We start from the raw sequence: 102,160 nt of genomic DNA on the forward strand, positions 1-102,160 counted from the left end.
GGTGGCAGCGGTTCTGATGGCAATGGTTCCGGTGGCAATGGTTCTGGTGGCAGCGGTTCGGGTGGCAGCGGTTCGGGTGGCAAAGGTTCTGGCGGGAGCGGTTCTGGTGGCAACGGTTCTGATGGTAGCGGCTCTGGTGGCAATGGTTCTAGTGGCAACGGTTCTGGCGGTAATAGCTCTGGTGGTAGTGGTTCTAGCGGTAACGGTTCTGGTAGCAACGGTTCTAGCGGGAGCGGCTCTCAAGGGGGCAGTCGAGTTAAAGGCGATAGCAGTTCGCAAGGTGATAACGACTCTCAAGGGGGCAATCGAGTTAAAGGCGATAGCAGTTCGCAAGGTGATAACGGCTCTCAAGGGGACAATCGAGTTAAAGGCGATAGCAGTTCACAAAGTGATAACGTAAAAGATAACGCGACAAAACAAGGTGATAAGTTACCTAATACTGCAACGCATTATCCTGCCTCTATTTTAATGGGACTTTCAACATTCCTAATTGGTATGTTATTGTTTATTCGTCGCAAAAACATAAAATAAGAACAACATCCTTCCATCTAAAAAATACATGAAACAAATCATAAAACTGAAAAGGGCTTTGGATTGCATTTTATTATGCAAACCAAAGCCCTTTTTATCATCTATCAGAAAGCATATTAATACGCTTTTCCCCAATACACCATATGCTTAGCTTTTTTACTACAGCAAATACACTCATCAGCTACATGTTCTTGTTCGAAAGGCATACAGCGTGAAGATACTCCAACTTCTTCTTTTAGTTTCTCTTCACAAGCTAATTCTCCGCACCACATTGCCTTAATAAACCCTTGCTTTTCGTCAGCTGCTTTTTTCATCTCTTCAAAATTCGTCACACTATACGTATTCTCATCGCGAAATACTTTTGCTTTATTAAATAAAGAAATATGAATTTCCTCAAGTAATGATGGAATACGTTCTTCTAATTGATCCATTGATATAAACTCTTTTTCTTTCGTATCTCTTCTTACAAGCACGACTTGATTCTTTTCAATATCTTTTGGACCAACTTCTACTCTAATTGGAACACCCTTCATTTCATACTCATTAAATTTCCAGCCCGGTGTTTTATTGCTAGCATCTATTTTTACACGCGCAACCTTCTGAATACGTCCTTGTAACTCTGTTGCTTTTTCTAACACACCCTCTTTATGCTGCGCAATCGGTACGATAACAACCTGTACTGGTGCTACTTTTGGTGGCATTACAAGCCCATTGTTATCACTATGAACCATAATAAGTCCACCTATCATTCTTGTTGATACACCCCAAGATGTTTGGTGTACATATTGCCATTTACCGTTACGATCTAAAAACTTAATATCAAATGCTTCGGAAAAATTCGTCCCAAAGTTATGAGAGGTTCCTGTTTGAAGCGCTTTTCCATCATGCATCAAGCTTTCAATCGTATAAGTTGCCTTTGCTCCCGCAAACTTTTCTTTTTCTGTTTTTTGCCCTTTAATTACTGGTACCGCTAAATACTCTTCACAGAAAGAAGCATATAGATTTAAAATATTTAACGTTTCAGCTTGCGATTCTTCTGCCGTTTCATGGATCGTATGACCTTCTTGCCATAAAAATTCAGTTGTACGAAGGAATGGTCTCGTCGTCTTCTCCCAACGAACTACTGAACACCACTGATTATATAGCTTTGGCAAATCATTATATGATTGCACAATCTTTGAAAAATGCTCACAGAATAACGTTTCAGATGTAGGACGTACACAAAGTCTTTCTGCTAACTTTTCATCCCCACCATGCGTAACCCATGCTACTTCAGGAGCAAACCCTTCAACATGATCCTTCTCTTTTTGCAATAAACTCTCCGGGATAAACATTGGCATATACACATTTTCATGACCAGATGCTTTTAACTTTTCATCCATCACTTTCTGCATATTTTCCCACAATGCATAACCATATGGACGTAAAATCATACACCCTTTCACACTGGAATAATCAACAAGTTCTGCTTTTTTTACAATATCGGTATACCACTGTGCAAAGTCCTCTTCCATCTTCGTAATAGCTTGTACCTGTTCTTTTGCCATAGTCACTCTTCCTCCTGTTAGAAAATACAAAAAAGCCCGCGCCCCTAAATAGGGACCGAGCTTTGTCGGCGTTACCACCCTGATTCATACACAAAAATTGTGCATGCTCTCTTTTTGATAACGGGAAATTCCCGCTGCATATGCAGAACGCAAAGGTAGGTTCCATATCGCCCTTTTAAGAATCTTTCAGCCAAATGGATTCTTTCTCTGCAAAAAGGGGTAGACATATACTAGTCCTTTTTCATCGTTATAACGAAATAAATTTGTTGATTATCATAATATAAATTTCGCTTCAAAACAAGAGTGAATTTTCTTATTTTTATATATTCTTTTCATTTTTTGTAGTTTTATACGTAGCTCTTTCGAACAATCTTTACAAGTTGATGTGCAACCATACCGATAAGTGTACCAATTAGAACGAAGAAACAAATAAATCCATATCCCATTCCTTCCCATCCACCAATAGCGGTCATTGTTACAGGAAAGAAAGCTAAACAAAGAAGTACTAAACTAAGTGCAAATATAATATCAAACTGTTTGTCTGGAAAACGTTTCTTTAGTAAATATGAAATAGCAAATACAAGGAGAATCGTGATTCCGCCAATGATGTAAAAGATACCAAATCCATCTAGCCAATCCATATTATTCCCTCCTTCCATTCATTCCCTTATACTTATTATATGTTTAATTTTTCTGAAAATAAACAATAAAATTTTAACCAGAAACATATTTTATTACTAGGTATTAATAGTAATATATAAGAATAGGTTTTATATAATCAGGAGGGAAACTTTATGGATAAAGCATTAACTAATCGTGTCATTATTTTATCTTTCGACTGTTTATCAGCTTTAGATTTTCCTATACTACAAAAATCACCTCATTTCCAATCCCTAATAAAAAAGGGCGCGATTGTGGAAAAGGTAGAGCCCATTTATCCTTCTGTAACATATCCAAGTCACTCAACAATCGTAACCGGTAATTATCCTAATAAGCATGGTGTTGTTAGCAATACGTTACTTCAACCAGGACGTGAATCACCAGACTGGCATTGGTATCGAAAGTCCATTAAAGGAACAACTTTATACGATGAAGCGCGCAAAGCAAATTTAACAACAGCTGCCCTTCTATGGCCTGTTACTGGAAGAGCAAAAATCGATTACAATTTGCCAGAAATTTTCCCAAATAGACCGTGGCAAAATCAAGTGTTAGTTTCCTTATTTAGCGGTAGTCCACTATACCAATTAGATTTAAATCATCGTTTCGGCCATATACGAAATGGATTGTCACAACCTGAACTTGATGATTTCGTGCTCGCTTCGGCTGTACATACAATCCATACGAAAAAGCCAAATGTCATGTTTGTACATTTCACCGATTTAGACACCCAAAGACACTATCACGGCTTTGAATCCAAAGAAACAATAGCTGCAATTCATAGACATGATGAACGGCTAGGAAAAATTATTCAAGCTTTAAAAGAAAGTGGACTATACGAAGAAAGCACAATTATTGCTCTTGGCGATCATAGCGCTTTAAGTGAAAACAAAGCAATTCAATTAAATGTGCTATTTCATCAAAAAGGGCTTATCTCTATAAATTCAAAAGGGAAAATAGTAGATTGGAGGGCCTATTGTCAAAGTTGCGACGGGTCTGCCTATGTATATGCGAAAGACAAAAACGATACAGATACAATCCGAGAAGTACAACTACTTCTTGAAGAATTGCTTCAAAATAAACAAAACGGAATTGAATTTATCCTTCATGATGAAGATGCGAAGGAATGCGGTGCAGATGGTAATTGTTTATTCATGTTAGAAGCACGAGAAGGGTATTATTTTACGGAAAACTATACAGGAGATTTTATAAAAGAAATTACAAAAAAAGATGTTACGCCTAGTAAAAAATATACATTTGGAACTCATGGATATTCTCCAACAAAACCTAACTATGAAACAATTTTTATAGCTGCTGGGAAAGGTATAAAAAGCGGCGTTACAATCCCGTATATGAGACTTATTGATGAAGGTCCTACTATAGCTAGATTACTCGGTTTGCACTTAGGTGAAACAGACGGAGCGATTGTAGAGGATTTGCTTCAATTGTAAAGAACTGTGTATATATGTAAAAGTTATGTAAAAATCACCACTGTTTCTCTTTTTACAATTTTTAATTTTGTACACTGTTAGTAGAACAAATTTAAGGGGGAACATTATATGAAAAAAATGTCCAGACAAGAAAAAAGCTGGATATTATACGATTGGGCGAACTCCGTATATTCGCTTGTCATTACAACTGCATTATTTCCAATTTACTTTAAAGCCGCTGCAAAAGAAGCCGGACTATCTGGAGCAACTTCAACGGCCTATTGGGGATATGCGAACTCATTCGCTACACTTTTAATTTCTATACTTGCCCCTATTCTCGGCACGGTTGCTGATTATAAAGGATTTAAAAAACGCTTTTTCACATTCTTCTTTGGGCTCGGTATCGTATTTACAAGTATGCTAGCAGTTGTTCCAACCTCTCAGTGGTACTTATTATTAGGATGCTATATGCTCGCATTAGTCGGTTTTGCTGGAGCAAACATTTTTTATGATGCATTCTTAGTAGATGTTACTTCTAAAGATAGAATGGACCGAATTTCTACGAGAGGATTCGCCTTGGGGTATATTGGAAGTACAATTCCTTTTATCGGTTGTATTGCTCTTATCATTCTTGCTCAAAAAGGAACTATCCCTCTATCAGTCGGCATTGCTAGCCAAATTTCATTCGCAATAACAGCTCTTTGGTGGGGGTTATTTACAATTCCAATGCTAAAAAACGTTGAGCAAACACACTATATTGAACGCCATCCAAGACCAATTGCAATGAGCTTCAAGCGTCTTGCTGATACTTTTAAAAATATTAAAGAATATAAAACTGTATTTATGTTCCTAATCGCTTACTTTTTCTACATTGACGGGGTCGATACAATTATTACTATGTCTACAGCATATGGAACTGATCTCGGCATTAGTGCAACTAATCTATTAATCATATTATTTGTAACACAAATTGTCGCATGCCCATTCGCTTTATTATATGGAAAACTATCGGAAACATTTACCGGTAAAAAAATGCTATATGTCGGTATTATTATTTATATCATTATTTGCACATATGCTTATTTCTTAAAAACGACACTTGATTTTTGGATTTTAGCAATGCTCGTTGCCACATCTCAGGGCGGAATTCAAGCACTAAGCCGCTCCTATTTTGCCAAACTAGTACCAAAAGAATCTGCTAATGAATTCTTCGGATTCTATAATATCTTTGGTAAATTCGCAGCCATTATGGGGCCAGTATTAGTTGGTGTTACGACTCAATTAACTGGAAAAACAAACGCTGGTGTACTTAGTATTATTGTACTATTTATTATCGGTGGATTTCTTTTAACTAGAGTCCCTGAAAATGATACATCTATTACACCACCTAATCCAAAAACTAAAACACTATAAGAAAAAATCCCCTTCAAACATGAAGGGGATTTTTTCTTTATTTTTATCGATAACGTCTTACAATTAAAGACTCTACAGCTTGTACAAAAATAATTTATCAACAGTTGTTCCTAATACTTCCGCTAAACGAAAGGCTAACGCTAAGCTCGGATCATATTTATTATTCTCAATTGCATTTATCGTCTGTCTGGAAACTTTACACTTATCGGCTAATGCACCTTGTGAAATATTATTTTCAGTGCGTAATTCATAAATTTGATTTTTCACATCTTTTCTCCTAACATGTAAAATCGTTTTTACAACATCAGTATATAGTCGGTACATTTCATTGTCAAAAGATCGCCATGAAAAAAGGAGCAATTCAGCCCCCTTACAATAGCTATTTCGAAACCAATGAATTCGTCATTTTCTCTCGATTAACAACATCTTCTTTCTTTATTTGCATACGTAAAACCGGGCCTATTGCTAATAAAATAAGTGACATTGCTATACAAAATACGGTAACTAGTGAGGTCATCTCCTTTAATCCTCCAGCTAAAGCAGTACCAATTAGCATAGCTCCCATAAACAGCGGTAAAATTGTTCCATTTACTCTTCCAACCATATTTTCTGGTACAAGTTGAATCATAAGCGTACCGACAACGATATTTAATCAAACGTTTGTTTAACTGTTTTTATGCATATGTAAGCCAACTAATCAAACGTTTGTTTAAAAAAGAAATACGCCTATATAAGGCGTATTTTCATCAATCACCGCCACCACCGCAGCTCCCTCCACTATCTCCGCCAGAAGATCCTCCGCAATCATGTGAACCACCATCATGTGAGCTATCATCAGATCCAGCAAAGAAAAATAGTGGTGATGAGCTGTTAGACGAATTATGCATATTACTCTGTTTCATCAAATTAACTTTCCTTTTGTTTGATCGAACAGCTGTTACAATTATTCCAATTACAACAAATAATAGTATGATAATAATAAATTCCATATAAAAACCTCCCTTAATTCCCTAATAGTTGAATATTTCTCTCTAAATTTTCAAGTGAAATGAAGCGTGATTCACGAAGAACCTCTTTTCCATTATAAAACAATAAAATTGTTGGCCCTGTAAATACTGCATATCGCCCTGCAATCTCTTGCATGTCTTGTAGTAATATTTCTATTTTCTCTACGTAATCATAATTCTCTAATACGTAATTTACTTTCCTTAGCATGACATCACAAACACCGCAATTTTCCGTTTTAATAAATAGAAGTACTACTTGTTTTTCATCAATATATGTCGCTAATTCTTCTATCGTTTCAAATTTATTCATCTTATCCCTCTTAACGTAATTTACGAAATACTTTATCTTGATACATACGAAATGCTGAACTATCTTTAATTTTTCTTTTTTCCATTAACTGCTGAAAACGTAGTGTTTTGGCTGTTAACTCTTCTTGTAACTTTTTTCTCTCTTCTTCATCATAACAGCAAGAGATTAAATCCTCTATTTTTAATATATCTTTTTGTAGTTCCATTTCTGCTGGAATCATACCCGCATTTTTTAAAATTTTATAGCTCATTCTAAGTTCTGGAGGTACCATTGAAAGGTCTTCTAATTGTAGTGGTTTTCCTTTTCCCGGAATGTTATCGAGATCGCCATTCCGTATCGCTTGTCGAATTTTCTCTTCAGCAATGCTCAAAAACACATCCACACCTTTACATATTTTTACTATTATTTTACATGAAACTTCACCATCGTGCTACGCTATTACAAATTGACTTCATACAATCTTTTCTCAAATTTATTTATAATGAGCTATTTCCTTCCTCATCGACCTTTCATTTTCATATGCAGTTTGTATTTAAGCCTTTTTATATTGAGAAAATCTCTCCTTATTTCAAACTTTTAATTTTATGAAAAATCACAAACCAATATTATAATAACCTATTATAATTATATTCGATTTCTAATATGAAGTTTATGTGAAGCTCATCTGAATTTTACATGAATTTCCTTTAAGTTTTATTGTCTTCCCCTACTAATCACATTATCCTTTACATATAGGAATCATTTTTTATTCCGTTTCAAACTATCTATATATATAAAGAAAGATAGTGGCCTATTAGGGAAAGGCATCTAGTATTATTATAAATATAAACATAACAAAAGAAAAAGCATGCTTATAAGCGCACCATAAGAGTGCTTCTTCATACAATTCTCATGCAAAAGTTCTCGGAAATCATGTTAATCACAAAGAAAAAGGCATTAGCTCTTATGAGCTAATGCCTTTTTCTTTATTCATATTGTTCAACGTTCCATTCTTCTATACTCCACACTTTTGTTATCCATGATTCGTAGAAAGAAGGCTCATGAGAGGCGATTAAGACCGTTCCTTTATATTGTTGTAACGCTTCCTGCAAAGCCTTCTTAGTTTCTATATCCAAATGATTCGTAGGTTCGTCTAAAATTAAAACATTACTTTTCGTTACGATAAGTTCACAAAGTCTTACCTTTGTTTGTTCCCCTCCACTTAATAAACAAAGCGGCTTTAATACATGTTCTTCTTTCAATCCACATTTTGCTAATGCTTGACGTACTTCTTTCCTTGTCATATCTGGTCTTTCTGCCCAAACTTTCTCTAATGGCGTTATTTCTGAAGCAAATTCTTCCTGTGCAAAATAAGCGGGATTTACCCGCTCTCCAACAGAAACTAAACCGCTTAATGGCTTTATTTGCCCTAATAACGTTTTTAACATTGTCGTTTTTCCGATGCCATTATGACCAACAATAGCTATTTTCTCCCCTTTTTTCACTTGAAAATTCAATTCTGTAAATAACGGTTCACTATAACCTATTCTTAGTTTCTCGGCCTGTAATATACGACTCACTGGCTCAGCATAAACATTAAAATCAAAACGGGCACGAGGTACATTGTTAACCTTTTCAACCCTTTGCATTTTCTCCAATACTTTCTCACGACTTTTTGCTTGCTTCGCTTTTCGAATTTTATTTTTTTGAATAAATGTTTCTAAATGGGCAATTTCTTTTTGCTGTTTCACATACGCTGCTTGTAATTGTTTCTTTTGCAGTTCATAATTACGCACAAAACCATTATAATCACCCACATAGCGTTTAATTGCCCGCTCCTCTAGATGATAAATAACATTTGTAATCTTGTTCAAAAATACTTCGTCATGTGAAATGATAATATAAGCTTTTTCATACAGTTTCAAATACGTTTGCAACCATTCTATATGTGCTGTATCTAAATAATTCGTTGGCTCATCTAGCAATAAAACATCAGCTTTTTCTAAAAGGAGTTTCCCAAGTAACAGCTTTGTCCGCTGACCACCACTTAACTTTGAAACATCCTTCTTCATCCCTACTTCAAACAACCCTAAACCCGTTGCTACTTCTTCAATTTCTGTATGAATTTGATAAAAGTTGGAGCTTTCCAATATAGTTTGTAATTCTCCATACCTTACCAACAGTTTTTCTACGTCTTCTGCTTCAGCCATTTCTTCTGTAATTTTTAACATTTCGCATTCAATCGCATACAAATTAGAAAATGCACTTTGCAAGTATTCTTCAACTGTTATCCCTTCTTGTAAATCTATATGTTGCTGTAAAAATCCTACCTTCACATGCGGAAACCATTCAATTTTCCCTTTATCATGTATAAGTTCTCCTGTTAACAGACGTAACAGCGTTGATTTTCCAATTCCATTTTTCCCTACTAACCCAACATGTTCTCCCTTTAATAATCGAAAACATGCATTATATAAGATGGTTTTCTCACCATACGAATGACTTACATTTTCTACTGTTAATATACTCATTTTTTCTCTCCTTTACTTATGATTCATAAGCTAAATAGAGAGAACAACAGTATAAAACCTTATTTAATTGTGCATATAAAAATGGGTAAGGTGAATACACCTTACCCATTACATATTATCGTAAGAAAGGATTAAGGTTCTTTACCTGCTGTCTTCAATTTAGCTTAATCTTTAAAAATGGGCAGACTTCTCCCTTATCAAGCTAAAACCATTTGAAGAACAGTTGATAAAGTCATTTTATCCTTTCACTCCTTTAACATTTGTTATATTAAGAGTATAAACTACTCTGTTATATTCTATTCTCTATTTTTTCTTTTGTTCCTTCTGCAAAATCATCCGGCGTTAATGAATCCACCATTTTCTCTATAGATTGCATCTTTCTCCTCCTATATAAAAAAGCCTCTTAACAGCAATCATACCAAAAACTGTTAAAAGACTTTTTTCTATTTTTTCATATAAGGAGCTAATACGCTTAAAATCTCTTCCTTATCCTTCTTTAACTCAAGTGATGTTAACATGTCCATCGTTCGCGGGCGAGGTAATTTCACTTGTACCTCACCAACTACTGATGCTGGTCTTTGAGATAAAATAAATACTCGATCAGAAAGTAAAATTGCTTCGTCTAAGTCATGTGTAACCATAACGATTGTTTGCTTTTCTTGATGCCAAGAATTTAAAAGCCAACTGTGTACTTCCATTTTCGTAAACGCATCTAATTTTCCAAAAGGCTCATCCAGTAGCATAATTGGCTTCTCACATAAATATGTACGAAGAAAGCTAATTCTTTGGCGCATACCACCAGACAGTGCATCCGGGTAATGGTCTGCATATTCATCTAGCTCAAACTGTCTTAATGCTTCCATTCCTTCTGTTAACCTTTGTTTTTTAGGTTTCCCCTCAATCTCCAACGGAAGAACTATATTTTGCAAAGCAGAGCGCCACGGTAGCAATAAATCTTGTTGGGGCATATAACTTACAACATCTTGTTTTTTTACATGTTCCTCGTTATAAAATACCTCTCCACTCGTTGGCTCTTCAACGCTCGCGATCATATTTAACAATGTGCTTTTACCGCAGCCACTTGGACCTACAAAAGAGACGAATTCTCCCTCCTGTATAAAGGCACTAATATTCGCTAATACATTCTTTCCATCGAAAGATTTCACAATATCTTTTATTTGTAATCCGCTCATTTTTCACTTGGAAGGAATTCATTTGTAAAGGCATCTTTTACATCGATTTTCTTTTTAATAACTTTGTTGTCATATAAGAAATTCGTGTAATTTGTCCAAACCTCTTCCTTCTGTACTCCCCATGCTTTTGCATCATCTTGATACTTCGTACTTAACCACTTTTGACTTTCTTGTACTAAATCTTTATTTATATCCGGAACAGCTTTAATTAAAATATCAGCAGCTTCTTTCGGTTCCTTAATTGCAAAATTATAACCTTCAGTCGTTGCAGTCATAAACTTTTTCACAAAGTCTTTATCTTGCTTCGTATGTTTTTCACTTGTAATAATAACAGGACTATAGAAATCGAGCGCTGGATCTAAGTCTTTTACCATAATCGTATTTAACTCTTTTCCTTGACGCTTCGCTTCAATTCCATCCCATCCGTAATAAATCCATTCGAAATCTGCATCACGGCCAATTGATTTAAAGAAATCTGTTTGTCCTAAGATGATTTTTTCAACTTTATTAAAATCAGCTTGATTTTTATCCATAATTGTCTTTAATGTCGCTTCCTCTGCTGGTCCTCCCCAGCCTCCGTAACGTTTACCTTCAAAATCTTTCGGTGACGTCATATTATCTTTCTTAAGCGATGCAAAAGCTGAAGTGTTATGCTGAATAATCGCTCCTACAGACACAACAGGAATACCTTCTACACGGGCTAACGTTACATTTTCTTGTGCGCTTATTGCGAAGTCCGCTTTTCCTGAGGCTATCATTTGCTCCGCTGTTACATTATCACCTGGTTGGATAATTTCTACATCTAATCCTTGCTTTTTATAATAATCTTTCGTTTGCGCTACATATAAGCCAGTATGATTCGTATTTGGAAACCAATCTAATACTACTTTTACTTTTTGATCTTTACTTGTACTTTCTTCTTTCTTCGCCGGATTACATCCAGCCACCCCTACTGCTAATAAGGCAGCTAACATAACTTTTAAACCTTTTTTCATTTTCTGCCGTCCTTTCTATATATCCATGGTGCTGTTATTCTTGCCATAAACTCCACGATAAAATACAGACATAATGTCACCATGACGATAATCGCTGCAACACCAAATACTCGGGCAGTTAAAAAGGATTTTGTTGCTCTCGTAAGCATAACCCCTAACCCTTCACTTGCACCGAGCCATTCTCCGATAATTGCCCCCATTACGCTATATGTAACTGCAATTTTTAAACCTGAGAAAAAGTATGGAAGCACTGCTGGAAATTTTACTTTCTGATAAATTTGCCACTTCGTTGCCTTCATCGTTTGTAACAACTTCAACATGTTTTTATCTACTGTTTGAAAACCTTCTAAAATGCTAAGCGCAATAGGGAAGAAACAAACGAGTATGACTACCATTACTTTCGGCAACATCCCATATCCAAACCAGATAATAAATAACGGTGCAAGTACAACGATTGGAATTGTTTGCGAAATAACGAGCAACGGGTTTATTAAAATACGAAATAAAGGGATAACGTCCATAAGAATTGCAATACTCGTTCCAAGTAAAATCGCAAAAAACAAGCCAATTATTACTTCCTGTAACGTTTGTGCCAGATTCGGTAGTAATAGGTCTTTCATTCCAATTAATTCTTGAACAATCGCGGAAGGCTTTGGTAAAATCCACGGTTCAATTTTAAATAATGAAACAGATCCTTCCCATATCACAATGAGAAGGATAAGCCAAATTGTTGTAATTATTTTAGATTGCTTCTGGTTTTGCATATTCATCACGGTACTTCCAAACCTTTTCGTCAATCGTTACACCCGTACTTGGACGATAGTGAATTTTAATAGAAGTGATAACTTCTTCTGCTCCAGCATCGACGCAAGCTTGTTGTGCACGTTTAATGACGTCAAGAAGTACATCTAATTCTCCTTCCAACGTTGTTTCCATTGCCCCTACTTCATAACGAACTCCCGATTGTTGCACAACTTCAATTGCTTTATCAACAACGGAATACACATCTTTGTTCTTCGCTTGTGGTACTACTGAAAATGAAATTGTAACTTGTTGTGACATAATAAAATCCCCTTTACAAAATATGGTTTCAAAAAAGAAAAGGCTTTCCTACCATGTAGGAAAGCCTTGTATACAAGTTATTCTATAATAACTTATGCTACATCACTTTAAAGTAACTCCCTACGCTGGCATTATCCAGATCAGGTTGAGGGTCGATGTATACTTACATCCTCTCAGCCAATTGGCTCCCCGGTTCTTAATTCGTTTTCATTGTAGCATGATTTATTTTATTGAACAAACAAAAGCATGCATAATCATTTCATTTAACTTTTAAATTCCCCAATTAATTCTTGTAACTCCTGTGAAAGCCAGCTTAAAGAAGTAGCTAATTCGGCAATATCTTGTACAGACATTTCCTGTTCTTTCATACTCTCTTCAATATTACTACTATTCGCATACGTATTTGCGATATGTGATAGTTCATTTACAACACGAACAATATTTTGGCTATTTTGCAGTATATCACTTGAATTGCTAGAAACAGTTCTAACTTGATTTGTAACAGATTGCGCTGACTTTGAAATTTTTTCAAAGAAAGCACCACTACTTTGAACAAGTTTAATTCCAGATTCTACTTCTTTTGAACCTTTTTGCATTGAAACAACAGCTTCTTCCGTTTCAGCTTGTGTTTCTCCTATTAATTTTGCTATATCTTTTGCTGATGCTTCCGTCTGCTCTGCTAACTTACGCACCTCATCAGCAACAACAGCAAATCCCCTTCCGGTTCCCCCAGCACCTGAAGCTTCAATAGAAGCATTTAAAGCTAGCGAATTAGTTTGATTTGAAATACCTGTAATTACAGTTACAATATCACTAATTTCTTTTGATCTTGTTTCCAAAGAATAAATGATTGAAGATAAATCTTGTACTGCATTTTGTATTATGCTCATTTGATTAATCACCTGTTCAATAACACCATTTCCTTCTACTGAATGATGCTCCATACCTTCAGATGCTGTCGCCATTTGTTTTGCAGCATTCGTTATCTCTTCCATCTTATCTTCCATTTCATATACAATACCTAAATACTGTTGTACTGAAGTTTCTTGAGACTGAGCGCCAGCTCTTAACCCAACCATAGAACTTACGATTTCTTGAACTGCCATACTATTCTCTTTCGTACTCGCTGACAATTCTTGTGAAGATGAGGAAACCTGTTCTGCTGTCTGCTTCACTTTATCTACAATTCCTTTAAACTTCTCGATGGTATTATTAAAATACGCATTAATAATACCAATATCACCTGGTCTTTCCTCTAATTTAATACTTAAATCACCTTCACCGACTTTGCGCAATCCTTCACGTAAATCTCGCAATGGAGCAAGTGCATTACGTACAATTAAGAATTGAATAACAGTTGCAATTAAAACAGAAATACAAATAAACATTAAACCTTGTATAATGAATTTTTCCTTTGTACTAGGAACAATAGAGGCATCTACATCCGCTGCAACAATTGCCACAATATTATCGTCTCCATCTTTAATTGGCTCTAATATCGTTACCCATGATCCTAATGCGTCTTCATATACTACTGTCATGTTTGCTTTTTTCGTGCTCATTACCTTATCATATGCTTTCATCCAAAGATCTGGTTGTTTATAATAGTCTCCCGGCTTTACTTCAACAACATTTGCTAAACCTGTAGACAAGCCGACGATTTGTAACTCACCTTTTTCATTTTCTTTTGCTCCCACAATATACGTTTGTCCAACACTGTTCAATTCTTCCGTTGATTCATCTAATTTCTCTGTTAACTTCTCTCTCTTTTCTCTTTCTGCCGCTGGGTCTTTTGCAACATCTCTCACTATCTCTTCGTCTAATTTATGTAATACCGTATCTCCTGTTTCAAAAGAATGCCTTTCAAATATAGACATCATACTATTTTGAAACATGTTAAAACTTAACGCTCCCATAGTACCGACAAGCGTCAAAATAACTAATACCGTTAACAATACATTTTTTTGAAGAAAAGATAGCTTATGCCAATATTTTTTCATTAACATCACCTTTCTTAATTAACTTAATATCAAGTAAAACTATCAAAATATAAACACTTAATAACTGATAATGTTTCTCAATTGTTTACAAATAAAAAAAAGACCAATGAAAAAAGCATTGGTCAAGACCAACCCTATCCGTCCGGTAACTGGCTAGCATAGCCTTTCGACCTTAGCCCCTGTAGTTTTGCGTCCTCATGTTTCCATCAGTTTGCCTTTCTCGCTGAACGAGTTGAACGATATGGGAGTTCTATGAGAATTAAATTATTCTCTTTCAAAGATTACAACATACGGATTAAAATGTCTACTTATTTAGAGATATAAATATAAAATTCCAATGTGTTATTTTTTCGAAATACTTTCAAAAAATACATGAATGTTACTTTTTTTGTGTTATATAATAAAAAATGTAGAAAAATCAAGGATTCTTTCGGATACCCATTTAATTTTCACTCAAATTAAACTATTCGGATATATCTTAACTTATGAATTTCGGAGGTAGTTTATCATGTTTTGGCTACAATTTCTTACCTTATTACTCTGCATTTTTATTGGTGCACGCCTAGGCGGAGTTGGTTTAGGAGTAATGGGTGGAGTTGGTATGGCAATACTCGTTTTTGTCTTCCACTTACAACCAACCGCTCCTCCTATCGATGTAATGCTTATGATTTTAGCGGTAATCACTGCTGCTGGTGCTTTGCAAGCTGCTGGAGGAATGGACTATCTTGTTCATCTAGCTGAGAAAGCATTACGAAAAAATCCAAAGCGTATTACATTTTTCGCTCCAATTGTTACTTATTTATTCACACTATGTGCAGGAACTGGTCACGTTGCTTATTCTGTACTTCCTGTTATCGCAGAAGTCTCTCGCGAATCTGGGATTAGACCGGAACGACCAATGTCAATTGCCGTAATCGCTTCCCAACAGGCAATTACAGCTAGCCCCATATCAGCTGCAACAGTTGCTCTTTTAGCAATGTTAGCTGACTATCAAATCACTTTATTAGATATTTTAAAAGTAAGTATCCCTTCTACTTTCATTGCTTGTATGTTCGCTGCATTCGTTGCTAGCAAAATGGGGAAAGAATTAAATGAAGACCCTGAATACTTGAAACGATTAAAAGAAGGAATGATTCCTAAGCTTGAAGAGAAAAAAGAATTTGTGGGTGTAAAAGGCGCTAAATTATCAGTTATCCTTTTCCTAGTAGGAACTTTCCTTGTCGTACTTCTTGGTTCATTTGAAGCACTTCGTCCGGGATGGATGGTTGACGGGAAGTTAGTTCGTCTTTCCATGCCAAACACAATTGAAATGGTTATGTTAACTATCGCAGCTCTTATTATTATTTTCTGTAAACCAAATGTAGAAAGTATTGTGTCTGGTAACGTCTTTAAAGCAGGAGCAACTGCTGTCGTCGCAATCTTTGGTATCGCCTGGATGGGAGATACTTTCTTTAACGGAAACTTAAATATGATTCAAGGATCAATTCAGCACTTAGTAACAAGTGCCCCATGGCTATTTGCCATCGCATTATTCATTCTATCTATTTTACTTTACAGCCAAGCAGCAACCGTTCGTGCTTTAATGCCTCTTGGACTATCTCTTGGTATTCCACCAGCATTACTAATTGCAATGTTCCCTGCAGTAAATGGATACTTCTTCATTCCAAACTATGGAACAATTGTTGCTGCCATTAACTTTGATCGCACTGGTACAACAGGCATCGGTAAATATGTTCTAAATCATAGCTTTATGATTCCAGGCCTGATCGCAACCTTTACTTCTATCGGAATTGGAATGCTCTTAATTTCAATTATGTTTTAAATAAAAGCACAAACCTATATTTTAAAAAGGTTTGTGCTTTCTTAATCAAACGTTTGTTTAAATACTTTTGGCAGTCCATTCTTTCATGCAGCATTTGAAATACTACATGGCCCTTTTCTACAAACTTTTATTTACTTCTCCAGCTAATTTCCTTGTACTTTCAAACGCAGATTCCGCTAAACTAATTGCCGAAATAACTGAAACACCATCCGCACCTGCTTCTATAACGGAAGCAGTATTTTCAACCGTAATCCCACCAATACCAACAATCGGCACTGTAATTCCTTGTTCTCTAAAATGAGCTAATCCTTTTGTCCCTTGCACAGTTTTCGTATCTTTTTTTGTACTCGTTGGGAAAATAGGGCCAACTCCTAAATAATCAGCTCCGTTTTCAATTGCCCAGCGTGCTTCTTCAATTGTATGTGTAGATACACCGATAATTTTATCACCCATTTTTTCGCGAACAGAAGTAATCCCCTCATCATCTTGTCCAACATGTACACCATCTGCATCTAATTCGATGGCTAGTTCAACATCATCATTTACAATAAACGGTACACCATACTCCTTACAAAGTGCTTGCACCCCTTTTGCAAACTGTAGACGTTTCTCTCCCGTTAAAGCTCCTTCTCCCTTTTCACGAAATTGAAAAAGTGTTACTCCGCCGTCTAACGCTTCTTTCAATACGGCTAAAGGATCCTTCATGCAGTTATTACTTCCCATAATAAAATACACTTGCAATAGCTTTGACATTTTATCTATTTCAATGCGTGCCATTTCATTCACTCCCTCTTACTCTAACTCCTCAATCTTTCCATACTTCTCAATATCATCTGAAGTTGTATTCGCTAATTGATTTAAAAATTCAATTTGGAAACTACCAGGTCCTTTTTCTACTGTTTTAGCCGCTGCTAGTTCCGCTGCTACTCCATAAAATGTTAATGCTGCTACGGCTGCCTTTACATAATCTTTTTCTACCGCTGTAAAAGCTCCTATTACAGAAGTTAGTAAACAACCTGTTCCAGTAACTTTCGTTAAAATAGGATGGCCGTTTCGAATAAGAACAGTTTTCTCTCCATCTGTAACAACATCTTCTTTTCCAGTAATCACCGCAACTGTATTCAATTCGTCTGCTGCCTGTTTTGCAATACTTACAACATTGCCATTTCCAGTACCAGCATCTACGCCTTTAATTTCCCATCTCTCATTAATCACGTTAGCTATTTCAGCTGCATTTCCGCGAATAATAGCTAAATCTATTTCAGCTGGAATATGTCTTGCAACTTCTGTTCGATAAGAGGTCGCTCCTGCGCCAACTGGATCAAATAGTACCGGTACATCATTCGTATTAGCCGACTTACCAGCAAGTAACATCGCCTCTACCTCTTCAGGACGAAGCGTTCCCATATTTAAAACAAGAGCTCCAGCAATGCTAGCCATTTCTGCTACTTCTTCTTTTGCATACGCCATTACAGGTGATGCTCCTAATGCTAACAGACCATTCGCTGTAAAATTTGTGACAACAACATTTGTAATATTATGAACGAGCGGATTAGATTCTCTCACCAAATCCACTACTTTACTAATTTCTTTCATATTCATCCTTTTCATCTCCTAACTATACTGATGGGAGATACACAAAAAGGCACTTTGCGTACGCAAAGTGCCTGAACATGTGCTGTTACACTCTCCCTACGCTGGCATTATCCAACAGGTTCAAATGGTCAATGACGGGTTAGCCATACTCTCAGTTTGCATCCACAAACTCCCATGTGTTTATTATTCATCTACTTCAGAGTCTACTCTTATTCTAATAAAATAACAAGTTCTTTCCTTTTCCATATAAAAAGAGTGATAAGAAATTCATCCTATCACTCTTTTACATTATTATTTTAAACCTTGTGATACTTCTTTAACCATTTCTGATACAGACTCAAGTCCGCCACCAGATAGGTACCAGTAGTTTGCATCAAGATAAATGACATTACCATTTTTCGCCTTTATATACCGAAAATGAATTTCATTATGAACGTGTCCATCTCAAAATATGACATGTATATCAATCTTTTATTTGTATTTGTAAATCCCACTACTTCATTTCATCAAAAATCATTCAAACTTTGAGCGCGACTGAATCTCAAGAAGATGTGTGCTATATTTAACGTATGGAATTTTGAAAGGATGTTTTTAATATGGTAAAAAGCGTTGTAATCGCTGAAAAACCTTCCGTTGCACGAGATATTGCTCGCGTACTGAAGTGTGATAAAAAAGGAAATGGCTATCTTGAAGGTAGTAAATACATTGTAACTTGGGCTTTAGGTCATCTCGTTACATTAGCAGACCCAGAAAGCTATGATGTGAAATATAAAAAGTGGAATTTAGAAGATTTACCAATGCTACCTGAATGTTTGAAACTAACAGTTATTAAACAAACTGGTAAACAGTTTAATGCTGTGAAAAGTCAGCTACTTAGAAAAGATGTCAATGAAATTATTGTGGCGACAGATGCTGGGCGTGAAGGAGAATTGGTCGCTCGTTGGATTATTGATAAAGTTCGAACTAATAAACCGATCAAACGTCTATGGATTTCATCTGTTACTGATAAAGCAATTAAAGATGGTTTTGCAAATTTAAAACCAGGTAAAGCATATGACAATTTATATGCTTCGGCAGTTGCGCGTTCAGAAGCTGACTGGTATATCGGTCTTAATGCGACTCGAGCTTTAACAACTCGCTTTAACGCCCAATTAAATTGTGGTCGTGTACAAATGTATCCCGTCAATAGTTAGGGCGAAATTAATATTTCTAGTATTTATATGACTTGTATGATTTCCTCCCAAATTTACATGGTTATAATGATAATTTTAAGTAGTAAAAACCTCGATTTGATTGTAAAACACCTTCCCCTTTTTTATTAACAGAGCATTCCCACCACTTTGAAATTGATTTAAAGAAGTTTGTAATTAAGTGTATAGATATTACTTTGTCTTATTTCCCAGATATTAGTTTGGAATAAAGTTTAATCAGAAATGTTTTACAAACCCTTATTTGATAAGAAATAAAAGGAATCCATTTTGAAAAAAGATTGATCAAAACGGAATCCCACTTTATGAAGCATTATACAATTTTTATAAAAAAGTTTGATCGAAATTTTAAGAAATAAATTCCGAATTATTATTAATCCGATCGATAATACCAATAATCCCCTTAGCATCCCCCATATTGTGTTTGAACAAAGAAGTGATACTTCCTAGTGCTCTAAATGGATCTTGCTGTAACACTTGTTTATCTAAAGTTCCATTTTTCGCAACATAATCCACAATTAATTCAACGAATTTTGCTTGTTGAATATTCAGGCGTTCTTCAGATAGAAACTCCGAGAATTCTTTCAATGCAACACTTCGATCTACCCCAACAATATTACGAACAAGTCTTGTAATTGGCGTATCACCAAAATCCTTTTCATATTGTTCTTTTGAACCTAACTCATGCCATAGAATTGCTTCTAATGTTTCTACATCTTGTTTTGTTAACTCTTTATTATGGCGCAATTTATAAATAGCGGTTTGATCCTGATGCTCTTTTAGATAATGCTCTACTTTCTGCCGATAACTTTGTAAATCGTTCACATCTAATATGGATCCATTTTCAGTCTGTTCAATTATTTCATCTTTGAAATCCGTATAATAAATTTTTTGTTTCTCACGCTCAATGAATTTGATCAAATCACGTAATGCTTCACGTACACTTTCCAAATCTTGTAAAGAGGCTTCTTGCCAAAACGTTTCATCTTTCACTTTTTGTATAACAGCTTTTTTCTCTACTACTTGTGGAATGGAGCCTAACTTCGATAAAGCTTCTGCTGTATGCATAACTCTGGTAATTGGTTTTGTCGCATTATTCGAACTCAGTTTTGCCAGTTCAATTGTGTACATCAATAAGTCAAATCGTTTAGCCAACTCATCATCATCGTAAGGAATAACTAGAGGAGACACATGTTCTTTAATTTCATTTGTTTGAATGACTGATAAAGAATTCCAATTTTCTTTTTCTCTATATTTATGAACATATTGAATATGTTGACGCACTCGGAAATTTTCATCACTTAATGTATTCACATCTATTACCAGTTTATTAATAGTATCTCGACGAAATTCAGTGTATGGTGTCACTTGATACTCGATATCTTGTAGCTCTCGCACCATATCTACTTTAGAATTAAATAACTTCTCTGTAAGTGTTTTTGTTAATTTAGTTTCTGTCCCATGTTGATTCGCACGGAAATACTCAAAATTCCCACACCAATCAAATATTAAAAAATCTTCTTTATCTTGCCCCAAGCCAAATAAATCTGGGCAAAGTCTTGTTCCTCGACCAATCATTTGCCAGAATTTTGTTTTAGAACGCACTTTTTTAAAGAATACTAAATTCACTACCTCTGGCACATCAATTCCTGTATCTAACATATCTACAGAAATTGCAATCTGTGGCATTTTTGAAGTTGTTGAAAAATCATCAATTAACGACTGATAGTAATTCACACTATAATCAATGACCTCTGCAAAGTTGCCACCACATTCAGGAAACTTCAAATCAAATCTTTCTTTAATTGCTAACGCATGACGGTGGTTTTTTGCAAAGATAATTGTCTTTCCAATTTTATCGCCACCTTCGATATGGATCCCATTTGTCATTAAACTTTCTAATACCATATCGATTGTGTCCACATTGAATAGCCAATTGTTTAAAGCTCCGCTGTCGATATCTCGTACATAGAGCTCGTCTTCAAAAACATCTTCAAATTCAGATTTTTCTTCTTCTGATAGGTCATCATAAATGATGCCATCTTCTAAGAACTTCGTTTTAGTTTCCAGTGTCTTATAATCTACAAGATACTTATCTTCAACCGCTTGTGATAATTCATAAGCATAAGTAGGAATACCATTTTCCAAATCAAAAATTGAATATGTATTTTTATCAACTTCATCTTTTGGTGTTGCTGTTAGGCCAACTAGCATGCTATCAAAATAATCAAAAATACTACGATATTTTTGATAAATACTACGGTGTGATTCGTCAATAATAATTAAATCAAAATGACCTACTGTAAATAAACGATTACCATCCTTTGTTTTTGTTTCATCAATCGCATTCATCATAGTAGCGTATGTTGAAAAAGTCATTCGACTTTCTTCAGGATTCGCTTTATTTTCAAGTAAGTTACATAATGATAGGTTAGGCATCAAGGCATTAAAGTTTCGCATCGCTTGTTTAATTAAGGATGTACGATCTGATAAAAATAAAATATTTTTCACCCAATTATGCTTCGTTAAAATGTCCACTAGCGAAATCGCCGTACGTGTTTTCCCACTTCCTGTTGCCATTACAAGAAGTGCTTTTCTTTGATTACGTTCAAAGGCATCACAAATTGAAAGAATTGCTTCTTTTTGATAATAACGATTTGTAATATTATCATCGATTTTCACATCTTTTAGCGGCTTACGAAGGGTACGCCGATCGATGATTAGCTGTATTTCCTCCTTGTTGTAAAAGCCAGATGTTCTACGTGCTTTATAGTTATCATGCCAAATATATGTTTCATATCCATTTGTATAGAATATAACCGGTCTTAATCTCTGCTCTCTTTCAATGCAGTCTGCATAAAGCTTCGCTTGATGACGACCGTCTTTTGGATCTTTCGAAGTTCGCTTCGCCTCTACAAGCGCAATGATTTTACCGTTTTCACCACGTAATACATAATCAACAAAACCTTCACCTGTATTATTCGGCATTCCCTTCACTGAGTATTCTTCTTCGATATCTTGATTAAACTGCCAACCTGCTAACTTCAAATCTAAATCAATATACATTTTACGTGTATCAAACTCACTGATTTCATCTACAACAAAATCAACTTTTTTCGTATGCGTAATACGTTTAGCCGTGAACTGACTACGTAAAGTTTCGTTCTCCTTACGCAATTCTTCTAAACTTTTATCTTTTGCACTTAAACGCGCATATAAATTCTGTAATTCACCTGGGCGCTCACGTTTTTCATCATTCGCATGCAAAATCACTTCATTGAAAGTCGGTGCTGTATATTTATCGGCATAGCAATAATCAATCCATGATACGAATTGATGAAGGTGATGAAGGGACAATACGGCTTCATCACGTTTGATGTTGACATTCGTATGAACTGCTGTATTGCCTAACTTCACCACGTATTTCATCATCGGTAATAACTCTTCATCAATGATACCTAAGAAGTTACGGTCATGAATTAAACTCGATAAATTATCACGGTATGGTACCGTAACATCATTATCAACTTGATACACCCATTTCACGGCAAGTTCAAGAGCACGACGTGTCAAAATGGCACACGTCGAAGGGCTTACAATCATTGCGTTCTCAGCTTCTGTACAAGCTGTCGCAAAACTCTTAAACTGATCTTTTTCTTTTAAAAATCCAAAATTCGTCATCAACCTAACCACCTTCGCGACTTAGTTATTATGCTTTATTTTGAAAAAGCTCGCCTTTGAGAGCTTTTTGTAATAAGGATTTTTTCAAATTTTCATTTTCACTTAAACCTTGCAATAATCTACTTTTCTGAAGTTCTATCTTTCTTAAAGATTCTAGAAACTCAACTTGTTTTTCTAATGGAGGAACTGGAAATTCAATACTATTTAATACTGATGTATTCATATGGGTGAAAGCCCCGTCATTTCCAGTTTTCATACGACATACTCTATCTCCAAATATTTTTATTAACCATACTAAATACTCAGGAACTAACTCATCATTAAGACGTAACCGAATTAAGTTAGTACTAATTAAGGATTCTTCATTTACTGAATGGACAACAGCCATTTTCCCAACAGTTCCTGCTCTCGATATAATAATATCTCCATTCTCCACCTTATAATTTTTTAATTGATTAGCTTTTTCTCTATCTACAAATAAGTGAGGTTCATCAATAAATTCGTTTTGTTTCGTAATATTATCCATGTTCCATACAGGAATACCTGAAGAAGTATATTCTTCTTTTTTTAACGCACTCCCAAAAGGCCCACATTTCACAGACTCTTTTTCTGAAATATAAAAATCCATCAATGACCGAATGACATAGTTGTCTTTATTTACTGTCGGATCACCAAACATCTCTAAAAACACACTTTGCTTTAATTCATCTAATGCTGCGAGTTGAGATTGACGTTGATTTATTAACTCTAGAGAATTATAAATTACTTTCACGATTTTTTTCTGGATTTCTATATCTATTACAGGTAAAAGAATATCTTCTAAAGCCTTTCTAGAAATATGAGGAATCGTTGCACCTGTGGCTGTTTGCTGAAAGTAATCAAACTTCGATTGCAAAAGTATCGCAACAAATTCAGCTAATAACTTATCTGTATTTAGTGATAACTTAGCGAGTGTACTGCCTAATGCACCAACTAATCCTATCCCAACCGTCCCAGCATTAGCTCCATCCCAAGCGATTAGGACATCTTCTTTTCCTACCATCACATGTTTCTCATTTGGTAAACAATATTTCAACGTATCATCATTTCTTAAATCTCCTATTTGAATACAACGAATACTGTTTTCTTGATATTCAGCAATTACTTCTACTTTTTTTCCTTTTTTTATCGTAAAAGCATCTTTCAATTTGATGTATTCCATCTTAATACTCCTTTTTTAAAATTTTTTTTAACTCTTCTAGTTCAATTAAAATTTTGGATTCCAGCTGCTCAATCTCGTCAATAATTTCTATAGGTGCTCTATACTCAACTTCCTCATAGTCAATCTTTTTATACTTGTTAATAGAAAGATCCCATTTATTCCCTTTAATTTCTTCAAACGGTACAAAAAATGATTGTTCCGTACGTTTACGTTCATTTTCTCCTTTTAAATCATTGTAGCGTGCAATAATATCTGGAATATCATTTGCTTCTATTTCATTTCGTTTATCGTCTAATGAGAAGCCATCAGCTTTCATATCGTAGAACCATACGTTATCTGTACCACCTGCATTCGTTTTTGTGAAAATCATAATCGCTGTTGATACTCCTGCATATGGTTTAAACACACCACTCGGCATAGAAATAATCGCTTCTAGTTTATTATTTTCAATGATTTCTTGTCGAATCGCTCTATGCGCTTTTGAAGAGCCGAATAACACACCATCTGGTACAATTACCGCTGCACGACCACCTGGTTTCAAAATACGTAAGAATAATGTTAAAAACAGCAACTCAGTTTTCTTCGTTTTCGCTACGGCTAGTAAGTCATTCGAAACAGCTTCATAATCTAACGAACCTTTAAACGGAGGATTCGCTAATACTAATGTATATTTATCTTTTTCCTTATTGTCTTCTGAAAGTGAATCACGATATGAGATATTCGGTGCATCTACACCATGTAACATCATATTCATTGCACCGATACGCAACATCGTTGTATCCATATCATTTCCATGGAACATATTGTGATGGAAGTGCTCTTTTAAGCCTTGTACAAGGAATAAATCACTGTGATTTCTACGTACATGTTCACTTGATGATACTAAGAAACCAGCCGAACCCATCGCCGGGTCAGTAATGATGTCTTCTGGTGTTGGCTTCATTAAATCCACCATCATATTGATGATATGGCGAGGTGTACGGAATTGCCCGTTTGTACCCGATGTTGCCAACTTTGATAATAGATACTCATATACATCACCTTGTGTATCTCGATCTTCCATTTGGATACCATCAATCGCTGAGATAACACGTTGCAACGTAGATGGCTTATTAATTTGGAATATAGCATCTTTCATGTAGGTAGAAAACGCAGATTCTTCTTTTCCACCAAGTCCTTTTATAAATGGGAAGATTTCTTGTACCATTTTGTTGTACATATCCTCTGCATCGCCTAAGTTTTTAAACACATTCCAACGAAGGTACGGCTTATCTTTCGGAAAAATCCCTTCATGTTCCAACCCTAAAAGTTCAGCATCTTGCTCTTTTGCTAATTCTGTCTCATCTAAGCCTTTCATAAATAGTAAGTATGTTAATTGCTCAATATTTGTTAATGGATTGGTGCTCCCCTCAGTCCAGAGAGTTGTCCAAATTCCATCAATTTTATTTTTCAATTCACCTGTAATCATGTATAATTACCACCTTTTATTATTTATTAATATATTGATTAAAAACTACATGCTTAAAATATCTAAACACACTATAATTTTATTGGATTTTAAATGTGTCTTTTAATCCCATTTTTTCAAATGCTTCTATTTTTAATTGTTTTTGGCGTAAATGTAACTCTTCAAGTTGTTTAATAATATCTAATGCCTCCACTTTATAAGTTGCAACAATTGCTAGTTGCTTTTCAATAGGCATAACAGGTACTGGTAATTCTTTTATCTCCTTTATCGGCAAATTGGGAATAGTTGAGCCTGCCATGTGTTTTGTAAAATAAAATTCAACAATTGGTGATTCCAAATATAGTTGTAAAAACTCTGCATCTAATTTTTCACCACACCGTACCCCTACAAAATTTTGAGATATTAAAACATCCTGTGCATCTGATTTAAAGATTGCTGTCTTACGTTTTGCACCTCGAATTGAAAGTAAAAGATCATTTTTTTGAATACGATTATTATCAATCTTCGCATTATTTTTTATTGTATATTTGGTAAGTTCCTCATATTCAATTTCGCCATCTACAACATCCGAAATCTTCAGAACTGCATAATCACCATTAGGATCTTCATCCTTAGTTGAGGCATTATAACCTCTATACAAAGTCACTAAATCTTTTAAAGCTACTGTTTCCCTTTGTTCTAAGGCCGATGGATTAAGTATAATTTTACCATATTCTTCTACATCAATTTCCGCTTTGTATACGTACGTTTCAGGTGAAAGCTGTCCAGATTGAATTTTTTCATTTGAAACAAATTTACTAATAGCCTCTTCTTCTAAACCATGTGATAAAATCATACTAATTTGTTCAATTTCTTCATCTGCTAAATATGTTTCTCTTCTAGCATCTGTTCCTAATTCACTCGCATTTACCATTAAAATTTTGCCTTGTCTATCTAATGCTTTATTTTTATTACAAAGCAATAATACAGATGCAATTCCTGTGTATGGAGCAAATAGATTAGTTGGTAATAACACAATAGCCTCAATTAAATCAAAATCTATTAAGCGCTGACGAATTTTTTGTTCAGGACCACTTCTAAATAATGTACCAGCAGCTAAGCAAAAAGCTGCTTTCCCTGTGCTTTTTAATGCACTTAATCCACTGCTTACAAAAGCAAAGTCACCTTTTGAACGTGAAGGAATTCCGTAAACATACCTATTAAATTCATCATTTTCCATAGTCCTAACTTGCTCATCTGTTAATTGGCTTGCAAATGGAGGTGTCATTGCAACAAAATCAAATTTTTTCATCTCTTTTCTTTCAATAAATCCAGGTTCTTTTAGAAAATCTTTATTAACGATATTTACTTCTGCTTCTAATAAGAAAAAACGAATTGTTGATATCGTTGCAGCATCTAAATCAATATCTTGCAGATTTAACTCTAGTATTGGATTTTGTTTTAGAAAATCTGTAGCGGAAAATCCATACCCAGCTGCTCCATCTAATAAGGTACTATTCTTACAGTTTTTTAAGTCAAAATAATTTCCGATAATCTCATTTATAGCTAAAGGGGTTGCAATTCTTTCAGATCTCATTCCCATTTGATTTTTTACTGATGTTAAAAGTTCATCAAATATTTCACTGAACGAAAAATCAATCACAGCCTTACTTAGTGTCAGCACTACTTCACTTCTTACTTGTGAAGAGAGTTCCCTAAAAAACATATCCAGTTGAGGAAGCATATACTCAAGAATTTTGGAATCAAGTTCTAATTGTTTAACAACTTTTTGCACTTTAGTATCCATATTTTGAGTTTGTGCTAACTCTTTTAAAAAATGAGGTCGTTGCTTTTCTAAAATTAATATTGTACCCACCGGGATTGTTACTTTATCCGGAGAAATATACCCTCTTACTAAATCAAATATCTTATAAACGTAATCTTTTTTCACCACACTCTACCCCCTAATTAGTAATCGTTAATAACTTATAAAATAAATATAATACACAAAGTTAGTACAGTCAATACTATTTTATAGTATTTGCGTTTATTTATAAAAAAATACCATTTTCCTTTAATTGATCGCTCGATAAAGAGAACCTTGTGATATTCCAGTTCCTTCTATAATTTCCTTAATGGAATTAATGCAAATGGCTTTGATAAAAGAACAAAAAGAAAGAACAAGTTTTGAAAAAAGATTGATCAAAACTTGCCCTTGAAATATTCTAACAAATTATTTTTTTATAAATGGTTAATCTTTTTTCAAAACTGTTGTACTTTATTATAAACGATTAAACCTTATTTCAAATCCACATTTTTGTTTGATTAAAAGAATGTTTTAGACTCAATTTTACCGCCATACTTTATATTCATTACTTTTAATGCCTATACTTCCTACGGATAAGCATTAGACTAACTTCCGTCAAAATAGTAGAGTAGAGCATCTTATTTCAATAAAAGCATGTTACTTCTTTAATTCAGTAGCAATTGTTACCATTGCAGTCCCAATAGCACCTAGAACAATTGCCCAAACCTTAACTTTATCCATTATCCCTCTTCCTTTCGTTGTATAATTTAATATCAATTTGTTATAATAAATCATAACGCATATCGTTGTAATTTTCAATAACGAACGTTATATATTTTTGTAACTAGGAGGGCATAATGAGTTTAAACTACCATTCATTACTAAAAAAATATATACTTAATTCTAATTTAAGCCTCAGCCAACTGGAAAAAAAAATGCGAGAAAAAGGGTTTAATAAAAATAAATCATATTTGAGTAATCTTCAAAATGGGAAAGTAGAACCTCCCTCCTCCGAAGTTAGTTATGCACTAGCTGAAATAACTGGTGGGGATCCAATTCGATTAATAACAGTTGACTTAATAAGTCAACTCCATTTAGAGGAAATAAACAATAAATCTTTTGTTCCCTCCTTCTCTAATCAAATATACAGTATGTTAGCTACAATCATTGAAATGAACAGGGCCCCTTTAGCAAAATTTATACTTGGGCATTTACCCTCTAATATGGATTGTAATAGGTTATATGATTCCCTAACCTATGATAACTTGAAAGCTATGTTCGATGACATTCCCCCTGAAGATTTCATTCAAAATCTTACTGCTCCTTTAATTGAACTAGAAAAACAATCTTTAGAAATGGATAAAAGATTTTCAGAAATGGGTACCAATGGGCATGATGTTCTCAATGAAATAAAAAAAGAAGGCTTACTACAATCAATAAACAAGGATGAATTAAACTATTTAACTGAATGTTTAAATATGTATCGGAAAATGAATTTACACCCTAAAGAAGAATAAACTTTTATTCTCTTAATTAATCTTAAATATCATCAAAATTTATTGCTTATAAGAATGCAGCTATATCAAAGAATTAATAACTTTATTAGTTTGTTCTTAAACCCATTCAATTAAATTTTTAGCCCATAAGGTGACACTATACATGATGTTAAAGCTAAACAGTACATACAATATCTATGTAAAAATAAATTATATGGGGATCCTATCATAATCCACTGGTATTTATAAATGAATATATAAGCGTTAATTCTAACAACATACTTAATGTGTACAAAGTTAAATAATCACTACTACCTATTTACTCAATTAAGTATTGGTTTGGAATAAAGGTTGATTAAAACACAACTGTAAATGCTAATTTTAATAACAGATCATAAAACTTCTAAGACCAATATAAAAGAGTGAGCATTAATGCTCACTCTTTTATGCCAGATGTAAATCTTTTTTCTAATCTATATTAAATTTTTCACTATCACTAAAAGTAAGACAACTATTTTTGCATACTAAATACTCATTTATGGGCCAACTAAACCGAGTCTAATACTTTTTGTAGCTTTATAATAAAGTTTGATTACAAATCACGAATTATGCTTAATTTCATCGCATTTAAAAAGCTATCGTTTTGAATAAAGATTGATCAAAACGATAGCTTTCTTTTATTTTTAAGAACTGTTTTTATAAATAAGTTTGATTATTTTAGATCTCCTTATTCCATTAACGCCCCCTTTAGTTGAAGAAGATTGGTAACCATAATTATCATCCTTTTAGTTTTTCCTGCTGAACAGTATCGTTGTACTATGCAGCTAATAACTTATATAATTTAAATATAACTAGTCTATTCCAATTGATTGGTCCCTATAACAGCAGTACTAAGATATTCAATTATTAAGAGATCTATTACAAACTACAATGAAATGAGGTAGGTGTATTATGGGCATCGCAGTTTTGTTTAGAAACCTAGTAACCCCCAATTATTTTAGAAATTGTGTTGAAGATTTAATAAGCTTTACAGCAGATTTTGAAATGACACTTCATATAGGATCAGGTTATTTCTCTGCTTACACTCTTAAAAAAGAAGATTTTTATAAATTAATTAAAAAAAACCACAAAATAAAAAAGGTAGTAATTTATGGTGGCAATCTAGATAGTAGATTCGAAAAAGATGTAGATAGAAATCTATTATTATACTCAAATGAAAATAAGAAAGATTATAAAGACGGTTGGAATGTAAATTTAATTTGGATGAAAAATCTATTAGAGGAATCTGATATACATACAGAAATTCGTATACCAAAAGACGATATAAATTGGCATGCAAAAGTAGCAGTTCTACAGTGTAATAATAATGGAAATTCCGTTGCCGAAACTATTGGTGGAATTGTAGGAAGTTCTAATCTTACTAATCATGCATATATGTTAGCTCCACCTACTTTTAACATGGAGGCTGATACATTCATATATAATCCAATCTATGAAGATTATTTTATAAATGCATTAGAAAAAATACATAGGACTAGTTCTTCTGAAAACGAAAAGAATACAGAACAAAATGAAAATACGGAAAGGATTGAAATAATACACTCACAAGTGGACACCTTTAATAAACAGGATGAAGATAAATTTCTAAAAGAGGTTATAAATAGTATGCAACAGAGTACTGTATCCATATATCGATATAAAAACCGAAATTACACAGTATAAGTCTACTATGTATTAAGAATGATGACTTAATTCTTGAACTAAACTGCCAGTTAGTTCAAGAAAAAGTCCTAACTTAAAAGCTAATAAGATTTCTTATCGAACTTTTTTATTAATAATCAAACTTTGTTTTAAAGCAACACTTTTTTCTATAGTCTAAAACATTTTTTCAATCAAATAATTTTGATCAAACCACACAATATAATTATCAAACGGGCGCAATTATAGAAAAAAGCAAAAGGATGATACATTTTGGTCATGTATCATCCTTTATTTTTTATGGACTTTTACAAATTAGATCTTGATAAATTGCAAATTCATGTTGAATTTCTTGCATGCTCAGACTTTTTGTTAGTCAAACTTCAATCCTTTTAATGCTTCTGCCAGTGCATTATTAAGCGGTTCTTCTTCTTTGTTCTGTTGTTTCATATATTTTTGAACGTCGCGTTTATCAGCTTTGTTTCCAGATTCTTTTTTACGTCTCTCCTGGAATGTCGATAATTTCTCGCGATAGCCACATTTACATGCGAAAATTTGGCCCGCACCTTCCCCACGTAATTCAAGTTTTTTCTTACATTGCGGGCAACGGGCATTCGTTGTACGGGATACATTTTTACGATGACCACATTCACGATCTTGGCAAACAAGCATTTTTCCTTTTTTACCATTTACCTCAAGCATCGGTTTACCGCAGTCAGGACATGACTTTGTAGAAATATTTTCATGTTTGTATTTTTTATCACTTGCTTTAACTTCTGCAACGATTTCTTTAGTGTGCTGTTTCATTTCATTAATAAAGACATCTTTTTTCAGCTTGCCTTTTGCAATTAGTTCAAGTTTTTGTTCCCACTCTGCTGTCGTAGCTGGTGAACGTAATTCTTCTGGAACTAATTCTAACAGTTGACGACCTTTTGTTGTGATGTAGATATCCTTGCCACCACGTTTTTCGATTAGGAATGAATTAAATAGTTTATCAATGATATCTGCACGTGTCGCTACAGTACCTAATCCACCAGTTGACTTTAACGTATCAGCAAGTTGTTTATTGTGCGTATCCATATATTTTGTAGGATTCTCCATCGCTGAAAGTAAGGTTGCTTCATTAAAGCGTGCAGGTGGCTTTGTTTGGCCTGATGTTTGCATAATTAACTTTACAGTTAATGTATCGCCTTTTTCAATGCGAGGTAAAAGTTGCTCTTTTACGTCATCAGTTGCATCATCGTCTTCAAAGCGATTTTCGTATACTTCCTTCCAACCAGCATGTAAAATTGTTTTTCCGCGTGCAATGAACGTTTCGTTACCAACTTTTGTACGTAATGTTAGTTGCTCATATTCAAATGCCGGGAATAAAACAGCTAAGAAACGTTTTATAACTAAGTCATAAATTTTACGTTCTTTATCTGTAAAAGCTGAGAAGTTTACATAGCTCTCTGTTGGAATAATTGCGTGATGATCGCTTACTTTACTATCATCAACAAATGATTTATTAGATTTTATCGGTTTATTTAAAATTTTATGTGCTAAAGGACGGTATTCTCCAACTCCACACGCTTTCAGACGTTCCGGAAGTGTCCCGACGATATCGGATGAAATGTAGCGTGAATCTGTACGAGGATACGTTAGCACTTTATGCTGTTCATACAACTTCTGCATAATGTTTAATGTTTCTTTAGCAGAGTAACCGAACTTTTTATTTGCATCACGTTGTAGCTCAGTTAAATCATAAAGACCAGGAGAGAATGACTTCTTCTGCTTTTTATCAATCTCTACAACAGTAGCATTTTGCTTATCTAAGCTCTTTACGATACTATCAATTTTTTCTTTGTTAAAGCTTCGATTATTCCCGTTAGTATCTTGCCAAGTTAGTTTGACTGAATCAGTTTGTGCTTCAATGCCATAGTACACTTGTGGTTTGAAGTTTTTAATTTCATCTTCACGTGCAGCTATCATGGCTACAGTAGGTGTCTGAACACGCCCACAATTTAACTGTGCATTATATTTTGTCGTTAAAGCTCTAGTGGCGTTTAGTCCGATGTACCAATCTGCTTCAGAACGAGCTACGGCAGCAAAATATAAATTTTCGTATGCTTTACCAGGTTTTAGATTATTGAATCCATCTTTGATTGCCTTATCTGTTACGGATGAAATCCATAAACGTTTGATTGGTTTATTTACTTTAGATTTGGCAATAATCCAACGGGCCACTAACTCACCTTCACGCCCCGCATCTGTTGCGATAATGATTTCATTTACGTCATTACGATTCAACTGTGATTTAACGGAATTAAACTGTTTACCGGACTGTTTGATTACTGATAGCTTTAAACGATCAGGTAGCATTGGTAAATCTTCTAAATCCCACTTTTGATATTTCTTATCATACACTTCTGGATCAGCTAAGGTTACTAAATGTCCAAGTGCCCATGTTACGATATATTTATCGCCCTCTAAAAAGCCGTTTCCTTTTTTATTACATTTCAGTACATTCGCAATATCACGAGCTACTGATGGTTTTTCTGCTAATACTAAGCTTTTTGCCATATCTTCATGCTCCTTCAATATCTTGTACTTATACTATAACACAGTTCTAATACATGAAATATGGTGTGGATTTGAAATAAAGTCACGATGTTTGTAGGAAAGACCTGATGTTTTGAAGGAATTTATGACATTTATAAAAAAGATGCGATGCTTCTTCTCTTCGATCGAAGAATTCTCAATGAGTTTTGATTAAACTTTTTTATAAAATTGAAAGTTCATTTAAAGAGAAAAGGATTGATTTTAATTAAACGCAGAAGGCAGAATAATAAAAAAGCATGGCCCTGATTCCTTTGCTAAAAGGGTATGGACCATGCTTTTTTATGCAGATTCTACTTTATAAAACGGAATTTAAAATGGCTTTGATCTTACGAATAGCATCTTTTTTAATTTTAACCCCATTTTCAGTTCCTAAATCTTGAATTTTCACTAAGGCATCAAAAGCTTCAACGGCTTTGAGATCACTCATTAATTCTTCTGGCACACCATCTATTTTTTCCCTATAGTAAACCTTATTAAACCAATTACAGCTGTAAATGAAATCTGTTCCCGCAACACATAGTTCAAATTCGTTATTATCGTAAGCTTGTGAAATATCATTTACAATATCCACAAACTCATCGATGCGTTCTATCGGGATATGAAAAATTGTTTTCTCTTCTGAAGTTGGTGAAAAATTAGCTTGAATAAGTTTAGCTTCTAAAAGTTTGAAGAAGCTCGAATATTTACTGCCTTGGCTTCTTTTTTGATATTCCGATACAAAAACTTTATCTTTATCCTCGTCAAAATAAACATAACAAAACCTAGAATATCCATCAATAAATTCTGCACTATTATGATAAATGTGAAAATTTTTTCTGGCTGTAACTAAAGTCCGAAGATTCCTGAGTTTCGTCTTCAATGACTCGGGAAAAGAAGTCGCTTTTCCCTCTACCAACATCGACCTTGCAGGCCCAGCATTAGAGTTCGAGCTAAACCTAGAATTGGAACGGTAAATAATGACTTTATCAGGAAGTAATTCAGAATCTGAATTAAGCCCCTTTTGTGTGAAATATTTTGGTGTATCTCCTACTTTAAACATTTTTTCCATTTTTATCATCTCCGATTCGTTTTGTTAATAAACAAAGTGCATCTTGTGTATTATATTAAACTACAAAATGCATTCTGTAAATATACAGAGTGATTTTTTATTAATTGAATATAAATAAACAAAAAATAGTAATTTATCGATATTTTCACAAAAATGATACCGTATTTTAATCAAACTTTATTTCAAATCCACATATGGATAAGTATTAGTTCTATTTTGAGGTCATTATTGTCATTGCTTGTTTAAGTATTTCTACTTCCTGTTTTAAACGTTTATTTTCTTTTTGAATAGCACTGAATTCTTTAAAAGAAATAGCCGATTCATCAGCATATATTTTTATCCAAGAATAGATTGCGGTGGGTGATACTTTATATTCCTTACCCAGTTCAGTTGTTGCCCTTCCTTCAAGATGTAATTGAACAATTTTCTTTTTAAAACTTTCGTCATATTTCTTACTAGACATAAAAAATCTCCTTCAAAAAATGTTTATTAATATTGTAGCATCACCTTTTTATGATGACTATAGTCTGTCGATTAAATTAGTGAATTTCTTAGTTAATTAACTAAGAGGTGAGCTTATGGAGATATCAAAAGCTTTTGGTACCGTGTTGAGAAAACACAGAAAACTAGCTGGTCTTTCCCAAGAACAATTGGCGTTACAATGCGACCTAGATAGAACTTTTATTGGATTACTAGAACGTGGGCAAAGACAGCCTAGCATTAATACGATATTTATTATTTGTGGGGTACTAAAAATAATGCCTCATGAATTGATTAAAGAAGTTGAAGACTTATACGTTACTTAAAGGATTTATTTCACAAAACACAGGAGAAATTTAAAAGCAGTATACTATACAAAGACATACTTAGATTAAGAGAACCTATGCTATTTGAGTAAGGTTCTCTTAATTATAAGCTAAATATATTTTTTATTTTTCCACTTGATCTGAAAACTATAAGTCTAAGTCTTCGATAAGTGTATTTTTTGTCTTCGTTATTGTTACTACATTATCAATTTTATTGTCAGTATTAAGCTCTAGTATAGCCTTATTAGGTTGTTCTTTAAATATATCCTTAAATAGTTGTTCCACTGTAGCAGATCTAGTTTTTCCAGTTGTAATTAAGTTTATTAAATCAAGATCTTTAACGCTTGATAAATTTGCCCATTGAAAAAGAACATTTTGATAGATTTCATTATTGTTCTTGAGATTTACAATCTCAGCCTTAAGTTCCACTATCTCTTGTGTCATCTTAGCTTCCTTTTCTTTGAGTTGCTTGTAGCGAGTAGATATTTTTCGATAGCCATACTCATTTACCTTCAGTTGATTAATAATTTTCTTTTTAGTAGCTGGAGTGTCTTGTGATAATCTGTTTATAACATCATTTGTTGAAATAATTTCAATGTATTGTTTATTATTTTCTATTAAAGCGCTCCTCTTTTTATTGATCTCATCAACTAACAATTTTCCTTGGCGACCAGGTTTTCTCCAAAAATCTTCACTCAGTTTAAAATCTAATATTCCTTTGTTATATTTTTCTAGTGCATAAAGGAATATTTCTTTATACCGTATAATTTGAACATTTTCCTGAGTTTTTAAGAAATCATCAATAACCTTTAGAAGAATATCTTTAGGATATATTTTAGGCTTACGCCCTCGACTTTTCATACATTTCAAACCTTTCCTTTAGTTTTGCTAATTGATATAATGCATCTTTTACTTTCTTAGAACTTTCAATTAATTGATAATTGAATTGCGAATTTTTTTCATCATATACATCATTTTTATGATGTATGAGACCGGTTTTATGAAGTGCTAATAATTTATCGATGCATAATTTAAGAACAGACTCTTGATTAACAAGGATGTTTTGTAGTTTATCATAATGTTTTTGGTAATCATCTAAGGTTATTCTCCAATGCTTACAGAGATAGTGTTCATCTACAGGACAATCTTGTAAGGGATCTGTACAATAACCGATTTCTAATGGAATTTTAACAACTTCAGAAACCTCCGTAGTGGTATTCATCGCATTTTTGAAAATAATTTCTTTGAAAAATTCGTTTGAAAGGTCACCTAAATGTCTTTTTTGATTTGTTAATAATTTTATTAGGTCTGAATCAATCCAATATTCCAAGTGGCTATGATAAGTCATTTGAGAATAAACAGAATTGTGTCCCCCTAATCTAGCAATCTCACTCGGATGATAACCTTGCAACATTAAATTCAAAAATGCAAAATGGCGAGTGTCGTTTGGTCTTATTTTCCTATGGATATTGTAAGGTGATTCGGTATAGGGCTCTGAACTGTTCTCTAATAATTTGAGTCCATACTTCCCACAAACAATTTCTCTATAAAATTTGTCTAACAAATTACTGAAATTTCTGTAATTAAATATTTCTGGCTTTATATTTCGAACTGTACTAGACGTTTGTAGTAATGTCTTAGATGGTTTAACAGAATATATTTTTTGTTGATATAATTCGATTGAATTGGCAATTTTATCCGAAACCAAAATTTTGTCGTAAGCCATTTTACGATTCCTTAGATTTTTGCTTCGAGGTAAAGATAAAAAATATCCTTCTTTATTAAAATTTAAACAATCAAATTTCAAATTACAAAATTCGTTAATACGTATTGGGATAATATTTGTTAAATTCCACCATAAATAAATTGGATAGTAGTCCAAATATTCTTTATCAATTTCCTCATTAGAAAAGTATACTTCAACTATTAAAGAAAATTTAAGAACATCTTGGCTTGATGGTAATTTTCTTATTGCTGCTGATTTCTGTGTCTGATAGTATCTTAAAATTAGTTCCAGATACTCTTCTGGCACTATCAGATCTTGGCAAAAATCTAGAAATTCTAATAATACAGATGCTTTAGTTTGTAGAGAACTAGGTTTAAGATTTTTAGAAAAATAGTTCAATTCAAATTCATCTATTGCTTCTAAATCAAATCCTTTACTTAGGATCAATGCAGCCTTTGCTCTTCTTGTTTTCTTTGTTAAATGGTGGAAACTGTTACCACCTTCTAAAAGTAAAATAAACCAAGATTTTAATAGCAAGATAAATTGGTCAATATCAAACTTCTTTGATGAAAAAGAATCGAAGCTAAAGTCTACAAAATGTGTTTGTGAAAAATATTCATCATAAATATTCCATCTGTTATTGGATGCTTCGGCTGTAAGATCCACACCCATGTCTTTAAGACTGTTTATCCTATCTTGTAAAGTACCACGGAGACTCTCATTATAATGAGTTGAGGTAGACGAAAAATCTAAGCTATGATCATTCTCCATATTAATTGCCTCCAATTGTTAGATTTTCATTTATACTATCTAAGCTGCGTATGTTATTTAAGAAATCTGAGTAGTCCTTACCTAAAAATGAGCTTAGTACATTTTCTCCAAATTGTTTTTTAGCAGTACTTATTAAGGAAAGGTTTTTATATAATAAATTAGCTAATCTAATCCTTTCGCCTTTATAAGAAATGTTTTTAATCTGTTCTAATTTAGATATCAAATTATTTAGGTTGTGAACAGTCTTTGTTAGTACATAGAAATGTGGGATTGCAAATGGGCAACTGTTACATTTTCTATCTAGATATAAACAATCGCCAAGAATACATTGCCAAAAGGATTCTTTGGCCGGCAATTGATTCATATCTATTAAATCTAATACTTCTCTCTGTTGTTCTTCCGATAAACGCTTAACGAACTCGTATAAAGGTTTTTTCTGTTCTTCAATTGCATTTAATGCCATGGAAAAATTCTCTATTTTATATATATCTCCAAAAACTGTGGCTAATAGATTTTTTTCATTGTTTTCAATAGAATAATTTTGAGATTCACCAATAACAATTTGTTTTAAATAATCGTAGGTATAGCCAAAATAGCCTTTATCAAATAATTGTTTACTAATTTTGTTTAGATGTTCTTCACTTACATGTACATACCTGTTGGTAGTGTCTAAAGAATCATGATTTCTAATGAATTTAGTAATCTCCAAAGGATTACGATTTGTTTTTTGTTTTAGGATTGAATCCACAAAGGTTATAAATGTACTGTTAGCCATTAGCGATTTAAATTTAAATTCTTTTATAGGAAAATTTTTAAAAAATTTATCATGCATGCTAGTAGTCAATTCGTTTGAATTACCTAAATCAATCAAGTTATTTCTTTTTGAATTTATTAATTGAGCCTTAAGTTCACATAAAACGATAGCATTAGCTACAGGTACAATCATATCTTCAGCAATAAAGAAAAAAGCCTTTTTACCATTTTTGTTATGATAAACATTCATTAAGTTCGATGTTAATTCCCAGATGATTTTTGTAGATTCTTCTAAGGTTAAATTGTAGTTTTCAAATGATTTATAATCCTGCACAGGGATAGACAAGGGGATACGAGGTATCTTTTCAATAAAATCAGTACTTCTCCATCCGTTATTTAAATGAAGCATTACGTATAACCAAATGGATTCATAATTCCCCATTGGTTTTGTCTTATATTCAGAAAGAGCATTGTCTTTATGACGTTGAATGTCTTTAACATAGTCCAGTAGTGTTAAAAACTCATTAATCGAATAGATTTGCTTATTGTGTTTAGAGTTTGCTAAACGCTCTTTTTTTTCCACATGGGGGTTATTAAGCTTTGAAACCAAGTACTTACAATTGGAAAATTTTAAGAATAAGTGGTTAAAGAAACTATATAAAGTTTCTTTGTAAGCACCTGGAACTTTATTGTTTAAAAATACGAAATTAATCTCATTAGAAGTCATGTCCATAACTTCTTTTGAAATTAATGTCGACTGTAGTAATTCTGTTATTTTAATAAATCGAACAAAAAGTTTCTTGATCGTTTTAATATTTCCGTTTGAACTTAATAATTTTTTTGAAGCAAAATTATGCCATGCTGTTTCTGTCTCTTTAACTAAATCCAGAAAATTCAAGTCCAATTCTTTGACTACTTTTAAAAAGATTTTATCTGGGAGAGTATTATATTCTAATTCATTTTTATATCGTTCAATTGAATTGGAAAATTTTAATACTTTTAAGTAATTATCAATAACTTTCTTAGGATATACGTATTTAAGTTTTTTTAGGCGACCAAATCTTAAATGAGGGGGTATTTGAAATTTTTCTCTACTTTTATTTACTACGGTGCTAGGAACTTTGGCAATTGCTTCAGCATAAGTATAGTTTAAACTTAATAAATTGTTTTGCTCTTCATATAAGTTTTTTAAAAGATTAGAACAATCCTCTAATAAATAATAATTAATATTTCCGTGCTCCAACTTTAAGATGCGAAAGTTTTCTTTATTTTCATCAAACTGTTTCTTTGAATAACCTAATTGTACTATTAAATCTTTTTCGGAAATTATGGTTTTAATTTTGTCATTGATAGAGGGCGTTGAATAGTTTGCTATTTCCTCTAAAATTTGTAAGATTTTTTCATCTTCTAAATGCCCAAGCACTTGAAGTGAATTCTTTATTTCTGAGGTGGTGTTGGAATTATGTTGTGTATCATTACTGGATTCCAAAATATTGGTCGTTTGATGATTAGTAATACTTTGCCTTTGTTGATCATTGATTTTTGCAAAAATGTTATCAATTTTATCCTTTGGAAAAGCTAAATGAGATTTATTGAATTTATTAAACTTTACCTCAATCGGTAATTCTTCAGCAATAATAGGAATGTTAAAATCTGAACAAATACTGTAGAACCTACTTATGTTACATCCTAGTAAATATTCCACGTCACTAATTAAATAATAATTCGAATTGTAGTAGTTATATAAATCATTTCTTCTTTTAACAAGATCATCAATCTCTTCCTTGTGCCAATAATTTTGACGTGATGAAGGGATTTTTATAGGGAAAATTTTAAATTTAGCCATATATCTATTAATATTATTTGGTATATTGAGCAATTTCATCAATTGTTTAGAAGTATAATATTCAGTTAAAACATTATTAGTTTCAGCTAGATCCCCATATTGTTTCTTTAGATTGAGAAATTGTTCCTTATCATAGAAAATAACGGCGTTCGCAAACTTATATACGTTATCAATAGGCCTTGTACGAATAGGGGTTAATTTACGAATAAGTTTTCTAGAATATCCTAAGGCTTTTATTTGACCACTGGTTATTTTGGTTTCAAGATTATGTTCATAATTTTTATCTATAACATTTTTTAAGGAATCTATATTGGACTTGTCATAATAATTAATTTCATATTTCCCATTTGACGTTAATGAAATGTCATATTCCTGAATTATTTTTTTGAACTTTTCAGTATTTTTATATCCCAAATGTTCTTTAGCATCTTTTTCGCAGATAGTATGAGTTAAGAGTTTTCTGGATTTTAACTTTCTCTCCACTTCAGTTTTATCATAAAAGGCGATTCCCCCAGCGTCAGCATACTCATTAATTCTATCAATAGGTTCTGCCTTAAACTTTTGAAGTACTATCCTACTATTTTTTTTAAATCCTAGTTCCTGCACTTGCTGAGTGCTCAAACGATTGGCTTTATTAAATAAATACCTTTTTTTAACTAAGTCAATAAAGGACTTTATATCTGATTTCTTATAATACTTGAAGGAGCTATATCCTCTTTTTACTTCTTTAATATTGCAATCATTTAATGCTTTTTGAAGTTGTTGGGGTGTTTTAAAACTCACTAATTCCATTATTTGCGAAAGTGATAATAATTCAGAACCACAGTTTTTTGATGCTAAATATGCATTTACTTTTACTTTGTCATAGAAATAAGAAGCTCCATTAAAAGTCTTATATCTATCGAAAAGCTCAGTAGGTTCGCTCTTAAGAATTTTTCTATCGTATCCAGTACATCCTAACCTAATAAGTTCTTTAGAAGTATATTTATTTAAGCAATTTTCTTTATAGCGTTTTTCAAGAATATCCCGTAAATTATTTATAAGATTGGTATCATAAATAATTTCTCTAGAATTATTAATACCTACTTTTTGTATTAAGGCTTCTTTAAGAACTAATCTAGTTTGATGTATTGATAAGTTAAGGTAGATTGAAACCTCTTTTAATGTCATATGATTAGGCAAATCTTACACTTCCTTTAATATGTCAAAATTATTGATTGCTAAATTCATAGAACTAAGTAATGTGTTTTCATCTACATAACTTAATGCAGACTGTAAGCTTCTATCACCTCTAGCTAATGCAATTTGGGTAGGAGTTAGGCCCAAATCTATTAATATGTTCGTGAAAACACCCCTGCCAATATGCGTAGACCATTTATTGTTTGTTAACAGTATATAATCTTCGACTTGATTTTTTGCTAGTAAGTCATTTAAAAACTGTTGTTTAATCTTATCAATTTTTGCTGAATATCTTTTGCCCCTTAAAGCTTTAAAATTCCTCGCTGAGATAAAAAGTGCTTCGGAAGTTCCTTTAGCTAATTTAGTTAGTATTTTTAGGTGTTCTTCATACAGAGGCTTTATAATTTCAGGACAAATACATATTTGATCTCTTGGATATTTAACTTGAATATCAGCCTTGTTTATTGCATCTGCAAATAAGATGTTTTGATTGTCTCTAATCTCAATTATTAGGTTACTATTAGCCCACTTTAAACTAGAGCATTTTAAGTTAATGACCTCAGAACGTCTTAATCCTCCAAAGAATTGTAAAGCTATACCTAATGCCATTAATGGTTCAATACGCTTTGCTGTCATAATAAAATCTATAATTAGTCTATTTCTATTTTTACCGAAGTCTTTAATAACATTATTTTGAATGGAATTTCTTATTGGTAAAATAATATCTAAATCATTAGTGTTTTCAAAAATATCAACCTCAATTTTCCGGCTTTTTCGACCATAATGAACAGTCTGGTAATTCACACTAAAGACCTGGTTAATTATGTTTTCTGATTTCAACCAATGGAAAAGTTTGTTTAGATACTGCATCTCAGTTTTTACATATTCACTCTTTAATTCCCCTGCTCTACTTTTTAATGATAAATAGGAGATATAATCCGCTCCATGTTGAAGAGTTAAACTGCTTAGTCCACCTATAATTAATTCAGGATAACTATCTTTATTTTTATATAAATAATTTAAAAATCTTGTTATTGCATAAGCTACATTTCTTTGACTATTAATAGACTTTCCTTTATTTTTATATTCTCTTTTTATAAAATTTGAAAGAGGTGAGGGAAATATTAGATAACTATTTTCTTTAATTCCAATACCAATACTACTGAATATTTCTCCATTTTTTGAAGTTTCATCAAATTCCCTTACAACAAATCTCATAGTTTCCTCCCCTAAGTTCTATTACTATGCTTATTTACTTTTTATACCCAAAATAAAAATGTACATGGGTGAAATTATTATTGATATCATTACTATTAAAAGAATATATTAAATTTCGCCCTAAAAACAGTATACATGTACAGACACCTACTGTAGCTATCATTGCCAGTCGTGAAGACGAAATTAAAAACTTTAAAGCCCAAACATACTACGGTATCGAAGCTCACACAACTGACAAGTTAAAATTGACTTGGCAAGATGCAAAAGGAAATGGCCGTAACTTTAATAAAGAGAAGATCGATACAATTGTGAGAAAGCTCGATAAACAAAACGCGACTGTAGTCGAAATTGAGAAAAAGCAGAAAAAATCCTTCGCTCCTGGTCTTTACGATTTAACTGAATTACAACGCGATGCGAATAAAATTTTTGGTTACTCTGCAAAAGAAACTTTAAACATTATGCAAAAATTATATGAGCAACATAAAGTATTAACGTATCCTCGTACAGATTCACGCTATATTTCATCTGATATCGTCGGAACACTTTCAGAACGTTTAAAAGCATGTGGAGTAGGAGAATACCGTCCTTTAGCTCATAAAGTATTACAGAAACCAGTAAAATCTAATAAATCATTTGTTGATGATAGTAAAGTAAGCGATCATCATGCGATTATCCCTACGGAAAGCTATGTGAATTTCTCAGCTTTCACAGATAAAGAACGTAAAATTTATGATTTAGTTGTAAAACGTTTCTTAGCCGTTTTATTCCCGGCCTTTGAATATGAACAACTAACCCTACGCACGCAAATTGGTGACGAGACGTTCATCGCACGTGGCAAAACAATTTTAAGTTCGGGTTGGAAAGAAGTATATGCAAATCGATTTGAAGATGACGATGCAGCAGACGATGTGAAAGAACAAATCTTACCTCGCATCGAAAAAGGCGCTACATTAAACGTAAAACTAATTGCCCAAACATCAGGTCAAACGAAAGCACCTGCACGCTTTAATGAAGCAACATTACTTTCAGCGATGGAAAACCCAACAAAATACATGGATACGCAAAACAAACAACTTGCTGACACGTTAAAATCAACTGGCGGATTAGGTACTGTAGCAACGCGTGCTGACATTATCGACAAGCTATTCAATTCATTCTTAATTGAAAAACGTGGTAAAGATATTCATATTACTTCAAAAGGGCGTCAGTTACTTGATTTAGTACCAGAAGAATTAAAATCTCCTACACTAACTGGTGAATGGGAACAAAAACTTGAGGCTATCGCAAAGGGTAAATTAAAAAAAGAAGTATTCATTACAGAAATGAAAAACTATACGAAAGAAATTGTTACTGAAATTAAATCGAGTGATAAAAAATATAAACATGACAACATTTCAACGAAGTCTTGTCCAGACTGCGGCAAACCGATGTTAGAAGTAAACGGTAAAAAAGGCAAAATGCTTGTATGCCAAGATCGTGAATGTGGTCACCGTAAAAATGTATCCCGCACTACAAACGCACGCTGTCCACAATGTAAGAAAAAATTAGAATTACGTGGTGAAGGCGCTGGCCAAATTTTCGCATGTAAATGTGGCTATCGTGAAAAACTATCTACCTTCCAAGAAAGACGTAAAAAAGAATCTGGAAACAAAGCTGATAAACGCGACGTTCAAAAATATATGAAACAACAGAACAAAGAAGAAGAACCATTAAACAACCCATTCGCAGAAGCGTTAAAAAAATTAAAATTTGATTAAACAAAAAGGTTCCTACCACTATCGGTAGGAACCTTTTATTTTTAATGAATAATTTTACTTCCTTTTGCGTTCTCAACAAACTTTTCACTTGATTTGTTAATTGGTTTTTTCAGTAATAATGCAGCCACAACTATGATTACTACGAAAGCACTTAGCACGAGTAAATCTCTAGTTACTATATCCCAAAGCATTCCACCTACTGTTTCACGAATTGCACTAATTGCGTATGTGAATGGTAAGAACGGGTAAATTGCTTGGAAGAACGGTGGTGTCATTTGAATTGGGAATGTACCGCCCGATCCTGCTACTTGCAGTACAAGTAAAATAATTGCCATCGATTTCCCAACGTTTCCGAAAATAGAAACGAGTGAGTACACGATACAAACAAAGACTCCCCCAATAAATAAACTAAATAACACAAACCAGAATTTATCGACTACGTACGTACCGAGTAAGAATATATCCCCCATCGATACGATAAACGCCTGTGAAAGACCTATCGTTAAGAATGTTAATAAACGTCCAAAGTATACTTCATGGCTCTTATAATTAACGCCCTCTTCATGTACTTCTACCGTTAATAATGAAACCATTAATAGTGCGCCTACCCATAATGCAAGCACTGTATAGAATGGTGACATTGCTGAACCGTAGTTCGGCATCGCAAATAATTTATTCTCTTTTAAATTTACTGGATTTGCGAAGTAATCACTTTGCTTTTCAACATCATTTTTCAATAAGCGTATGATGTCTTTTATATCCTCTTCTGATTCAAAATCACGAATTTTATTTGCTAATTCTTTAATCTTTTGCTCAGTAGCTGGCATTTCAGCTTTAATATCTGCTAATTTCTTTCTACCGTCTACTAATCCTTTTGATGAATCTTCTAGTAACTTCTTAACATCTGGAAGCTTTTTGTTTGCATCATTTAAAATTTGAGTTGTATTTTTAGACATCTCTTTTGTACGAGCAATTGCTGTATTGAAGCCTGGTACAATTTCTGCATCATATGTCGATAATACATCTGTTAATTGAGCTGATCCGCCTTTCGCAGCGTCGTTAATACTTTCAATTACATCTTTTGTAGGCTTCTGCCCATTATTAATAAGTGTAATTCCCTTATTCGTTGCCTCTACACCTTTTTGTAAACTACTTTTCGCTTTATTTAACTTTGTAATTCCATTATTAAGGTTTTTATCACTATTCACATCTGCTAAAACCTTATTTGTACTTTCTAAAACTGGGATCATATCATTAATTAAACCGATTCCAGATTGGAATTGACCATTTAAGCTGTTTAAAGCTACTTTCGTTGTATCTAAACCATTAATACCTGTATTTTGTAAATCTGCTTTTGCACCTTCAAGACTATTTTTAACTTTATCATAATCTGCTTTTGCATTATCATATGCTGTATTTGCATCAACTTTAGCTTGATCTACTGTACTAACTGCTTTTTGATAATCTGCTACAAATGTTTCATTGTAATCTTTTTCAGCTTGATCAATTAATGCATTTGCTGCATCTAATTTTTGATTAGCTACATCTGTTACATCTTTCTTTACTTCTTGTCCTGCACCAATAGCATTTACAACATCTTTAATTCCGTTATTCGCATTTTCCATACCGTCTTTAAGCTTAGTTAAGTGATCCACTCGTCCTTGGAAAAAGTTTTTACCAAAATCAGTCGTCACGGATTTCTGAAGTTCAGTAAAGAAATTAATAAGATACGCAATGCCATCTGTGCGAGCTTGCAATTGATCTGATACAGCATTTAAATCTTTCTTTGCTTGTTCTGGATCAAATTTCCCATTTTGTAATCCATTTAAAACACTTTTTCCATAAGCTGTTCCTGCACGTGATGAACTTAAAACATTATTTACTGTTTGATTAATATTTTGAGCTATGCTCTTATAACCATCACTATTCAGCTTAGAAAGATCTGGTCTAGCTGGAAATTCGGGTAATCCATTCAGATCAGGAATATTTAAGTCTACACCCGGATTCATTAAGAAGTCAGTAAATGCAGCTGCACTATCCATAACACCTTTTGCTACTACTAAATCATTTCTTATTGTTGCTGGAGCATTTTTCAACGTTTGATCTTGATTCGCAAAGAACTTGTCTAAATTTGCCAACGCTTCCTGCCCATCATTTATCACACTCTCTACAACAGGTAGATCTTTTTGTGCTACTTTCACAATGTCTTCTGCTTGAGTCGCATCACCTAATGCCTTATCCACAAGTGTATTCATTTCTGGGAACTGCGCTTCTAACTTAAATACAAGATCCTTTACCTTCTCAATACTTGGTAAGTTTGTTTCTAAATCAATTCCAAGGTCATTGAAGATTTTAAAAATCTCACCGTTTGCTGTTTTAACAAAGTTTTTACTAACCTCTTCTGTAAGACCCGATGCACCTTTAGCTGTAATCTTCGGTGCAATGGCATTCACCTTTTCATTTACGTAATAATCAATTTCCGGTTTCTGTGGATTTTCATCCAAGACTGTTGTAATCTTTTCAGAAAAATCTTTTGGAATAGTAATACTTGCGGAATAATCCCCATGCTCTACTCCATAAATTGCTTGCTTTTCATCGACAAACTTCCACCCAAAATTTTTGTCCTCCTTAAGTGAATCTACAATTTCTTTCCCAATGTTAATATCTTTTCCTCTTAAATTTGACCCAACATCTTGGTTAGAAACTGCAATCTGGATTTCTTTCGTATTCCCGTAAGGATCCCAAGAGGCTTTAATGTTAAACCATGCATATAACGATGGTAGAATCATCAAACCTAACACAATAACAATTGCAGCCCAATGTTTGGCTACATTCCGTAAGTCTGTCTTATAAATACGCCAAATTTGTTTCATATAAGTTATCACCTAATTATATATTTTTCCTTCTTTAGAAAATGATGCATACATTTTGCAATTATATCACTTTCTACATCGTGGATTAAACGAAAATGCACTATTTTCCCTATTAAATATTTCACTTACTTTATTATATAACGAAGTAAGTGAAAATATGAATACAAAATGACCAAATCGGTTTTACATTCAGTAATAACAAATATATAGGAAATGTCATAAAAAGTACAAGTATTTTATCTTGGAAATACTTGTATTCATCAAAAAAATCCTCACAGCTTTTTATTATCTGTGAGGATTTCTTCTATTATATATCTAATTGTACTTCTACACCGAAATGATCTGAAATTACATTTCGGTTTGTACCATTAAAAATGATTTTTGAAGAACGAACGGTTTTACTTTGGTTACACAATATTAGATCAATTCGCAAATTATGTTTATTTTCATCCCAACCAGCAATCTCACCTTGGACAGTTGTTCCTTCATCCTTCTCTATTGCTAGTTCGTATGTGTCATACAAACCTTTTTTCATCATATACTCATAACCCTCGCCTTCCAAACGAGCATTATTATTAAAATCACCCATTAAAAAGGAAAGTTCATTGCTATTTACACGCTCCATCAAACGATCGACTTGACCTTTGAATGACTCTTCTTCATCATTCCACCAGCCGAGATGGCAAGAATAAAATGTTATATTTTTATCATTATAAGCAATTGTTGCACTTACAATTTTGCGTGTTTTCCAATACGTTGTATCTTTGTTTTCTGATACAAAGAACGTATCTTCTTTTATAATATTATGCTTTGTTATAATCGCTAATCCTTCTTCGTACACATCATAACCAATATGAGAGAAATCCCAAGTAATATTGTAATCTTTTACCTGTAACGCTTTTAACTCTTCTAATAGTAAAAGTCCAAAATTATCTTCTTTCTTGTTACCGCATACATTTTCAGCTTGTATCAACTGACTAACTTCTTGCAATGCGATTACATCATACTCTTCTTCTTGAATTACTTTAGCAAGATATTTAATCTTTTCCATTTGATTCTCTTCTTGCCAAGAGTGACAATTTAAAGTTAGCAATTTCATATTATTACGCACCTAACATATCTTGAATGTCTGACTTTAATACGTCAGCTTTGGGACCATATACTGCTTGTACACCTTTATCTTTTACGATAAGTCCTAAAGCACCATTTTGTTTCCACTGTGCTTCTGGTGCAACAACATCTAAATCTTTTACTGTTACACGTAAACGTGTCATACAAGCATCTACGTCAGCAATATTATCTTTTCCACCTAATAAATCAATAACTTTTGTTGCTAATGAACCATCTTGTACATTTCCTGTTCCCTCTGATGACTCATCTTCATTATCAATATAGTTACCTGCACGTCCTGGCGTTGGTAAATTGAATTTTTTAATTAAGAAATTGAATAACGTAAAGTTAAGACCGAAGAACACTAATGAAACAATGACAAAGTTGATTAAATCTCTTGTTAAACCTGCGTTAACCATCATTGGTGTACGAGTAATTAACTCAATAAATCCGAATGCATGAACACGTAAATGAATTAAATCTGCTAATGCGAATGCAAGACCTGTTGTAATTGCATACACAACATATAATACTGGTGCAATAAACATAAACATGAATTCAATTGGTTCTGTTACACCTGTTAAGAATACTGCTAATGCAGCTGATAAGAACATTGGTTTATATTTTGCACGCTTATCTTTATCTACGTTACGGAACATCGCGAATGCGATACCCATTAAAGCTGCTGATGAACCAATAACTTGTCCCGCTTTGAAGCGAGCTGGTACAACATTATTTAATAAATCGTTATATGCTTTCGTATCTCCACTTGCTAATAAGTTATTTAAATCTGTAATCCATGCAAGCCATAATGGATCTTGTCCTGCTACAACTTGTCCAACTTTTGAGCCAGTTAGCATCGTATACGTTCCGCCAAGCTCAGTATAATTCATCGGAATCGTTAACATATGATGTAATCCAAATGGTAATAATAAACGTTCTAATGTTCCATATACAAATGGCGCAACAACTGGTGCACTATCTTTAGATGCTGCAATCCAGCGACCAAATTCATTTAATCCACTTTGGATAAATGGCCATAAAAGTGATAATACAATGGCAGTGACTGTAGACCAAACAATTACAACGAATGGTACGAATCGTTTTCCATTAAAGAATGCTAATGCCTGTGGCAGTTTATTATAGTTATAGTATTTGTTATATAAAGTAGCTCCTAAGAAACCTGTGATAATACCTACGAAAACTCCCATGTTTAATGCTGGTGCACCAAGTACAGAAGTAAAGTAATCTTTTACAAGTAAATCTCCTGCTAATACTGAAGAAACTGTCGCTTTTGAATCCGCTAACATTTGAGCGTTTACGCCAAATATAGCTCCTGTAATTCGGTTTGTTAAGACGAATGCTAATAGTGCTGCAAATGCACCACCTGCACGATCCTTCGCCCAAGATCCCCCAATTGCTACTGCGAATAAAATGTGTAGATTCGTAATAATCGCCCAACCGATGTCTTCCATTACGCGAGCAATTGTATGAACTGCGTTAATATCCCCAGCAGACATCCCAATTAACTTACCGATGGAAATCATTAAGCCCGCTGCTGGCATTACAGCCACAACAACTAATAATGCCTTCCCGAACTTTTGCCAAAAATCAAAAGACGTAATTTTCATCTGTTCTTCCTCCCCTTTATTTATAACAACATAATGATTTAAATTATAATTTCTGTTTCTCTTATGAAACCGATTCCTCATATCCCTATTTTTTTATTGCGCAACCGTTTTCATAAATCTATTTTAATAAAAGCGTTTTCACATTGCAATAGAAATTTATTTTTTTTAATAAAAAAAGATGCTCCAGGAGCATCCTTTTTTATTATGAAATGCGATAAACCCTTGTTTCATAAGGTTTTAACGTAATTGAAGTTACTTGTTCATGTTCCGCAACTCCATAGTTATTTAAAAGCAAACGTTTGCGTTCTAGTGCGAATGAACACTCATTATACACAGCTTCCTCTTTTGAAATATTGCTAATTACAATGACTTTTTCATCCTGTAACGTACGTGTATACGCATAAATTTGTGGATCGTCTTCTAAAAGTAAATCATACGTACCATAATTTAATACATCATGCTCTTTTTTCAAGGCAATCATTTTCTTGTAGAAATTGAAAATCGAGTTCTCTTCATTTTTCTGCTTTTCAACATTAATTTCTTTGTAGTTTGGATTCATGCCAAACCAAGGTGCACCTGTTGTGAAGCCAGCATTCATCTCATCGTTCCACTGCATAGGTGTACGTGAATTATCACGACAAGAAGCCCATATAATTTCCATCATATCTTGATGTGATACTCCTTCTGCAATTTTCTCGCGATATAGGTTTTTAATTGCTACATCATCATAATCTTCAATATTTGGGAATTGAACATTTGTCATACCAATTTCTTGTCCTTGATAAATAAACGGTGTACCGTGCATAAAGAAATACATCGCTCCTAGAGCTGTTGCACTTTCACGCCAAAATTGTTTATCATCTCCCCACGTTGAAACGATACGTGGCTTATCGTGATTCTCGATGTATAAAGCATTCCATCCTTTATTTTCTAATCCTTTTTGCCATTTCGTTAATACCTTTTTCAATCCTACAACATCAAGATCTTTCTTCTTTTCTGCATCCCATAAGCTTAAATGCTCAAACTGGAATACCATATTGAATTTACCTTGTTCTTCCCCAACCCAAAGCTCAGCATCTTCAATCTTAACGCCGTTTGCTTCGCCAACAGTCATAATATCATACTTAGAAAATGTATTTTCTTTTAACTCTTCTAATAAAGGTTGAATACCATTCACATTCATATGCTTATCAAAAGATGGTACATATTTTAATTCTTTTGGATTTGGCATATCCTCTAAGCCGTCTTCTTTTTTAATATGGCTGATTGCATCAACACGGAAACCATCAATCCCCTTATCAAGCCACCAGTTAACTGTATCGTATAACACTTCACGAACTTCTTTATTCTCCCAATTTAAATCTGGTTGTTTGCGTGAGAATAAATGTAAATAATATTGTTCTGTTACTTCATCATATTCCCATGCCGAACCATTAAAAATACTTTCCCAGTTGTTTGGTTCTACGCCGTCTTTACCATCATGCCAAATATACCAATCACGCTTCGGATTGTCTTTAGATGAACGAGATTCAATAAACCATGGATGTTCATCACTCGTATGATTAATAACTAAATCAATAATAAGCTTCATATCACGTTTATGAACTTCATCTAGTAAAGCATCAAAATCTGCCATTGTACCAAACTCATCCATAATATCTTGATAATCACTAATATCATAACCATTATCATCATTAGGCGACTTATACATTGGACAAATCCAAATTACATCTATACCTAAATCTTTTAAATAATCCAGCTTTGCAATAATACCTTGTAAATCTCCAATACCATCACCATTTGAATCCATAAAGCTTCGTGGATAAATTTGATAAGCAACTGCTTCTTTCCACCATGTCTTATTCATAGTCATTCTCTCCTTTTGCATCCCATCGGAAATTTATGCAAACGTTTTCGTAACACTATCATAACAAAATATGAATAGTTTGCAACTGTTTTCATTGAACTCTATGTAGATTCCTTATTCTTATGCTTTATTTATTTCTCACAAAAGGAAATCTCATTCTGCACCCGCTCTTGTCCACGCACGTTACATACGCTTCTCATACATTAATACAAAGCTCTAATTATTTTAGAAAGGAGTGCTAAATTGAAACAAACAAAATTAACAGGTCGTATCGTTGTCCCCTCAGATCCGGAATACGACGTAGCCCGAATGAATTTAAATTTAAGTATTCCAAAACTCCCTTGTATTATTGTTTTTTGCCAAAATAAAAATGATGTCTGTAACGCCTTAAAATGGGCACGCGAACGCCATATACCATTTCGCTTAAGAAGCAGACGTCATAGCTATGAAAATTTTTCTCTTTTAAATAGAGGACTTATTATTGATGTGAGTGAAATGCATCGTATTACTGTTAATACAGATAAATTAACAGCAACAATTGAAGCTGGTGCAAATCTTGGCATTGTTTATAAAGAACTTTGGAATTATGGTGTTACAATACCAGCTGGCACAAGTGCAAGCGTTGGAATTGTTGGGTTAACACTCGGCGGTGGCATCGGTATGCTTTCACGCTTATTTGGATTAACATGTGATCAATTAGTAGAAGTTGAAATGGTACAAGCATGCGGTAAATTTGGCGCAAAACTCATTCGTGCAAACGAACAAGAAAACCCTAACTTGTTTTGGGCGTGCCGTGGCGGTGGTGGTGGAAACTTCGGAATTGTTACTTCTTTAACTTTTCGAGTCCATCCTATAAAAAACGTATCCATTTTCTCACTTACATGGGAATGGAAAGATTTTATCGCTGCATTTCAAGCTTGGCAAAACTGGGCACCTTATATAGATGAACGCCTCACTTCATCAATTGAATTATTCGCAAAGCAACGCAATAAAATCGAAGTAAAAGGTGAGTTTGTTGGTCCTCTTTCTGAACTCTATCCTCTATTATCTCCTCTTCTTGAAACTGGTAATCCCTCTCTCTTTATAGATGAAGTTCCTTATATAGAGGCTGTTCAATTTTTTAATAGCGGTAATATCCCTGAAAATTTCAAGCGCTCTGGTTCCTACGTATATAAACCTATTCCCCTGAAAGGTATTCAAATTATGCAGCACTTTCTTTCTCATGCACCAAATAAAGATGCGAGTATTTGGCATCAATCACTCGTAGGTGCTGTGGAAAATATTCTTCCGAATGAAACAGCTTATTTCCATCGTAAAGCGATTATTGCGCAAGAATATATTACTTCTTGGAAATGCGACGATGAAGAAAATAAAAATATACGCTGGGTTAAAGATTTACGAGAAAGCTTAGATCCTTATACACTAGGTGACTATGTCAATTGGCCCGATATCGACATAAAAAATTGGCAAACTAGTTATTATGGTTCTAATTTTCAAAGGCTACGTAAGGTGAAAACAGCTTACGATCCATGCAATGTTTTTCATTTTCAACAAAGCATTCCCCCTTTTCATACGTAAAAAGGAAGAACAGAATACTGTTCTTCCCTTTTACATTGAAAATCGCTCAATTGTTTGTTTTAAATCGGCTGATTGCTTCTCTAAATCCTTTAATAATTGATCGATTGCCATCATATTTTCGGATTGTTGCAGCGTCACACGTGCCACTTCTTGTGAACCAGCTGATGTTTCCTCAGCAATTGCCGCTACAGCCTTTGTTTGTGCTCCTGTTTGATGAATATGACTCACTTGTTCATTCATATAACTACTAATTTGCTGAGTTGCATCGGCGACTTCCATAATACTTGATGACATTTCTTTTAAAATTAGTTCTGTAGCTTCTCCGCGTTTCGCCTCTTCTTTAGCTGGCTTTACTTGCTCCGTCATTTTCAACGCGACTTGTTGCACTTCATCTTGCATATTCCGTAATAACTGCGATATGTTTCTTGCAGAATGATCACTTTCATCAGCCAATTTACGTACTTCCTCCGCAACAACTGCAAACCCTCTTCCAAGTTCCCCTGCACGAGCTGCCTCAATAGAAGCATTTAGTGCTAATAAATTAGTTTGGCTAGCAATCTCACTCACAACGGACACAATATGTTCTACTTGTTTCATTCTTTCTTCTAACTTCTGTACATTTTGCATTGAATCTTCATTTTCTTTCGCCAATGTTTGAATACCTTGAATTAAAGAAGTAAAGACACGAGTACTTTGCCCTAAAGCTTGGACCATTTCTGAAGACAACTCATCAGACTGTTTTGCTTTTTCTTCTACTTCACTCGCAATAGAAGTTGTTGTATCAACGGCAGAAACAATCGCCTGGATTGAAGCTGCTGATTGCTCAGCACCAGAAGAAATCTCTGCAAGTGTCTCAGATACACCTTGTGCTTGCTTCGTTGCTTCTCCTGTTTGTTTTCTAATTTGCTGCACTTGATTATTTGTATACGAAAATGTTGTATCAATATTTTTTACCATGCCTCTTAAATTTCCTAGCATCATATTAAATGCAACACTTAAAGATCTAATTTCATCATCTGTCTTCGGCAATGGAACATCTTCACGAATATCACCCTCAGCCGCTTTCCTTGCCGCCTCCTCTAACTTTCGAAGCGGTTTAATTAAAAATACGGCTGCTCCATATGCTAAAATTCCAGACCATACTACACCTAATAACATAATGATAATATTATATACCGTTTGACTTACATAAATTTGAAATTAATCGTATATCACGTAAATAAAAAATATACTTGTTGAATATGTAATGAAAGCTAAAACTGTAGTGAATAGCATAAGTTGTGTACGTAAGCCAAAGGAAAAAGTTTTCTTCTCCTTTTCCATTTCTCATTCCTCCTCATAAGTAATATACATACTACCTATATATTATTATCCATATTTTCTTTATAGAAAGATATATCGATTTTTATTTACATATTAATTACATTGTTTTATTTAAAATTAAAAACTTATAAGCAAATGAGAAACCACCTAAATTAGGTGGTTTCTCATTTAAATTATACATTAAGATTTCCTTATGTAATAACTGAATCCCGAAAAAAATAAAGGATTTTGACAATTTATGACTAATAACAGAAATAAGGGGCAACATTTGTAAAATATATTTTTGACTGGGGGTTTTGTATGATTCAGGTTCGAAATCTAGTAAAATCATTTGGCTCACTCGATGTTTTAAAAGGAATTGATTTAGAAGTAAAAGAAAAAGAAGTTGTTGTTTTAATTGGTGCCAGTGGTTCCGGAAAAAGTACATTACTTCGTTGTCTTAACTTTTTAGAAATGTACGATGAAGGTGAAATTCACTTACAAGGTGAGCGAATTGATCCAAAGCATTCAAATTTAAACAAAGTCCGTGAAAATGTCGGTATGGTTTTTCAGCACTTTAACCTCTTTCCTCATATGACCTCACTAGAAAACATCATAGAAGCACCTATTCACGTAAAAAAATTAGAAACAGCAAATGCAAAAGATATCGGGAATCAGCTTTTGCAAAAGGTCGGCCTACAAGATAAGGCGGATGTAACTCCTCACCTCCTTTCAGGTGGCCAAAAACAGCGTATTGCAATCGCTCGAGCTCTTGCTATGAATCCTAAAATTATGCTATTTGATGAACCTACCTCAGCTTTAGATCCTGAACTTGTTGGAGAAGTATTGCAAGTTATGAAAGAACTTGCTGAAGAAGGAATGACAATGGTTATTGTTACTCATGAAATGAATTTCGCAAGAGATGTAGCTGACCGCGTCATCTTTATGGATGACGGGAAAATTGTGGAGGATGCTCCTCCCGAACAATTCTTCTCAGCTCCATCACATGAACGAGCAAAACAATTTTTACGTAACGTTTTATAATGTAACTTCTGTTTCAAACGTAAAGAAATGCATTCATACGGGACACAACTAATTATCCAAATAGAATATCTCCGTAACATATTGAAAACAATCCGTATGATCCATATATAGGAGGGGTTTTATGAAAAGAAAACTATTAACCATTGTTGCGAGTATTACGCTATGTACATCCTTCATACTAGGAGCCTGTAGTAAGGAAAGCGCTACCACTTCATCAAATGGTGAAAAAGAATTTCGTTATGCGATGAGTGGTTTATACAAACCTTTTAACTATAAAGAAAATGACGGAAAACTTGTCGGTTTTGATGTAGAAATAGGTGACGCTCTTGCGAAAAAAATGGGAATGAAGCCAGTTCCTGTTACAAACCCCTGGGAAACATTAATTCAAGGTCTGCAATCGAAAAAGTATGATGTGATATTAGGTAGTATGGCTATTACGGAGGAGCGCTTAAAAGCCGTGAATTTCTCAAATCCATATTATCGCTCTGGTGCACAAATTTTTGTAGCCAAAAAGAATACGTCTATCTCCTCTCCAGAGGACTTAAAAGGTAAAAAAATAGGAGTTGTAAAGGCAAGTACCTTTAAAGACCTTGTTGCAAAATATACAGATCAAATTACAGAATATGATAGTGATATTACTGCACTTATGGACTTAGAGCCTGGACGTGTTGATGCAGTAATCACTGATCAAATGGTTGGTCTTCGAATGATGAAAGAAGGTAAATCAAATATAAAAGAAGCCGGTAAACCATTAAACCTTGATGAAATGGGAATTGCCATTCGTAAGGATGATAAAGAAATGGTTGAGAAAGTAAATAAAGCTTTAGATGAAATCATTAAAGATGGTACGTATGAAAAGATCAGTAAAAAATGGTTTGGTCGTAATATTCTTGGAGAAGAGGAAAAAACGAAGTAAGTTATCTATTCAAAGATTTCATAAACCGTGCCCCGCTGATAAAAGTTTCATTTTATGTGGGGCATTTCATTCTCTACTAAAATCCATACAATTATGAGGTGAAGCACATGTTTGAAATTTTTATCTCTACCTATCCCACACTCTTAAAGGCTACTATTGTCACATTACAATTAACATTAACCTCCCTAGTACTCGGTTCATTAATTGGATTACTATTCGCTTTCTTTCGCATCTCTAACAATAAGGTTTTAAATAGTATTGCTCATGTCTATATCGCCATTATTCGTGGTACACCTTTAATTGTTCAAATCGCAATTCTCTATTTCGGTATTACATCTGTTATTGTTTTCACCCCTTTTTGGGCAGGGGCAATCGCTTTAGCAATTCATAACGGTGCATATATTACTGAAATTTTTCGTGGATCCATTCAATCCGTTGACCGAGGACAATTGGAAGCAGCTCGCTCTTTAGGTATGCCCTACCCTTTAGCTATGCGCCGAATTATATTACCACAAGCATTTCGTCTATCTCTTCCTCCTCTAGGGAATCAGTTTATCATTGGATTAAAAGATTCTTCACTCGTTGCTTATGTAGGAATGTCTGAATTATGGGGATCAGGTTTATCCATTGCCGCAGGTAACTTCCAACAATTAGATACATATATCATTGTTGGTGTATATTATCTTGCACTAGTTCTTCTCTTTACTTATCTTGTTAGCCTTCTAGAAAAACGACTACAGCGAAAAGAAAATAACTCCATCCATATCAAGACAAAGAACAAGAAAGAAGTCTCTTTATAACAAAAAGCAAGCTCTCTTAGAGCTTGCTTTTTCATCGTAAAATATATCTATTATTGATTTACTTTTTTAATAGTCTCTTTTTCCTCTATATGTTCCTCACGATATGAAATATTATGAGGATCTAGTCCATTTCCTAAAGAACCGTAAAAATGCTCTCTATGCGGATCAACTAATTCACTTCCTTGATAATACACACGTGGTGTATTCCAAAGTGCTCCCAATGCTTTTGTCATCGGCATTTCGTGATAACGTTCCGGCCACATTTCTTTAATTTTCTCTTTTACTAAAGGATAGTATTTAGAACTCATAGCTGGAAACAGATGATGTTCCGTATGGTATGAGAAATTGAAATGTAAAACATCTACCCAGCGCGGCACTGTTACTGATAAACAGTTTGCTAAAGGATCATTTACTGGAACAATTGGATTTAAGCGGTGATTTGTTGCGATATATGCCATTACAATAAAGTTAGCAATTAACAACGGAATCACGTATGCAAATAACCATTTTGCAGGTCCCATAATAAATAATAAACTAATCCAAACTGTCCAAGGCAAAAGAAGTTGCAGCCATACAGATTTTTGATTGGATGACTTAAATTCCTTTATAAAATGAAAGAACATTCGAGTCGAATGTAAAGTAAATTGAATTGTTAGTGACAGAAAACTAAAGAATGAACGCACATGAAGAGGCATACGATATACCCAACTCAAAAACTTACTCTTTTTAAGTTTCTCAAGTGTTGGCCATGCATCTGGATCATTTTCTTCATGCTGTGTATGAACATGATGCGTTGCATTATGCCACTTTCTCCAAAGTTTCGGACCTGTTGATAACGGCATAAATGCAATCGCACCTAAGAAGTCACGAAGCCATGCCTTTCTTACAACTGTTCCATGTAAAATTTCATGCCCTAAAAATCCAAGTGAAGCAAAACATAATCCAAGAACAATTGCAATTCCTAGGTTTGCCCACACATTCAATTCAAATACCCCAATCGTTATTAAACCAGCCAATGCCACCAGTAAATAAGCCAGTCCACCAAATAAACGAGTCGGAACTGGTTTAAATGCTTTTTTCGGCAAATGTGGTGATACACGCGCTGCATACCACCCAAACGTATGAAGCTCCTTCATCCTTTTGCCCCTTTCTTATGCCGCGCCCTGCGCAACTTGCATATAGTAATTCTTGCTTCCAGATTGATTTTACTCAGTGCTCCAAAAAGCATTTATCATAAGGAAAATATACTCACTCTATCGTCACTTATTTTTTCGCTTTTATTATCAATGAAAAACATTTCTCTTTTTACTCTCTATCAACCTTTCCACATGATGAATCATAACAATAGACTTTCTATATTGTCAACAACTTTTATGACCTAGTAATAAAAGTTGGTTATATTTTTATAATTATACTTTATTCCACTAAAGAAAAAGCATGGATTTCACAAGGTTTTATCAAATATATAGACAAATATATTCTAGCAACAAAGACTGTATCTTATTCAAGAATTCTCTGTATAGTTAACAACTAAAATCATCTGAAGTTAGTTTCATACAAAACTCATCCCGCCATACTACCTACAAAAATAATTATATTGAAATAACTTTTTCTTTTTATCAACAAAAACAGAATGCTACTAAAACAACTCACATGAATTCCATATAATATGGGAATATTAAAAAGAAAATTGTTCTAAATCAGGAGGTTTCCATTATGACAAGTGATCCATTCCCACAATTGCCATTATCTTATTGGATTGAATCTACTCAGTTTCCTACTTTCCCCCGTTTATCCGAAAATATAAAAACAAAAGTTGCTGTTATCGGTGCTGGTATTACAGGTATAACCACTGCCTATTTACTAGCGAAAGAAGGCATCGACGTTGTGTTAATTGATTCTGGCCTTATTTTAAACGGAACGACTGGACATACAACGGCGAAAGTAACAGCACAACATGATCTTATTTATGATGAATTAATAAATCATTTCGGCCTGGAAAAGGCCGGGCTTTACTATGAATCAAATAGTCACGCTCTACAATTCATAAATGAAACTGTGCAAGCATATAAAATCGACTGTAATTTCTCAAATGAAGATTCGTATTTATATACAACTACTAATAATGGATTAAGAAATTTATCGAAAGAATATGAAGCCTATCAAAAACTAAATATACCTTGTGACTATGTTCAATCTCTGTCAATTCCGATTCCAGTACAATCTGCACTTGTAATGAAAAATCAGGCACAATTCCATCCCCTCCTTTATTTGAAAACACTTTTAGAAAAGTTTGTAGAGATGGGCGGCAAAGTTTATGAACAAACAACAGCTATGGATGTGGAGAAAGGAGATTATCCACAAGTCATTACAAAGGGTGACCATCGTATCACTTGCGAATATGTTGTCTCTTGTTCACATTTCCCTTTTTATGATGCTAATAGCTTTTTCTTTACGCGAATGTACGCAGAACGCTCCTATGCTCTTGCAATAAAAGCAAAAACGGATTATCCAGGTGGGATGTATTTAAGTATCGATGATCCAAAACGCTCCTTACGCTCTATAACAAGTAACGGAGAAAAATTAATTTTAATTGGCGGAGAAAGTCATAAAACAGGACAAGGAATAAATACGATGCTTCACTATGAAGCACTATATTCTTTTGCTGAAACAACTTTTGGAGTAGATGAAGTTCCCTATAGATGGTCAGCGCAAGATTTGATTACTCTAGACAAGCTCCCTTATATCGGACATATTAACGAAGGAAATCCAAATATATTTGTTGCAACTGGGTATCGCAAATGGGGAATGACAACTGGAACTGCCGCGGCTCATTTACTGAAAGATTCCATTCTAAAAGTCCACAGTCCATATAAAGAGCTGTTTGCACCATCACGCTTTCATGCAAATCCAGATATAAAAACATTCCTTACGCAGAACATTGATGTCGCGAAACATTTAATTGAAGGAAAAATTGAAACTGCATTACGTAAACCAGAAGATCTTGAAGTTGGAGAGGGATCTGTTGTACATGTCAATGGTAAACGAGCAGGTGCTTATAAAGACAAAGAAGGAAAATTACATATCGTCGATACAACTTGTACCCACCTCGGCTGTGAAGTTGAATGGAATAACGGTGATTGTACGTGGGATTGCCCTTGCCACGGATCTCGTTTTTCAATTGATGGAGACGTTATGGAAGGTCCAGCAGATCAACCATTAAAGCGAGTTGATAACGAGTAGCAAATGCAATATGACTTAGCATGGAATTTTCACTTATTCTCCTTTGCATGTCTTATCGCAGCGATATCTGTTTTCTTTATTTCTACAAAATAAAAAAGAGCACAAACTTACTTGTGCTCTTTTTTGTATACTTCAAACAACATATTTCGAAATAATGTATCCAAACTGTCAATATTAATCGCTACTCCCTTTTCAATTCCCTTCACATATTGCTGATAGTAATCAATTTGTTCTTCTAAAAATTGATTTAACACCTTAATTTTCAATCCAAGATCTAATTCAGTACCTGCTTTTTTCTTTACTAACAACTTTTCAATTTCATCTAATACGCTACGTTCTAACGCCAATTCTGTAATCAATCGATCAAATTCTACAGGAGGCAAAGTCGACTTCTCCTCTAACCATTTACAAGCTAAAATAGGACGTAATACATAAAAGTACTTTTTCAACTTTACATTCTCACCTTGTAAAAATTCACGATAATTTTTTGACGCCATATGTAAGTAATGATATATCGTTGCTTTTGGATCAAAATGCTTTTCACTCATTTGCTGAAGCTGTTCTGGAAAATTAGAGTTTTTCGAATAAAAAATTGGTGATCGAATCCACTCAAGTAAAGCTGGATTTGACTTTGCAAATAGTTGCAATGCCTTTTTAATATCCCAACCACTTATATCTAAATCATCACTGATCGGATACTCAATTACATCTCTTTTATCATGAATGGATAAATACCATTCTACAGGATGTATATAAACAAACCTAACATCATAATCGCTATCCTTCGATGGAAATCCCCAAGCACGGCTTCCTGATTCCACGGCAAATAAGATTCTCACATCATTCTCTTTTTCAATTCTTTCTAATTCCAATTCTATTTTCTCTCTCATTTCATACCCTCCCCATTTTTTGATCATTTCCCTGGAAATTCGACAAGTATACGACCATTTTACTACACAATAAAATAGCTGTCAGAAAATTTCCGACAGCCTAACAAAACGCTTATTTTTTCTTTTCAATTACAGTAGCCGCGATACGTTCAAACTCTTTTTGAATCTCCTCTTTATATGCATCCACTTTCGAAAAATCCATAGCGGCAATATAAATTCGTTCTAATTTATCACGAACTGATTTTGCCTTTGCTAAGAAAGACATCGCCTCATTCATCTTCTCTTTATATTGAATAGAAACACTGCGAATTTCCTTCGCATACTTCTCATCTGTACCTGGTGCAACAATGAGATCATACATATCGATAATCTCATCTCCCTCACGGCTTGGAAAGTATTCATGCGGTGCCGTGCTATCAAAAATTGCAAACCCTAATTCCCTTACAATAACCATATCAAGACTATTCGGGTCAAATCCGCAATGATATACTTCAACATCAAGCCCTTTTTCTTCTGCTACCTTAGCTAATTTTTTGAGCATTGTTGATTTTCCAGAGCCTGGGCGTCCTTTTATAAAATAACGATGCGGTAATCCTTCTGTTAAATTAGGAACAAAATCAACTGCTCCTTTCGGTGTAGCAGCTCCTAAAAAACGATGTTTCACAATCGATTGTTTCCCGCTTTTATCTGCAAATAATTTCTGAATTAGCTGATCTGTTAGTTCATTTGCTTTATCAAAATCAATGTTATCAATATATATTTTCTCCCACTCATCATGTATAACGAGTGCCTCTTTAAAGCAACCGTAAGCAGCTTGAAAAGCCCTGCTCGCTTCTGATACAAATCGTTCAATTTCAAGCTTCTGCTTTCTTAATTTATCCGAATCCCAAGCAACACCTAAATTAATATACTCTTCGACAACCCCTGGCATTTTCGGTTCAATAGCATGTGGTGATGTTCCATCAACAATTCCGACTTTTAATTCCGGGATAATCACACCATCGACTGACTTATTATCTGAAGAACAATGTAAAAATTCAATATCATATCCTTTTTCAAGCCATTCACGACCTATTACCTTAATTAAAGAAGATTTGCCCGTTCCTGGACCACCCTTTAAAATAAATAACCTGTCTAGCCCTTTTAAATTCTCTTCGTATAAATTATGAAATCCTCTAGCTGTATTGCCACCAGCATAATAATTCAATACATTCCCTGTCACTGCACTCACTCCTTCGCAGCATTCTATTTACATAAGCTACAATATGCAAGCAACTTTATTTGGGTGAATACCTATTTTGTATTGCACAAAAAAAGCAAAGATCATTACTGACCTTTGCTTCTATATTTTTTATTTAAATTAAGAAATAATTGTTCCACACGAGGGCGTACCCAAGCTAAATAATCTTTTTCTTTCTTCTTTGTACAAGCTATCTCTTCTCCATCTACCATTTCAACAAGTTCTAGCTCTAATAGTTGCCTCGTAAATACTAACATATTTACTTCTTCAGCCGGATACTCTTCTTTTAATTTCTCCTCAATTTCTCCCAATGAAAAACCGTCACGCATCATCGCCAGTGCATCAATCCAAAGTGGCGGCATTTCATATTTTTCTCCTGTAATTGTATCTTTTACAATATAATTCTTTTGCTCTTTTCGAAATTGAACCGTGTGTAAACATACAGTCGAATTTAATGTTAATTCCATAATACCACCTCTTTCATAATATCTGCATAGAAAAAAGGATGCGCGGGCACCCCTTCTTTTCTTTTCCTAACACTACCAAACCGTTACATGAGTAACCAATCTCATGTCGATATTTTCCTCCATTATAAACGAAGTGTTTTATAAAAAAAACCCTTCTTGAAACATTTTATAAAATGTTTATATTTACACAACAAGAGCACTTTTCTGAAAAATAATTTCTTCTAATGCACTACACTGTTGGTAAATAGATTTCCACTTTCGTTCCTACGCCCATACTACTTTGAATTACCATACTCCCTTGATGTTCTTCAATAATTTTATATGTAATCATTAACCCAAGACCTGTACCATTCTCCTTTGTTGTATAGAATGCCTTTCCGATTTTTTCTATTTTCTCATTCGCTATACCAAAACCTTGATCTTCGACAGAAATACACAATTTATCTCCAGCTTTTTTGAATACACAAATATGAATGTCTCCACCTTCTGGCATCGATTCGATTCCATTTTTGATAATGTTTAACAATACTTGTTTCAATTGCTTATCATCGCCATTTATATCGGGTAAATTTCCATCTACTTGCAAGTGGAGTTTCACTTTATATTGAGCCGCATAACTTTCCATTAACTGCACAACATATAAAAGGATTTCTCGTATATTACACCATTCATAATTAATTGGTTTTGGTTTTCCTAATAACATCAATTCACTAACAAATCCGTTAATTCTTTCAATTTCTTGTAACATAATATCATAGCTCATCGTATCAGCAGGGTTTCTTTCTTTTTGCATTTGCGTAAACCCTTTTAAAGCTGTTAATGGATTTCGAATTTCATGAGCAATTGTTGTAGACATTGTACCAATAACAGCTAAATTTTCCGCCTCTTTCATATTGTTCATCATTTCAAAAACGGTTCTCACATAAGACTGAAATCGTTTTAACAAAGAATGTGAAATAATGAAGAAGAAGATGCATAAAACAAGCGGAATCACAACCGTTAAGTCTTTTAATATTAATGTAAAAAATACGTACTTTCCAATTACACTAAAGGAAACTAAATAAAAATATTTTCTGTTCACGAAAACCGGTGCAAATAAAATTAATAAGATTTCTACCATACTACCCTGTTCAAAAGCCCTATCCGTTCGCAAATAAATCATTAAATTATTAATAAGATCGATAAACATGTACCCAAATAAAAATAAATATTTTATAGAATATACATAGCCTTTTTTTAGAAGATATATCGAAATAGGAAATAATGATATTACAAATATATATATACCTATCCCAAGGCTGCCTTTTGGCCACCCTACCGTTGTTCCATTAATATTCATAGCGGGATATGCAAAATAATATATAGCGTCATATAAAAAGAATATAATATAGAATAATAATATAAATACCTTTAAAGCTTTTCTTTCTTCATAAATCAAGCTCTTGTATTTGTTCATATAAAAACTCCTCTTACTCGATACAAAAAAATATTTCCATTGTTATCTTCTTAAATTATAAGTATGAAATTGCTTTCAGAGCAATATGTAACCTTATAATACTAAAAAGGAAGGAGAAATCTCCTTCCTTTTTAGTCACCACCTATATCCATCTTACCCTATCATGTAGCAATCCATCAGTAAAATTATTATGCCCTATTACAAAATCCTTCATATATAAATTTAAATATTCGCCGTACTTACTTTCCGTATTTAATAATAACTCCTCAACGTAATAAGCACCTTGTCCAAAGGGATCTAAAAGTAAACTGCACAAACCTGCATAAATTCCGCACCCTACTTGGAAGTAAGTTGCATTCGTTTTATATTTTTGAAAAACTTGGCTGCTATTCATCACGTTATACATATATGTTTCACTATTTTCATAAACGAGTAGCACACCAACCAAATCCTCTCCAGCAACCTGTTCTTCAGCTGGATTAAATACTTTACGATTCCAATTCCATAAATCTTCTACCTTATCTAAGTTCTGTCTAATTAAATTAGTTGTATACTCATTAATTCGGTAAAGAAAACCCACTTCCATATTGAAGGTTTTCCCTAAAATTAAAACTTCCTCATGTGGCATTAAACAACCATAAAACTCTTTTTCTCCTAACTTCACTTTATACTCCGAAGCATATACATCCTCATAAAAGTAAAGAGGACGATGATGACTCATATACATCGGATAACTCCATATCGCTTCATCTAAAAATCGCTCTACTGCCCATGAAGCGTAAAGTGTATGTGGCTTTATAAGCGCTGTATCATTCAAAAACGACGTATCGTGTTCTACAATATAGCATGCTCGTGGCTTTTCATTTGGCCGTTCTTTCATGAGTTCAACAACCATCCATTGAACAACCCCCGGATTCATACCTGAACCTATAATCGCTTTTGTATTTGTGAATTTTTCTTTCTCCTTCTCAAACCTCGTATATCTTTCCGTAAGCTGAAAACCGAGTAAACTATCGTCTTGATCTACTGCCTCATTTTCCAAAGCTGAATTAATGTAACAAATTCCAAGTTCATTACAACAGCTCAGTACCCTAATTGTATCTGCACCTGAAACATCAATAACAACCTTCGTTCTTTTTTCTTTTAAATGTTGTTTAAATTTGACTACATCTTGAAGATTTATTTCATATAAAAACAATTGCTCTTTCAAATTTGGAAACAACTCATCATAATAACTTTTATCTTTTTGTTTTATATCAACTAAATGAAATTTAACATTCTTTATCGATTCATAAATTGGATCTTTTTCATTTACTATCACCTGATTTAAAATTGCTAACACTGCTTTTGCTGCTCCACCAGCACTGCCAAGCAACGTAATCGAAAACGAATTTGGAAACTGCTCCACAAATAAAACCCCTTTAATAAATTAGTTGAGCAGCACTTCCTCAAAAAGTGGATTGAATACAACAAAAGGTAGCTCGTATATCTTTTTTATAATTTAGTACATGATTACCTCTTTATAAGTAAAAACAGGAACATACTTATATATTCAATTCACTTTCCCCCTCATATCAAAATAACGGTAAACAAATAGGCTCGACCTTTTCTTCCGCATATATAAAAGAAAAAGCCAGCCCTTTAAACTAGCCTACGGACAATGGACAGATTTCACATGTTGAATGTTCACGTACATTTTTGCGTCACGTGCTTTTAATATTTCAATATGTCCTTCATCAATTTTCGCCATCTTTCCGATTTTGTTATATTCCTCACCTAAATCAAAAACCATAATTTTCCCAGCCATTTTAATAAGTTGTTCTTCAAACGTTCGAGCTAACGTAATATTTAATGGATTTACGGGGAGTTCATTTTTATTGAGGGAATAAGGCACTTGGTTTTCTTTATACGGAATTAACCATTTCAAATGCCTTAAAGATATATATACTGTTTTATAAACCGGGCTATAAAAAACAATATAATCGTTCATTACACTTGTAACATAACCGTGTATTGGAGCATTTCCTGCCACATAAATTTCTGTGAAAATCCCTTTAGATGTGCTTAATACTTTCCTCAAAGAAATTGAAGGTGATTCTCTCTTAATTACAGAGTCCACATCTGGTTTTAATATCTCTTCATCATGCCCTCTCAAAAACTTATAATATTGGACATGGTATAAAGATATATATACATAGTCTTGTCCATTGTAAAGAACTACAATATCATTTCCTACATCAATTAATACACCTTTAAATCTTTTTTCACCGATTAATTTAACGTATATATTTTCTCCAATACTTTTGTTTAACTCATTCATCTATATCCTCCTTTCTATGAAAATGCAATTTTCTCCATTCTATTTCCAAAAAATAATCAGGGGCACTTTTCTGTTTTTTTATAGTAAGAAATTCCTTTTCATATATCGCGAAATAATTGCAGTGATATATGAAATCGTTCTTCAATTTCAACCATAATGCCCCTCTTATTTATTAAACATTATTCTTCTTCATTCTTTTTGTTCTTAACTATTTGACTCACACTCTTAATATGAGAATTAATTACATAAATGACTTCATCACCGTTTACTAGTGTAATACTTCTATCATGTATATCACCTAATAAACCCTCTACACTCTCTGGTCCACCACGATTAATCTTTATCCACGTATACTTCAAGTCATTTAATACATCTAAAAAAGTATCTTCATCAGAGCAGAAACATGAACCATAGTCTCCTTGCGCTTCTTTTACTTTCCTGACTAGACTCTTCACATGTTTCAGCTGATAATACACTACTTCTCCATGAGGTAATTGTAGTGCAAGGTAATCTTTTCCTAACACCGACAGTACACCTACTCGACTTTCCGGTCCGCGAAGATTTACTTTTACATTCTCACCTACTAAACCTTTGATTTGATCACAGCATACTACACTCTTCAAATTCATACCCTCCTTTCTGTATTATCTACCTCTACTTGATTGTCTTTGTGCGCGAGCTCGACTTGAATTATTGCTGTTTTCATTACTTTTCTCATCACTACTCTCATCGCTCTCTCCACTTCCTGGTGCATTATAATTAACACTTTTAATATGAGATAGTGCAATTAATACAACTTCTTCTTTTATAATTAACGTTACATAATCGCTAGAAACATCTTGTAAAATACCTTCAATTTTCTCTGGACCACCACGATTAATTTTCACCCAGCGGTATTTGAAGCCTTGAAGTAACGTTTCAAAGTCTTCTGCAATATCCTCTTCCGACCATTCAAAATCACCTATTCCACCATCTTTCGTATTTTTTGTAATACTTTTCAGATGGCCAAGCTGATAGTAATGGTGTTCTCCTTTTTCATTCTGTAATACGAAGTAGTCCGCACCTATTGATACTATTGTTCCTTTTTGAGATTCTGGTCCACCTCTGTTTACTCTTACATAAGATCCAATTAAACTCTCTAAAAAATCCCAATCAAATAAACTCACGAGAAAACCCCTTCCATTAATTTATAAGCTTTTGCACTGATAGTATATGTATCTGTACAGGTTATGTTCTCTATGTTTGTCCCCGCTATAAAAAATATGCTTTTAACATGTAGTACTAATACCTACAAAATTCTCTTCTATTCAACTAGATCACGAGATTCCAATGATTTTTTATACAAAAAAATCCCGTATGAAGGTACATTTCTGCATATCTTCATACGGGATTTCCCTAAGTTTAGTCTTCGTCTTTAACATCCATATCTTCTGGAATTGGTTCACTTAATATTTCTTCCACTAATTGCTTATATTTCTCCATTTGTTCTAAATGTGTATTGAATTGTTCTTTATTTAACAAATATTGCTCTCCATCGAATAGCGCACGAACTTTCTTTTGCTGAATTAACTCTTCAACATACGATTTTGGTAAATTCAAATACTCCGCAGCCTCTTCTATTGTTATATACAATGTATTCATTCCTTTATTATTTTTTCATATATACTGTATCTTACTTTACTTTATTTTTGTAAACAACTTAAAAAGATTTTGTAAATGCAGTTTAAAAAGCAGGTGGATGCATTCCATATATTGTATAATAGTATAGTAAGTATTTTTTTAAATATAGAATGGTATTACCCATTTACACAAAGGAGAGTTAACATATGGCTACTCGTCACATCATTACAATGTTAGAAAAAACATTACAAGCTGAAACAGAAAACACAATTTCTCATTTAACTACATCTTTATCTGATCGTATTCTTTCTCAAAGCGTAGCAATACACGAAAACAATTGTTATCATACAATTGGTGAATGGTACAAAAATCATTTCTTATTCCAACAAGATGATTTCCTTTGGGCTAAATATGCTTTCTACGACACATATTGTGAAGCTATAAAAGAACAAGGCCATCTTACAAAACGCGTCCGTCAAATATTAGAATCATTAGCTCGAAAACAAGGAAAACAATACATTGCTTCTATACTAAATATGCCATTTCCTAACGAACGAGCGAAAGGGACAGCATAATTTACTACTGCTCTGCTTAAATAAAGCATAGATTCATTATTTTCTAGAATGATTTGCAAATAAAATGTTCATGTCATATGAACTGATGAAACCGGTGTCATTATAATGATTGAAAATATAGTAAACAGGAAAACCCCCATTTACATCTCTCGTCATTCGAATAGAGAAGTAAATGGGGGTATACTTGTTCCTTTATTATTTCATCATCTGCTTAATCAATTCACGATTTCTCTTCTTAAATACTTCATTATGAGAAGAAACCATTCCGTATTCACTTGCATCTGGTTGAATAAATTGTTTCGCTTTATTCACAGCATTTCCAGCATCTTGGAATGCTCCTGCAATTAAATGTAATTTTCCGTCATGCTTTAAAATGTCTCCAGCGGCATATAATCCATCTACTGAGGACTCACTATTTGCATTCCCTGCAATATAATAATTATCAATAATTGCAACATCTAACTCACTATTTTCTAATAATGTAATGTCACGTTCATATCCATGATTAATAATCACTTCATCAATAGGTAAATGAGAAACTTCACCCGTCTCATGATTCGTTAATTCTACGTGTTCAATTGCCTCATGATTATCACCAGCAATTAATTTTGTAATCGATGTATTAAAGAAACACTCCGCTGAGCTGTTCAGCAATTGTTTCACTTGGGCTTCATGACCAGATAATTCTTCTTTTCTATATGTTAAATACACTTGTTTTGCGATTGGTTCTAATTCATTTGCCCAATCCACGGCAGAATTTCCTCCGCCAGAAATAATGACTGTTTTACCTTTGAAACGTTTCAAAGATTTAACTGTATAATTTAAATTCGATACTTCAAATCGCTCAGCACCTTCAATTGATAACTTTTGCGGTTTCAATATACCACTTCCAGTTGCAACAATAACTGTTCTTGAAAAATGTTCTTCTCCATTGCTTGTTTTTAATGTAAAAGTACCATCTTGATTCCGAATAATTGATTCTACTTTTGTATTTAAAACAACTTCTGGTTGAAATGTTAGCCCTTGCTGTACAAGTTGTTCAATTAATTTATCACCTGTAACTGGCAATAGCCCTCCTATATCCCAAATCATCTTCTCTGGATAAACGTGTATTTTACCACCTAACTGTGGTTGAAATTCTATTATTTTCGTTTTCATCTCTCTGAGTCCACTATAAAAAGCTGAATAAAGCCCTGCAGGTCCTCCACCTATCACAGTTACATCAAACAATTCTTCTCGATTCATCCGTGCCACTCCTCAGCTACTAGTTGTTGATTATCATTCTCAATAAAATATAACCTGTTTCCGCTAAATTTACAATCAAAATTACTATTGACAATACACTTATATAAAATTATATTATTTAAAGAATCAATAGTGATAATCATTATCAATTTGTTAATAATTAGAAATTTTGGGGTTATATTTTCTTTCATCAATATGGTAAATACTATTTGAAATCTCACATTCAAGATTTTTAATAAGCATTTTGTATTACCGCTAATCTTCCAAAAGAATCAAAGTTAAACAAATTATTGTATACACATACCATCTATTTAAAGGAGAAAGACGATGAAAAAGTTATTTATTTCACTAACAGTTCTTTTCGTTCTTGCTATGAGTGCTTGTAGCAATGGCTCTACAGACAAAAAGAACGATGAAAAAGGTAGTAAATCAGAAACAATTACATACCAATCTGAAAATGGTAAAGTAGAAGTTCCCGCCAATCCACAACGCGTTGTTGTTTTATCATCATTCGCTGGTAACGTAATGTCATTAGGCGTAAACCTTGTTGGGGTAGATTCATGGTCTAAACAAAACCCACGTTTTGATAGCAAACTTAAAGATGTCGCTGAAGTATCAGACGAAAATATTGAAAAAATCGCTGAACTAAATCCAGATTTAATCATTGGTTTATCAAATGTTAAAAATATCGATAAGTTAAAGAAAATTGCTCCTACCGTAACATACACTTACGGAAAAGTTGATTACTTAACACAACATATTGAAATCGGTAAATTATTAAACAAAGAAAAAGAAGCAAAAACTTGGGTAGATGATTTCAAGAAACGTGCAGATGCAGCTGGTAAAGAAATTAAAGCAAAAATCGGTGAAGATGCAACAGTTTCTGTTGTAGAAAACTTCAACAAACAGCTTTATGTATACGGCGATAACTGGGGCCGTGGAACAGAAATTCTGTACCAAGAAATGAAATTAAAAATGCCTGAAAAAGTAAAAGAAAAAGCATTAAAAGAAGGTTACTACGCATTATCTACTGAGGTATTACCTGAGTTTGCTGGGGATTACTTAATCGTAAGTAAAAACAAAGATACTGATAACTCATTCCAAGAGACAGAATCATATAAAAACATTCCAGCAGTAAAAAATAATCGCGTATATGAAGCCAACATGATGGAATTCTATTTCAATGATCCACTTACATTAGATTTCCAACTAGACTTCTTCAAGAAAAGCTTTCTTGGTCAATAATACAAACATGAGGAATTCTTAATTTAAGAATTCCTCTTCCTTTATTCTATAAACAGAAAAGATGTGAAACGAATGACAAAAGATCACGGCACTCCACATTCCATGGCTTTTACATACAAACTCATTTTAAGCATAATTGCATTCTTCCTTATTTTTATGGTTGCAATGGTATTAGGTGCTGCAGATACTTCTATAAAAGATGTATGGTTAGCACTTACTTCCTCCGCTAAAGGAGACAAAATATCTATTATTCGTGAAATACGTTTACCACGTGAAGTTGCTGCCATATTTGTTGGAGCTGGACTTGCTGTTTCTGGTGCAATTATGCAAGGATTAACACGAAACCCTCTTGCTGATCCTGGATTACTCGGCTTAACTGGTGGCGCAAATGCTGCACTTGCACTAACACTTGCTTTCAACCCTTCCATCAGCTATCTGTACTTAACGTTAGCTTGCTTTATCGGTGCTGCAATTGGCGCTATTATGGTATTCGGGGTTGGCATGGTGAAAAAAGGTGGGCTTTCTCCCCTTCGAATTGTATTAGCTGGTGCTGCTGTTTCAGCATTTCTACTCGCAATTTCAGAGGGCGTGGGCATTTACTTCAAAATTTCACAAGAGGTATCACTTTGGACTGCCGGGGGAGTAATTGGAACGACTTGGAGCCAATTAAAAATTATTATCCCCGTTATTTCAATCAGTATATTTATCGCTATCTTACTTGCAAAAAAATTGACAGTCCTTAGTTTCAGTGAAGAAGTTGCTATTGGACTTGGTCAAAAAATTGTCGTCATTAAAACAATTTTATTTATCATTATTATCTTACTTGCTGGTGCGTCTGTAGCGCTTGTCGGAAACATGGCATTTATCGGATTAATGGTGCCTCATATGGTACGTCCTATTGTCGGTCCCGATTACCGCTTTGTTATACCGATGTCAGCAATTGCTGGTGCATCCTTTATGTTACTTGCCGATACAATCGGGCGTACCATTAACGCTCCGTACGAAACGCCAGTTGCGGCAATTGTCGCTATTGTAGGATTACCATTCTTCCTATTCATCGTACGTAAAGGAGGAAGAACTTTCTCATGATGCAATCTATTCTAAGAAAACAACGTATTATCATACTCGCTTTACTTATACTGACCATTACAACCATTGTAGTTGGAATGGGGCTCGGTTCAGCATCTTTATCTTATGATCGATTACTCCCAACACTAATGGGACAAGGTACATTTAAAGAGGAGTTTGTTTTATATTCTTTACGACTACCTAGAATTGTCATTACATTATTAGCTGGTATGGCGCTCGCTTTATCTGGTGCTATCCTGCAAGGTATTACACGTAACGATTTAGCTGAACCTGGTATTCTTGGAATCAACGCTGGAGCTGGTGTGGCTGTTTCCATCTTCTTTTTATATTTTCCAATTGACGTAGGTTCATTTCTTTACTTACTACCAGTTGTTGGGTTTATCGGTGCTTTCCTTACTGCTGTTCTAATTTACGTATTTTCATATAGTAAATCAACAGGACTTCAGCCAATTCGATTAACATTAACTGGTATCGGATTTTCATTTGCACTATCTGGAGCAATGATCGTTCTTATTTCATCAGCAGATCGTATGAAAGTCGACTTTATTGCAAAATGGATAGCTGGAAACATTTGGGGAGATGACTGGACATTTGTTTTAGCAATGCTTCCATGGCTAATCGTATTAATCCCATTTGTCTTCTACAAAGCAAATCGATTAAACATTCTAGCATTAAATGAACCGGTCGCAATCGGCGTTGGAATTGAAATTGAAAAAGAACGAAGATACTTATTAATTGCAGCCGTTGCGCTAGCAGCTGCAGCAGTTTCCGTAACAGGAGGAATTAGCTTTATCGGACTAATGGCTCCGCACATCGCAAAATCTTTAGTAGGACCAAGGCATCAAATATTCATGCCTATCACCGTTTTAATTGGCGGATGGTTATTACTACTAGCAGACACAATCGGGCGAAATATCGTCGAACCTAGCGGTATTCCAGCAGGTATTGTCGTTGCTTTAATTGGTGCACCTTACTTTATGTATTTGTTGCTTAAGAAAGTATAAAGAAACACCCTCAAGATTTTTTCTTGAGGGTGTTTTCATTTTACTGCTGCCCATACCCTTCAAACTTCTTCGCCAAATTCTCCATCTCTTCTTCTGGCAGTAACTTCGGTTCTCCGATGCTTTTCGTTTGATAATAAATTTGTGCACAAAACTCAATCTCTTCTGCAATAGTAAACGCCATTTTTATATTATTTGCCCCAGCAATTAAACCGTGATTCGCAAGTAACACAGCACGTCGATCAATCATGCCTTCAAAAGCAGCCTCTGCTAATTGTTTCGTACCAAATGTTTCATATGGCGCACAGCGAACATTTGGGCCTGCAAAAGCAATTAAATATGACACAGCAGGAAGCTCCCATCCTAATGATGCGATCGTCTTCGCATAAGGAGAGTGTGTATGCACAAGCGCATTTATGTCTTCACGATTTCTATAGTAAATAAGATGCATATCTAATTCACTTGATGGTTTTCTCTCTCCTTCTACCACTTCACCATCTAAGTTTAATATAACTACATCTTCAGGCTTTGTTTCATAATACTCTAAACCACTTGGGCTAATCGCAACAAGACCTTGTTCACGATTAAAAATACTAATGTTACCGCCTGTCCCCTTTGTTAAACCGCTAGAAATCATTTTCTTTCCGTACGCTACAATTTCTTCTCTTTCTTTTTGTAATAACATATACATCCCCCTAAGTATGAAGCTTATGATGACTGACTTTTTAGATCTATCTACTTATTGAAATAGCTTTTTTAAGTTTTCCGTAAATGGTGCCTTTACAATCCCTTTTTCCGTAATAATCGCTGTTACATTTTCATGTGGCGTAACATCAAATGCTGGATTATATACTTTACTTTCTTTCGGAGCAGAATATTGTCCGAAACGATTAATCACCTCAGAAGCATCTCTTTCTTCGATCGGAATTTCTTTTCCTGTCGGTGTTTTTAAGTCAATTGTCGGCGTTGGTGCTGCTACATAAAATGGAATGTTGTAGTATTTAGCTAAAATAGATACACCTAATGTTCCAATTTTATTTGCTACATCACCGTTTGCTGCTACACGGTCACAACCAACGATTACCGCATCAATCTTCCCTTGTGACATGACCATAGCTGCCATATTATCCGTAATGACTGTTACATCAATCCCCGCTCGCTGCAGTTCTAATGCTGTTAACGTTGAACCTTGTAATCTAGGGCGTGTTTCATCCGAATAGATTTTTAAGTCCCATCCTTTTTCTTTCGCTAAGTACATTGGGGCTGTCGCAGTACCATACTTAGTCGTCGCTAAAGCACCTGCATTACAATGCGTTAATACTCCCATGCCATCATGGAATACTGTTAATGCATGTTCTCCAATTTGACGGTTAATTTCTTCATCTTCTCTATGAATCTCTTTTGCTTCTTCTAATAATCTATCTTTCAACTGCGAGATTGATAAGTGAGCATTCTCTTCCGCTATACTTTCCATCCTTTCAAGCGCCCAAAATAGATTTACTGCCGTTGGTCTTGATGTCGCTAAGTACGCACATACTTTTTTTACTTCCTCTATAAACTCTTCCATCGTACTTATAGTAACTTCCTTTACCCCTAAATACACACCATAAGCTGCTGAAACACCTATTGCTGGTGCTCCTCGTACTTTCATTACTTGAATTGCATCCCATACACTTTCAGCCGTTTTAAAAGATTCATAGACTACTTCGTTCGGTAATACCGTTTGATCCAATAACACTAAAGCATCATCTTTCCACTGAATTGGTATTAATTGCTCTGCCATCATCTTCTCCCCTTACTTCGCACTATGCATGGACTGTTTTTGTAACGTTTCTACAAAGTTGCTACCTGTTTTATATTGATTCGCTTGTAAAATAAATTTTTTCGCGGCCTGAAGGCAAATTCGCTCCGCTCTAGCACGCGCTACATCATTCTTAATACAAGTAATATCCTTTACCTTCGCCAGACCAACAATACGCCGAATTAACTCAAGACCCGTCACTGCAGCTGTATCCTCTAATACAGATTGTAAATAGATTTCGTTAAAACCTTCTTCCTTCGCCATAACCTCTGTCACATGAATATTCCAAGCATCTAAAAACTTCTTCTTAAATAGATCAATTAACTCTACCATTGTAGATTGTAACCAATCCATATACGTATCCTTCTCAGCTCCAGACGACATGGTCGCATCTGCATTCACCCAAGCAAACATTAAATTCGCCATTACATTCCCAACGTCATATCCCATAGGTCCATAAAAAGCAAACTCAGGATCAATAACCTTTGTGGAATCATTTTTCACAAAAACAGAACCAGTATGCAAATCACCATGAATCAATGCCTGTGTATTCGTCATAAAAGAAAATTTAAGCTTTGCTACTTCCATACGAAGCTCTTTATCATTATAAATATGCTCTCTAATCCATCCATCATTTAACGGAAATAACTCATTACGCTTATGATGATTTGTAAATGGTTCAGAGTATACGAGGTCTTCTGTAATCTCACATAACTCAGGATTTATATAATTCTTCACGAGTTCCTTCTTCTCTTTATGATTCATTACAACATCCGATGTTAATAAAAGTGTATTTACCATAAAGGTCGTTAAATCCTCAGCAAGCCTCGGAAATATTTGATGATTTATAAGTGCTGTACGTAATATTGTATGATCTGATAAATCTTCCATCGCGCAGCAATTCATCACACTATCAAATAAATACACCTTCGGAACAAGTCCAGACGCTAACTCTTCCTCTAACTGTAAAACATCTGATTCTATACGAATACGATTCGTCGATAACTTAAACTCATCTGAAATACGTGCTGTATCCCCAGCTTGCTTTACAATGACGGAAATATTATCCTTTTCATCCCAAACGCGGAACACATAATTTAAATTGCCATCACCTATTTCTTTACACTTTAACCCCTTTGCATGTTTAAACTTAGGTAATTTCTCTTGCACATATGCAATCACATCTGTAGCTTCCATTAAAAAATACTTCGTGAACTTAGACATGGTTTCCCCTCCACACTAATTGTAAGCGTTTTCTAAAAGCTGTAAAAAGTAATAGATGAAATGTTTTATCCTATAATATATATTCTTCTTTTTGAAAGGTATATCTAGGTTTTATTATATCTTGTTAGTACCTTGAGTCAATGTTTCTAATTATCATTGCAATATACTTCTTAATTATATATTTGAGATGACAAAAATTGTTCACAAAGATTCCAATTCATTTTATTTTATTTATCGCACAATTCTTTGTAAAATAGAAATAAGCAGTTCCTTTTCAAATCCAAAACTTCTAAGAAATATTTCCTTCCGAAGAACTTATACTTACACCATATCTCTAACATACATACTACTCTTTCAAACACTCATTGAAAATTTATGACATGAAAATTACCTTTCCATTCCCTAACAGCCTTAATTGAGAATAAATATTAATTAAATTGGTATAAAGTTGGTTTATTCTCTTGACAAAATAACCACTTCTATATGATAATTAATATCGAATTAGAATTATTATAGTTAATTAAAAAATATATTTTATGAGCAAACTATTTTTTGATGCTCAAAACCAACATTTAGGAGGAATTTTAACATGTTATTAATCGGCACAGAAGTAAAACCGTTTAAAGCTAATGCTTACCATAATGGAGAATTTATCCAAGTTACTGACGAAAGTTTAAAAGGAAAATGGAGTGTAGTTTGTTTCTACCCAGCAGACTTCACATTCGTTTGCCCAACTGAACTTGAAGACTTACAAAACCAATATGCAACTCTTAAAGAGTTAGGCGTTGAAGTATACTCTGTATCTACAGACACTCACTTCACTCACAAAGCATGGCATGATAGCTCAGAAACTATCGGCAAAATCGAATACATTATGATTGGTGACCCAACTCGCACAATCACTACAAACTTCAACGTTTTAATGGAAGAAGAAGGTCTTGCTGCTCGTGGTACTTTCATCATCGATCCAGACGGCGTTATCCAATCTATGGAAATCAATGCTGACGGTATCGGCCGTGACGCAAGCATTCTTGTTAACAAAATTAAAGCAGCTCAATACGTACGTAACAACCCAGGTGAAGTTTGCCCAGCTAAATGGCAAGAGGGTTCTGCAACACTTAAACCAAGCCTTGACCTTGTAGGCAAAATCTAAGGAGTTCGATCAAAATGATACTAGATGCAGATATAAAAACACAACTATCCCAATACCTTCAGTTAATGGAGAACGATATTTTACTTAAAGTAAGCGCAGGAGACGATAACGTATCTAAAGATATGTTATCTCTAGTAGACGAATTAGCTACTATGTCATCTAAGATTACAGTAGAAAAAGTTGAACTAGAGAGAACACCAAGCTTTAGCGTAAATCGCCCTGGCGAAGACACTGGTGTTGTATTCGCTGGTATTCCATTAGGACACGAATTTACTTCATTAGTGTTAGCTTTACTACAAGTGAGTGGACGTGCTCCAAAAGTTGAACAAAAATTAATCGATCAAATTAAAAACATTCAAGGCGAATATCATTTTGAATCTTATATCAGCCTAAGTTGTCATAACTGTCCTGATGTTGTACAAGCTCTTAACGTAATGAGCGTTCTAAACTCTGGTATTACACATACTATGATTGATGGCGCTGCATTCAAAGAGGAAGTAGAAAGCAAAGACATCATGGCAGTACCAACTGTGTACCTAAACGGCGAATCTTTCGGAAGCGGTCGTATGACACTTGAAGAAATTTTAGCTAAAATGGGTAACGGTCCAGATGCATCAGAGCTTTCTGATAAAGATCCATACGATGTTCTTGTTGTTGGTGGCGGCCCAGCTGGCGCAAGTGCAGCAATTTATGCAGCACGTAAAGGCATCCGCACTGGTATCGTTGCTGAGCGCTTCGGTGGTCAAGTAATGGATACTATGGGTATTGAGAACTTCATCAGCGTAAAACGCACTGAAGGTCCTAAGCTAGTAGCAAGCCTTGAAGAGCACGTAAAAGAATACGACATCGATGTAATGAATCTACAACGTGCGAAACGTTTAGAGAAAAAAGAACTTATTGAAGTGGAACTTGAAAACGGCGCTATTCTGAAAAGTAAGAGCGTAATCGTTTCAACAGGTGCTCGCTGGCGTAATGTTGGCGTACCAGGTGAAGCTGAGTTCAAAAATAAAGGTGTAGCATACTGCCCACACTGTGACGGTCCATTATTCATTGGAAAAGATGTAGCAGTTATTGGCGGCGGTAACTCTGGTATTGAAGCAGCTATCGACTTAGCAGGTATTGTTAAGCACGTAACTGTTCTTGAATTCATGCCAGAATTAAAAGCTGATGCTGTATTACAAGAGCGTCTTAACAGCTTACCAAACGTAACTGTTCTGAAAAACGTTCAAACAAAAGAAATTACTGGTACTGACAAAGTAAACGGTATTTCTTACATCGATCGTGAAACTGAAGAAGTTCATCACGTTGAATTACAAGGTGTATTCGTTCAAATCGGTCTTGTGCCAAACACAGACTGGTTAGGTGAAACTGTTGAACGCGCTCGCGGTGAAATCGTAACAGATAAGCACGGCGCTACAAACGTACCAGGAGTGTTTGCTGCAGGTGACTGTACAAATAATCCGTACAAACAAATCATCATCTCTATGGGTTCAGGTGCAAACGCAGCTTTAGGTGCATTTGATTACTTAATCCGTAACTAATTATAAAAAAAACAGGTGCCTGAGCACCTGTTTTTTTTATACTCCTAACGTATAAACTAAAAATCTCTCATTCCCATTCTTCTCATAAGCACCCGGCAATCTAACTTCTCTCTTCAATTCAAACGCAGTCTGGTTCTCTAAGAAGAAAATATAATCCTCCGAAGGATAGTATAAAATAATATCCACTTCCCTCTCTGCTTCTTCTACCGAAAGCAAAATGTTATTTACTACGTTCATAAATACTTGTACTGAAAACGGATTAAAGAAATAAAATCGATTATCACGTGGATCAACTTCATATTCTTGTGCTAAACAGCACTCAAATTGAATTTCATCTTTACTGTTTCGTACCTTTCTCGCATAACGATCACGATTATCCATCGCATCTTTATAAAACTCTTCATTCATTTCAATTCCAACTGCTGAAGCACCACATTTATGATGCATGTAAAAGTTTAATCTCCCTTTTCCGCACCCAAAATCTACAATTCGGTCGCTACTTTTTATTTCATATTGATTCAATAACTCATCTAATCCGCTATACGGCGTCGGTTCATAACGATGATAATGCATAGACTTATGAAATCCTTTTTGCTCTCCGACTGTTTTTATATGTAATACAGCATCGTAATATTGTTCGTTCATTCGTATTCTCCTATTAAAAAATATTACTTATTATTATACACCACGTACTGGAGGAGAATTTTTCATCAAATTAATTGGTACATGAAATTATATCGTCGCAAATGAAAGCATATCGAACATAACTTCCAATATATCGTCGCAAAATCGAATATATCGACGTTTCGACAAGGAATATCGACTTGCCGACAAATTCCTACAAAAAAACAGGAGCTCTCTAGCCCCTGTCTTCCAACACTTTCAATACAGTTTGTTTCAATATTTCTACCCCATCCATAATACAACTATGATCAAACTTCATATACGGATGGTGTAATCCAGGTTGTAGGTTTGCCCCTAGTCCAAGCATGACAGCTTTTAAATGCGGTCTCTTCACTGTGTAGTAATGGAAGTCATCGCTTCCTGTCGTATAGAGTGGGCCAGTACACCCCTCTTCCCCGTATACTTCCAGAATGCCTTTTCGCATAAAGCGTTCAGCTTCTTCTGACACTTCTGCTCCTGGAGCGAGATCAATCCACTCATAAGAAAGCTTAGATCCCATTGATTCAGCTGACTTAATTACTTGTTCTATTTTTTGCTTTAATTCATCTAGTAATATGTTATTTTCTGCTCTTACATCTAAACTAAAATGCCCGTTACCTGGAATAATGTTTAGATTATCACCACCAGCTTGGCATCTCGTCATCTTAACAGAATACGACGTCTGCGGCGGTAGCCATATATTTTTCAATCCAATATTGATCATCGAGATGACATCAATTGCATTTATCCCTTGATGTGGGCGTGCCCCATGTGCATCATCTCCGTGAATCATCCCCTCTAAAAATCCTGCTGCTCCGTGACGAATTGATGGGGCGGCTTGTTTCAAAGGCAGTTCTTCAATTGGCCTTAAATGAACACCAAATAAGAAATCAGCATCATCCACTGCCCCCTTCTCTACCATCTTTAAAGAACCATTTCCCTTTTCCTCTGCCGGCTGAAAAATAAATCTAACCGTACCGTTATCCCATCTCATATTTTTCAATTGTAAAATAAGCCCCATCACAATTGTCATATGAGCATCGTGACCACACGAATGGTTCGCTTTAAATTCTCCATCTACTTCTTGCCATAGTGCATCCATATCAGCGCGAATCGCAATAACTGGATTCCCGCTTCCGATTTCAGCAATTACGCCAGGGCAATCATCAAATGTTTTATATGAAATTCCTTCCTCTTTCAAAAAGTCAGTAATATACGCTGTCGTTTCATACTCTTTCCAACTTACTTCAGGGTTTTCATGTAAATGCTGAAAAATTTCCGTTAAACGCTCTTGTAGTTCTAATGTTTTCAAAGCTTCATTCTCCTTCCCAAATTACAAACCACTCAGGTTAATTATACTTATGAAAAACAGATGTTTTTATGAACATATTGAATTTTAAGAAAAAAGTCAATTATTTATTTTAAAACACTTTAAAAGCTTATTCTGTATCTATATTAAAAATCGAAAGAACAACTAGAACATTCCTTATTTTCTGTTTTTTATTGACGCTTACATACACTTTTAGTTATTATAACTTAATAAACGTCTATTTTACGACAATTCTAAAAATACAAACAAACATACGTAACAAGGAGGAGTTTTATGAAAAAAGAAATACCTTTTGGAATAGCGATTATCCCTATTATCATTACCGTTGCAGTTATGATGGTTACAATTGTTGTATTAAAACAAAGTCCTCACGTTCCACTTATTATTGGTACAACCGTCGCTTCTATTGTCGCTTGGCGTTATGGTTACAAATGGAATGATATTGAAGAGGCAATGTATAAAGGGATTCGTCTTGCATTACCTGCTATTGTCATTATTATTCTTGTTGGCTTAACAATCGGTGCTTGGATTGGCGGTGGAATCGTCGCTACAATGATTTTTTACGGTTTAAAACTTTTAACTCCATCACTATTTTTAGTATCCATTACCGTTATCTGTTCGATCGTTGCATTAGCAATTGGTAGCTCATGGTCTACAATGGGAACAATTGGTGTTGCCGGAATGGGCATTGGCCTAAGTATGGGAATCCCAGCTCCGATGGTTGCTGGTGCCATTATTTCAGGCTCTTATTTTGGCGATAAAATGTCACCGCTTTCAGACACGACTAACTTAGCCGCAGGATTAACAAATACAGATTTATTCACACATATTCGTCATATGTTATTTACTACAGTTCCAGGTTTAATTATTACTCTTATCGTCTATGCTTTCTTAGGAAGAAACTTCGGCGATAACAATATTGATGCGAAAAGCATCGATCAAACGTTACAAGTATTGCAACAAAACTTTGTTATTTCACCTTTCCTATTAATTATACCCGTAATCGTTATGGTATTGGTCGCTAAAAAAGTACCAGCTATACCAGCTATTCTCGCAGGTATTATTTTAGGATTTCTATCACAAGTCTTTATTCAAGGTGGTTCTGTCTCAGCATCTGTCGGTGCACTCCAAAATGGATTTGTCATAGACACTGGAAACAAGCTAGTAGACGAACTATTTAACCGCGGTGGCTTAGATTCGATGATGAACACAGTTTCTATGACAATTGTCGCTATGACTTTCGGTGGAGTGTTAGAACACACCGGCATCCTTCGCGCAATTGTAAATCAAATTTTAAAATTAGCGACATCATCAAAAGGGCTTATCGCTTCTACTATTGCTTCATGTTTTGCAACAAACCTTACTTGCTCTGAACAATATATTTCAATTGTTGTCCCTTCCAGAATGTATGCAAATGCATACACTGAAAAAGGACTACATTCTAAAAATTTATCCAGAGCATTAGAAGATGGCGGAACATTAACTTCTGTCTTCGTTCCTTGGAATACGTGTGGTGTATTCATTCTAGCAACGCTTGGCGTAAGTGCATTTGAATATGCTCCTTATGCTATCTTGAATTTCATCGTACCTATTATCTCAATCATTTACGGCATAACTGGCTTCACAATTGTAAAACTATCAGACATTGAAAAAGCAGAACTACTAAAGAAACAAAAAGCTCAACTAGAAGCTTAAAAATAGCGGTAAATTCAGTTCATACATTGCGCGAGGGCGCCCTTGTTGATAGGGCATTTCCTCGCCGCAAATATGAGCATACCCGTAATCAACTAATTTCTTTAACAACCTTTCTGTTGATCGCCGCGTCACTTGTAAGTACTCAGAAAGGTCAGCCGCTGTGAATTTCAATGATGGATGTGATTGACTAAACCGAATAATTTTTGACAAGTTGGCTGGACTAAGCTTCGTTTCCTTCGCTATTTTAACTAGTTCAGGATGATCATTTTTCAAACTTTGTACTCTCTGATCTTTTGGGAACGGACCAAATAATTCTTTATCACTCGTTAGTATATAAAAACAACGGTCTATTGGATTATTTTTTGCGAAGCCTTGAGCGATTTTGGCATTTTGCTCCGCTTCTTTCACGGTTTTTCCGTAACCAAATCCAATAGCTATCCTGCCTTCTACACTCGTAAATACGTTATCTATCATATTTGTTTTTATAATCGATTCGATATCACCGCGAGTTGTATACAAAATGAATGTCATTTCATCAACTTGTTTAAATGAACCGCGTAATTCTTTTGAAATGACGTCCAATTGTTCAAGCAAACTTTTTCGTAATTCTAAAGAAGAAATCATACAAGCACCAACAGTAGCTGAATGACTTTTTGCTAACTCAGCTTTTATTTTTGCATCTTTTAACCCATGTATAATGGATTGTGTCGGATCTACCATACGCTCTGAAGGAATACCTATTTTTTGAAGTTCGTCGTAGACAGCATGAATACTAGTTAGAGCTAAATCAGCCTCTCCGGCTTGATATTTATCTACGTGAAAATCGATGATTCTACTTATTTCATCTTTACTCCATAACATATTCTCATAATCCAACACTTGTGGATTTTCTTTTATACCGATATCATGGAATACATTTGTAATAAATGAACGATCTACTAAATCAATTGAAATTTTATGTGGTTGAATACCTTGATGATATATGATGGAAAGTAGTGAAGAGGCAACAGTTGTCTCATCTTGCTGTAAGTACGTACTTGGAATTCGTAATTGTTCTCTTATTTCTTTTGCCATATAATAAGGTAAAGCACCTGAGAAAAAGATGGTATCACAAGGCTTTAAACGCTTTAATAGTTCAGAAGATTCTGCCGGATGAAGGTAAATATATGGATCAATTTCTATTTCTTCTAGTTTATGCGCAATAGGTAAAAGATTCTTTATAAACTCCTTTGAACCGACAACTGCAATTTTTATCATCATTTTCTCTAACTCCTTATTATTAATTAACGACTATTTAACGTCAACTATATCAAATGTACAAAACTATTGTAAACAGGAAGGGGTCTTTATTCAATGAAAATTACAGCTATTCATCTTTACGCAATTCGTTTACCACTTCGCAATCCGTTTGTTATTAGTTATGGTTCTTACTCTGATATGCCTTCTATTATCGTCAAAATGGAAACAGACGAAGGCATTATCGGTTACGGTGAAGGCGTTGCTGATGATCACGTTACAGGCGAATCATGGGAAAGTACTTTCCATACTTTAAAACATACGCTAGCTCCTGTTCTTATCGGACAAAATCCAATGAATATCGAAAAAATACACGATATGATGGACAATACAATTTACGGTGTTCCAACGGCGAAAGCTGCGATAGATATTGCTTGTTTTGATATAATGGGCAAAAAATTAAATCAACCTGTATATCAATTAATTGGTGGGCGCTACCATGATGAGTTCCCCGTTACTCACGTCTTAAGCATCGCTGCCCCAGACGATATGGCTGAAGAAGCTGCTTCTATGATTCAGAAAGGTTACCAATCTTTCAAAATGAAAGTCGGTACAAATGTAAAAGAAGATGTAAAAAGAATTGAAGCTGTGCGTGAACGTGTGGGAAATGATATCGCCATTCGTGTTGATGTAAACCAAGGCTGGAAAAATAGCGCAAACACATTAACAGCACTCCGTTCATTAGGTCATTTAAACATCGACTGGATTGAACAACCTGTTGTCGCGGACGATATTGACGCAATGGCTCATATTCGTTCTAAAACAGACCTTCCGCTTATGATTGATGAAGGATTAAAAAGTTCTCGTGAAATGCGCCAAATCATTAAATTAGACGCGGCTGATAAAGTGAATATAAAACTAATGAAATGCGGCGGCATATATCCAGCAGTAAAGCTCGCTCATCAGGCAGAAATGGTAGGCATTGAATGCCAAGTTGGATCTATGGTCGAATCATCCGTTGCCTCTTCCGCAGGATTCCATGTCGCTTTCTCAAAAAAAATCATTACAAGCGTCGAACTTACAGGACCATTAAAATTCACGAAAGACATTGGTAACTTACATTACGACGTGCCATTCATTCGCTTAAACGAAAAACCAGGACTAGGCATTGAAATAAACGAAGATACATTACAAGAACTAACCGTCTTTCAAGATGTTGTACGCTAAAGGAGGGCTCATACATGACAGTTCTATATGAAGGTGCATTAAAACAAAATAACGAGCTATTTCACGTTACATTACTATCAAGAGAGCATATCGAACAAATTTTATCACTACAAAACGTTGTAGTTGAAGCATTAGAAGATAAAGGTCGTTTACAACCACTCTCACAAGAAGAATTTCAATACATTCTAGAAGGAAACGGCATGATGATCGGTGCTTTTATAAAAAACGAACTCATCGCATTTCGCGCCCTACTCGTCCCTCCTATCGACGACGAACATTTAGGACTTGATATTGGCCTATCAGAAAGCGAACTACACCGCGTCATCTATCAAGAAATCTCAAACGTTCATCCGGACTGCCGAGGAAATGGCATGCAAAAAATATTAGCAAACGTCATCATGGACGAATTACAAAAAGAAGATGGCAAATACGATTACGTTTGCTGCACCGTTGCACCTTTTAACATCCCGAGTTTAAAAGATAAATTTGCGCAAGGGATGGAAATTGCTGCGCTGAAGGAGAAGTATGGTGGTAGTATGCGGTATGTTTTTGTGAAGGAGTTGCGTAAAGATATAGAAAGAGATTGGTCCGATGTTAAGAGCGTTCCGATGAGTGATGCTAGTGGACAGCAGGCGTTGCTTTCGGAAGGGTATCATGGGTATGAGATGGAGAAAACAGACGATACTTTCATTGTGAAGTTTGGACGATGATCTATATGCAAGAAAAGGAAGGGATATCCCTTCCTTTTTATTTTCTCCTCGCTGAACAGTTCTATGATACATGAAATTATATCAACGGTTTTTAGAATATATCTATCATAACTCACAATATATCAACGATTTTTCAAATATATCTATCACAACTCACAATATATCAACGATTCGACAAGGAATATCGATTTACCGACAAAAATCGATATTCCCTACTAAACCGTCATCTTCCAACTAGATAACGCTAACCAATCTTCCATTTCCTTATAATCAGGCATTATCTTCCCGACAAGACGCCAAAAAGATCGATCATGATTTAAATGAACCATATGACACATTTCATGAACAACTACATAATCAATTACTCGCTGTGGTGCCATTGCTAACTTCCAATTAAACGTTAACTGTAAATTCGAATCACAAGTTCCCCACGTACGGCTACTATCTGTAATACGGATAGAACGCGGTTTTGTTTTAAAATTACTTTGATGCACTTTAATACTCTTCTCTACTAATGCCTTGCACTGCTTATAGTAAAATCGTTTTAAAGCTTGCTGTATTTTCTCATCCTTAAGCTCTTTCACATAAATGTGGAGCTTATCTCCTTCAAAAATCGCATTGTCTTGCTCTATACTTGCATCTTGAGAAATCTGTATCGGATACGTGCTTCCTAAATACAGAAAGCCCTTTCCTTGATCATAATCTTTTTCCTGTGGTCCAAGAGCTCGCTCCTGCATTTCCTTACGTGTTTTCTGAATCCAATCCCACTTCTCCTCTAACAACTGGACTAAGTATTCAACAGGTGTACCTTTCGGAGCTTGCACTTCCACATTTCCATACGAATCTACAAAAAGACGCACGGACTTTTTCTTCTTATAAGTTATATGAAAATTAATTGTCTCACCTAAATATGTATGTACCATTTCATCACCTAGCGTATTATTTTTACAAATCAAAAAGAGTAGGATACGAACGTCCTACTCTATCTATTATATCATTTACTGTTTTAACGAACTTATTATCCTCTATACTTTACACCTAATCCCTTAATGAAATTCCTTGCGTATCTATCGCCGCACTCTTTGTAATTTTTATGGCCTTTTTTTCTTAACAGAGCGCCTAACTCTCCTTTTGTTACCGTAACGCCTACGCTATCTAATATATCAAGCACATCCTCACTCGTTAAAGATAGTGCGATTTTCATTTTCTTTAGAAGAAGGTTATTGGCACTCTCCTTGCTCTGTACAGGTGCCGGTTGTCCTGGTTTTGGATCTTGCTTCCCTCTTTTTAAAGTAATAAATCCATTAAAAAATGACTCTAACATCATCATATCGCATGTTAGGACATACTCATCTTCGATTACATCATCATTTTCAGCTTCATGTTGTGGACTTCTCTTTATTTTTGTCAGCATATCAACTACGTCTTCTTTCGTTACTTCCACGCCACCAAGTTTAAAGATTTCCACCATATCTATATCTTTTATATCCATAGCATATCTTACTCTTTTTAATATATCGTTGTTGCTCATTGCCATTGTTTTGCCTCCTGAAATGTTGAATATAGTAATGCTTTTAGCATGTGTAAATTAATGTCGTTAAGTTACTACTTTAACATTTTAGAGGTGGGTTTTGTAGTTTTACTCAATCTTTTCTCCACCATTGTATCTAAAGGATCTCTTATACACCTGTTGTATGCTTATAAAAAGATTCCCTTAACATTAACTAAAAGAAAAAACAGTGCTTTGATTTCTCAAATACACTGTTTTTTTCCCAGTTCTACGCTTATTTTAAACACAACTATGTCATATGATATAACTTTTTAAGAGTTACACTGTTTCACTATCTCTAGTCGCATCAACACTCGCCTCAAACTTATCCAACAACGCACGCACTTCATCCGTCGATTTCGTACTCATCAATTGATTTCTTAGTTCAGCAGCTCCAGGGAAGCCTTTTACATAAATTTTGAAAAAGCGATGAAGTCCTGTGATTGAGCGTGGTAGTACTTCTGCATATTGATCTTGAAGATCAAGTTGTAGTCTTAAAAGATCTAGATGTTCTTTGCTGCTATGCTCTCTTGGCTCTTTTTCAAAAGCAAATGGGTTTTTAAAGATACCTCGTCCGATCATAACGCCATCGATACCATATTTTCCAGCAAGTTCCAACCCAGTTTGACGATCAGGAATGTCTCCATTGATTGTTATTAACGTATTTGGTGCGATACGGTCACGTAATTTTTTAATTTCCGGAATTAGTTCCCAGTGCGCATCTACTTGGCTCATTTCTTCTCTTGTACGTAAATGAATAGAAAGGTTTGCAATATCTTGTTTGAAAATATGCGTTAACCAATCCTCCCATTCACTTAACTCTTTAAAACCAAGTCGTGTTTTTACGCTGACAGGTAGTCCGCCCGCTTTTGCTGCTTGGATAAGTTCTGCCGCAACGTCTGGACGTAGAATAAGGCCACTCCCCTTTCCTCTCGATGCTACATTCGGTACTGGGCAACCCATATTAATATCAATACCTTTAAATCCTAGCTCTGCCATGCCAATACTCATTTGACGGAAATATTCAGGATTATCTCCCCAGATATGTGCCACCATCGGCTGTTCGTCTTCTGTAAAAATTAAACGGCCACGTACACTTTTCATACCTTCTGGGTGGCAATAGCTATCTGAGTTTGTAAACTCTGTGAAGAATACATCCGGTCGGCCAGCTTCACTTACTACGTGACGGAAAACAACGTCTGTCACATCTTCCATTGGTGCAAGTACGAAAAATGGTCGTGGTAAATCACGCCAAAAATTATCTATCATTTCAAATTCAAATCCTCTCACTATGAATACAATTTAAAAATATATAGCCAAATAACAACTGTACATTTGGACATTTATAATTTGTGAAAATCAGCAATATTTATTTTAACTAAAATCGTTTCTGAATGGTATTTTTATAAACCAAAAAGCAGATGGTATAGATTTTTTCTATATCAACTGCGTTTTTATTATACCAACTTAAGCCAAGCCACACACTCCACATGAGTAGTATGCGGGAACATATCAACAGGCTGTACTTCCTGCGTTTTATATCCGCCTTCTTCTAATACTTTTAAGTCACGTGCTAATGTTGCGGGGTTACATGATACGTATACGACGCGTTTTGGCTTCATGTCGATGATTGTGTTTAGTAATGCTTCGTCACAGCCTTTACGCGGTGGATCTACGACCATTGTGTCGGCAATTACGCCTTCTTTGTACCATTTTGGAATGACTACTTCTGCTTCTCCTACGCCAAATTCAGCGTTCGTCATGTTGTTTAGTGCTGCGTTTCGGTTTGCGTCTTCGATTGCTTCTGGGACGATTTCAACGCCGTACACTTTCTTCGCTTTTTGCGCTAGGAATAAGGAGATTGATCCGATTCCGCAATAGGCATCAATTACTGTTTCGTTACCATCTAGCTTTGCGTATTCTAACGTTTTATCGTATAGCACTTTCGTTTGTTCTGGGTTTACTTGATAGAATGAACGTGCTGAAATCGCAAATTTGATGTCACCGATAAAGTCATAAATATATTCTGATCCGTACAGTACTGTCGTTGTGTCTCCGAAGATTACGTTTGTACGCTTTGTGTTTACGTTTTGTACAATCGATTTTACTTCAGGGAATTTCGCTGCAATTTCTTCAATGATTGCTTTTTTGTTTGGTAGTTCAGCTGTGCGTGTAATAAAGACAAGCATAATTTCTCCTGTCACTTGTCCATAGCGAGCCATTACGTGGCGAAGTGTTCCTTTGTTACGCTCTTCGTTGTAAGCTGAAATACCGTGTTTTTCACAAATACGTTTTACTTCTTGAATTAATGTATCGTTTTCTTCCGCCTGAATTAAGCATGATTCCATATTAATGATGTCATGCGTTCCTTGACGATAGAAACCTGCTACAAGCCCGCCTTCACGTTCTCCAATTGGTACTTGCGCTTTATTGCGATATACCCACGGATTCTTCATACCAAGTACAGGGTGAACAGGAACATCGCTTAATCCACCGATGCGCTGCATAACGTCGCGTACTTGTTTTTCTTTCGCTTGTAATTGTCCTTCATACGTCAAATGCTGAAGTTGACAACCGCCGCACTCGTTGTACACTGGGCATTCTGCATCTTTACGATATGGACTTTCTATATGAAGCTTCATTAAACGACCGAATGCGAAGTTTTTCTTCACTTTAATAATTTTAATTTGCGCTTCTTCACCTGGTAATCCGTTTTTAACGAAAATAGGATAGCCTTTTACTTTCGCAACACCGGCACCATCATGTGTTAAATCTTCAAACACTACATCTATAAACTCGTTTTTTTCAACTGGTGGCGTCATTTTTGTACTCATTTTCCGACCTCTCTTTTTCATAACACTGCGTTACATTTTATCATACTTATATGGTCTATTTCTATCGGAAGAAAAAAAGCTATTGACGATAGTTCTCTAGTAATGTTACGCTACTACTAATTTAATACGGACGATGTTACCTCATATATACTCGATAATATGGATCGAGAGTTTCTACCCGGCAACCTTAAATTGCTGGACTATGGGGAAAACTAATGAATATTAGCCTATGTGCAAAAAAGGACTCATATTGATTAGCTTTCTCTCATAGATGAAAGTGAATCCATATGGGTCTTTTTTTATTTTCATTTTTCTAAAAGGTCAGACATCTTACGTATGACATAAAACCTCTTTCCTTTATTTTTAGTAATATAACGAGCGTTTTATGTACAAACTTTATACGAACTTCTGAAAGGGGCAACTACATGCAATATGTAATGAGCATTATCGGTATTCTTGTCGTTTTAGGTCTATGTTTTGCTTTGTCAAACAACAAAAGTAAAATCAACTTCCGTGCAATTGCTATTATGATTGGTTTCCAAATTTTAATCGGTTGGTTTATGTTTGGCACAAAGATCGGACAGCAAATTATCATCTTCATTAGTAAAGTTTTCAACAAACTAATTAAACTTGGTACGACAGGTGTCGATTTTCTCTTTAATGGAATTCAAAGAGATTTTGTCTTTTTCTTAAATGTATTATTAATTATCGTATTTTTCTCAGCACTACTTTCTATCTTTAGTTATTTAGGTGTTTTACCATTCATCGTTCGCGTTATCGGCGGTGCACTTTCAAAAGTTACTGGTTTACCACGTGTTGAATCATTCCACGCAGTAAACTCTGTATTCTTCGGTTCAAGTGAAGCGTTAATCGTTATTAAAAACGATTTACAGCATTTTAATCAAAACCGTATGTTTATCATTTGTTGTTCTGCGATGAGCTCAGTTTCTGCTTCTGTTACAGCATCATACGTAATGATGTTAGATGCGAAATATGTATTAGCTGCTCTTCCGCTAAACTTATTCTCAAGCTTAATCGTTTGTTCATTATTAACACCAGTTGATACGAAAAAAGAAGACGAAGTGATTCAAAAATTTGATAGAACTCTATTCGGAGACAGCTTTATCGGTGCAATGATTAACGGTGCGCTTGATGGTTTAAAAGTAGCTGGTATCGTCGCTGCATTAATGATCGCCTTCATCGGTGTGATGGAAGTTGTGAACTATGTAATTAGCGCTGCTTCAGGTGCACTGGGACACGCTGTTACATTACAACAAATCTTCGGTTATATCCTTTCTCCATTCGCATTCTTAATGGGTATTCCAGCTCAAGATATTATCCCAGCTGGTGGTATTATGGGTACGAAGATTGTCTTAAACGAGTTTGTAGCAATCCTTGACTTAAAAAGCGCTGCTGCAACATTAGCTCCACGTACAGTTGGAATCGTTACAGTATTCTTAATTAGCTTCGCAAGTATTAGCCAAATTGGTGCGATTGTTGGTACAATCCGTGCTCTTTCTGAAAAACAAGGAAGCGTCGTATCTAAATTTGGTTGGAAAATGCTATTTGCATCAACACTTGCTTCTATTTTATCTGCGACAATCGCTGGATTGTTTATTTAATAAAAAACTCCACCTTACTTCTCCTTTTTAAAGGCAGTTTGGGTGGAGTTTTTTTATTGCCCTCTATATGTATTTTTATGTAAACTCCACCAGAAAAATATAAGGTATTTTTTCCGAATTATCCCAATTTTGTATTCCCCTATATATTCTATAGTGATATGATGGACAAGGGTATAACTCAAATTTTTTCAAACCAAAAATTTGAGTTCATGTCACTTATACAAATGACGATTTCATAGCATAAGTGATAGTAATTAAAACACAATAGAAGGATGATATGATGAAAAAATATACATATATCGCTTTACTTTCTTCTGCTATTCTCGTAGGTTGTAACACTAGTGATACTAGTGATAAACAAATAAAAGAAGCAACATCGAAACAAGCAGTGGAACCAAAAAAAGCACAAGCAAAAACAGTTGAAATTCCTTTAACACAAGGAATTATTACATGGGATCCGTATGAATATAACGCACAAAATACCACGCTTTATACAAAAGATTTAAGAGATACATTTACACAAGTACGTTACAATATTTGGCGTACTGCTGATGGTCCTGAAAGCAAACAGACTTTTACTTCACAAGAAAAAGATCGTAATTTTGCCCTCCCACTTCATTTAAAAACATTTCATTTAAAGCGTGGCGAATTTCAAATTGAAACAGTAGGAATCAAAAAAGATAATACCGAAACAAATCTAGCAACATCGAAAATTACATTCCAACAGCATGTACCCATTTTAATGTATCATGCGATTGAAAAATATCCTGGACCAGGCGACGGTGATTATGGCTTATACGTACCACCTGAACAATTCGAAAAACATATGCAGTATTTGAAAGATAACGGTTATACGATGCTGACATTTGAACGCTGGCATGATATAAATCGTGTAAATAAACCTGTTTTTGTAACAATGGATGACGGTAGAAAAAATAATATGAATGCTCTTCATATTTTACAAAAATTAAAAGATGATAAATTTCAACCCGCAGCAACCGAATTTCTTACTGCCAATGAGATAGACAAACCAAATCGCCTATCAACAGATGATATAAAACAAATGATGAATTCGGGAATTTTTTCTATTCAATCTCATACTGCTAATCATACAATGATGGCTTATTCAAGCAATTACGATGAGGAATTACGTGGTTCTAAAGAAAAAATTGAAGCTCTTACTGGTAAAAAGGTCATCGCTCTCGCCTATCCAGTAGGATCTTATAATAACCCAGCTGTTGAAGAAACAAAAAAACATTATGAGTTCGCAGTTACTACTGATCATGGCAATCACATTACAAAAGGCATGCCAAACGAACAATACTTAATTAAACGCCATTTTGTCGGGCCTAATACATCGATGGAAAAATTCATAACTCTTACAAAGTAAAATCTACTAAAATGCAAAAAAACAGATTTATCGAAAATCATTAACTTCTCTCACATCTAAAGATGATATGATGAACAAGGGTATGTCCCCACCGCTCTTACAGCGGTGGGGATTTTAAATATAAACATGCAACATAATACACAATAGAAGGTGATTTTATGAGGAAATATGCAGCGATTGCTTTATGTACGTCTGCCATTCTAGCAGGCTGTAATACTAGCAATTTAAGCCAGGAACCTAAAAAAGAGAAAAAGGTTCAAGAAGTTAAGAGGCAAGAAGAGACTATGCAAGAACAGGGTAAAATTTCTTATAATCCGATTACACACGAATCTACAAACACAAATATTCATATTACAGATATAAAGGATTCTTTAACCGAAGTACAATATAAAATTTGGCGCACAGCTGATGGAAAGGAACACGCTAAATCTTTTTCTTCGAAAGAAAAAGATAAGCAATTTACACTTCCTTTTGATATAAAAGAATTCGAAGGAAAACGCGGTGAGTTCCAGATTGAAGCGATAGGAATTAAGGAAGATGGGAAAACCATTCCGCTCACAAAATCTACTATTACTTTCGAGCAAAAAGTTCCTGTTCTTATGTACCATGCAATCGATGATTATCATGGACAAGGCATTAAAGATTTATTCGTATCACCTGCTAACTTTGAAGCACAAATGAAGTATTTAAAAGACAACGGTTATACATTATTAACGTTTGAACGTTGGAGCGATATAAATAAAGTAAATAAACCAATTTTCGTTACATTTGATGACGGTATGAAAAATAATATGAATGCATTTCATATTTTACAAAAGCTCAAAGACGATACGTTCAAACCGACTGCAACGGAATATATGATCGTTGATAATGTCAATGCAGAAGGGTCTCTTTCTACATCTGAAATAAAAGAAATGGTTGATTCCAGCATTTTCTCAGTGCAATCTCATACTGCAACACATGCGGACTTACCGAAGATTACGAACTATGAAGAGGAACTAAAAGTCTCAAAAGAAAAACTAGAAAAAATAACAGGTAAACCAGTTATCGCAATTGCTTATCCATTCGGTCATGTAGATGATAAAGTCGTTTCAGAAACGAAGAAATATTATCAATTTGCGACGACAACGAAGCCTGGACAGTTCATTACGAAAGGTGAACCTGATGAATTATTAAAAATGAAACGAGTCCGCATACACCACACAACGACTGTAGAACAATTTGCTTCTTCCATTAAATAAATGTGAGAGCTCAATACATGTTGAGCTCTCTTTTTGCGCTATATATATTTTTTGAATTTTCTTGTATTATATATAGTAAGAAATCTTTCAAACTAAAGGAGATTATACATATGTCATTTGAACAAACGTTAGAGAAATATGCTGCCCTTGCAGTCAATGTTGGTGTTAATATTCAACCAGGACAAACATTATCAATTAGTGCGCCTCTTGAAGCTGTACAATTTGTACGCCTCGTTACAGAAAAGGCATATAAATCTGGTGCAAAACACGTATATGTGGATTGGAATGATGAGACGTTAACACGCTTAAAGTTCGATTTAGCTCCTGAGGAAGCATTTGCTGAATTTCCATCTTGGAAAGCACATGCTCGTGAAGAACTAGCAAAAGAAGGTGCTGCATTTATGTCTATTTATGCAGAAAACCCTGATTTATTAAAAGGTGTAGAGCCAACACGTATCGCAACAGCTCATAAAGTAGCTGGAGAAGCGATGAAAGTATACCGTGATTACGTACAAGCAGATAAAGTAAGCTGGTGTGTAATTTCTGTTCCAACAAAAGAATGGGCTGCGAAAGTATTCCCTGACGCTGCACCAGAAGAACAAGAAGCAAAACTATGGGATGCTATCTTCAAAGCTACTCGTGCTGATTTAGAAAATCCTGTAGAAGCATGGAAAGAACATGATGAGACGCTACATACAAAAGTTGATTACTTAAATGAAAAACATTATAAAGCTCTTCACTATACAGGTCCTGGAACAGATTTAACGATTGAACTTCCAGAGAAACATGTATGGGCTGGTGCTGGTAGCTTAAATGAAAAGAACGTACCATTTATGGCTAACATTCCAACTGAAGAAGTATTTACAATGCCTCTTAAAACAGGTGTAAACGGCCAAGTATCTAGCACAAAACCGTTAGCATTTGCAGGTAACATTATCGATAACTTCACGTTAACATTTGAAAACGGGCGTATTGTAGACTACAAAGCTGAAGCTGGTGAAGAAGCTTTAAAACATTTAGTAGAAACAGATGAAGGTTCTCACTTCTTAGGAGAGGTTGCTTTAGTACCTCATGACTCACCAATTTCAAACACAAATATTTTATTCTACAATACACTATTTGACGAAAATGCATCTTGCCACCTTGCAATCGGAAATGCTTATGCATTTAACTTAGATGGCGGTAAAACAATGTCTAAAGAAGAACTTGCTGAAAATGGTGCAAACGCTAGTATTACCCACGAAGACTTCATGATCGGTTCAGCTGAACTTGATATCGATGGTATTACTGCTGATGGCAGACATGAGCCTATCTTCCGTAAAGGTAACTGGGCGTTTTAATAAAAATAAAAGGCTATCTTCCACGCTGGAAGATAGCCTTTTATGATGCCGATGACACTTTCAATCCGATTACTCCTAAAACAATAAAGAGAATACAAAACGCTTGGAATAAGCTAATATGCTCTTTAAAAAAGTATACACTAATAATTGTAATAAGAAGCGTCCCCACACCAGACCAAATGGCATAAGCGATGCTTAAATGAATCTTTTTAACAACGATAGCGAACACGCTAAAGCAAATTCCATAGAATACAAAAATAAGTACACTTGGAACGGGCTTTGTTAAACCGTTCGATAGTTTCATCGAAATTGTTCCAGCTACTTCAAAAATAATTGTTACGAGTAATAATAGCCAATATATCATACTAGAATCTCCTTCTCTGTTACCTTATAGAAATTCTAGTATACTACTTATAGTCCTAATGAAATATATTTAATTTCTAAGTATTCCTCTATGCCGAAATGGCCTCCTTCACGGCCAATACCACTTTCTTTAAACCCGCCAAATGGTGCTTGTGCAACTGATGGAAGACCATCATTTAAACCGATAATACCGTATTCTAGCGCTTCGCTAATTTGGAATGCCTGACTAATATCCTTTGTGAAAATATACGCCGCTAAGCCGTACGGTGTATTATTTGCACGCTCGATTACTTCTTCAACCGTTTTAAATTTCGCAACAGGTGCAACTGGACCAAATGTTTCTTCAGTCATACAAAGCATCGTATCATTCGCCAATCCAATTACAGTTGGTTGCATGAAGTGTCCATCTAGCTCTGTCATCTGTTGGCCTCCATATAAGAGTTCCCCACCTTTTTGAACTGCATCTTCAATATGTTCTTGTACTTTTGAAACTGCATGCTCATCAATAAGTGGTCCTACAGTCGTTCCGTCACCGAAGCCGTCTCCTACTTTCAGTTGTCCTACTGCTTTTTGGAACTTCTCTACAAATACTTCGTACACTTCTTCTTGAACGAATACTCTGTTTGTACATATACACGTTTGTCCTGCGTTACGGAATTTCGAACCAATCACCGCTTCTACCGCTTTATCTAAATCCGCATCATTCATTACGATAAATGGAGCGTGACCACCTAATTCTAATGAAACTTTTTTCATCGTTTGTGCAGCATTGGCCATTAATTCTTTCCCGATTTCCGTCGATCCTGTAAAGGACACTTTTCGAACGCGTCCATCTTCCATCCACGTATCAGCAATTGCTTTCGCACTACCTGTTACAATATTTATAACGCCTTTTGGAATGTCTGCTTCATGAGCTAATTCAGCTAATTTCAATGCTGTTAACGGTGTTTGACTTGCGGGTTTCACAACTGCCGTACAACCTGCTGCAAGCGCCGGGGCTACCTTTCTCGTAATCATAGCAGCCGGAAAGTTCCAAGGTGTAATAGCTGCCATAACCCCAACTGGTTGCTTCATAACTAAAATACGTTTATTCGGATGAGAAGCAGGAATCATTTCACCATATACGCGTTTCCCTTCTTCTGCATACCATTCAACAAAGCTATTTGCATAATTCACTTCACCAAGTGCCTCTGCAAATGGCTTTCCTTGCTCCTTCGTCATAATCGCTGCGATTTCTTCTTTATTTTCATCAATAAGTGTGAACCACTTTTTTAATTTCGCTGCTCGATCCGCTGCTGTTAACTTAGACCATGATTTAAAAGCTTCATGTGCAGCATCAACAGCTTGCTTTGCCTCTGTCACTCCGCCCTTTGGCACCGTTGCAAATATTTCCTTTGTCGCTGGATTGTTCACTTCAATTTGTTCTTGCAATGTAATCCACTCACCATTTATATACATCGCCTTTTTCTCTACATTTACGAACGTCGCTTTTTTATCCAATGTTTTCTTCCTCCTCTATGAACTTCTTAATCTTCCTAGTAGCAGCAGATTGACTTATTTGCAAAAACTCAGCCACTTTGTAACTTGATCCATGTGTTTTATACGCTTTAAGAATGATATTTCTCTCTACTTCTTCTAACATTTTATAGAGACTTTGACCTGACTGTTCAACTGTTGATTCCTGCATCGCTATTGGTAAATCTTCTATCGTAACGATATCGTCAGCAGTTATAACAATTCGTTCAATTACATTTTCAATCTCCCTATTATTTCCTTCCCAAGGGTACCCAACAAACATTTGCAATGTGCTAGGCGCTAACTTTACATTCCGCCCATACTTCTCATTAAAGTGCTGTAAATAATGATAAATGAGCGGTAAAATATCTTCTGTTCTCTCTCTAAGTGGGGGAATTGAAATTGGAATGACATTCAGACGATAGTATAAATCTTTCCTGAAGGTTCCTTGTTTCACCATCTCATTTAAATCTCTATTTGTTGCCGCCACAATTCTAACGTCTACCTTTTTTAATTCTCTTCCGCCTATCGGACGAAACGTTTTTTCTTGCAATACTTGTAGAAGCTTCGCCTGAATTTCAAGCGGCATTTCACCGATTTCATCTAAGAAAAGAGTCCCTTTATGCGCTGACTCTAACAATCCCTTTTTCCCTTCACGATTCGCACCTGTAAAAGACCCACCTGAATATCCAAACAGCTCCGATTCAATTAAATTGGTTGGCAATGCCGCACAATTAATTTCATAGAAGCTCTCATTCTTACGATGACTCACTTCATGTAAATGACGTACTAATCGGCTTTTTCCCACTCCAGTTTCACCTAAAACGAGAACAGTACTATCTACTACGGATACTTTTTTGATTGTTTCGACTATTTTTTGCATAGCGATGCTTTTAAAAATAAGTCCTTCATGCTCATACGTTTCTCTTAATTCTTTTTTATATGTTTTTAACTGATTATCCATTTCCTCGACCTTTTGACGTAATCGATAGAGTTCAGTAAGGTCTCGAGAATAACTAATCACTCTTCTTAAATTTCCCTCATCATCGAAAACAGGTCTTGTACGAACGTGTAAATACTCTCCTGATTTTGTCGTTTGAACGAGTTCAATCGGTCTCTTTTTTTCAATCACTTCCAATGTTGCTGATGGATAAAAAATCCCATCCTTTTGTAGTTCTTTTACATGCTTACCCACTAACTCTTCAGCAGCTAGCTGATAGTGCCTTTCACATGTACTATTTACACGTACAACGATTCCCTGCTCATCTGTAACAAAAATTTCGTCAAACGCATATTCGAATACATCTTGTAAATCCATTAACACTCGTTCCTTTTCTGCAACCATCCTAGCCACCCCTAACTTTAAATCCATCGATTCACTTCACTACTTTCATTATAAAGTGAATTTTCCGCGTTTTATATAGAGTCAGCTAGAATGTTTGCGATTTATAATTTAGTTTTTAAACACGAGCGATATTCGCTTGCTCATAACAAGTTTGTAATGATTCTTCAATTATTGTTAAACCTTCCTCAAGTTGCTCATCTGTAATAACTAATGGCATTAACACACGAATAACATTTCCATATGTTCCTGCTGATAATAGAAGTAATCCGCGTTTATTTGCTTCTGCACATAAATTAGCTGTTAATGTTTTGTCAGGTGCTTTCGTCTTACGATCTTGAACGAGCTCGAATGCACACATTGCTCCTAACCCACGCACATCACCGATGCAATTATATTTATTTTTCATCTCTTCGAATCGGTTCATTACGGCTTTTCCTAATTCTATCGCTCTATCATTTAATTTCTCTTTTTCTATCACATCAAGTACAGCTAATGCAGCCGCACATCCTAGTGGACTTCCTGCATACGTCCCGCCAAGCTCTCCAGGTGCAGACTCATTCATAATTTCTTTACGTCCAATGACACCACTTATCGGTACACCAGCACCTAATGATTTAGATACCGTAATTAAATCTGGAACGACATCATAATGCTCAATTGCAAAGTATTTTCCTGTACGGCTAAAGCCTGTTTGAATTTCATCCGCTACAAATAAGATGCCGTGTTCTGAACAGATGCTTCGTACTTCTTGAACAAATTTCTTACTTGGGACGATGAATCCGCCTTCTCCTTGAACAGGTTCCATTACAACAGCTGCAATTGTTTCTGGTGCTACTTCTGATATGAAGAAGTTCTTAAACTCTTCAATGATAAAATCATCATATTGCTCTTCTGTTAGCCCTTCTGGACGACGGTATTCATATGGAAATGGCGCTTTATATACTTCTGGAGCAAATGGACCAAATCCAAATTTATATGGTTTTACTTTACTTGTCATCGTCATTGTCATTAATGTACGCCCGTGGAAACCTTTAGAAAACGCGATAATACCAGGTCTTTTTGTATATTTACGAGCAATTTTCACCGCATTTTCAACTGCTTCTGCACCACTGTTTAAAAATAGGACTTGCTTATCAAAATTCCCTGGTGCTAACGCGGCAAGCTTTTCTGCTAATTCAATATACGGCTCATACATCATGACATTAAAGCCAGTGTGAATATATTGATCTACTTGTTTATGAAGTGCTTCTTTAACAACTGGGTGACAATGTCCTACGTTGATTGTCCCTATTGCTCCCGCGAAATCAATGTACTGATTACCATCGACATCTGTTACAAGAGCCCCATTTGCAGACTGTACAAACGTTGGGATGCCGTTACTTACTCCTTTTGGTACTATATTTTGGCGGCGTTCTAATAAAGACGCTGCTTTTGGCCCTGGAATTTGTTCATTTACTTTAGCAAATTTTTTTGTGTTCATTACGTACCCCATCCTTTTCTTTACATTGTTTTCTCTTTTTATTGCAAAATATATGCCAACTTTCTTTTCTAGCATTCATCCTATATTCTTTGTATCCAGGCATAAAAAATAAGTCTATAAAGACTCATTAAGAGTCTTTATAGACTTATTTCTCTTACACACTAGACTTTCCTTGTTCCCAAATAAACTCACCTGAGTGAGAAATAAAATCCCCAACAGATTGTACTACTAAATCCGCAAGTGGCTCTAATGTTTGACGGTCTCCCGTACCAGATAGCACTCCAATTGCATAGCAATCGCCACCGTTTTTAGCTAAATGTAAATCGGTTGGCGTATCTCCGACAACTGCCACTTCACATGCCTCTAAATGAAACCTTTCACAAAAAGAGTCTACAATTCTTTTATCAGGTTTCTGCGCTGGAAATGTATCTGAAGCTACAACATAATCAAAAAAGGACTCTAACTGATACTGTTTTAAAAATAATTCTGTTGGCGCGAAATCATCAGCTGTAACAACACCTAAAATAAATCCTCTATCCTTTAAGCCTTGTAAAATTTTCGGTAAATCTGCCGTCATTCTCATATGAGAACGGTGCTCGTACATAAGTGAAAATAATTTTTCACTTACCCACTCATGCACCTCCTCTTCCTTAGATGACGTAATATACTTACAAAGCCCCTTTGCTACATCAAGGCTTGTTCCAGCTGCTAGTGCGCTATGTGGATGAACAAATACCCCATCCACACCGATCTCTTTTAATAAAGCCTGCTGCATTGACTCCGGGAGTTGATATAATTTTATACAATCCGCTATAAGTTCTTCAGCTACTTTGATCCAAATTGAATGAAAATCCATTAATGTCCCGTCTTTATCAAATAGTATTGCTTTTACCTTCTCCATAGCACCGATACGATAAACTTAACTAAATCTATACAATTCAATCAAATTTACACAAGTTAGTGCTTCATCGTGTTCTCGCAACCCCAAAGGGACGAGGGGTATAACACTCCACACGAGGCAGTATCGTTACCTCCTATTATCAAGCATTTATTTTACCCATCTTGATAAATTT

General features: G+C 34.7%; 82 protein-coding genes, 6 pseudogenes, 4 riboswitches and 1 other annotated feature. Of the genes and pseudogenes, 28 read left to right on the forward strand and 60 right to left on the reverse strand.

The features are described from left to right. A partial coding sequence (locus MR065_RS16280; RefSeq protein WP_242214383.1) for an LPXTG cell wall anchor domain-containing protein occupies positions 1-531 on the forward strand: 531 nt, incomplete at its 5' end. Positions 532-647: 116 nt separating this feature from the next. On the opposite strand, the gene proS is transcribed toward MR065_RS16280, so the two are convergent. Then, entirely contained in the window at positions 648-2,078 is a 1,431-nt protein-coding gene (gene proS / locus MR065_RS16285) for a proline--tRNA ligase (protein ID WP_242214384.1), read from the reverse strand. 47 nt (positions 2,079-2,125) lie between these two features. Further along, positions 2,126-2,332: a binding site (T-box leader), on the reverse strand. Positions 2,333-2,425: 93 nt separating this feature from the next. Next, positions 2,426-2,719 carry a YesK-like family protein gene (locus tag MR065_RS16290; protein ID WP_000383861.1) on the reverse strand — a complete coding sequence of 98 codons (294 nt, stop codon included), beginning with the start codon at positions 2,717-2,719 and terminating at the stop codon, positions 2,426-2,428. A gap of 153 nt (positions 2,720-2,872) precedes the next feature. Between MR065_RS16290 and MR065_RS16295 the strand changes: the two genes are divergently transcribed. After that, a complete protein-coding gene (locus tag MR065_RS16295) occupies positions 2,873-4,186 on the forward strand; it encodes an alkaline phosphatase family protein (protein ID WP_242214385.1) in 1,314 nt (437 codons plus the stop codon). 108 nt (positions 4,187-4,294) lie between these two features. Further along, positions 4,295-5,578 (forward strand): MFS transporter, encoded by a 1,284-nt coding sequence (locus MR065_RS16300; RefSeq protein ID WP_242214386.1) that lies wholly within the window; start codon positions 4,295-4,297, stop codon positions 5,576-5,578. A 72-nt stretch (positions 5,579-5,650) separates the two neighbouring features. Here MR065_RS16300 and MR065_RS16305 read toward each other — a convergent pair whose 3' ends face one another. From MR065_RS16305 to MR065_RS16355, 11 genes and pseudogenes are all read right to left on the reverse strand, one after another. Further along, a complete protein-coding gene (locus MR065_RS16305) occupies positions 5,651-5,902 on the reverse strand; it encodes a helix-turn-helix transcriptional regulator (protein ID WP_242214449.1) in 252 nt (83 codons plus the stop codon). 55 nt (positions 5,903-5,957) lie between these two features. Beyond that, a pseudogene (locus tag MR065_RS16310) lies at positions 5,958-6,230 on the reverse strand (MFS transporter); the annotation flags it as partial. 94 nt (positions 6,231-6,324) lie between these two features. Next, positions 6,325-6,567, reverse strand: a complete 243-nt coding sequence (locus MR065_RS16315) for a hypothetical protein (protein WP_097904914.1) — start codon at positions 6,565-6,567, stop codon at positions 6,325-6,327. Positions 6,568-6,580: 13 nt separating this feature from the next. Then, complete coding sequence (locus tag MR065_RS16320) at positions 6,581-6,895, reverse strand: thioredoxin family protein (RefSeq protein WP_242214387.1); 315 nt, start codon at positions 6,893-6,895, stop codon at positions 6,581-6,583. 10 nt (positions 6,896-6,905) lie between these two features. Further along, positions 6,906-7,277, reverse strand: a complete 372-nt coding sequence (locus MR065_RS16325) for a DnaJ family domain-containing protein (RefSeq protein WP_242214388.1) — start codon at positions 7,275-7,277, stop codon at positions 6,906-6,908. Positions 7,278-7,860: 583 nt separating this feature from the next. After that, positions 7,861-9,405: an ABC-F family ATP-binding cassette domain-containing protein gene (locus tag MR065_RS16330; RefSeq protein ID WP_242214389.1), complete on the reverse strand. Its 1,545-nt coding sequence runs from the start codon at positions 9,403-9,405 to the stop codon at positions 7,861-7,863. Between the two features lie 443 nt (positions 9,406-9,848). Continuing rightward, on the reverse strand, positions 9,849-10,598 hold the full coding sequence (locus MR065_RS16335; protein ID WP_242214390.1) for an ABC transporter ATP-binding protein: 750 nt from the start codon (positions 10,596-10,598) through the stop codon (positions 9,849-9,851). Then, positions 10,595-11,593 carry an ABC transporter substrate-binding protein gene (locus MR065_RS16340; protein ID WP_242214391.1) on the reverse strand — a complete coding sequence of 333 codons (999 nt, stop codon included), beginning with the start codon at positions 11,591-11,593 and terminating at the stop codon, positions 10,595-10,597. Before MR065_RS16340 ends, MR065_RS16335 begins: the two co-directional genes overlap by 4 nt. After that, entirely contained in the window at positions 11,590-12,363 is a 774-nt protein-coding gene (locus tag MR065_RS16345; RefSeq protein ID WP_097904920.1) for an ABC transporter permease, read from the reverse strand. The genes MR065_RS16340 and MR065_RS16345 overlap by 4 nt, the downstream gene beginning before the upstream one ends. Next, positions 12,335-12,655, reverse strand: coding sequence for an MTH1187 family thiamine-binding protein (locus tag MR065_RS16350; protein WP_000082898.1), 321 nt, complete (start codon positions 12,653-12,655; stop codon positions 12,335-12,337). Before MR065_RS16350 ends, MR065_RS16345 begins: the two co-directional genes overlap by 29 nt. A gap of 100 nt (positions 12,656-12,755) precedes the next feature. Beyond that, positions 12,756-12,857, reverse strand: a riboswitch (TPP riboswitch). Between the two features lie 61 nt (positions 12,858-12,918). After that, on the reverse strand, positions 12,919-14,655 hold the full coding sequence (locus MR065_RS16355) for a methyl-accepting chemotaxis protein (RefSeq protein WP_242214392.1): 1,737 nt from the start codon (positions 14,653-14,655) through the stop codon (positions 12,919-12,921). Between the two features lie 141 nt (positions 14,656-14,796). Beyond that, a riboswitch (cyclic di-GMP riboswitch) is annotated at positions 14,797-14,881 on the reverse strand. Between the two features lie 282 nt (positions 14,882-15,163). Between MR065_RS16355 and MR065_RS16360 the strand changes: the two genes are divergently transcribed. Beyond that, positions 15,164-16,477 carry an anaerobic C4-dicarboxylate transporter family protein gene (locus MR065_RS16360; protein WP_097904922.1) on the forward strand — a complete coding sequence of 438 codons (1,314 nt, stop codon included), beginning with the start codon at positions 15,164-15,166 and terminating at the stop codon, positions 16,475-16,477. Between the two features lie 117 nt (positions 16,478-16,594). Here the strand turns inward: MR065_RS16360 and thiE are convergent, their stop codons facing one another. The 3 genes and pseudogenes from thiE to MR065_RS16375 all read right to left on the reverse strand — a co-directional run. Beyond that, positions 16,595-17,254, reverse strand: a complete 660-nt coding sequence (gene thiE / locus MR065_RS16365) for a thiamine phosphate synthase (RefSeq protein WP_242214393.1) — start codon at positions 17,252-17,254, stop codon at positions 16,595-16,597. Positions 17,255-17,269: 15 nt separating this feature from the next. Then, entirely contained in the window at positions 17,270-18,079 is an 810-nt protein-coding gene (thiM, locus tag MR065_RS16370; protein WP_242214394.1) for a hydroxyethylthiazole kinase, read from the reverse strand. A gap of 70 nt (positions 18,080-18,149) precedes the next feature. Then, positions 18,150-18,259: riboswitch (TPP riboswitch) on the reverse strand. 105 nt (positions 18,260-18,364) lie between these two features. Further along, a pseudogene (locus MR065_RS16375) lies at positions 18,365-18,475 on the reverse strand (ABC transporter); the annotation flags it as partial. A gap of 194 nt (positions 18,476-18,669) precedes the next feature. Here MR065_RS16375 and topB (MR065_RS16380) point away from each other — a divergent pair. Then, a pseudogene (gene topB, locus MR065_RS16380) lies at positions 18,670-19,245 on the forward strand (DNA topoisomerase III); the annotation flags it as partial. 384 nt (positions 19,246-19,629) lie between these two features. On the opposite strand, the gene MR065_RS16385 reads toward topB (MR065_RS16380), so the two are convergent. From MR065_RS16385 to MR065_RS16405, 5 genes are all read right to left on the reverse strand, one after another. Then, positions 19,630-22,962 (reverse strand): DEAD/DEAH box helicase family protein, encoded by a 3,333-nt coding sequence (locus MR065_RS16385; protein ID WP_242214395.1) that lies wholly within the window; start codon positions 22,960-22,962, stop codon positions 19,630-19,632. A gap of 28 nt (positions 22,963-22,990) precedes the next feature. Beyond that, complete coding sequence (locus MR065_RS16390) at positions 22,991-24,163, reverse strand: restriction endonuclease subunit S (protein ID WP_242214396.1); 1,173 nt, start codon at positions 24,161-24,163, stop codon at positions 22,991-22,993. Between the two features lies 1 nt (position 24,164). Then, positions 24,165-25,631 carry a type I restriction-modification system subunit M gene (locus MR065_RS16395; RefSeq protein ID WP_242214397.1) on the reverse strand — a complete coding sequence of 489 codons (1,467 nt, stop codon included), beginning with the start codon at positions 25,629-25,631 and terminating at the stop codon, positions 24,165-24,167. 79 nt (positions 25,632-25,710) lie between these two features. Beyond that, the gene (locus tag MR065_RS16400; RefSeq protein ID WP_242214398.1) at positions 25,711-27,564 is read right to left on the reverse strand and encodes an N-6 DNA methylase; all 1,854 of its coding nucleotides are present in this window, start codon (positions 27,562-27,564) and stop codon (positions 25,711-25,713) included. A gap of 510 nt (positions 27,565-28,074) precedes the next feature. After that, a complete protein-coding gene (locus MR065_RS16405) occupies positions 28,075-28,212 on the reverse strand; it encodes a hypothetical protein (protein ID WP_242214399.1) in 138 nt (45 codons plus the stop codon). Between the two features lie 62 nt (positions 28,213-28,274). Between MR065_RS16405 and MR065_RS16410 the strand changes: the two genes are divergently transcribed. Both MR065_RS16410 and MR065_RS16415 read left to right on the forward strand, forming a co-directional pair. After that, on the forward strand, positions 28,275-28,934 hold the full coding sequence (locus tag MR065_RS16410; protein ID WP_242214400.1) for a hypothetical protein: 660 nt from the start codon (positions 28,275-28,277) through the stop codon (positions 28,932-28,934). A 930-nt stretch (positions 28,935-29,864) separates the two neighbouring features. Continuing rightward, entirely contained in the window at positions 29,865-30,635 is a 771-nt protein-coding gene (locus tag MR065_RS16415; protein ID WP_242214401.1) for a hypothetical protein, read from the forward strand. A 348-nt stretch (positions 30,636-30,983) separates the two neighbouring features. On the opposite strand, the gene MR065_RS16420 is transcribed toward MR065_RS16415, so the two are convergent. From MR065_RS16420 to MR065_RS16430, 3 genes are all read right to left on the reverse strand, one after another. Next, positions 30,984-33,173, reverse strand: a complete 2,190-nt coding sequence (locus tag MR065_RS16420; RefSeq protein WP_242214402.1) for a DNA topoisomerase III — start codon at positions 33,171-33,173, stop codon at positions 30,984-30,986. 334 nt (positions 33,174-33,507) lie between these two features. Further along, a complete protein-coding gene (locus tag MR065_RS16425) occupies positions 33,508-34,260 on the reverse strand; it encodes a hypothetical protein (protein ID WP_242214403.1) in 753 nt (250 codons plus the stop codon). A 211-nt stretch (positions 34,261-34,471) separates the two neighbouring features. Continuing rightward, positions 34,472-34,723, reverse strand: coding sequence for a transposase (locus MR065_RS16430; protein ID WP_242214404.1), 252 nt, complete (start codon positions 34,721-34,723; stop codon positions 34,472-34,474). 115 nt (positions 34,724-34,838) lie between these two features. On the opposite strand from MR065_RS16430, the gene MR065_RS16435 reads away from it, so the two are divergent. Further along, complete coding sequence (locus MR065_RS16435; protein ID WP_215585724.1) at positions 34,839-35,066, forward strand: helix-turn-helix domain-containing protein; 228 nt, start codon at positions 34,839-34,841, stop codon at positions 35,064-35,066. A 147-nt stretch (positions 35,067-35,213) separates the two neighbouring features. On the opposite strand, the gene MR065_RS16440 is transcribed toward MR065_RS16435, so the two are convergent. Genes MR065_RS16440 through MR065_RS16455 form a run of 4 tightly spaced genes read right to left on the reverse strand, consistent with a single transcriptional unit; the run spans position 35,214 to position 42,559 of the window. After that, positions 35,214-35,927 carry a hypothetical protein gene (locus MR065_RS16440; RefSeq protein WP_242214405.1) on the reverse strand — a complete coding sequence of 238 codons (714 nt, stop codon included), beginning with the start codon at positions 35,925-35,927 and terminating at the stop codon, positions 35,214-35,216. After that, positions 35,908-37,563 carry a site-specific integrase gene (locus tag MR065_RS16445; protein WP_242214406.1) on the reverse strand — a complete coding sequence of 552 codons (1,656 nt, stop codon included), beginning with the start codon at positions 37,561-37,563 and terminating at the stop codon, positions 35,908-35,910. The genes MR065_RS16440 and MR065_RS16445 overlap by 20 nt, the downstream gene beginning before the upstream one ends. A gap of 1 nt (position 37,564) precedes the next feature. Beyond that, complete coding sequence (locus tag MR065_RS16450) at positions 37,565-41,344, reverse strand: hypothetical protein (protein ID WP_242214407.1); 3,780 nt, start codon at positions 41,342-41,344, stop codon at positions 37,565-37,567. A 3-nt stretch (positions 41,345-41,347) separates the two neighbouring features. Next, on the reverse strand, positions 41,348-42,559 hold the full coding sequence (locus MR065_RS16455) for a site-specific integrase (RefSeq protein WP_242214408.1): 1,212 nt from the start codon (positions 42,557-42,559) through the stop codon (positions 41,348-41,350). A gap of 68 nt (positions 42,560-42,627) precedes the next feature. On the opposite strand from MR065_RS16455, the gene topB (MR065_RS16460) reads away from it, so the two are divergent. Beyond that, positions 42,628-44,316, forward strand: coding sequence for a DNA topoisomerase III (gene topB / locus MR065_RS16460; protein WP_396022377.1), 1,689 nt, complete (start codon positions 42,628-42,630; stop codon positions 44,314-44,316). A gap of 41 nt (positions 44,317-44,357) precedes the next feature. On the opposite strand, the gene MR065_RS16465 is transcribed toward topB (MR065_RS16460), so the two are convergent. The 4 genes from MR065_RS16465 to MR065_RS16480 form a co-directional block, all read right to left on the reverse strand. Then, positions 44,358-47,189 (reverse strand): YhgE/Pip domain-containing protein, encoded by a 2,832-nt coding sequence (locus MR065_RS16465; protein WP_242214410.1) that lies wholly within the window; start codon positions 47,187-47,189, stop codon positions 44,358-44,360. 307 nt (positions 47,190-47,496) lie between these two features. Then, positions 47,497-48,288: an endonuclease/exonuclease/phosphatase family protein gene (locus MR065_RS16470; protein ID WP_242214411.1), complete on the reverse strand. Its 792-nt coding sequence runs from the start codon at positions 48,286-48,288 to the stop codon at positions 47,497-47,499. Between the two features lie 4 nt (positions 48,289-48,292). Next, positions 48,293-49,930, reverse strand: a complete 1,638-nt coding sequence (locus MR065_RS16475; protein ID WP_242214412.1) for a PTS transporter subunit IIBC — start codon at positions 49,928-49,930, stop codon at positions 48,293-48,295. Between the two features lie 202 nt (positions 49,931-50,132). Further along, the gene (locus tag MR065_RS16480) at positions 50,133-51,797 is read right to left on the reverse strand and encodes a glycoside hydrolase family 13 protein (protein WP_242214413.1); all 1,665 of its coding nucleotides are present in this window, start codon (positions 51,795-51,797) and stop codon (positions 50,133-50,135) included. Between the two features lie 243 nt (positions 51,798-52,040). On the opposite strand from MR065_RS16480, the gene MR065_RS16485 reads away from it, so the two are divergent. After that, positions 52,041-53,375: an FAD-binding oxidoreductase gene (locus tag MR065_RS16485; RefSeq protein ID WP_242214414.1), complete on the forward strand. Its 1,335-nt coding sequence runs from the start codon at positions 52,041-52,043 to the stop codon at positions 53,373-53,375. Positions 53,376-53,405: 30 nt separating this feature from the next. Here MR065_RS16485 and MR065_RS27905 read toward each other — a convergent pair. Then, positions 53,406-53,978: pseudogene (locus MR065_RS27905) on the reverse strand (methyl-accepting chemotaxis protein); the annotation flags it as partial. Between the two features lie 369 nt (positions 53,979-54,347). Continuing rightward, a pseudogene (locus tag MR065_RS27910) lies at positions 54,348-54,533 on the reverse strand (HAMP domain-containing protein); the annotation flags it as partial. 465 nt (positions 54,534-54,998) lie between these two features. Between MR065_RS27910 and MR065_RS16495 the strand changes: the two are divergent. The 3 genes from MR065_RS16495 (at position 54,999) to MR065_RS16505 (ending at position 57,437) form a co-directional block, all read left to right on the forward strand. Next, positions 54,999-55,721 (forward strand): amino acid ABC transporter ATP-binding protein, encoded by a 723-nt coding sequence (locus tag MR065_RS16495; RefSeq protein WP_097904936.1) that lies wholly within the window; start codon positions 54,999-55,001, stop codon positions 55,719-55,721. A gap of 121 nt (positions 55,722-55,842) precedes the next feature. Further along, a complete protein-coding gene (locus MR065_RS16500) occupies positions 55,843-56,637 on the forward strand; it encodes an ABC transporter substrate-binding protein (RefSeq protein WP_097904937.1) in 795 nt (264 codons plus the stop codon). 107 nt (positions 56,638-56,744) lie between these two features. Continuing rightward, positions 56,745-57,437: an amino acid ABC transporter permease gene (locus MR065_RS16505; protein WP_242214415.1), complete on the forward strand. Its 693-nt coding sequence runs from the start codon at positions 56,745-56,747 to the stop codon at positions 57,435-57,437. A gap of 50 nt (positions 57,438-57,487) precedes the next feature. Here the strand turns inward: MR065_RS16505 and desB are convergent, their stop codons facing one another. Next, positions 57,488-58,573: a Delta(10) desaturase DesB gene (desB, locus tag MR065_RS16510; protein ID WP_242214416.1), complete on the reverse strand. Its 1,086-nt coding sequence runs from the start codon at positions 58,571-58,573 to the stop codon at positions 57,488-57,490. A gap of 580 nt (positions 58,574-59,153) precedes the next feature. Here desB and MR065_RS16515 point away from each other — a divergent pair. After that, complete coding sequence (locus tag MR065_RS16515; RefSeq protein WP_242214417.1) at positions 59,154-60,680, forward strand: FAD-dependent oxidoreductase; 1,527 nt, start codon at positions 59,154-59,156, stop codon at positions 60,678-60,680. Between the two features lie 3 nt (positions 60,681-60,683). Further along, positions 60,684-60,773: pseudogene (locus MR065_RS16520) on the forward strand (MFS transporter); the annotation flags it as partial. Between the two features lie 14 nt (positions 60,774-60,787). Here the strand turns inward: MR065_RS16520 and MR065_RS16525 are convergent. The 9 genes from MR065_RS16525 to MR065_RS16565 all read right to left on the reverse strand — a co-directional run bounded on the left by MR065_RS16525 (position 60,788) and on the right by MR065_RS16565 (position 68,694). After that, complete coding sequence (locus MR065_RS16525; RefSeq protein WP_242214418.1) at positions 60,788-61,570, reverse strand: nucleotidyltransferase domain-containing protein; 783 nt, start codon at positions 61,568-61,570, stop codon at positions 60,788-60,790. Between the two features lie 112 nt (positions 61,571-61,682). Continuing rightward, positions 61,683-62,801 carry a PRK06851 family protein gene (locus MR065_RS16530; RefSeq protein WP_242214419.1) on the reverse strand — a complete coding sequence of 373 codons (1,119 nt, stop codon included), beginning with the start codon at positions 62,799-62,801 and terminating at the stop codon, positions 61,683-61,685. Positions 62,802-62,896: 95 nt separating this feature from the next. Beyond that, positions 62,897-63,277, reverse strand: coding sequence for a hypothetical protein (locus MR065_RS16535; protein ID WP_242214420.1), 381 nt, complete (start codon positions 63,275-63,277; stop codon positions 62,897-62,899). A 229-nt stretch (positions 63,278-63,506) separates the two neighbouring features. Continuing rightward, entirely contained in the window at positions 63,507-64,733 is a 1,227-nt protein-coding gene (locus MR065_RS16540) for an ATP-binding protein (RefSeq protein ID WP_242214421.1), read from the reverse strand. 142 nt (positions 64,734-64,875) lie between these two features. Continuing rightward, entirely contained in the window at positions 64,876-66,141 is a 1,266-nt protein-coding gene (locus MR065_RS16545) for an S-adenosylmethionine decarboxylase related protein (protein ID WP_242214422.1), read from the reverse strand. Positions 66,142-66,384: 243 nt separating this feature from the next. After that, on the reverse strand, positions 66,385-67,053 hold the full coding sequence (locus tag MR065_RS16550; protein WP_097904946.1) for an LSm family protein: 669 nt from the start codon (positions 67,051-67,053) through the stop codon (positions 66,385-66,387). A gap of 179 nt (positions 67,054-67,232) precedes the next feature. Next, a complete protein-coding gene (locus tag MR065_RS16555) occupies positions 67,233-67,676 on the reverse strand; it encodes a spore coat protein (RefSeq protein WP_242214423.1) in 444 nt (147 codons plus the stop codon). Positions 67,677-67,697: 21 nt separating this feature from the next. Continuing rightward, positions 67,698-68,219, reverse strand: coding sequence for a spore coat protein (locus MR065_RS16560; RefSeq protein ID WP_242214424.1), 522 nt, complete (start codon positions 68,217-68,219; stop codon positions 67,698-67,700). Positions 68,220-68,454: 235 nt separating this feature from the next. Further along, the gene (locus MR065_RS16565; RefSeq protein ID WP_242214425.1) at positions 68,455-68,694 is read right to left on the reverse strand and encodes a helix-turn-helix domain-containing protein; all 240 of its coding nucleotides are present in this window, start codon (positions 68,692-68,694) and stop codon (positions 68,455-68,457) included. Positions 68,695-68,879: 185 nt separating this feature from the next. On the opposite strand from MR065_RS16565, the gene MR065_RS16570 reads away from it, so the two are divergent. Next, the gene (locus MR065_RS16570) at positions 68,880-69,248 is read left to right on the forward strand and encodes a hypothetical protein (RefSeq protein ID WP_242214426.1); all 369 of its coding nucleotides are present in this window, start codon (positions 68,880-68,882) and stop codon (positions 69,246-69,248) included. A 195-nt stretch (positions 69,249-69,443) separates the two neighbouring features. Here the strand turns inward: MR065_RS16570 and MR065_RS16575 are convergent, their stop codons facing one another. Then, positions 69,444-70,493, reverse strand: a complete 1,050-nt coding sequence (locus MR065_RS16575; RefSeq protein ID WP_098991807.1) for an NAD(P)/FAD-dependent oxidoreductase — start codon at positions 70,491-70,493, stop codon at positions 69,444-69,446. Positions 70,494-70,820: 327 nt separating this feature from the next. Between MR065_RS16575 and MR065_RS16580 the strand changes: the two genes are divergently transcribed. Genes MR065_RS16580 through MR065_RS16590 form a run of 3 tightly spaced genes read left to right on the forward strand, consistent with a single transcriptional unit; the run spans position 70,821 to position 73,831 of the window. Further along, positions 70,821-71,738 carry an iron-hydroxamate ABC transporter substrate-binding protein gene (locus tag MR065_RS16580; protein WP_097904952.1) on the forward strand — a complete coding sequence of 306 codons (918 nt, stop codon included), beginning with the start codon at positions 70,821-70,823 and terminating at the stop codon, positions 71,736-71,738. Positions 71,739-71,786: 48 nt separating this feature from the next. After that, complete coding sequence (locus MR065_RS16585) at positions 71,787-72,827, forward strand: FecCD family ABC transporter permease (protein ID WP_242214450.1); 1,041 nt, start codon at positions 71,787-71,789, stop codon at positions 72,825-72,827. Continuing rightward, the gene (locus tag MR065_RS16590; protein ID WP_242214427.1) at positions 72,824-73,831 is read left to right on the forward strand and encodes a FecCD family ABC transporter permease; all 1,008 of its coding nucleotides are present in this window, start codon (positions 72,824-72,826) and stop codon (positions 73,829-73,831) included. The genes MR065_RS16585 and MR065_RS16590 overlap by 4 nt, the downstream gene beginning before the upstream one ends. Before the next feature lie 40 nt (positions 73,832-73,871). Here the strand turns inward: MR065_RS16590 and MR065_RS16595 are convergent, their stop codons facing one another. From MR065_RS16595 to mtnK, 3 genes are read right to left on the reverse strand one after another with little or no spacing between them, the layout of a single operon-like run. After that, positions 73,872-74,513 carry an L-fuculose-phosphate aldolase gene (locus MR065_RS16595; RefSeq protein WP_242214428.1) on the reverse strand — a complete coding sequence of 214 codons (642 nt, stop codon included), beginning with the start codon at positions 74,511-74,513 and terminating at the stop codon, positions 73,872-73,874. A 54-nt stretch (positions 74,514-74,567) separates the two neighbouring features. Then, complete coding sequence (gene mtnA, locus MR065_RS16600) at positions 74,568-75,611, reverse strand: S-methyl-5-thioribose-1-phosphate isomerase (protein ID WP_242214429.1); 1,044 nt, start codon at positions 75,609-75,611, stop codon at positions 74,568-74,570. 12 nt (positions 75,612-75,623) lie between these two features. Further along, positions 75,624-76,853 (reverse strand): S-methyl-5-thioribose kinase, encoded by a 1,230-nt coding sequence (gene mtnK, locus MR065_RS16605; RefSeq protein WP_242214430.1) that lies wholly within the window; start codon positions 76,851-76,853, stop codon positions 75,624-75,626. A 589-nt stretch (positions 76,854-77,442) separates the two neighbouring features. Between mtnK and ahpC the strand changes: the two genes are divergently transcribed. Further along, complete coding sequence (ahpC, locus tag MR065_RS16610) at positions 77,443-78,006, forward strand: alkyl hydroperoxide reductase subunit C (protein WP_000924422.1); 564 nt, start codon at positions 77,443-77,445, stop codon at positions 78,004-78,006. Positions 78,007-78,020: 14 nt separating this feature from the next. Further along, the gene (gene ahpF / locus MR065_RS16615; protein ID WP_063221593.1) at positions 78,021-79,547 is read left to right on the forward strand and encodes an alkyl hydroperoxide reductase subunit F; all 1,527 of its coding nucleotides are present in this window, start codon (positions 78,021-78,023) and stop codon (positions 79,545-79,547) included. A gap of 36 nt (positions 79,548-79,583) precedes the next feature. On the opposite strand, the gene MR065_RS16620 is transcribed toward ahpF, so the two are convergent. Both MR065_RS16620 and MR065_RS16625 read right to left on the reverse strand, forming a co-directional pair. Then, positions 79,584-80,192, reverse strand: coding sequence for an SAM-dependent methyltransferase (locus tag MR065_RS16620; RefSeq protein ID WP_242214431.1), 609 nt, complete (start codon positions 80,190-80,192; stop codon positions 79,584-79,586). 214 nt (positions 80,193-80,406) lie between these two features. Further along, positions 80,407-81,522, reverse strand: a complete 1,116-nt coding sequence (locus tag MR065_RS16625; protein ID WP_242214432.1) for a M20 peptidase aminoacylase family protein — start codon at positions 81,520-81,522, stop codon at positions 80,407-80,409. A 291-nt stretch (positions 81,523-81,813) separates the two neighbouring features. Here MR065_RS16625 and nhaC point away from each other — a divergent pair, with 291 nt between their 5' ends. Further along, positions 81,814-83,235, forward strand: coding sequence for a Na+/H+ antiporter NhaC (nhaC, locus tag MR065_RS16630; RefSeq protein ID WP_242214433.1), 1,422 nt, complete (start codon positions 81,814-81,816; stop codon positions 83,233-83,235). Here nhaC and MR065_RS16635 read toward each other — a convergent pair. Next, positions 83,224-84,495 (reverse strand): transcriptional regulator, encoded by a 1,272-nt coding sequence (locus tag MR065_RS16635; protein ID WP_242214434.1) that lies wholly within the window; start codon positions 84,493-84,495, stop codon positions 83,224-83,226. The two genes, nhaC and MR065_RS16635, sit on opposite strands and share 12 nt — an antisense overlap. 93 nt (positions 84,496-84,588) lie before the next feature. Between MR065_RS16635 and MR065_RS16640 the strand changes: the two genes are divergently transcribed. Together MR065_RS16640 and MR065_RS16645 are read left to right on the forward strand one after the other, a co-directional pair. Then, positions 84,589-85,698, forward strand: a complete 1,110-nt coding sequence (locus MR065_RS16640) for a mandelate racemase/muconate lactonizing enzyme family protein (protein WP_242214435.1) — start codon at positions 84,589-84,591, stop codon at positions 85,696-85,698. Between the two features lie 14 nt (positions 85,699-85,712). Then, positions 85,713-86,408: a GNAT family N-acetyltransferase gene (locus MR065_RS16645; RefSeq protein WP_242214436.1), complete on the forward strand. Its 696-nt coding sequence runs from the start codon at positions 85,713-85,715 to the stop codon at positions 86,406-86,408. A 215-nt stretch (positions 86,409-86,623) separates the two neighbouring features. On the opposite strand, the gene MR065_RS16650 is transcribed toward MR065_RS16645, so the two are convergent. The 4 genes from MR065_RS16650 to rlmD form a co-directional block, all read right to left on the reverse strand. Continuing rightward, complete coding sequence (locus MR065_RS16650) at positions 86,624-87,331, reverse strand: M48 family metallopeptidase (protein WP_242214437.1); 708 nt, start codon at positions 87,329-87,331, stop codon at positions 86,624-86,626. Positions 87,332-87,426: 95 nt separating this feature from the next. Then, positions 87,427-87,945, reverse strand: coding sequence for a YehS family protein (locus MR065_RS16655; protein WP_242214438.1), 519 nt, complete (start codon positions 87,943-87,945; stop codon positions 87,427-87,429). 291 nt (positions 87,946-88,236) lie between these two features. Next, on the reverse strand, positions 88,237-89,226 hold the full coding sequence (locus tag MR065_RS16660; protein ID WP_242214439.1) for a tRNA dihydrouridine synthase: 990 nt from the start codon (positions 89,224-89,226) through the stop codon (positions 88,237-88,239). A 188-nt stretch (positions 89,227-89,414) separates the two neighbouring features. Next, positions 89,415-90,791: a 23S rRNA (uracil(1939)-C(5))-methyltransferase RlmD gene (gene rlmD / locus MR065_RS16665; RefSeq protein WP_242214440.1), complete on the reverse strand. Its 1,377-nt coding sequence runs from the start codon at positions 90,789-90,791 to the stop codon at positions 89,415-89,417. Between the two features lie 121 nt (positions 90,792-90,912). After that, positions 90,913-91,014: riboswitch (purine riboswitch) on the forward strand. A 202-nt stretch (positions 91,015-91,216) separates the two neighbouring features. On the opposite strand from rlmD, the gene MR065_RS16670 reads away from it, so the two are divergent. From MR065_RS16670 to MR065_RS16685, 4 genes are all read left to right on the forward strand, one after another. Beyond that, positions 91,217-92,413, forward strand: a complete 1,197-nt coding sequence (locus MR065_RS16670; protein WP_242214441.1) for a NupC/NupG family nucleoside CNT transporter — start codon at positions 91,217-91,219, stop codon at positions 92,411-92,413. A 280-nt stretch (positions 92,414-92,693) separates the two neighbouring features. Continuing rightward, positions 92,694-93,803 (forward strand): polysaccharide deacetylase family protein, encoded by a 1,110-nt coding sequence (locus MR065_RS16675; protein WP_242214442.1) that lies wholly within the window; start codon positions 92,694-92,696, stop codon positions 93,801-93,803. 158 nt (positions 93,804-93,961) lie between these two features. Next, positions 93,962-95,044, forward strand: coding sequence for a polysaccharide deacetylase family protein (locus tag MR065_RS16680; RefSeq protein WP_242214443.1), 1,083 nt, complete (start codon positions 93,962-93,964; stop codon positions 95,042-95,044). Between the two features lie 110 nt (positions 95,045-95,154). Then, the gene (locus MR065_RS16685) at positions 95,155-96,384 is read left to right on the forward strand and encodes an aminopeptidase (protein WP_098269716.1); all 1,230 of its coding nucleotides are present in this window, start codon (positions 95,155-95,157) and stop codon (positions 96,382-96,384) included. Positions 96,385-96,424: 40 nt separating this feature from the next. Here the strand turns inward: MR065_RS16685 and MR065_RS16690 are convergent, their stop codons facing one another. The 5 genes from MR065_RS16690 to MR065_RS16710 form a co-directional block, all read right to left on the reverse strand. After that, complete coding sequence (locus MR065_RS16690) at positions 96,425-96,748, reverse strand: DMT family transporter (protein WP_242214444.1); 324 nt, start codon at positions 96,746-96,748, stop codon at positions 96,425-96,427. A 47-nt stretch (positions 96,749-96,795) separates the two neighbouring features. After that, positions 96,796-98,247: an NADP-dependent succinate-semialdehyde dehydrogenase gene (gene gabD, locus MR065_RS16695; RefSeq protein WP_242214445.1), complete on the reverse strand. Its 1,452-nt coding sequence runs from the start codon at positions 98,245-98,247 to the stop codon at positions 96,796-96,798. Next, entirely contained in the window at positions 98,240-99,607 is a 1,368-nt protein-coding gene (locus tag MR065_RS16700; protein WP_242214446.1) for a sigma-54 interaction domain-containing protein, read from the reverse strand. Before MR065_RS16700 ends, gabD begins: the two co-directional genes overlap by 8 nt. A gap of 115 nt (positions 99,608-99,722) precedes the next feature. Beyond that, positions 99,723-101,087, reverse strand: coding sequence for a 4-aminobutyrate--2-oxoglutarate transaminase (gabT, locus tag MR065_RS16705; protein WP_242214447.1), 1,365 nt, complete (start codon positions 101,085-101,087; stop codon positions 99,723-99,725). Between the two features lie 154 nt (positions 101,088-101,241). Further along, positions 101,242-101,988 carry an HAD family hydrolase gene (locus MR065_RS16710; RefSeq protein WP_242214448.1) on the reverse strand — a complete coding sequence of 249 codons (747 nt, stop codon included), beginning with the start codon at positions 101,986-101,988 and terminating at the stop codon, positions 101,242-101,244. Between the last annotated feature and the right edge of the window lie 172 nt (positions 101,989-102,160).

The sequence above is a fragment of the Bacillus cereus group sp. BfR-BA-01383 genome, assembly GCF_022663495.1.
Taxonomy (GTDB): Bacteria; Bacillota; Bacilli; order Bacillales; family Bacillaceae_G; genus Bacillus_A; species Bacillus_A cereus_AU.

Coding starts and splice junctions, on each gene's coding strand:
- MR065_RS16595 (WP_242214428.1), bottom strand. CDS start 74,513: ATGTTATTACAAAAAGAAAGAGAAGAAATTGTAGCGTACGGAAAGAAA.
- MR065_RS16670 (WP_242214441.1), top strand. CDS start 91,217: ATGCAATATGTAATGAGCATTATCGGTATTCTTGTCGTTTTAGGTCTA.
- MR065_RS16640 (WP_242214435.1), top strand. CDS start 84,589: ATGAAAATTACAGCTATTCATCTTTACGCAATTCGTTTACCACTTCGC.
- MR065_RS16435 (WP_215585724.1), top strand. CDS start 34,839: ATGGAGATATCAAAAGCTTTTGGTACCGTGTTGAGAAAACACAGAAAA.
- nhaC (WP_242214433.1), top strand. CDS start 81,814: ATGAAAAAAGAAATACCTTTTGGAATAGCGATTATCCCTATTATCATT.
- MR065_RS16385 (WP_242214395.1), bottom strand. CDS start 22,962: ATGACGAATTTTGGATTTTTAAAAGAAAAAGATCAGTTTAAGAGTTTT.
- MR065_RS16580 (WP_097904952.1), top strand. CDS start 70,821: ATGAAAAAGTTATTTATTTCACTAACAGTTCTTTTCGTTCTTGCTATG.
- MR065_RS16305 (WP_242214449.1), bottom strand. CDS start 5,902: ATGTACCGACTATATACTGATGTTGTAAAAACGATTTTACATGTTAGG.
- MR065_RS16620 (WP_242214431.1), bottom strand. CDS start 80,192: ATGAACGAACAATATTACGATGCTGTATTACATATAAAAACAGTCGGA.
- MR065_RS16505 (WP_242214415.1), top strand. CDS start 56,745: ATGTTTGAAATTTTTATCTCTACCTATCCCACACTCTTAAAGGCTACT.
- MR065_RS16430 (WP_242214404.1), bottom strand. CDS start 34,723: ATGTCTAGTAAGAAATATGACGAAAGTTTTAAAAAGAAAATTGTTCAA.
- MR065_RS16700 (WP_242214446.1), bottom strand. CDS start 99,607: ATGGTTGCAGAAAAGGAACGAGTGTTAATGGATTTACAAGATGTATTC.
- MR065_RS16290 (WP_000383861.1), bottom strand. CDS start 2,719: ATGGATTGGCTAGATGGATTTGGTATCTTTTACATCATTGGCGGAATC.
- MR065_RS16660 (WP_242214439.1), bottom strand. CDS start 89,226: ATGATAGATAATTTTTGGCGTGATTTACCACGACCATTTTTCGTACTT.
- desB (WP_242214416.1), bottom strand. CDS start 58,573: ATGAAGGAGCTTCATACGTTTGGGTGGTATGCAGCGCGTGTATCACCA.
- MR065_RS16470 (WP_242214411.1), bottom strand. CDS start 48,288: ATGAAATTGCTAACTTTAAATTGTCACTCTTGGCAAGAAGAGAATCAA.
- thiE (WP_242214393.1), bottom strand. CDS start 17,254: ATGGCACGCATTGAAATAGATAAAATGTCAAAGCTATTGCAAGTGTAT.
- MR065_RS16570 (WP_242214426.1), top strand. CDS start 68,880: ATGGCTACTCGTCACATCATTACAATGTTAGAAAAAACATTACAAGCT.
- MR065_RS16415 (WP_242214401.1), top strand. CDS start 29,865: ATGGGCATCGCAGTTTTGTTTAGAAACCTAGTAACCCCCAATTATTTT.
- MR065_RS16565 (WP_242214425.1), bottom strand. CDS start 68,694: ATGAATACATTGTATATAACAATAGAAGAGGCTGCGGAGTATTTGAAT.
- MR065_RS16515 (WP_242214417.1), top strand. CDS start 59,154: ATGACAAGTGATCCATTCCCACAATTGCCATTATCTTATTGGATTGAA.
- MR065_RS16405 (WP_242214399.1), bottom strand. CDS start 28,212: ATGATTTATTATAACAAATTGATATTAAATTATACAACGAAAGGAAGA.
- MR065_RS16350 (WP_000082898.1), bottom strand. CDS start 12,655: ATGTCACAACAAGTTACAATTTCATTTTCAGTAGTACCACAAGCGAAG.
- MR065_RS16685 (WP_098269716.1), top strand. CDS start 95,155: ATGTCATTTGAACAAACGTTAGAGAAATATGCTGCCCTTGCAGTCAAT.
- MR065_RS16315 (WP_097904914.1), bottom strand. CDS start 6,567: ATGGAATTTATTATTATCATACTATTATTTGTTGTAATTGGAATAATT.
- MR065_RS16425 (WP_242214403.1), bottom strand. CDS start 34,260: ATGGAAAAAATGTTTAAAGTAGGAGATACACCAAAATATTTCACACAA.
- MR065_RS16395 (WP_242214397.1), bottom strand. CDS start 25,631: ATGATTACAGGTGAATTGAAAAATAAAATTGATGGAATTTGGACAACT.
- mtnK (WP_242214430.1), bottom strand. CDS start 76,853: ATGTCTAAGTTCACGAAGTATTTTTTAATGGAAGCTACAGATGTGATT.
- MR065_RS16680 (WP_242214443.1), top strand. CDS start 93,962: ATGAGGAAATATGCAGCGATTGCTTTATGTACGTCTGCCATTCTAGCA.
- MR065_RS16340 (WP_242214391.1), bottom strand. CDS start 11,593: ATGAAAAAAGGTTTAAAAGTTATGTTAGCTGCCTTATTAGCAGTAGGG.
- MR065_RS16455 (WP_242214408.1), bottom strand. CDS start 42,559: ATGAGATTTGTTGTAAGGGAATTTGATGAAACTTCAAAAAATGGAGAA.
- MR065_RS16295 (WP_242214385.1), top strand. CDS start 2,873: ATGGATAAAGCATTAACTAATCGTGTCATTATTTTATCTTTCGACTGT.
- MR065_RS16420 (WP_242214402.1), bottom strand. CDS start 33,173: ATGGCAAAAAGCTTAGTATTAGCAGAAAAACCATCAGTAGCTCGTGAT.
- MR065_RS16540 (WP_242214421.1), bottom strand. CDS start 64,733: ATGAACAAATACAAGAGCTTGATTTATGAAGAAAGAAAAGCTTTAAAG.
- rlmD (WP_242214440.1), bottom strand. CDS start 90,791: ATGAGTACAAAAATGACGCCACCAGTTGAAAAAAACGAGTTTATAGAT.
- proS (WP_242214384.1), bottom strand. CDS start 2,078: ATGGCAAAAGAACAGGTACAAGCTATTACGAAGATGGAAGAGGACTTT.
- MR065_RS16345 (WP_097904920.1), bottom strand. CDS start 12,363: ATGAATATGCAAAACCAGAAGCAATCTAAAATAATTACAACAATTTGG.
- MR065_RS16710 (WP_242214448.1), bottom strand. CDS start 101,988: ATGGAGAAGGTAAAAGCAATACTATTTGATAAAGACGGGACATTAATG.
- MR065_RS16475 (WP_242214412.1), bottom strand. CDS start 49,930: ATGAAAATTACGTCTTTTGATTTTTGGCAAAAGTTCGGGAAGGCATTA.
- MR065_RS16635 (WP_242214434.1), bottom strand. CDS start 84,495: ATGATGATAAAAATTGCAGTTGTCGGTTCAAAGGAGTTTATAAAGAAT.
- MR065_RS16330 (WP_242214389.1), bottom strand. CDS start 9,405: ATGAGTATATTAACAGTAGAAAATGTAAGTCATTCGTATGGTGAGAAA.
- mtnA (WP_242214429.1), bottom strand. CDS start 75,611: ATGGCAGAGCAATTAATACCAATTCAGTGGAAAGATGATGCTTTAGTG.
- MR065_RS16575 (WP_098991807.1), bottom strand. CDS start 70,493: ATGAATCGAGAAGAATTGTTTGATGTAACTGTGATAGGTGGAGGACCT.
- MR065_RS16500 (WP_097904937.1), top strand. CDS start 55,843: ATGAAAAGAAAACTATTAACCATTGTTGCGAGTATTACGCTATGTACA.
- MR065_RS16655 (WP_242214438.1), bottom strand. CDS start 87,945: ATGGCAATGAGCAACAACGATATATTAAAAAGAGTAAGATATGCTATG.
- MR065_RS16480 (WP_242214413.1), bottom strand. CDS start 51,797: ATGAATAAGACATGGTGGAAAGAAGCAGTTGCTTATCAAATTTATCCA.
- MR065_RS16535 (WP_242214420.1), bottom strand. CDS start 63,277: ATGGAATTAACATTAAATTCGACTGTATGTTTACACACGGTTCAATTT.
- MR065_RS16525 (WP_242214418.1), bottom strand. CDS start 61,570: ATGAGAGAGAAAATAGAATTGGAATTAGAAAGAATTGAAAAAGAGAAT.
- ahpC (WP_000924422.1), top strand. CDS start 77,443: ATGTTATTAATCGGCACAGAAGTAAAACCGTTTAAAGCTAATGCTTAC.
- MR065_RS16300 (WP_242214386.1), top strand. CDS start 4,295: ATGAAAAAAATGTCCAGACAAGAAAAAAGCTGGATATTATACGATTGG.
- thiM (WP_242214394.1), bottom strand. CDS start 18,079: ATGAATATGAAAGAAATTAGTAAAGTAGTGGATTTGGTGAGAGAATCT.
- MR065_RS16590 (WP_242214427.1), top strand. CDS start 72,824: ATGATGCAATCTATTCTAAGAAAACAACGTATTATCATACTCGCTTTA.
- MR065_RS16335 (WP_242214390.1), bottom strand. CDS start 10,598: ATGAGCGGATTACAAATAAAAGATATTGTGAAATCTTTCGATGGAAAG.
- MR065_RS16355 (WP_242214392.1), bottom strand. CDS start 14,655: ATGAAAAAATATTGGCATAAGCTATCTTTTCTTCAAAAAAATGTATTG.
- ahpF (WP_063221593.1), top strand. CDS start 78,021: ATGATACTAGATGCAGATATAAAAACACAACTATCCCAATACCTTCAG.
- MR065_RS16495 (WP_097904936.1), top strand. CDS start 54,999: ATGATTCAGGTTCGAAATCTAGTAAAATCATTTGGCTCACTCGATGTT.
- MR065_RS16360 (WP_097904922.1), top strand. CDS start 15,164: ATGTTTTGGCTACAATTTCTTACCTTATTACTCTGCATTTTTATTGGT.
- MR065_RS16440 (WP_242214405.1), bottom strand. CDS start 35,927: ATGAAAAGTCGAGGGCGTAAGCCTAAAATATATCCTAAAGATATTCTT.
- MR065_RS16645 (WP_242214436.1), top strand. CDS start 85,713: ATGACAGTTCTATATGAAGGTGCATTAAAACAAAATAACGAGCTATTT.
- MR065_RS16690 (WP_242214444.1), bottom strand. CDS start 96,748: ATGATATATTGGCTATTATTACTCGTAACAATTATTTTTGAAGTAGCT.
- MR065_RS16410 (WP_242214400.1), top strand. CDS start 28,275: ATGAGTTTAAACTACCATTCATTACTAAAAAAATATATACTTAATTCT.
- MR065_RS16550 (WP_097904946.1), bottom strand. CDS start 67,053: ATGAATGAGTTAAACAAAAGTATTGGAGAAAATATATACGTTAAATTA.
- MR065_RS16390 (WP_242214396.1), bottom strand. CDS start 24,163: ATGGAATACATCAAATTGAAAGATGCTTTTACGATAAAAAAAGGAAAA.
- MR065_RS16675 (WP_242214442.1), top strand. CDS start 92,694: ATGAAAAAATATACATATATCGCTTTACTTTCTTCTGCTATTCTCGTA.
- MR065_RS16445 (WP_242214406.1), bottom strand. CDS start 37,563: ATGGAGAATGATCATAGCTTAGATTTTTCGTCTACCTCAACTCATTAT.
- MR065_RS16465 (WP_242214410.1), bottom strand. CDS start 47,189: ATGAAACAAATTTGGCGTATTTATAAGACAGACTTACGGAATGTAGCC.
- MR065_RS16320 (WP_242214387.1), bottom strand. CDS start 6,895: ATGAATAAATTTGAAACGATAGAAGAATTAGCGACATATATTGATGAA.
- MR065_RS16650 (WP_242214437.1), bottom strand. CDS start 87,331: ATGGTACATACATATTTAGGTGAGACAATTAATTTTCATATAACTTAT.
- gabT (WP_242214447.1), bottom strand. CDS start 101,087: ATGAACACAAAAAAATTTGCTAAAGTAAATGAACAAATTCCAGGGCCA.